General features: G+C 42.6%; 123 protein-coding genes, 2 tRNA genes and 2 pseudogenes (2 of these 127 only partly in view). 86 read left to right on the top strand and 41 right to left on the bottom strand.

All coding sequences use genetic code 11. From position 1 onward, the window contains the following. The 4 genes from FDF36_RS06620 to FDF36_RS06605 all read right to left on the bottom strand — a co-directional run. Positions 1-61 carry the 5' end (the start) of a TolC family protein gene (locus tag FDF36_RS06620; RefSeq protein ID WP_220390788.1) on the bottom strand. The gene continues 1,214 nt to the left of window position 1, outside the view, so the window shows 61 of its 1,275 coding nt (coding positions 1-61); its start codon is at positions 59-61; its stop codon lies beyond the left edge, outside the window. A 26-nt stretch (positions 62-87) separates the two neighbouring features. Then, positions 88-3,123 carry an efflux RND transporter permease subunit gene (locus FDF36_RS06615; RefSeq protein ID WP_220390787.1) on the bottom strand — a complete coding sequence of 1,012 codons (3,036 nt, stop codon included), beginning with the start codon at positions 3,121-3,123 and terminating at the stop codon, positions 88-90. Between the two features lie 141 nt (positions 3,124-3,264). Next, entirely contained in the window at positions 3,265-4,317 is a 1,053-nt protein-coding gene (locus tag FDF36_RS06610; RefSeq protein ID WP_220390786.1) for an efflux RND transporter periplasmic adaptor subunit, read from the bottom strand. Between the two features lie 312 nt (positions 4,318-4,629). Next, positions 4,630-6,945, bottom strand: a complete 2,316-nt coding sequence (locus FDF36_RS06605) for a family 65 glycosyl hydrolase domain-containing protein (protein ID WP_220390891.1) — start codon at positions 6,943-6,945, stop codon at positions 4,630-4,632. 230 nt (positions 6,946-7,175) lie between these two features. Here FDF36_RS06605 and FDF36_RS06600 point away from each other — a divergent pair, with 230 nt between their 5' ends. Beyond that, complete coding sequence (locus FDF36_RS06600) at positions 7,176-9,044, top strand: GLUG motif-containing protein (RefSeq protein WP_259281383.1); 1,869 nt, start codon at positions 7,176-7,178, stop codon at positions 9,042-9,044. A 167-nt stretch (positions 9,045-9,211) separates the two neighbouring features. Here FDF36_RS06600 and FDF36_RS06595 read toward each other — a convergent pair whose 3' ends face one another. Both FDF36_RS06595 and FDF36_RS06590 read right to left on the bottom strand, forming a co-directional pair. After that, the gene (locus FDF36_RS06595) at positions 9,212-10,528 is read right to left on the bottom strand and encodes an SLC45 family MFS transporter (RefSeq protein WP_220390785.1); all 1,317 of its coding nucleotides are present in this window, start codon (positions 10,526-10,528) and stop codon (positions 9,212-9,214) included. A 142-nt stretch (positions 10,529-10,670) separates the two neighbouring features. Then, complete coding sequence (locus FDF36_RS06590) at positions 10,671-11,681, bottom strand: LacI family DNA-binding transcriptional regulator (RefSeq protein WP_220390784.1); 1,011 nt, start codon at positions 11,679-11,681, stop codon at positions 10,671-10,673. 490 nt (positions 11,682-12,171) lie between these two features. Between FDF36_RS06590 and FDF36_RS06585 the strand changes: the two genes are divergently transcribed. From FDF36_RS06585 to FDF36_RS06570, 4 genes are all read left to right on the top strand, one after another. Then, positions 12,172-15,180, top strand: coding sequence for a SusC/RagA family TonB-linked outer membrane protein (locus tag FDF36_RS06585; protein WP_220390783.1), 3,009 nt, complete (start codon positions 12,172-12,174; stop codon positions 15,178-15,180). An 11-nt stretch (positions 15,181-15,191) separates the two neighbouring features. Then, the gene (locus tag FDF36_RS06580) at positions 15,192-16,811 is read left to right on the top strand and encodes a RagB/SusD family nutrient uptake outer membrane protein (protein ID WP_220390782.1); all 1,620 of its coding nucleotides are present in this window, start codon (positions 15,192-15,194) and stop codon (positions 16,809-16,811) included. Between the two features lie 34 nt (positions 16,812-16,845). Further along, a complete protein-coding gene (locus FDF36_RS06575) occupies positions 16,846-18,444 on the top strand; it encodes a SusE domain-containing protein (RefSeq protein ID WP_220390781.1) in 1,599 nt (532 codons plus the stop codon). A 174-nt stretch (positions 18,445-18,618) separates the two neighbouring features. Next, positions 18,619-21,477 carry an alpha-amylase family glycosyl hydrolase gene (locus FDF36_RS06570; protein WP_220390780.1) on the top strand — a complete coding sequence of 953 codons (2,859 nt, stop codon included), beginning with the start codon at positions 18,619-18,621 and terminating at the stop codon, positions 21,475-21,477. A gap of 109 nt (positions 21,478-21,586) precedes the next feature. On the opposite strand, the gene FDF36_RS06565 is transcribed toward FDF36_RS06570, so the two are convergent. Together FDF36_RS06565 and FDF36_RS06560 are read right to left on the bottom strand one after the other, a co-directional pair. Then, on the bottom strand, positions 21,587-23,113 hold the full coding sequence (locus FDF36_RS06565) for a M48 family metallopeptidase (RefSeq protein WP_193683429.1): 1,527 nt from the start codon (positions 23,111-23,113) through the stop codon (positions 21,587-21,589). Between the two features lie 396 nt (positions 23,114-23,509). Next, entirely contained in the window at positions 23,510-23,761 is a 252-nt protein-coding gene (locus FDF36_RS06560) for a type B 50S ribosomal protein L31 (protein WP_005789565.1), read from the bottom strand. A gap of 336 nt (positions 23,762-24,097) precedes the next feature. On the opposite strand from FDF36_RS06560, the gene FDF36_RS06555 reads away from it, so the two are divergent. After that, on the top strand, positions 24,098-25,117 hold the full coding sequence (locus tag FDF36_RS06555) for an endonuclease/exonuclease/phosphatase family protein (RefSeq protein ID WP_220390779.1): 1,020 nt from the start codon (positions 24,098-24,100) through the stop codon (positions 25,115-25,117). A gap of 180 nt (positions 25,118-25,297) precedes the next feature. Further along, positions 25,298-26,302 carry a class II fructose-bisphosphate aldolase gene (locus FDF36_RS06550; RefSeq protein WP_005798895.1) on the top strand — a complete coding sequence of 335 codons (1,005 nt, stop codon included), beginning with the start codon at positions 25,298-25,300 and terminating at the stop codon, positions 26,300-26,302. A 94-nt stretch (positions 26,303-26,396) separates the two neighbouring features. Here FDF36_RS06550 and FDF36_RS06545 read toward each other — a convergent pair whose 3' ends face one another. The 12 genes from FDF36_RS06545 to FDF36_RS06490 all read right to left on the bottom strand — a co-directional run bounded on the left by FDF36_RS06545 (position 26,397) and on the right by FDF36_RS06490 (position 40,414). Next, entirely contained in the window at positions 26,397-27,992 is a 1,596-nt protein-coding gene (locus tag FDF36_RS06545; protein ID WP_220390778.1) for an MFS transporter, read from the bottom strand. A gap of 4 nt (positions 27,993-27,996) precedes the next feature. Continuing rightward, positions 27,997-29,064, bottom strand: a complete 1,068-nt coding sequence (locus FDF36_RS06540; RefSeq protein ID WP_220390777.1) for an HlyD family secretion protein — start codon at positions 29,062-29,064, stop codon at positions 27,997-27,999. 14 nt (positions 29,065-29,078) lie between these two features. After that, positions 29,079-29,519 (bottom strand): MarR family winged helix-turn-helix transcriptional regulator, encoded by a 441-nt coding sequence (locus FDF36_RS06535; protein WP_005780636.1) that lies wholly within the window; start codon positions 29,517-29,519, stop codon positions 29,079-29,081. A 220-nt stretch (positions 29,520-29,739) separates the two neighbouring features. Continuing rightward, the gene (locus tag FDF36_RS06530) at positions 29,740-31,590 is read right to left on the bottom strand and encodes a glycoside hydrolase family 13 protein (RefSeq protein ID WP_220390776.1); all 1,851 of its coding nucleotides are present in this window, start codon (positions 31,588-31,590) and stop codon (positions 29,740-29,742) included. A gap of 166 nt (positions 31,591-31,756) precedes the next feature. After that, positions 31,757-33,055 carry a tetratricopeptide repeat protein gene (locus tag FDF36_RS06525; RefSeq protein WP_220390775.1) on the bottom strand — a complete coding sequence of 433 codons (1,299 nt, stop codon included), beginning with the start codon at positions 33,053-33,055 and terminating at the stop codon, positions 31,757-31,759. 17 nt (positions 33,056-33,072) lie between these two features. Beyond that, complete coding sequence (locus FDF36_RS06520) at positions 33,073-34,407, bottom strand: tetratricopeptide repeat protein (protein WP_220390774.1); 1,335 nt, start codon at positions 34,405-34,407, stop codon at positions 33,073-33,075. A gap of 152 nt (positions 34,408-34,559) precedes the next feature. Then, a complete protein-coding gene (locus tag FDF36_RS06515; protein WP_005780630.1) occupies positions 34,560-35,720 on the bottom strand; it encodes a sodium ion-translocating decarboxylase subunit beta in 1,161 nt (386 codons plus the stop codon). A gap of 2 nt (positions 35,721-35,722) precedes the next feature. Further along, positions 35,723-36,154: a biotin/lipoyl-containing protein gene (locus FDF36_RS06510; RefSeq protein WP_220390773.1), complete on the bottom strand. Its 432-nt coding sequence runs from the start codon at positions 36,152-36,154 to the stop codon at positions 35,723-35,725. A gap of 25 nt (positions 36,155-36,179) precedes the next feature. After that, entirely contained in the window at positions 36,180-37,094 is a 915-nt protein-coding gene (locus FDF36_RS06505; RefSeq protein WP_220390772.1) for an OadG family transporter subunit, read from the bottom strand. A 19-nt stretch (positions 37,095-37,113) separates the two neighbouring features. After that, positions 37,114-38,667, bottom strand: coding sequence for an acyl-CoA carboxylase subunit beta (locus tag FDF36_RS06500; RefSeq protein WP_005821186.1), 1,554 nt, complete (start codon positions 38,665-38,667; stop codon positions 37,114-37,116). Positions 38,668-38,792: 125 nt separating this feature from the next. Continuing rightward, positions 38,793-39,197 (bottom strand): methylmalonyl-CoA epimerase, encoded by a 405-nt coding sequence (gene mce / locus FDF36_RS06495; protein WP_005789532.1) that lies wholly within the window; start codon positions 39,195-39,197, stop codon positions 38,793-38,795. Positions 39,198-39,430: 233 nt separating this feature from the next. Further along, positions 39,431-40,414, bottom strand: coding sequence for a GNAT family N-acetyltransferase (locus tag FDF36_RS06490; protein WP_220390771.1), 984 nt, complete (start codon positions 40,412-40,414; stop codon positions 39,431-39,433). Between the two features lie 117 nt (positions 40,415-40,531). Between FDF36_RS06490 and FDF36_RS06485 the strand changes: the two genes are divergently transcribed. The 7 genes from FDF36_RS06485 (at position 40,532) to FDF36_RS06455 (ending at position 45,465) form a co-directional block, all read left to right on the top strand. After that, entirely contained in the window at positions 40,532-41,074 is a 543-nt protein-coding gene (locus FDF36_RS06485; protein WP_220390770.1) for a beta-class carbonic anhydrase, read from the top strand. Between the two features lie 165 nt (positions 41,075-41,239). After that, on the top strand, positions 41,240-41,776 hold the full coding sequence (locus FDF36_RS06480; protein ID WP_220390769.1) for a nitroreductase family protein: 537 nt from the start codon (positions 41,240-41,242) through the stop codon (positions 41,774-41,776). 2 nt (positions 41,777-41,778) lie between these two features. Beyond that, positions 41,779-42,111, top strand: a complete 333-nt coding sequence (locus FDF36_RS06475) for a hypothetical protein (RefSeq protein WP_005814948.1) — start codon at positions 41,779-41,781, stop codon at positions 42,109-42,111. Then, complete coding sequence (locus tag FDF36_RS06470) at positions 42,108-42,899, top strand: Rossmann-like and DUF2520 domain-containing protein (RefSeq protein ID WP_220390768.1); 792 nt, start codon at positions 42,108-42,110, stop codon at positions 42,897-42,899. The genes FDF36_RS06475 and FDF36_RS06470 overlap by 4 nt, the downstream gene beginning before the upstream one ends. A 20-nt stretch (positions 42,900-42,919) precedes the next feature. Next, on the top strand, positions 42,920-43,441 hold the full coding sequence (locus FDF36_RS06465; protein ID WP_220390767.1) for a KdsC family phosphatase: 522 nt from the start codon (positions 42,920-42,922) through the stop codon (positions 43,439-43,441). Positions 43,442-43,473: 32 nt separating this feature from the next. Further along, on the top strand, positions 43,474-44,055 hold the full coding sequence (locus FDF36_RS06460) for a Maf-like protein (RefSeq protein ID WP_220390766.1): 582 nt from the start codon (positions 43,474-43,476) through the stop codon (positions 44,053-44,055). A gap of 135 nt (positions 44,056-44,190) precedes the next feature. Then, a complete protein-coding gene (locus FDF36_RS06455; protein WP_220390765.1) occupies positions 44,191-45,465 on the top strand; it encodes a tyrosine-type recombinase/integrase in 1,275 nt (424 codons plus the stop codon). 13 nt (positions 45,466-45,478) lie between these two features. Here FDF36_RS06455 and FDF36_RS06450 read toward each other — a convergent pair whose 3' ends face one another. From FDF36_RS06450 to FDF36_RS06425, 6 genes are all read right to left on the bottom strand, one after another. Then, entirely contained in the window at positions 45,479-45,817 is a 339-nt protein-coding gene (locus FDF36_RS06450) for a hypothetical protein (protein ID WP_032533676.1), read from the bottom strand. Positions 45,818-45,924: 107 nt separating this feature from the next. Continuing rightward, positions 45,925-46,284, bottom strand: a complete 360-nt coding sequence (locus tag FDF36_RS06445) for a hypothetical protein (protein WP_005789507.1) — start codon at positions 46,282-46,284, stop codon at positions 45,925-45,927. A gap of 20 nt (positions 46,285-46,304) precedes the next feature. After that, positions 46,305-46,766, bottom strand: a complete 462-nt coding sequence (locus FDF36_RS06440; RefSeq protein WP_220390764.1) for a DUF3761 domain-containing protein — start codon at positions 46,764-46,766, stop codon at positions 46,305-46,307. A gap of 360 nt (positions 46,767-47,126) precedes the next feature. Further along, positions 47,127-48,182, bottom strand: coding sequence for a serine/threonine-protein kinase (locus tag FDF36_RS06435; protein ID WP_220390763.1), 1,056 nt, complete (start codon positions 48,180-48,182; stop codon positions 47,127-47,129). A gap of 4 nt (positions 48,183-48,186) precedes the next feature. Then, positions 48,187-48,660, bottom strand: a complete 474-nt coding sequence (locus tag FDF36_RS06430) for a hypothetical protein (RefSeq protein WP_220390762.1) — start codon at positions 48,658-48,660, stop codon at positions 48,187-48,189. 84 nt (positions 48,661-48,744) lie between these two features. Beyond that, positions 48,745-49,422 (bottom strand): LexA family transcriptional regulator, encoded by a 678-nt coding sequence (locus tag FDF36_RS06425; RefSeq protein WP_259281382.1) that lies wholly within the window; start codon positions 49,420-49,422, stop codon positions 48,745-48,747. A 182-nt stretch (positions 49,423-49,604) separates the two neighbouring features. Between FDF36_RS06425 and FDF36_RS06420 the strand changes: the two genes are divergently transcribed. The 26 genes from FDF36_RS06420 to FDF36_RS06295 all read left to right on the top strand — a co-directional run bounded on the left by FDF36_RS06420 (position 49,605) and on the right by FDF36_RS06295 (position 64,477). Beyond that, complete coding sequence (locus tag FDF36_RS06420) at positions 49,605-49,931, top strand: SH3 beta-barrel fold-containing protein (RefSeq protein WP_005789499.1); 327 nt, start codon at positions 49,605-49,607, stop codon at positions 49,929-49,931. Between the two features lie 11 nt (positions 49,932-49,942). After that, the gene (locus FDF36_RS06415; RefSeq protein ID WP_005789497.1) at positions 49,943-50,188 is read left to right on the top strand and encodes a hypothetical protein; all 246 of its coding nucleotides are present in this window, start codon (positions 49,943-49,945) and stop codon (positions 50,186-50,188) included. 726 nt (positions 50,189-50,914) lie between these two features. Beyond that, a tRNA-OTHER gene (locus FDF36_RS06410) sits at positions 50,915-50,996 on the top strand. A gap of 27 nt (positions 50,997-51,023) precedes the next feature. After that, positions 51,024-51,245 carry a hypothetical protein gene (locus FDF36_RS06405; protein WP_005789492.1) on the top strand — a complete coding sequence of 74 codons (222 nt, stop codon included), beginning with the start codon at positions 51,024-51,026 and terminating at the stop codon, positions 51,243-51,245. Between the two features lie 19 nt (positions 51,246-51,264). Next, on the top strand, positions 51,265-51,657 hold the full coding sequence (locus FDF36_RS06400; protein WP_009292918.1) for a helix-turn-helix domain-containing protein: 393 nt from the start codon (positions 51,265-51,267) through the stop codon (positions 51,655-51,657). Next, positions 51,623-51,943 (top strand): hypothetical protein, encoded by a 321-nt coding sequence (locus FDF36_RS06395; protein WP_005789488.1) that lies wholly within the window; start codon positions 51,623-51,625, stop codon positions 51,941-51,943. The genes FDF36_RS06400 and FDF36_RS06395 overlap by 35 nt, the downstream gene beginning before the upstream one ends. Positions 51,944-51,962: 19 nt before the next feature. Further along, positions 51,963-52,895: an ATP-binding protein gene (locus FDF36_RS06390; protein WP_044301047.1), complete on the top strand. Its 933-nt coding sequence runs from the start codon at positions 51,963-51,965 to the stop codon at positions 52,893-52,895. Beyond that, positions 52,885-53,640: an HNH endonuclease gene (locus FDF36_RS06385; RefSeq protein ID WP_220390761.1), complete on the top strand. Its 756-nt coding sequence runs from the start codon at positions 52,885-52,887 to the stop codon at positions 53,638-53,640. Before FDF36_RS06390 ends, FDF36_RS06385 begins: the two co-directional genes overlap by 11 nt. Next, positions 53,633-54,163 (top strand): NUMOD4 domain-containing protein, encoded by a 531-nt coding sequence (locus FDF36_RS06380; RefSeq protein ID WP_220390760.1) that lies wholly within the window; start codon positions 53,633-53,635, stop codon positions 54,161-54,163. Before FDF36_RS06385 ends, FDF36_RS06380 begins: the two co-directional genes overlap by 8 nt. Before the next feature lie 29 nt (positions 54,164-54,192). Further along, positions 54,193-54,645, top strand: coding sequence for a DUF3127 domain-containing protein (locus tag FDF36_RS06375; RefSeq protein ID WP_220390759.1), 453 nt, complete (start codon positions 54,193-54,195; stop codon positions 54,643-54,645). Positions 54,646-54,648: 3 nt separating this feature from the next. Beyond that, on the top strand, positions 54,649-55,086 hold the full coding sequence (locus tag FDF36_RS06370) for a hypothetical protein (RefSeq protein ID WP_220390758.1): 438 nt from the start codon (positions 54,649-54,651) through the stop codon (positions 55,084-55,086). Between the two features lie 2 nt (positions 55,087-55,088). Next, the gene (locus tag FDF36_RS06365) at positions 55,089-55,949 is read left to right on the top strand and encodes an RNA polymerase subunit sigma (RefSeq protein WP_220390757.1); all 861 of its coding nucleotides are present in this window, start codon (positions 55,089-55,091) and stop codon (positions 55,947-55,949) included. Between the two features lie 48 nt (positions 55,950-55,997). Then, positions 55,998-56,128: transfer RNA gene (locus FDF36_RS06360), tRNA-OTHER, on the top strand. Between the two features lie 26 nt (positions 56,129-56,154). Next, positions 56,155-56,787, top strand: coding sequence for a hypothetical protein (locus FDF36_RS06355; protein WP_220390756.1), 633 nt, complete (start codon positions 56,155-56,157; stop codon positions 56,785-56,787). Between the two features lie 264 nt (positions 56,788-57,051). Beyond that, positions 57,052-57,471, top strand: coding sequence for a zinc-finger-containing protein (locus tag FDF36_RS06350; RefSeq protein ID WP_220390755.1), 420 nt, complete (start codon positions 57,052-57,054; stop codon positions 57,469-57,471). Then, positions 57,456-57,935 carry a recombination protein NinG gene (locus tag FDF36_RS06345; RefSeq protein WP_220390754.1) on the top strand — a complete coding sequence of 160 codons (480 nt, stop codon included), beginning with the start codon at positions 57,456-57,458 and terminating at the stop codon, positions 57,933-57,935. Before FDF36_RS06350 ends, FDF36_RS06345 begins: the two co-directional genes overlap by 16 nt. After that, positions 57,932-59,104 (top strand): DEAD/DEAH box helicase, encoded by a 1,173-nt coding sequence (locus FDF36_RS06340; protein ID WP_220390753.1) that lies wholly within the window; start codon positions 57,932-57,934, stop codon positions 59,102-59,104. The genes FDF36_RS06345 and FDF36_RS06340 overlap by 4 nt, the downstream gene beginning before the upstream one ends. Positions 59,105-59,130: 26 nt before the next feature. Next, positions 59,131-60,000 (top strand): DUF4373 domain-containing protein, encoded by an 870-nt coding sequence (locus tag FDF36_RS21175; RefSeq protein WP_259281381.1) that lies wholly within the window; start codon positions 59,131-59,133, stop codon positions 59,998-60,000. Between the two features lie 19 nt (positions 60,001-60,019). After that, the gene (locus FDF36_RS06330) at positions 60,020-60,496 is read left to right on the top strand and encodes a DUF6633 family protein (protein WP_259281380.1); all 477 of its coding nucleotides are present in this window, start codon (positions 60,020-60,022) and stop codon (positions 60,494-60,496) included. Then, a complete protein-coding gene (locus tag FDF36_RS06325; protein ID WP_220390751.1) occupies positions 60,493-60,678 on the top strand; it encodes a hypothetical protein in 186 nt (61 codons plus the stop codon). Before FDF36_RS06330 ends, FDF36_RS06325 begins: the two co-directional genes overlap by 4 nt. Before the next feature lie 3 nt (positions 60,679-60,681). Further along, positions 60,682-61,074 (top strand): hypothetical protein, encoded by a 393-nt coding sequence (locus FDF36_RS06320; protein WP_220390750.1) that lies wholly within the window; start codon positions 60,682-60,684, stop codon positions 61,072-61,074. A gap of 19 nt (positions 61,075-61,093) precedes the next feature. Continuing rightward, entirely contained in the window at positions 61,094-61,834 is a 741-nt protein-coding gene (locus FDF36_RS06315) for a DNA cytosine methyltransferase (RefSeq protein ID WP_220390749.1), read from the top strand. A gap of 12 nt (positions 61,835-61,846) precedes the next feature. Next, complete coding sequence (locus FDF36_RS06310; protein WP_005811065.1) at positions 61,847-62,023, top strand: hypothetical protein; 177 nt, start codon at positions 61,847-61,849, stop codon at positions 62,021-62,023. A gap of 204 nt (positions 62,024-62,227) precedes the next feature. Beyond that, a complete protein-coding gene (locus tag FDF36_RS06305; RefSeq protein WP_220390748.1) occupies positions 62,228-62,494 on the top strand; it encodes a hypothetical protein in 267 nt (88 codons plus the stop codon). A gap of 296 nt (positions 62,495-62,790) precedes the next feature. Next, positions 62,791-63,750 carry a phage integrase SAM-like domain-containing protein gene (locus tag FDF36_RS06300; RefSeq protein ID WP_220390747.1) on the top strand — a complete coding sequence of 320 codons (960 nt, stop codon included), beginning with the start codon at positions 62,791-62,793 and terminating at the stop codon, positions 63,748-63,750. Positions 63,751-64,039: 289 nt separating this feature from the next. Then, positions 64,040-64,477, top strand: a complete 438-nt coding sequence (locus FDF36_RS06295; protein WP_220390746.1) for a hypothetical protein — start codon at positions 64,040-64,042, stop codon at positions 64,475-64,477. 31 nt (positions 64,478-64,508) lie between these two features. Here FDF36_RS06295 and FDF36_RS06290 read toward each other — a convergent pair whose 3' ends face one another. Together FDF36_RS06290 and FDF36_RS06285 are read right to left on the bottom strand one after the other, a co-directional pair. Then, positions 64,509-65,255, bottom strand: coding sequence for an abortive infection system antitoxin AbiGi family protein (locus tag FDF36_RS06290; protein ID WP_220390745.1), 747 nt, complete (start codon positions 65,253-65,255; stop codon positions 64,509-64,511). A 3-nt stretch (positions 65,256-65,258) separates the two neighbouring features. Further along, positions 65,259-65,498, bottom strand: coding sequence for a hypothetical protein (locus tag FDF36_RS06285; protein WP_220390744.1), 240 nt, complete (start codon positions 65,496-65,498; stop codon positions 65,259-65,261). 147 nt (positions 65,499-65,645) lie between these two features. Here FDF36_RS06285 and FDF36_RS06280 point away from each other — a divergent pair, with 147 nt between their 5' ends. From FDF36_RS06280 to FDF36_RS06225, 12 genes and pseudogenes are all read left to right on the top strand, one after another. Next, the gene (locus FDF36_RS06280; protein ID WP_009292892.1) at positions 65,646-65,807 is read left to right on the top strand and encodes a hypothetical protein; all 162 of its coding nucleotides are present in this window, start codon (positions 65,646-65,648) and stop codon (positions 65,805-65,807) included. A gap of 30 nt (positions 65,808-65,837) precedes the next feature. After that, a complete protein-coding gene (locus tag FDF36_RS06275) occupies positions 65,838-66,020 on the top strand; it encodes a hypothetical protein (protein ID WP_009292891.1) in 183 nt (60 codons plus the stop codon). Between the two features lie 12 nt (positions 66,021-66,032). Beyond that, positions 66,033-66,221, top strand: coding sequence for a hypothetical protein (locus FDF36_RS06270; RefSeq protein WP_220390897.1), 189 nt, complete (start codon positions 66,033-66,035; stop codon positions 66,219-66,221). 42 nt (positions 66,222-66,263) lie between these two features. Beyond that, complete coding sequence (locus tag FDF36_RS06265; RefSeq protein WP_192972875.1) at positions 66,264-66,476, top strand: hypothetical protein; 213 nt, start codon at positions 66,264-66,266, stop codon at positions 66,474-66,476. A gap of 234 nt (positions 66,477-66,710) precedes the next feature. Next, on the top strand, positions 66,711-67,052 hold the full coding sequence (locus FDF36_RS06260; RefSeq protein ID WP_220390743.1) for a DUF551 domain-containing protein: 342 nt from the start codon (positions 66,711-66,713) through the stop codon (positions 67,050-67,052). Positions 67,053-67,061: 9 nt separating this feature from the next. Next, positions 67,062-67,269: pseudogene (locus FDF36_RS06255) on the top strand (DUF3873 family protein). Between the two features lie 112 nt (positions 67,270-67,381). Continuing rightward, positions 67,382-67,834 (top strand): hypothetical protein, encoded by a 453-nt coding sequence (locus FDF36_RS06250; protein WP_005789430.1) that lies wholly within the window; start codon positions 67,382-67,384, stop codon positions 67,832-67,834. Between the two features lie 205 nt (positions 67,835-68,039). Then, positions 68,040-68,729, top strand: coding sequence for a phosphoadenosine phosphosulfate reductase domain-containing protein (locus FDF36_RS06245; protein ID WP_146352800.1), 690 nt, complete (start codon positions 68,040-68,042; stop codon positions 68,727-68,729). Next, entirely contained in the window at positions 68,707-69,423 is a 717-nt protein-coding gene (locus FDF36_RS06240; RefSeq protein ID WP_146352798.1) for a ParB N-terminal domain-containing protein, read from the top strand. The genes FDF36_RS06245 and FDF36_RS06240 overlap by 23 nt, the downstream gene beginning before the upstream one ends. Positions 69,424-69,465: 42 nt before the next feature. Continuing rightward, positions 69,466-69,867, top strand: a complete 402-nt coding sequence (locus FDF36_RS06235) for a hypothetical protein (protein ID WP_220390741.1) — start codon at positions 69,466-69,468, stop codon at positions 69,865-69,867. After that, entirely contained in the window at positions 69,864-71,132 is a 1,269-nt protein-coding gene (locus FDF36_RS06230) for a PBSX family phage terminase large subunit (protein ID WP_220390740.1), read from the top strand. Before FDF36_RS06235 ends, FDF36_RS06230 begins: the two co-directional genes overlap by 4 nt. 11 nt (positions 71,133-71,143) lie before the next feature. Next, positions 71,144-72,643, top strand: a complete 1,500-nt coding sequence (locus FDF36_RS06225; protein ID WP_220390739.1) for a phage portal protein — start codon at positions 71,144-71,146, stop codon at positions 72,641-72,643. A gap of 2 nt (positions 72,644-72,645) precedes the next feature. Here FDF36_RS06225 and FDF36_RS06220 read toward each other — a convergent pair whose 3' ends face one another. The 3 genes from FDF36_RS06220 to FDF36_RS06210 form a co-directional block, all read right to left on the bottom strand. Next, positions 72,646-73,218, bottom strand: a complete 573-nt coding sequence (locus FDF36_RS06220) for an NUMOD4 domain-containing protein (RefSeq protein WP_259281379.1) — start codon at positions 73,216-73,218, stop codon at positions 72,646-72,648. 79 nt (positions 73,219-73,297) lie between these two features. Then, the gene (locus tag FDF36_RS06215) at positions 73,298-73,486 is read right to left on the bottom strand and encodes a hypothetical protein (RefSeq protein WP_220390738.1); all 189 of its coding nucleotides are present in this window, start codon (positions 73,484-73,486) and stop codon (positions 73,298-73,300) included. A 2-nt stretch (positions 73,487-73,488) separates the two neighbouring features. After that, the gene (locus FDF36_RS06210) at positions 73,489-73,818 is read right to left on the bottom strand and encodes an SH3 beta-barrel fold-containing protein (RefSeq protein WP_220390737.1); all 330 of its coding nucleotides are present in this window, start codon (positions 73,816-73,818) and stop codon (positions 73,489-73,491) included. Positions 73,819-74,011: 193 nt separating this feature from the next. Between FDF36_RS06210 and FDF36_RS06205 the strand changes: the two genes are divergently transcribed. The 18 genes and pseudogenes from FDF36_RS06205 to FDF36_RS06125 all read left to right on the top strand — a co-directional run bounded on the left by FDF36_RS06205 (position 74,012) and on the right by FDF36_RS06125 (position 82,431). Next, positions 74,012-74,299 (top strand): helix-turn-helix domain-containing protein, encoded by a 288-nt coding sequence (locus tag FDF36_RS06205; RefSeq protein ID WP_220390736.1) that lies wholly within the window; start codon positions 74,012-74,014, stop codon positions 74,297-74,299. 1 nt (position 74,300) lies between these two features. After that, positions 74,301-74,675 carry a DUF6864 domain-containing function gene (locus FDF36_RS06200; protein WP_130080477.1) on the top strand — a complete coding sequence of 125 codons (375 nt, stop codon included), beginning with the start codon at positions 74,301-74,303 and terminating at the stop codon, positions 74,673-74,675. Further along, positions 74,665-75,033: a hypothetical protein gene (locus FDF36_RS21515; protein ID WP_130080476.1), complete on the top strand. Its 369-nt coding sequence runs from the start codon at positions 74,665-74,667 to the stop codon at positions 75,031-75,033. Before FDF36_RS06200 ends, FDF36_RS21515 begins: the two co-directional genes overlap by 11 nt. Beyond that, positions 75,026-75,217: pseudogene (locus FDF36_RS06195) on the top strand (phage portal protein); the annotation flags it as partial. The gene FDF36_RS21515 and the pseudogene FDF36_RS06195, both read left to right, overlap by 8 nt. A 166-nt stretch (positions 75,218-75,383) precedes the next feature. Then, positions 75,384-75,677: a type II toxin-antitoxin system HigB family toxin gene (locus FDF36_RS06190; RefSeq protein ID WP_220390735.1), complete on the top strand. Its 294-nt coding sequence runs from the start codon at positions 75,384-75,386 to the stop codon at positions 75,675-75,677. A gap of 4 nt (positions 75,678-75,681) precedes the next feature. Then, entirely contained in the window at positions 75,682-76,047 is a 366-nt protein-coding gene (locus tag FDF36_RS06185) for a helix-turn-helix domain-containing protein (RefSeq protein ID WP_220390734.1), read from the top strand. Then, on the top strand, positions 76,044-76,406 hold the full coding sequence (locus FDF36_RS06180; protein ID WP_220390733.1) for a hypothetical protein: 363 nt from the start codon (positions 76,044-76,046) through the stop codon (positions 76,404-76,406). The genes FDF36_RS06185 and FDF36_RS06180 overlap by 4 nt, the downstream gene beginning before the upstream one ends. Positions 76,407-76,408: 2 nt before the next feature. Then, entirely contained in the window at positions 76,409-77,104 is a 696-nt protein-coding gene (locus FDF36_RS06175; RefSeq protein ID WP_220390732.1) for a hypothetical protein, read from the top strand. Positions 77,105-77,368: 264 nt separating this feature from the next. Then, positions 77,369-78,019, top strand: coding sequence for a hypothetical protein (locus FDF36_RS06170; RefSeq protein WP_220390731.1), 651 nt, complete (start codon positions 77,369-77,371; stop codon positions 78,017-78,019). A 5-nt stretch (positions 78,020-78,024) separates the two neighbouring features. Then, positions 78,025-78,624, top strand: a complete 600-nt coding sequence (locus FDF36_RS06165) for a head fiber protein (protein ID WP_220390730.1) — start codon at positions 78,025-78,027, stop codon at positions 78,622-78,624. Positions 78,625-78,641: 17 nt separating this feature from the next. Then, entirely contained in the window at positions 78,642-79,721 is a 1,080-nt protein-coding gene (locus tag FDF36_RS06160; RefSeq protein ID WP_220390729.1) for a hypothetical protein, read from the top strand. Positions 79,722-79,780: 59 nt separating this feature from the next. Then, complete coding sequence (locus FDF36_RS06155; RefSeq protein WP_220390728.1) at positions 79,781-80,116, top strand: hypothetical protein; 336 nt, start codon at positions 79,781-79,783, stop codon at positions 80,114-80,116. Position 80,117: 1 nt separating this feature from the next. Beyond that, a complete protein-coding gene (locus tag FDF36_RS06150) occupies positions 80,118-80,432 on the top strand; it encodes a DUF6706 family protein (protein ID WP_220390727.1) in 315 nt (104 codons plus the stop codon). Beyond that, positions 80,429-80,752, top strand: a complete 324-nt coding sequence (locus FDF36_RS06145) for a hypothetical protein (RefSeq protein ID WP_220390726.1) — start codon at positions 80,429-80,431, stop codon at positions 80,750-80,752. Before FDF36_RS06150 ends, FDF36_RS06145 begins: the two co-directional genes overlap by 4 nt. After that, complete coding sequence (locus tag FDF36_RS06140) at positions 80,743-81,039, top strand: hypothetical protein (RefSeq protein ID WP_220390725.1); 297 nt, start codon at positions 80,743-80,745, stop codon at positions 81,037-81,039. The genes FDF36_RS06145 and FDF36_RS06140 overlap by 10 nt, the downstream gene beginning before the upstream one ends. Further along, positions 81,036-81,428 carry a hypothetical protein gene (locus tag FDF36_RS06135; RefSeq protein ID WP_065849999.1) on the top strand — a complete coding sequence of 131 codons (393 nt, stop codon included), beginning with the start codon at positions 81,036-81,038 and terminating at the stop codon, positions 81,426-81,428. Before FDF36_RS06140 ends, FDF36_RS06135 begins: the two co-directional genes overlap by 4 nt. A 2-nt stretch (positions 81,429-81,430) precedes the next feature. Continuing rightward, positions 81,431-81,973 (top strand): hypothetical protein, encoded by a 543-nt coding sequence (locus FDF36_RS06130; RefSeq protein ID WP_065849998.1) that lies wholly within the window; start codon positions 81,431-81,433, stop codon positions 81,971-81,973. Between the two features lie 71 nt (positions 81,974-82,044). After that, a complete protein-coding gene (locus FDF36_RS06125) occupies positions 82,045-82,431 on the top strand; it encodes a hypothetical protein (protein WP_220390724.1) in 387 nt (128 codons plus the stop codon). A gap of 635 nt (positions 82,432-83,066) precedes the next feature. On the opposite strand, the gene FDF36_RS06120 is transcribed toward FDF36_RS06125, so the two are convergent. Continuing rightward, positions 83,067-83,753 carry a DUF4468 domain-containing protein gene (locus FDF36_RS06120; protein WP_032585082.1) on the bottom strand — a complete coding sequence of 229 codons (687 nt, stop codon included), beginning with the start codon at positions 83,751-83,753 and terminating at the stop codon, positions 83,067-83,069. A gap of 191 nt (positions 83,754-83,944) precedes the next feature. Then, positions 83,945-84,229 carry a helix-turn-helix domain-containing protein gene (locus tag FDF36_RS06115; RefSeq protein ID WP_069108622.1) on the bottom strand — a complete coding sequence of 95 codons (285 nt, stop codon included), beginning with the start codon at positions 84,227-84,229 and terminating at the stop codon, positions 83,945-83,947. A 205-nt stretch (positions 84,230-84,434) separates the two neighbouring features. Here FDF36_RS06115 and FDF36_RS06110 point away from each other — a divergent pair, with 205 nt between their 5' ends. Both FDF36_RS06110 and FDF36_RS06105 read left to right on the top strand, forming a co-directional pair. After that, entirely contained in the window at positions 84,435-84,683 is a 249-nt protein-coding gene (locus FDF36_RS06110; RefSeq protein WP_220390723.1) for a hypothetical protein, read from the top strand. A gap of 560 nt (positions 84,684-85,243) precedes the next feature. Beyond that, positions 85,244-86,017: a phage antirepressor KilAC domain-containing protein gene (locus FDF36_RS06105; RefSeq protein ID WP_220390722.1), complete on the top strand. Its 774-nt coding sequence runs from the start codon at positions 85,244-85,246 to the stop codon at positions 86,015-86,017. A gap of 205 nt (positions 86,018-86,222) precedes the next feature. On the opposite strand, the gene FDF36_RS06100 is transcribed toward FDF36_RS06105, so the two are convergent. Continuing rightward, a complete protein-coding gene (locus FDF36_RS06100; RefSeq protein WP_220390721.1) occupies positions 86,223-86,633 on the bottom strand; it encodes a hypothetical protein in 411 nt (136 codons plus the stop codon). A gap of 341 nt (positions 86,634-86,974) precedes the next feature. Here FDF36_RS06100 and FDF36_RS21170 point away from each other — a divergent pair, with 341 nt between their 5' ends. From FDF36_RS21170 to FDF36_RS21160, 12 genes are all read left to right on the top strand, one after another. Beyond that, positions 86,975-91,453, top strand: coding sequence for a coiled-coil domain-containing protein (locus tag FDF36_RS21170; protein ID WP_259281378.1), 4,479 nt, complete (start codon positions 86,975-86,977; stop codon positions 91,451-91,453). Positions 91,454-91,736: 283 nt separating this feature from the next. Continuing rightward, complete coding sequence (locus FDF36_RS06090; RefSeq protein WP_044300066.1) at positions 91,737-92,153, top strand: hypothetical protein; 417 nt, start codon at positions 91,737-91,739, stop codon at positions 92,151-92,153. Positions 92,154-92,235: 82 nt separating this feature from the next. After that, complete coding sequence (locus tag FDF36_RS21165) at positions 92,236-96,444, top strand: autotransporter outer membrane beta-barrel domain-containing protein (protein ID WP_259281377.1); 4,209 nt, start codon at positions 92,236-92,238, stop codon at positions 96,442-96,444. Positions 96,445-96,464: 20 nt separating this feature from the next. Continuing rightward, on the top strand, positions 96,465-96,749 hold the full coding sequence (locus FDF36_RS06080) for a hypothetical protein (RefSeq protein WP_220390720.1): 285 nt from the start codon (positions 96,465-96,467) through the stop codon (positions 96,747-96,749). Between the two features lie 2 nt (positions 96,750-96,751). Next, on the top strand, positions 96,752-97,006 hold the full coding sequence (locus FDF36_RS06075; RefSeq protein ID WP_220390719.1) for a hypothetical protein: 255 nt from the start codon (positions 96,752-96,754) through the stop codon (positions 97,004-97,006). Between the two features lie 4 nt (positions 97,007-97,010). After that, on the top strand, positions 97,011-97,229 hold the full coding sequence (locus tag FDF36_RS06070) for a hypothetical protein (RefSeq protein ID WP_032544098.1): 219 nt from the start codon (positions 97,011-97,013) through the stop codon (positions 97,227-97,229). Positions 97,230-97,232: 3 nt separating this feature from the next. After that, positions 97,233-102,830, top strand: coding sequence for a leucine-rich repeat protein (locus tag FDF36_RS06065; protein ID WP_220390718.1), 5,598 nt, complete (start codon positions 97,233-97,235; stop codon positions 102,828-102,830). Positions 102,831-102,858: 28 nt separating this feature from the next. Further along, the gene (locus tag FDF36_RS06060) at positions 102,859-103,311 is read left to right on the top strand and encodes a phage holin family protein (RefSeq protein ID WP_022012070.1); all 453 of its coding nucleotides are present in this window, start codon (positions 102,859-102,861) and stop codon (positions 103,309-103,311) included. Then, a complete protein-coding gene (locus FDF36_RS06055) occupies positions 103,308-103,802 on the top strand; it encodes an N-acetylmuramoyl-L-alanine amidase (protein ID WP_220390717.1) in 495 nt (164 codons plus the stop codon). Before FDF36_RS06060 ends, FDF36_RS06055 begins: the two co-directional genes overlap by 4 nt. Beyond that, entirely contained in the window at positions 103,799-104,266 is a 468-nt protein-coding gene (locus FDF36_RS06050; RefSeq protein WP_220390716.1) for a DUF6808 domain-containing protein, read from the top strand. Before FDF36_RS06055 ends, FDF36_RS06050 begins: the two co-directional genes overlap by 4 nt. 143 nt (positions 104,267-104,409) lie before the next feature. Further along, entirely contained in the window at positions 104,410-104,703 is a 294-nt protein-coding gene (locus tag FDF36_RS06045) for a hypothetical protein (protein WP_220390715.1), read from the top strand. A gap of 185 nt (positions 104,704-104,888) precedes the next feature. Beyond that, positions 104,889-106,685, top strand: a complete 1,797-nt coding sequence (locus FDF36_RS21160) for an eCIS core domain-containing protein (RefSeq protein ID WP_259281376.1) — start codon at positions 104,889-104,891, stop codon at positions 106,683-106,685. Between the two features lie 741 nt (positions 106,686-107,426). On the opposite strand, the gene FDF36_RS06035 is transcribed toward FDF36_RS21160, so the two are convergent. From FDF36_RS06035 to FDF36_RS06015, 5 genes are read right to left on the bottom strand one after another with little or no spacing between them, the layout of a single operon-like run. Further along, positions 107,427-107,819, bottom strand: a complete 393-nt coding sequence (locus FDF36_RS06035) for a hypothetical protein (protein ID WP_220390714.1) — start codon at positions 107,817-107,819, stop codon at positions 107,427-107,429. Between the two features lie 43 nt (positions 107,820-107,862). Beyond that, a complete protein-coding gene (locus tag FDF36_RS06030; RefSeq protein ID WP_220390713.1) occupies positions 107,863-108,954 on the bottom strand; it encodes a hypothetical protein in 1,092 nt (363 codons plus the stop codon). An 18-nt stretch (positions 108,955-108,972) separates the two neighbouring features. Then, entirely contained in the window at positions 108,973-110,355 is a 1,383-nt protein-coding gene (locus tag FDF36_RS06025; RefSeq protein WP_220390712.1) for an MBOAT family O-acyltransferase, read from the bottom strand. 3 nt (positions 110,356-110,358) lie between these two features. Next, a complete protein-coding gene (locus tag FDF36_RS06020; protein WP_005807656.1) occupies positions 110,359-110,601 on the bottom strand; it encodes an acyl carrier protein in 243 nt (80 codons plus the stop codon). 13 nt (positions 110,602-110,614) lie between these two features. Further along, the gene (locus FDF36_RS06015) at positions 110,615-112,138 is read right to left on the bottom strand and encodes an amino acid adenylation domain-containing protein (RefSeq protein WP_220390711.1); all 1,524 of its coding nucleotides are present in this window, start codon (positions 112,136-112,138) and stop codon (positions 110,615-110,617) included. A 216-nt stretch (positions 112,139-112,354) separates the two neighbouring features. Between FDF36_RS06015 and FDF36_RS06010 the strand changes: the two genes are divergently transcribed. Then, positions 112,355-113,272: a hypothetical protein gene (locus tag FDF36_RS06010; RefSeq protein WP_220390710.1), complete on the top strand. Its 918-nt coding sequence runs from the start codon at positions 112,355-112,357 to the stop codon at positions 113,270-113,272. A gap of 165 nt (positions 113,273-113,437) precedes the next feature. Next, positions 113,438-114,274, top strand: a complete 837-nt coding sequence (locus FDF36_RS06005) for a glycoside hydrolase family 16 protein (protein ID WP_005780598.1) — start codon at positions 113,438-113,440, stop codon at positions 114,272-114,274. 334 nt (positions 114,275-114,608) lie between these two features. Here the strand turns inward: FDF36_RS06005 and FDF36_RS06000 are convergent, their stop codons facing one another. Together FDF36_RS06000 and FDF36_RS05995 are read right to left on the bottom strand one after the other, a co-directional pair. Continuing rightward, complete coding sequence (locus FDF36_RS06000; protein ID WP_220390709.1) at positions 114,609-115,118, bottom strand: DUF3836 domain-containing protein; 510 nt, start codon at positions 115,116-115,118, stop codon at positions 114,609-114,611. 217 nt (positions 115,119-115,335) lie between these two features. After that, positions 115,336-115,343 carry the final stretch of a tetratricopeptide repeat protein gene (locus tag FDF36_RS05995; RefSeq protein WP_220390708.1) on the bottom strand. 2,191 nt of this gene lie beyond the right edge of the window, so the window shows 8 of its 2,199 coding nt (coding positions 2,192-2,199); its start codon lies off the right edge, out of view; the stop codon is at positions 115,336-115,338.

Here is a 115,343-nt window from a genome sequence, read left to right as displayed (position 1 = left end):
GAGCCTGCACTTGTGTGCAGAGTCCCAATGCAAACAGAAGTATAAGTTTATTCTTCATCATATACTTTTAAATTTTAGTTCATTTCTTTATCCCTTAATCCTGTGGATGGCGCAATAAGCTACCGGAAGCACAAACAGTGTCAGTGCCGAAGCCACAAGCAGTCCGCCCATGATGGTAGCCGCCATTCCGCCAAACATGGCATCGAACAGCAACGGGAGCATACCTAAGATTGTCGTACCCGAAGCCATGGCTACCGGTACGATACGGCTTATCGTTGCTTTGATCACAGCTTTACGCGGATCGAGTCCCGATTGATTTTCGATATCGATCTGATCCACCAGCACAATCGCGTTTTTGATATTCATACCGATCAGTCCCAATAAACCGAGAATAGCGAAGAAGTCGAATGACTTGCCCAGCAGTAACAATCCCAATACGATACCGATGAATATCAGCGGCAGCATCAGCAAGATTACTGTCGGCTTGCGATAGGTCTTGAATAACAACAACAAGGTGGTAAACATCAGGAAGAAGGTTAGTGGCAGATTTTTTGCCAAAGCTTCGTTCGATTCCACTTGACTCTCCTGTTCACCAAAATATTTCAAAGTATAGCCTTCCGGAATCTTGATATCCTTCTGTACCTGAGACCATATCTGGTTGAAAGCCGCAATGGCGTTCACTCCCCGTCGCGGGTCACATTGCGCCATCATCACCAACTGCCGGTTATAGTCTTTCACGTTTGAGAAGCGATATCGGAAATCGAATTCCGACACTACCTGTTCCAAGCTGGTGGTTTCGGGGCCATTACCGAATACAGGTAACGTACGCAGGTCGTTAATGCGGAAGGAGTCTGCTACGCTATTGCCTTTCAGCAAAATAGGCAGTACCTGGTCTCCTTCGCGGAACTCGCCCAATGTCATACCGTTCGTCCCGATTTGGATGCTTTGTGCCATGCCTTGACGGGATACTCCCAGTGGCTGTGCCCGTTCCGGACTGTATATTGGTTTCCAGATAGGAATTTTATTTCCCCAAGAGTTGCGTATATTAATAAGGTCAGGATTGCAGTGCATGATTTCCAATGCTTGGTTGGTCAGTGCCACCAGTGTATCCACATTGGGACCGATGAAGCCGATCTCGATGGCTGCATCCACAGCCGGCGACAACTTGAATAGGCTGGTACGGGTGATGGCATTCGGAAAGTTGGCTTTCATGTAACCGTCGAACTGTTCTTCATACTCTTTGGTATACTTGCTGTCGTTCAGCTCTACCAGCACGTTGGCGAAATTCGGTTTCGGACCGACTGAGGTCGATGCCAGATAGTAACGCAGCGGAGTGCTTCCGAAAGTGATTGATACTTTCTTTACTTCCGGCAGTTTCAGCAAGTGAGCTTCTACTTTTTTCATTTCCCGGGCCACATCGTTTACTCCATATCCATCCGGATAGAACACGTCGGCACGGAAGTAAGGCTTGTCCAGTGATGGGAAGAAGTTTTGCGGCATCATTCCCATTACTACCAAAGAGATGATAAAGAGTACGATCATCGATCCCAGTGTCACGATTTTCCGCCGGATCAGGACACTCAGTATCTTTTCGAATTTGTGATAGAACGGTTTGTCGTATGGATCTTTGCCTGCATTTTTGGCTTTGGCCTTGAGGATAAAGTTTCCGAATACGGTGGTTTGTGTCAGCGCCAGTACCCAACTTAACCCCAGTGAAATGGCCAGTACGACAAAGAGCGGCTTCACGATTTCGGCTACGGACGAAGGTGCCAGATATAGTGGCAGGAACGAACAGATGGCAATAAATGTGGCACCCAGCAGTCCCCATTGCGGGCCGGTGGCTCCGTCAATCAATGCTTTCCGACGGTCCACACCGCGAGCAATGGCTATTTGGGCGTTGTCCGTCACCACGATGGCATTGTCTACCAGCATACCCATGGCAATGATAAATCCCGCAAGTGACGTTCGGTTGAGTCCTACCCCCATGAATGACATGATAAGTAGTGTACCTCCGATGGAAAAAACCAGCGAAGTGCCGATCAATACTCCGGCGCGCATTCCCATCACCAGCATGATGATGACAATAACGATCAGTATAGATTCTATTAGGTTGATTATAAACCCATTATTGGCCTCTTTGGCTATGACGTTTTCGAGATAAAGACTCTCCAGATTCAGTCCCACGGGCATCAGGGGGAGGAGTTCGGCCAGTTTCTTGTCTACCATTTCTCCCGTCAGCACCACGTCCCGTTGCGGGTCGGTCGATACACCGATACCGATGGCGCGTTTGCCATTGACACGCATGATGGTGCCCGGCGGGTCCATGTATCCTTTCTCTATCACAGCGATGTCTCCCAGTTTTACCTGTCCGGCCCGGGTAGTGATGATCTGGTTCCGGATGTCGTCCACTGTGGTATACATGCCGTTGGCCACCACGCGCAGCTGTTGTTCGCCGGCTGTAATCTCTCCGGTGTTAATAATCTGGTTTTGCGATTGCAACAGGCCGGCCAGTTGTTTGGGATCGATGCCCATACCCGCCAGCTTGTTCACGGAGATAAAGATGTTTACCACTTCGGTCTGTGTGCCGAAGAGTGCGACTTTCATTACTCCGTCGGCAGTGACTACCTGTGTTTTGATACGTTCGGCCCAGTCTCTCATCTCTTCATAGCTGAATCCGTCATCAGCCGTCAGGCCATAATAGATTCCGAACACATCGCCGAAGTCGTCCGATACTGTCGGTACCGAAGAGCCGTTGGGCAACTGTGGCTGTATGTTGAGAACTTTGCGCCGCAGTTCGTCCCATTTCTGAGGAATGGAAGATGCGGGTAGTGACGGGAGCAGTTCGAACGTGATTTTGGAAATGCCGTACATGGATTCGGACTTGATTTTGTATACTCCGCTCATGCTTTGTATTTCGCGGGAGATGGGTTCGGTGATCAGCCGTTCCACTTCGGCAGGCTCGGCACCCGGATAGCGCGTCATGATGACGGCCGATTTGATGACAAAAGGAGCATCCTCTTTCTTTCCCAGACTGCTGAAGGAGAAGACTCCTCCGATTAGCAATACGGCTAGAAAGAAGTAGATTACTTTGGTATTGTCTAATGAATATTTGGCTAAATTCATGATTGTATATGGTTTTGAGTTTGATTCACCACGGAGGACACAGAGTTTTAATCTCTTGTTTATAGGATTATTTTAAGAGAAAATCTTCTCTGTGTCCTCCGTGGTGAATCGTATTCATTTCTATTGAGTGAAGGGGTACTTTTATTTCAGTTCCTTTACCGTTTCACCTTCTACCAGTTGTGTTACGCCGGCTATTATTACCGTTTCCCCTGCTTTCAATCCTTTTGAGATGAAAGCCTGTGCATCTCCCATAGGAGAGTAAACGGTCACCTCACGACGGTTCACTTGATTTCCGTTCAATACCCAAACATAGGTTTTATTACCTTCGCTTTCACCGAATACAGCACTCAGAGGCACTACCGTCATGGTCTCTTCCAGAAACGGACCTACATCGGCCGAGAAGCGGATGCTGCACGTAAAGCCCGGTTTAACTTCGTACAGAGCATGGTCGAAAGCCGGATCATCAATCGTGATGGTCACCGGGATACCGGTACCATCTGTCGATATGTCGAGATACTCCTCCAGTTTGGCGTTGAAGATGTGTCCGCGGTAGGTGTCGAATTCTACACGGAAACGCTGGTCTTTGGAGCGGAGCAGGTAAAGGTAAGCGTCAGGGATAGTGAATTTGATACGTAGTTTTTTGGTGTTCACCAGCTGTACAATACCTTCTCCCGAGTTCACGCGTTGATAGTTCTCTACCAACCGCTTCTCGATCGAACCATCGAAGGGAGCTGTCAACTTGGTATCTCGCATATTATTGCTCGAAAGTTCGTAGGCCGATTTCTTCTGTTGAAAAGTCGATACACTGATTTCATATTCCTGTACTGAGATAGCTTGCCGTGCCAATAATCGTTTGTTACGTTCCACTTGGGCAGCAGCAGTTTCGTAAGCCGATTTGTCTGCTACATACTGCAAGGCAAGGTCGCGCGGATCGATAGCCGCAATCAGTTGTCCTTTTTTGACCCGTTGTCCTTCTACTACCGGGAGATTAATGATCTGTCCGCTCACGCGAAAAGCCAGTTTCACATAATCTACAGCTTCTACAATGCCCGAGAAGTCTTTTCTGATTTCCGACCGGGACTCTACCCTGGCTGTCTTTACGGGGCGTACTGTTGTCACACTGTCTTCTTTCTTTTGTCCACAAGCCGTCAGTAGAATGAGGGCTGCAAGGATACATCCATAGTTTTTTCTCATATTTCCCATTGATTAAGAGTCTGTTTAGTCTCATTTTGAGGGGGCAAAGATATGAAACTGAAAAACTATAAACAGTTTTCCGGTTTGATAATTTAATATTATTAACAACCTGAGGCGGGTGTGGCGAGACTTGGTAACGATGAACGGAAACTTACCACAGAGGACACAGAGTAACACAGAGCAGAAATTAAGTTGATTAATAATCTGTACTTAACAGACCTGTGTAATCTGTGGTGAAAGAGATTAAAAACTCTGTGAGACTCTGTGTCCTCTGTGGTGAGCCCTCGTTCATCGTTGAAAACCGTTGATCGTTTATTTCTGCCTCGGTACAGTCAAATCTTTACCCTTTTTCAGGTTATAAACAACTTCGGAGATACGGATGTTCAACTCATATCCTTCTAAAAGAGAGATTTTTATCACCTGTTTTTCTACTTTCATCTGCAGGGTGCATCCACGGAAATTTACTTTGAATGTATAGCTGTCCCATGCTTGGGGGATGATGGGGGTGAAGTCGAGCTGTCCGTCCAGTATTTTCATTCCTGCAAATCCGCGTACAATAACCTGCCAACTTCCCGCCATGCTTGTGATGTGTAGCCCTTGGTGTACTTCATTATTATAGTCGTCCAGATCCAAGCGTGTAGCATGCAGGAAGAGGCGGTAAGCTTCCTCCGTGTCTCCTATCCAGGCGGCCAGAATGGCGTGAACAAAAGGTGACAGGGACGATTCGTGTACAGTACGAGGTTCGTAGAATCGGAAGTTGCGGAGAATTGTTTCACGGTCAAAGTTTTCGTAATATAGGAATAGTCCTAACAGCACGTCGCTCTGCTTGATGTAGCACGAGCGCAGGATACGGTCCCATGACCACCATTGGTTGATTGGTCGTTCGTTTGCCGGGATGTCGTCCACCGTGGTCAGTTCTTTGTCCGGATAGCCGTCATCCTGTACAAAGATCCCCCGTTGTTCATCCCAGGAGAGATACATTTCATCAATGATTTTCTGCCAGCGCGAAGTCTCTTCGGCATAATTGAAATTGGTGACACGGCGCACCCGTGCATACTCATCCGGAAATTCGTGAGCCACCATCTCAATACTGTCTATGGTGCTTTGCAGGCATTGCACGCAGGAGAAGTTAGTGTACCAGTTGTTATTGACGTTGTTTTCGTATTCATTAGGTCCTGTCACTCCCAGCAGGACATATTTCTGCCGTGCCTGCGAGTAGGACACTCGCTGACTCCAAAACCGGCAGATGGCAATCATCACTTCCAGTCCGTAGCGGGCAATATACTCTTTGTTGCCTGTCACCTTGGCATACTGCATGATGGCATATACTATGATGTTGTTGCGGTGTATCTCTTCGAAAGTGATTTCCCATTCATTGTGACATTCTTCACCGTGGATGGTTACCATCGGATAGAGTGCCGCTCCGTTGGTAAATCCCAGTTTACGTGCGTTTTCGATGGCTTTGGGTAACTGGTTGTAGCGGTAAAGCAATAGCTTGCGGCACACTTCTCTCGGGGTGGACAATAAGAAGTAGGGTACACAGCACAATTCTGTGTTCCATTGCGTGTTGCCGCCGTATTTTTCTCCTGTGAATCCTTTCGGACCGATATTCAGCCGCACATCATCCCCCTGATAACTTTGGTTTAGTTGGAAGATATTGAACCGTATGCCCTGTTGTGCTTCCGGATCTCCTTTGATCTCTACATCCGTCTCTTCCCAGATTTTTGCCCACCGTTCCTTGTGGGCTACCGTCAGTGATTCCCAGCCGTGCTCCTTGGCTGCTTTGGCTTCGTTCACTGCACGCTCTACCAACTCCTGTCGGTCACATTGCAGTGACGACACGATGGCGGTATACTTGATAAGAGTCACCTTCTCGCCGGGCTTCACGTCTGCTCCGGCACTGAATCCAGTCAGTTTTTCTTTTTCTATCTTGATGGGGCTGACGCTTATTTGTTTGCTGTTCCTGAAAAACTGATACGTCAGTGCGCAGCAGATTTGTGAATCTTCCCGCCGGGTCTGTGTCCAAAGGTAAGCGTATTCGTTGGTAGTTTCGGCGCGTAGGATGTTCCACATCTTTTCATCAAAATTGGCGCTTTCGTGCTTCACGTCACCGTTTAGATAAGGTACCAGCGAGATCTTGCCTTCATAATTCACAGATGTCACACTGTACTTTATCAGACACAGGTTTTGGTTGTCTATGCTGTTGATGTGCTCTACGTGGACTTCCAATGTACTGCCTTTGGGTGATGTCACTCGGAAGTCACGGTATGAGATTCCCGCCTTCATGTCCAGTCTGCGTTCATAGCTTTCCACATCCCAATGTGCCAAATCCAGCTCCTCGTCGATCAGTCGCACATAAATGCCACTCCAGTCCGGAGTGTTTGGTATGCGTGAAAAGAATCTCGGGTAACCGTTTTTCCACCATCCCACACGGGTGCGGTCCAGAAAAGTGATTCCTGCCACGTAAGACCCCTTCAGGGAGTCGCTGCTGTAGGATTCTTCAAAATTGCCCCGCTGTCCGAAACGTCCATTACCGAGACTGAATATACTTTCCGAAGCGCGAAGGTTGTCAGCGTGGAAACCTTCTTCTATGATGTTCCATTCGTCTACCTTGAGGAATTTTTTCATGGTCATTGAGATTGTGTTTTTTAGATCGGCACCCAAGATACAAAAAAAACTTTGATGTACAATCATTGTGTGTCAAAAGTCTTTTTTTATCGTGGAAGACACAGAGTATTTATGTCGATTATCAATGACTTGAAATGCGTTTTGTGTTACTTTGTGATAAATTCTGACACTTTTTAAGGATTCATTGCGTTGATTCTCAATGTTCCGAGTATGGCAGTAGTCACGCCTGGATGACGGATGCCAATGGAGACAAGATACGTACCACCGGTGATGAAGGTGATAAGGCAATTTCCCCGACTTTGAAAACCGGGTCGGAATTGGGGGACGGGTACAAGGCGGACGCTGTGTATCTTTCGGTAGATGGCGGCGGGACATGGACGAAAGTATCCGGCGATAACGGAACTAATGGAACTGACGGGGTTGACGGAACCAACGGAACCGATGGAAAAGACGCTGTTTTTGCGGGCATGGACAATTCGGACCCGGACTACGTCGTGTTCATTCTGTCTGATAACACTCCGGACGATCTGACGGACAACCCCACTTTGCGCATCCCTAAGTATATCGCGCTGGGACTGGATTTCTTTTCGGGGACCACTCCCATAAACCTGAGCCGGGCCATCGCCATGGACGAGATGGACGGAATCACCTATCAAATAAAGGGAGATGCCGGTAAAGTGCGTGTATCGCTGTTCAGGCAAACCAATGACGGATGGCTTGTGACTGTTGACGAGACAAACAGGAAGATCGACGCCACCGCCATCACCGGAAAGAATGACGTGACGCTGATGGCTACGGACAATGCGGGACACAACACCTTCTATGTACTGAGCCTGACGAAGAACGCCGAAAATGACGGTACGGCAGCCAAACCCTACCGGATCAGGAACAAAGCGGACCTGATGGGGCTGGCCTACAGTGTGAACCGGGGCGATGCGTACAGCGGCAGGCATTTCAGGCTTGAAGCGGACATCGACCTGAACGGGACCCGCTGGACGCCTGTCGGAGGGGAAGACGGTTCGGCCGGCTTCAGCGGTGTGCTGGACGGACAGGATCATACGGTGTCGAACCTGAAAATAGAAAAAGCGGATGTCTTTGGTTACTATGGTTTAGTGGGCTATGCTGTGTCGGCGGAGATAAAGAATATCCGGATTGAATCTCCGAAATTCGAGGTGCTTCAAAGGGGGTATATAGGCGGACTGATCGGAGCAGCCCGGAGCAGTACGGTTACCGGTTGTCAGGTGACGGATATAGAAGTGAATGGTGAGAACTGTTGGAAGATCGGCGGCCTGATAGGAGTGACGGAAAACAGTGACATAGAATCTTGCACGGTGCTTGGCGGAGAAATTATCGGACAGAATGATGTAGGCGGACTGATAGGCGAAGTCAATGCAGGCACCGTTCTTCATAGCAAGGCTGCCTGCGCTGTGACTGCCGAAGATGCTGTGGGCGGATTGATAGGTATGGCCCAGCAAGTCGGTACCATTACGGACTGTTCTGCCACGGGCAATGTAATTCTGACCGGTGTGCGAGGATCCTATGCCGGTGGGTTGATAGGGGGGAACTCCGGTAATTTTAGCGCGCAGACGATTATGGCCTGTTATGCTACCGGAACGGTTACTTCCGATGGAAACGGCAGAGTTAACCTGGGAGGGTTGATAGGGCTCAATGGCATGAATGGCGCTATACAAAGCATTGTGCTGTGTTACGCCACGGGGGACGTGTCGTCCGCTACCAATAATCGGGAGAATTGTTTGGGCGGACTTATCGGCGCTTCACAGCAGCAATCTACGCAATCTATACAGGCTTGTTACGCTACGGGAACCGTCGGCACGACCGGCAGCTATGGTGATAATGTAGGCGGACTGTTCGGGCGATATGACCTCTACGATGGAGCAGCCCGAATGACCGGGTGCTATACCACTTGCAATAAAGGAACTTATGGATTTGGGACCGGGTCTGATGAAACCGATTTGACGCTGACCGATGTGGAAATTATCGCGGGTCCTGTTACCGATAAGGTCAGTGATATGAACCGGGCGGCAGAGAGGTATCCTTATCAGTATGACGCGAACGGTAAGATCATCTTTATGGAGTGACAGGCGAGGTTGAGTGACCGGAAGAGGGGATGTGTCAGAACCCTTTTCACCACGGAGTAACACAGAGTATCACAGAGTCTTTTTATTAATAATCAACAACTTTAAATCGCCTCTGTGTTACTCTGTGTCCTCTGTGGTGGATTTCGACACACACTCCTCTCTCCGGCTTACTTTTCGTGATGCACCACCGTCTCTTTGATGAAATAGACGCAAACGGCTCCCACGATCAGCAGTACGCCCGCCAATACCAGCATGTTCACCTGATGTCCGCCGACAAGGTGGAGGATGCCTCCGCCGACGAGTGCCGCTACAATTTGCGGAACGCAGATTGTCCCGTTGAACAATCCCAGGTAAGCACCCATGTTCTTGCCCGAAACAGAATTGGTCAGGATGGTGAACGGCAGGGCGAGCATGGCTGCCCAGGCGCATCCGATCAGCAGGTAGGAGGCAAACAGCAGGTATTCGTTGTGGAAGAAGAGGGTGGATATAAATCCGGCGCCACCCAGCACGAGGCTCAGTGCATAGGCCTGCTTGCGTGCCTTGAACAGGGGGAGCACCACTGCCCAGATGACCGAGCCGATGGCCTGTACGGCAAACAGGACACCTACCCAGTTGCCCGCTTCCTGATAGCCTGCGCTCTGCACGTCGGTGGTGTCCCATACGGTGGCTGCGATGGCACCGTTGGTATACGTCCACATGTACATGAAGGCCGCCCAGCAGAAGAACTGTACCAGGCCTACCGTCCAGAATACTTTCGGGGCATGCTTCAGCAGAGAGATGAAGTCGGTTTTCTCTTTCTTTTCGTCGGCTGTGATACCGTGGAATTCTTCAAACTCTTTCGGGGGCATCTCTTTCACTTTTACCGTGGTGTAGATGACGCACAGGATCAGGATGGCGGCACCGATGTAGAACGAGTAAATCACCGAATCGGGTACCGTCCCCTTGCCCGCCGTATTGCTGATGCCGATAAACGTGAAGATGAACGGGAACAGATAACCTACCAGGCTGCCGGCATTGCATAGGAAGCTCTGGATGGAGTAGGCCAGTCCCTTCTGTTTCTCGTTTACCATGTCGCCCACCAGCATTTTGAAAGGCTGCATGGCCATGTTGATCGAAGTATCGAGGAACATCAGCGACACCAGTCCGAAGGTCATCGCCGTGCCCACTGCCATGCCGAAACTGCCTGCATTGGGCAGCAGGCACATCACGAGCACCGCGATCAGCGAACCTACAAAAAGGTAAGGGATGCGCCGCCCGAAGCGTGTCCAGGTTTTGTCGCTTGCCGAACCGATGATGGGCTGTACGATGATTCCCGCTAACGGAGGGAGTATCCAGAAATAGCTCAGACTGTGCGGATCGGCGCCTAATGTAGCAAATATGCGGCTGATGTTGGCGCTTTGCAGTGCGTATGCAATCTGTACGCCGAAAAAACCAAAGCTGATGTTCCACAGCTTCCAAAAACTTAAGTCAGGTTTTACTTTCATGATATTTATGATAAATGATTTCGTTAGAAATGGATTCACCACGGAGGACACAGAGGGCACAGAGAAGATTTTCTCTTAAAATAATCCGACAAACAAGAGATTAAAACTCTGTGTCCTCCGTGTCCTCTGTGGTGAACCCGGTTTATTTCGTTGTTCCTCGTACCACCAGGTTGGTCCGCACGATTTTGTTGCTGCTTTTTCCTTCATCGTTTCCCTCCAGTTTTTCTATCAGCAGCCTGATGGCACTTTTGCCTACCTCCTCGCCGTGCTGCTCTACCGTGGTCAGTTTCGGGTCTGTGCTTTGGGCAATGGCTCCGTCTGTGAACCCGCAGATGGACACTTCGTCCGGCACTTTCCGTCCCACCAGTTTGCAGGAATAGAGGATGCCCGATGCCGTTTCGTCGTTGATGGCAAAGAAACCGTCCGGACGGTCGGGGCCTTCCAGCAGGGCGGGAGTAATGGCAATTGCTTTTTCGCGGGTATCACACAGCTTGATCATACTCTGGTCTACCGGAATCCGGTACTTCTTCATGGCATCCAGATAACCGTTCCGCCGGTTCTTGGAGATTTCGAGGTGAGGGGCGGCGCTGTAAAAAAAGATGCGTTTGCATCCGGTCTGTATCATATACTCCACCGCCGCAAACGAGCCCGCGTAATCGTCCACCACCACCCGTTCGGTATTGATTCCGGTACAGATACGGTCGTAAAACACGATGGGGATATTATTGTCCAGCAACTCCTGGTAATGGTCGTATCGAGAGGTGTCTTTGGCCAGGGAAGTGATGACCCCGCAAACCCGTGCCGCGAGAAAAGAGTGGACGATTTTCACTTCCCGTTCATACTCTTCGTTGCTCTGTGCCACCAGGATGTTGTATCCGGCTTTTGCCGCCGTCTCCTCGATGCCGCTCAGCACACACGAAAAAAAGTGGTGCACGAGTTGTGGAATGATGACCCCGATGGTGTTGGAACGGCTCGTTCGCAGGTTCAGTGCCAATACATTAGGCTTATAATTATGTTCGCGCGCGTACTTATGTATAGCGTCCCTTGTTTCCTGGCTGATGTCGGGATTGTCCTTCAAGGCCCTCGATACGGTGGAGGGGGAGACTCCCAGTTCGCGGGCGATGTCTTTGATTGTGATTTGCGGTTTATTCATGGTTGATTGGTTTTGAAATTCACCACAGAGGACACAGAGGGCACAGAGTTTTTTTTTAGACATAAGAACCAAAGGACATACTATCCTTTATTTGTTTATCTGTTCTTTTGTCTGAAAACAAATAGAGCGCAGCTGATTAACCTCTGTGAAACTCTGTGTCCCTCTGTGGTGAACTCGATTCGTTTTTCACCCAAAGGTAAATGATTTTATATAAAAACAAAACCAATGTATTTACGGATTTGTTTAATATGATACAAAAATAGTGTAAAGGAGGCTAAAAAGTTCGGTGACAATGTGCTATAACCCCGCTTTTACGGTGCAATCGTTTGCGTAGTTGCGGGAGCGGATTTGTCGGACATTAAATAAGTGGCTGTCGCTTAATATACTATTTTTGCTACGTAATCAAGAACAGGAATGGAGTCGTTCATTCTCTATGTAAAGTTTAGAAATCATATTAATATTTATATTGTTAACTTTAATTTTTAAATGCATGAAGCAAGTTAATCTTAGAATCTGTCGTATGATTCTGCCCCTGTTGTTTGGGCTATTCTTGTCATTGAGCGCTTATGCACAGCAAGTCTCTGTCAAGGGACATGTGAAAGATTCAACGGGTGAACCCGTAATCGGCGCAAATGTGGTTGTGAAGGATAATTCTTCTATCGGTACGATTACCGATCTGAACGGAAACTTTGTTCTGAGTGTTCCTCAACATTCTACCCTTGTGATTTCTTTCATCGGTTACAAGCCGGTTGAAGTGAAAGCTGCTCCCAGTGTGGCGGTGACCCTCCAAGATGATGCGGTGATGCTTCAGGAAGCGGTGGTGATCGGTTATGGTACCGTGAAGAAGAATGACGTGACCGGTTCGGTGATGGCAATCGATGCGGACAAGATGGTAAAAGGTATGGCTACTTCGGCTTCCGACCTGTTGGTGGGTAAGGCCGCAGGTGTCAGCGTGATTACCGACGGCGGCGCTCCGGGAGCCGGGGCTACGATCCGTGTGCGCGGAGGTTCGTCCATGTCGGCCAGCAACGATCCGCTGATCGTTATTGACGGAGTGCCTGTCGATAATACCGAAATCAAAGGTATGGGCAATCCGCTCTCTACCGTCCACCCCAATGACATCGAGACGTTTACGATTCTGAAAGATGCCTCTGCTACTGCTATTTACGGTTCGCGTGCCTCCAATGGTGTTATCATCATTACCACCAAGAAGGGACAGTCGGGACGCGTGAAGGTGGACTACAGCGGCACGTTCTCTATCAGTACGAAGTCGAATACGGTCGATGTGATGAAGGCAGACGATTTCCGTAATTTCGTGATCGAGAAGTTTGGCGAGAATAGTCTTCAGGCCAATGCTTTGGGCAAAACTTCTACCGATTGGCAAGACGAAATATTCCGTACGGCTTTCAGCACCGACCATAATGTAAGTGTGTCCGGAGCCGTTCCGCATATGCCTTATCGTGTGTCTGTGGCGTATACAAACGAAAACGGTATCCTGAAGACTTCGAACATGCAACGTCTGACAGGTGCCATTAACCTGAACCCCAACTTCTTCGACAAGAAGCTCAACATCCAGCTGAATGTGAAGGGAGTGTACAACAAGAACCGTTTTGCCGACCGTGCAGCTATCGGTCTGGCTACCCAGTATGACCCCACACAGCCTGTCTATATGGAAGGCAACCCTTACGGAAACGGATACTTTATGTATATGAAGCAGGAGGGAGACAAGATTTCTCCGATTGATATCGGTCTGGCCAACCCTGTTGCCATGCTTGAAGAGAAAGATGATAAATCGACCGTTTACCGCAGTATCGGCAACGCGCAGATCGATTATAAATTCCACTTCTTGCCCGAACTGCGCGCTAACCTGAATTTAGGTTATGACGTATCGAAGAGTAAGGGTGACGTGATTATCGCCGACAATTCACCGTTGAGTTACTGTACAGGTAACTTCAAAAGCGGTTTTGGTGAAAACAGTCATTATACACAGTTGAAACGCAATACTTTACTTGATTTCTACCTGAACTATGCCAATACGTTCGGAGTTAATTACATCGATGTCATGGCAGGTTACTCCTGGCAACATTTCTATAATTCGACTACCAACTCTTATCCTTATTCGGCTGCTTATGCAGAGAAGACTGGGGAAGAATTTTATAAGAGAGGAGATGATTATGCGAGCGAAAGCTATCTGGTTTCTTTCTTCGGGCGTCTCAACTATACATTGTTGAACCGTTATCTGGTGACATTTACCCTGCGTAATGATGGTTCTTCACGTTTCAGCCCGGACAACCGCTGGGGATTGTTCCCGTCCGTAGCACTGGCGTGGAAACTGAACGAGGAGTCATTCCTGAAGAATGTGAACGCTATCTCGGACCTGAAGCTGCGTTTGGGCTATGGTGTGACCGGACAGCAGAACCTGGGTAACGGAGACTATCCGTATATGGCCCGCTATATGTACTCCAAGGCAGGTGCCAACTATTATTTCGGTGACACCGAATACTCTCTGATTGCTCCGCAACCTTACGATCAGAACCTGAAGTGGGAAGAAACCACTACCTGGAACGTAGGTATCGATTATGGTTTCCTGAATGGACGCATCACGGGTACAATCGACTATTACTTCCGTAAAACGAAGGACTTGCTGAACACCGTTACGGCTCCTGCCGGAACCAACTTCAGCAATCAACTGCTGACCAATGTAGGTACATTGGAGAACAAGGGTTTTGAATTCAGCATCAATGCCCATGCCGTTTCAACCAAAGACTGGAACTGGAACATCGGCTACAACATCTCTTACAATAAGAACAAGATCACCAAGATGACCTTCAACGACGACCCCAACTATGCCGGTGTCATCCATGGCGGTATCGACGGTGGTACAGGATACAACGCCCTGATCCACCGGGTAGGCGAGGCATTCAACTCCTTCTACGTGTTCGAGCAGATTTACGGTCCCGACGGTAAACCTATCGAAGGTGCTTATGTAGACCAGAATGGCGATAACCAGATTAACGACGCCGACCTGATCTGCTTCAAGAAAGCTGCTCCCGACGTGTTCATGGGGCTGACCTCACAACTTTCTTATAAAAACTGGGACTTTTCATTTGCTTTGCGCGGCAGCTTTGGTAACTATGTTTACAACAACGTACAGTCCAACCGTGAAGCATACGAAGGTGCCAATATGTATGACCAGACCGGATTCCTGAAGAACCGTCTGACCTCTGCCCGCAGCACCGACTTCAAGAACGCTCAATACCGTTCGAGCTATTACGTTCAGAATGCTTCGTTCGTGCGTATGGACAACATCTCTTTAGGATATACGTTCAACAAGCTCTTCAATGATAAACAGAGTGCACGCGTATATGCTACGGTACAGAATCCGTTTGTCATCACTAAGTACAAGGGACTGGATCCGGAAATCAGTGGTGAAGGAATCGATAACAACATCTATCCTCGCCCCCGTGTATTCATGATTGGCCTTAATCTCAATTTTTAAATCTGTAAAACATGAAAACAATAAAATTTAAATATCTTCTTCCCTGTGCATTGCTGGGAATGATGTTAGGAGTAGCGTCTTGTGTGAACGACCTCGATACGGTTCCACTGGACAAAGACGAATTGGTTTCCGACGTTGTTTTCGGGAACGAGCCTTTAGCCTATGAACAGAGCCTTGCTAAGATTTATGCGGGTATGGCCATCGGTGGTAACAGCGGAGGTGACTCCGATCAGGATGTGGTAGGTATCGACGGCGGTAGCCAGGCTTCCTTCCTCCGTGTATTGTGGAATATGCAGGATCTGCCTTCGGACATCGCACACTGTGCATGGAACGACCCCGGTATCCCTGAATTCAACCACATCTCCTGGGGTGCATCCAGTCCGTGGATCAAGGGTTCATATTACCGCCTGTTCTATCAGATCAACGTAGCCAACGCCTATCTGCGCGAAACGACCGAAGATAAACTGGATGCCCGCGGTTGCGACGCTTCACTGAAAGCCTCGATCAAGACATGGCGTGCCGAAGCCCGTTTCCTGCGTGCATTGAGCTATGAGTATGCGCTCGATTTGTATCGCAATGTACCGTTTGTAGACGAAAACAGCCCGATCGGAAGCATTCCGCCGAAGCAGATCATGGCTGCCGACCTGTTCAACTGGATCGAGAAAGAACTGACTGAGTGTGTGGAAGATATGTCGGAACCGACAGTGGGATACAGCCAGGACTACGGACATGCCAACAAGGCTGCCGCATGGGCACTCTTGTCACGCTTGTACCTCAATGCGGAGACTTACGTCGGCCTGAACAAATACACCGAATGTATCACGTATGCAAAGAAAGTGATCGAAACGGGCTATCAGTTGGAACCTGTTTATGTGGATATGTTCAAGGCAGACAATCACTTGTCTAACGAAATGATCTTCCCTGTACGCTATGAAGGCGACCAGACGATGACCTGGGGTGGTATGACCGCCTTCTTATGTTGGGGGGCTACGGCAACTCAGGATGAAGTCAACGCCAAAGGAGCATGGCAGGGTGTGAGGGCAAAATCTTCACTCTACAACCTGTTCCTTAAAGAGAGCAGCAGCGATGCGGATACCCGTAAGGCAATGCTTCGTACCGATCTGACGACCAGTATTGAAATTATTGACGAAAATACATTCCAGAATAATGGTATTCCTGTTACCAAATATTTCAACGTGAATAAGGATGGAACGCTGCCTCCTTCTAAGGAAGCTTACGTTGACTTCCCGCTCTTCCGTCTGGGTGAGATCTACCTGACGTATGCGGAAGCTGTGCTCAGAGGCGGTCAGGGTGGCGACAGAGCTACTGCTCTCCGTTATGTGAACGATCTGCGTAAAAGAGCTTACAGTGATAAAACGCTGGCTCCTATCTCCGATTCCGATTTGACATTGAACTTCATCATTGACGAGCGGGGACGTGAATTCTTTTTCGAAGGACAACGCCGTACAGACCTGGTACGTTTCGGACTGTTTACTACTGCCGGTTATGTATGGCCCTGGAAGGGCGGTGCAGCCAAAGGTAAGGCTGTAGAGAGCTTCTACAACGTGTTCCCGATTCCGTCAGACGATATCGGTTCTAACACGAATCTCAAGCAGAATGAAGGATACTAAAATCGAATGACCATTAAAAACAACGAATAAGATTATGAAAAAAATATATTTCTATACACTGTTGTTAGGGCTCCTGGCTTTTACGGCTTGCGAAGACGAGAAGTCGCCCGTCATGGAGTTGCAGAAAGCCTCTGCTTTTGAGCCTTTCTCTCAAAGCGACTTTACTTTCAACGATGAAAATGCTGCGGCGGAGTTCCCCGAGATTAAGTGGACGCCGGCGGACTATGGAGTGAAGGCAGTGGTGAACTATGACGTTACGCTGACGAATGACGCGAATGCGAAAACCGTTTTATTAGGTGAAACCGGGGCTACCGTCCTGAAGTTTACCAATGCGCAGATGAACGCTATGATGGCCAAAGTGGGCGCTTATCCGGGACAGACTTATAACTTTACGATTACGCTGACTTCTAAGGCGTATGACTTGACAGCTGATCCGGCTTCGAACTCGATTACTTTCAAGGCTACTCCTTTTGATCCGAATGCGGTTGACTGGAAATTTGCTTATGTGGCCGTGGGTTATCCCGACTGGGACTATATGAATGCTTGCCTCCTGGGCGACCCGGATGGCGACGGGGTGTATCAGGGATATGCCAACTTTGACGCGGACGGCGCTTCGTATGCCATTGTGGACGGAAGTGATCTTACCAAGGTTCTGGCAAAGGACCTGACGGTTGCGAAAAAAGGATTTTACGGAATCAAGGTAGATGCCGGAGGTAAGGTAGAACAGAGCGGGCCCCTTGTATGGGGAGTGGTGGGAGACGCTACTTCCGGTGGTTGGGATAAAGATACGCAAATGGACTATGACGCCACCACCCGCTTATGGACGGTGACTACTTCGTTGCTTGACAAAGAGTTTAAATTCAGGTCGAACAATAGCTGGGATTCCGATAACTACGGAGCGGTATCCGGTAAGGAGTCCGAACTTGAAGGCGAACTGGTGGCAGGACCTAATAATTTTAAGGTGTTGAAAGCCAGTCCATATGTGATCACTATGAATCTGACAAATGCCGGTAAATATTCTTATAGTATGGTAGAAACTACCATTGAATTGTCGAGTGCGGAAATGGCATTGCCGGGAAGCTATCAGGGATGGGACGCTACTAAAGATGATTGTTACAAAGTGCAATCTGCTGCCCGCGACTTTATCTATACCGGAACGCATTATTTTGATGCCAATACCGAATTTAAATTCTGGGATGCTGGTACAGAGATAGGTCTGGAAGGTTCTATCAATTGGGATGGAGATAAGAATGTAGGGACATTTACCCTGAAACCTGAAGGTGGGGATAACATCAAGATTGAAACAGCCGGTTACTATCGGGTAGGTGCCGATATGAAGAAGCTGACAGCCTCGTTGACTAAGACCGGATGGGAAGTGATCGGTGATGCCACGCCCGGCGGATGGGATAAAGGAACCTTGATGAACTATGATCCGGCAACCAAACTCTGGTCGGTGGACGTTGTTCTGGTGGCCGGTGAGATGAAGTTCAGATGGGATGGGGCATGGACTGTCAATCTGGGCGGCACTCTGGGAGCACTGACTCAGGATGGTGACAATATGAAGGTGACAGCCGGAACTTATACCATTGTACTGAATCCGGATGCCAAAACGGCTACCATGACTAAGAAATAATCCTGTATTTTTTACCACAGGTAATTTTCTCACCACAGAGAACACAGGGTAACACAGAGTATTCATGTCGATAATCAGTGACATAAAAATCGACTCTGTGTTACGCTGTACCCTCTGTGGTGAATTTTTATATACCCCTCTCTTCTTTTTATATACAATAATACCTTTTAATCTATGAAATATTTATCTTTTTCGTTTCTGCTCCTCCTGCTTCCGCTGATTGGTTTCGGTTGTTCGTCGGATGAAGAAGAAACCGATTCTCTGATCCTTTCGTCTGATAGTGAAACTTATTTTGAGCAAGGCATTGACTTTCCCGCTACTTCTGGAACACGGACTTTGTCGTTCTCGGCAGGGCGTCCGTGGCGGATCTCGCTGACCGGTGCGGATACACGTACGGCGGCAGACTGGTGTACGGTGACCCCGTCTTCGGGTGGGGCGGGCGACGCTTCCGTCACTGTCAGTACACAGGAAAACACCGGTTATGACAGCCGGAGCGTGAAACTGACCTTGGTGACAGGAGGAATTGAAAAGAGCTTTACCGTTTCACAAAAGCAGAAAGATGCGCTGACACTGACGGCCTCCCACTTCGAAATAGGCAAAGAAGGAGGAAATGTGCAGGTGGAAGTAAAAGCCAATATCGCATTTGAGGTCGAAATCCCGGAAGCGGACCGTAGTTGGATTTCTCTGGTCAATACCCGCGGGTTGGTGTCTGCTAACCTGACTTTTGCGGTGGCTCCCAATCAGGAGCCGGCCGGGCGTGAAGGAGAGATTGTGATCAGGAGCGGCAGCCTTTCGGAAAAGCTCCGGATCACACAGGAGGGGAGCTGTGACGACGGGCTGAGTTTCCGGCCCGGGGCTCCGGATGCCGATCTCTCACTCACCCTGTACTTTAAAGCAACGAAGGATTCTCCGCTTTATGACTATACGGGTGATGTTTATGTACATGCGGGAGTGGTGTCGGAAGGGAGCTGGATGCATGTGCCTGCGGACTGGAATACCAATGTGGACAAGTGCAAAATGAACCGGGTGGCAGATAATATCTGGAGCATTACGCTGGAGCCTTCGATACGCCAATGGTTCGGTTCGGGCGAGACTCCGGTCCGGCAGCTGGGCATCGTCATCCGCAGTGCCGACGGCAGCAAAAAGGGACTGGACGGGGACTCGTTTGTCACTGTTACCGATCGTTTGTACAAACCTTTTGAGCCGGCGGCTGTCAAATATGCCTCCATGCCCGGCGGTTTGCAGGAAGGCATCAATCCGGTGGACCCGTCGACTGTCACACTGGTGCTGTATGATAAAGACAAAAAGGGAGGACATAAGGACTTTGCACATGTCGTGGGCGACTTTAATGACTGGAAACTGAGTAATGAAAGCAACAGCCAGATGAACCGGGATGACGCTGCGGGGTGCTGGTGGATTACGCTGACCGGACTTCAGCCCGCCCGTGAATATGCTTTTCAGTATTATGTAGGTACGAGGGAAGGGGAGACCCTTCGTCTGGCCGATGCTTACAGCCGTAAGATACTCGATCCGGATAATGATAAATACATTTCCTCTTCTACCTATCCCGATGCGAAAGAGTATCCTTCGGGGGCTGTCGGCATTGCTTCTGTGTTCAAGATACGGGAGGATGCTTATGACTGGAAGGTCAAAAACTTCCGGATACCCGATAAAGAGAACCTGATGATCTACGAACTGTTGTTGCGCGACTTCACTGCTACAGGAGACCTGAACGGGGCGATGGAGAAGATAGGGTATCTGAAAAGTCTGGGCTTCAATGCCGTCGAGCTGATGCCAGTGCAGGAGTTCGACGGAAACGACAGTTGGGGATACAATCCTTGTTTCTATTTCGCTCTGGACAAGGCTTACGGTACGGACCGCATGTATAAGGCTTTCATCGATAAATGCCACGAAGCGGGTATGGCTGTCCTTTTTGATGTGGTCTACAACCATGCCAGTGGTTCGCATCCTTTTGCCCGTTTGTATTGGGATACCAAAAACAACCGTACGGCAGCCGATAACCCCTGGTTTAATGTGAAAGAGCCCCATCCTTACGGTGTCTTCCACGATTTCAACCATGAATCGCCCTTGGTGCGTGCATTTGTAAAACGGAATCTGAAGTTCCTGCTGGAAGAGTATCACATCGATGGTTTCCGTTTCGACATGACGAAGGGATTCACGCAGAACAGCAGTACGGAGGCCACCGCCGGAAAATATGATGCTTCGCGTATTGCCATCCTGAAAGATTATAACGGGGCAATTCGTGAAGTGAATCCGCAGGCTGTCGTCATCCTTGAGCATTTCTGTGACGAAAAAGAGGAGAGCGAGTTGGCGGAAGAGGGCATGCAGCTTTGGCGCAACCTGAACAATGCTTATTGCCAGTCGGCAATGGGCTATCAGTCGGACAGTGATTTTACTCCGTTGGTCACTTTCGGAACTACCATGCCCTACGGAGGATGGGTTGGTTTTATGGAAAGCCATGACGAAGAACGGACAGCCTTCAAGCAGATTGCTTACAGCGGGGAGCCTTTAAAATCGGATCTGAATGCCCGTATGAAACAGCTTGCCACGAATGCTTCATTCTTTTTCACGGCACCCGGGCCTAAGATGGTCTGGCAGTTTGGTGAAATGGGATATGATGTATCGATTGAAGAGGGAGGGCGGACCGGTAAGAAACCCCTGCATTGGGAATATCTGGATAATGGAGCCCGGAAAGAATTGTGTGATACGTACGCAAAGCTGTTGAAACTGCGGAGGGAACATACTGAACTCTTTGATCCCGGAGCCACGTTTTCCTGGCTGGTGAAGACGGCCAACTGGACCGGAGGACGTTTTCTCACCCTCGAGGCAGCCAACGGCAAGAAGTTGGTGGTGGTGGGCAATTTCACGGCTAAGCCGATAGAGGCAATCACTACCTTCCCGGCAACGGGAGTCTGGACGGAATATCTGAATGGTACGAAACTCCATGTGACCTCGATGCAGACCGGCCTGACGATACCTGCCCATGGATGTCGCATCTATACTAACTTCTGATTATAAAAAGGGCTACACCCTCTGTTCCGGAAGGTGTAGCCATACACAACAAAGGGTGTAGCCATCCGACCGCTGTGGCTACACCCTTTGAAATATTGGTGACTGGGTTTTACAGCAGGCTGATCTTCGACAGCATCTTCTCTGTCCAGTTCATCTCTTCACCGATCCATCCGGATTCTTCTGATCCGAGCGCGTTCTGCTGTTGGTATTGCATCAGTAGATCCCTGTATTCCTTCAGCTTATCGGCAGCCTTTACCTGTTTGTTCATGCGCATCAGCAGCAGGATCTCCTGTTTGTTGATGTCCAGGTTGCGGGCGGTAGCGAGCTCTTTGGCTTTCTCCAGCAGTTTCAGGCAAGATTCATTGCTTTCGGGAGTGTTTTCCTGTGCCATGCGTGCTTTCACCAGAATTACGTAATCGTGGTCCGAAGCCACCTTGTTGTCTATGTTCTTGCATACAAGCTGTTCGGCCATTTTGTAGCGTTTGTCTCCCTGGTACATGGCTGCGTTGAACGTTACGATATCCGATGTCGCTTTCTGATAAGCATGGCTGTGGATGCTTTCTTTTTCTCCCAGTTTGGCAAGTCGTTCTTTCAGTCGTGCATAGCTGTCATATCGTGTCAGGTTGTTGTAACGGTGCGTTGAACCATAGAAATCTTTTATTTTTGCGATAGCCGAAGATAATGCATCGGGGTTCAATCCTTTGAACGCCAGATAGTCTCTTGCAATCCGGTCGGCCTGTATCTCTTGCTTGCTGTTGTAATCCATTCCCAGGCGGTTTACTGTCCGTACGTTGACCAATGCCGCAATGGTTCCGATGCTGGCGGCCAGTTCAATGGCGCCCACCCGTTCGTCGTATCCGTACATCCAGTTGGTGTCATCGGCTGCCATGGCTACCGTACCGAGCACGTCTGCCCAGAAAGCGGCACGTTTGGCACGGGTTTCGGCACGTGACACGTTGTTCACCTGATGATCGAGGATGAAGTGAACCATTTCGTTGGCAATGACGGCTTCCAGTTCCTCTTCGGAGTCGAGTGTGCACAGTAAACCGGTACTTACCAGCATAGCACCGTTGGGCAACATATAAGCATCCGGTTCGGGCGACTGGATGATGCGTACATTCAGGCGTTCCGGACGTTTGGAATCCACCTCTCCCGGATTGACTTTGGCAAAAATGGCTTGTACGTAATCCTCGATGTAAGCGTCTTTATAACTGATTTCATTTAATTTGTCCAGATAGTCCAGGCACTCCTCGTCCAGCTCTTGCCGCATGTCATAGCGGTATCCTTTCCGGTCGTAGTAATCGTACATGCCTTGGGACAGGTAAATCCCCTGCCAGTACTCAAGAACCGTTTCCGGTTTCAACCGGATGATTTTGTTGGCTTCTTCCTCTCCGATAGGATATTGCAGTCCGTCGATTTCCACTCCGTAAGTGATGCCCACCGCATCGTTGGGCGAAATTCTCATCTTTCGCACTCCGCGTATGACGACCGGAGTCCCTTTTGAGTAGTTTTGATATTTCTCCGTCAATTCGCCTTTCAGCGCGATAGGACCGCTGAGATTATCCCCTTTTCCACTTCTGGCATACAGGATGCACGATGTCAGAACAAGCACAAACAGAATAGCAAGTCGTTTCATAGTCGTATCTTTTTTAGTAAATTTATTATTTAGATGTTACGAAGATACAAAAGAAGTTTCCTCCGGCATAGATTTTTCTCCTATTGTGCCATAGGGTTTTCCCTATAAAAGCATATACTGCTTCTGGAAAGCTGTTTTTACTTTGATACTTCTGTAGGTGAGGGATTTGGGAGAATAATTTCCATGATCTCTTTCTCCATGCCGGAGTGGCGTATGGCAGATCCTTTCCGGTATTTTTCTATTCGCCCATTGGCTACTGTCAAGATAAAACAGGGGATGGATTTTATTCCGTATGTTTTGGGGAGCAGTTTCTTTTGCAGAGTGGCTTTAGGGCAAAAAATAAGCTGCCTCAATATTGGGGCAGCTTATTTTTTATCAATCGGATGATCCGACCTATTATTTCTTACGGTTACCGTAACGGCTCATGAACTTGTCAACACGTCCGGCTGTATCTACCAATGTAGATTTACCTGTATAGAACGGGTGAGAAGTGTTAGAGATTTCGATTTTCAGTAACGGATAAGTTTCACCTTCGAATTCGATGGTCTCTTTTGTAGCTACAGTTGATTTAGACAAAAACATATCACCGTTTGACATATCTTTGAATACTACCGGACGGTATGATTCAGGATGAAGACCTTTTTTCATTTTAATATTCGTTTTTTAAATTATTATATCGTTTTACTATTTGGTAAGAATAGTGTAATGGTCATTTTTCAGGTCGCAAAGATAATGCTTTTTTGTTTCTTAGGAAAAAAGTTTTGGAAAAAAAGTCGTATTCTCGCTTTTTTTTAAGACTTTTGCAGGGGTGATGGGTTAAGTTTTGTTGGTTTTAAACCTAAAAAAGGACTTTAAACAGGCAAGAAATGAATCACATTCACCACAGAGATTACACGGATTAGCACAAATTCTTCAATTTTCAATGAAATAGATCTTTAATCTGTGCTAATCCGTGTAATCTGTGGTGAACTCAAAAATAAATATATGAAGAAACTAATTATTGTATTCAACTTTTTATTGTTGCTGGCGGTCGGTGGCCGGGCACAGGATCATGCGGACGGACTGTACAGCGTAGCTTTTTACAATCTTGAGAATCTGTTTGATACCATTCATGATACGGGAAAAAACGATTATGAATATCTTCCGGATGCGGCAAAGGGGTGGAACTCGGAGAAATATCGTTCGAAACTGAAAAATCTGTCCAAGGTGCTGGGCGAACTTTCGCGTGATAAAGTACCGGCAGGACCTGCTGCAATCGGTGTGGCGGAGGTAGAGAACCGACGTGTTCTCGAAGATCTGATTCGTCAACCCGAACTGGCTGCCGGAGGTTATCGTTACATACACTATGAAGGACCTGATAAACGGGGCATCGACTGCGCTTTGCTGTATGATCCCAAACAATTCACTCCCCATGCGACGGCATTGGTGCTTTCCACTCCTTTCGAGGGAGATACCATCCACAAAACCCGTGGATTCCTGATTGTAGGTGGTGAGCTGGCGGGTGATAAAGTCTGCCTGATAGTCAACCACTGGCCCTCTCGGGGAGCGGCGGAACCGGTACGCATGCACGCCGCTATGCAGGTGAAGGCGTTGAAGGACTCGCTGATGCATTCGGATCCGGACTTGAAATTGATCATCATGGGCGACCTCAACGATGATCCGATGGATTTGAGCCTTGCCGTGCTGGGGGCAAAGAAACACATCGAGGATATGACTGAAGATGACCTTTATAATCCTTGGTGGGTGACGCTGGAAGATAAGGGAGTAGGCACTTTGCTCTATCGCGGCAAATGGAACCTGTTCGATCAGATTATTCTTTCACCCAGTTTGCTTCAAGCGACAAAAGGATTGAAATATGATCACAATGAAGTTTTCATGCGCGAATATCTGTTTCAGCAGGATGGCAAATATAAAGGTTCACCCTTGCGTACGTATGGCGGTAAAGTGTGGTTGGATGGTTACAGCGATCATTTACCCACCATTATATATATGAAGAAACAATAACAAACCTTTATTTGCTACGTAGACATTACAAACAGCTCTTAAAGGATGGGAAATTATTTGAAATAGAATTGAATTGCGCTCCTCAAACGGATATTTCCGCCTGAGGGCTTCTCTATTCAAAGGATTATTCTTACTTTTGCATAGAATTTTTAATTCACTAACAATAAACTTTTAAACAAAATGGTTAATTACAAAGATTTAGGTCTGGTAAACACTAGAGATATGTTTGCTAAGGCTATCAAGGGTGGATATGCAATCCCTGCATTCAACTTCAACAATATGGAACAGATGCAGGCTATCATCAAGGCTGCTGTAGAAACTAAGTCTCCGGTTATTTTGCAGGTATCAAAAGGTGCTCGTCAGTATGCTAACGCTACATTGTTGCGTTACATGGCTCAGGGTGCTGTAGAATATGCAAAAGAACTCGGCTGCAAAAATCCTGAAATCGTTTTGCACCTCGACCACGGAGATACTTTCGAAACTTGTAAAAGCTGTATCGACTCAGGCTTCTCTTCTGTAATGATCGACGGTTCTCACCTTCCTTACGACGAAAACGTTGCCCTGACTAAGAAAGTTGTTGAATACGCTCACCAGTTCGATGTAACCGTAGAAGGTGAACTTGGCGTATTGGCAGGTGTAGAAGACGAAGTTTCTTCTGACCACCACACATATACTGAACCGGATGAAGTAGTCGATTTCGTTACTAAAACAGGTTGCGATTCATTGGCTATCTCTATCGGTACTTCTCACGGTGCTTACAAATTTACTCCGGAACAGTGCCACATTGATCCGAAGACCGGCCGTATGGTTCCTCCTCCGTTGGCATTCGACGTATTGGACGGTGTAATGAAAGAACTTCCGGGATTCCCTATCGTTCTTCATGGATCATCTTCAGTTCCTGAAGAAGAAGTTGCAACTATCAACCAATTTGGTGGTGCGCTGAAAGCTGCTATCGGTATTCCTGAAGAAGAACTGCGTAAAGCCGCTAAGTCTGCTGTTTGCAAAATCAATATTGACTCAGACTCTCGTTTGGCTATGACTGCTGCTATCCGTAAGGTATTCGCAGAAAAGCCGGCAGAGTTTGACCCGCGTAAATATCTGGGACCGGCTCGCGACAATATGGAAAAACTCTACAAGCACAAAATTATCAATGTGCTGGGTTCTGACAACAAGTTGGCTGAATAAATTCCAAATCTGGTATTTAAAAGTTTTACTTGATTTAATTTATATTTTAAGAAGCCACTCAAGCAATTGGGTGGCTTTTTTGTATCCCTTCTCATTATACCATATCATCACCCGTCTTCACTACAGCTACCTTCAGCGTTTTATGGAAAGGAATGAACGCTGCGATGATAGCAATCGCCAGTGCCAGTATCAGTACATAGCCGATCAATGTTTTCAGGGCAAGCAACAGGGATTGTTGCTGTAAAGTGGAATAGAGGCTGTTGGCTGCCAATTGCGCGGCTTCTCCGAATTCATGTCCTTGTGTCAGGGCATTGCTTAATGCCTGATTGTATTTCTGCTCGGCCAGCGGATTGGTCAGCGTCATGTTTTCCGAAAGAATGTTCATTCCTTTCGCCTGCAGATAGTAGAGCATGTTGTTAAAGAACGAAGCGGACAGAACCGGGGCCAATACCGAACGGAATGAAATCAGAAAGAAGGCATTAGACAACGTTAGGCGTGGGTCTAAATCCTCGACAACAAACACACCGAACGCAATGAATATGACCATCATCCCTACTCCCCGGAACAGGATGGGGAGATAGAGCATTTCGTAAGTCCCGTAAGGGGTGATACCAAAGTAGAGGATAGCCAGATAGATGACGTAACAAAACATACCTCCTGAGATGAGGAAGCGAAACCGCCATCGTTGCCATCGAAACCACCAGAAACAAATAATCGCTCCCAGAACATAACCGGGCAACAACCATAGACTGAGCGAATTAGCATGAATGCTGTCTACTCGGATAATGCTGTTCATGTAGTTGGTTACCAGTGAACTGGTGGATGTCAGAAACATGGCGAGCACCATGAAGCCGTATCCGATAATGGATTTATGCAGGGAGAGTGGTTTCAGACTGACGAAAGGCTTCGGCTGTGTCCGTTGCCGGTAGATGAAAAGAGCTATCAGGAGAGGGATGATCAATGCGTATACTCTTATTTTAGGGGATGCGAACCAGTCGAGTGTTTTGCCATAAGTGAAGGTATAGAGTGTCAGCAGATAGGCAGAGGCAATGATAAACATGCTCTTTCCGTCTATCTCCTTGAACGGGATGTAAACAGGACGTTGTGCGTAACGGAAAAAACAGATTACAAACAGAATGGCGATCAGCAGGAGGATGGTGACGAAATAGTACATGTGCTGCCATTGATAATGATAGGCCAATTGTGCCGTGATAGCCATTGACAACTGTCCTCCGGAGAAGACAATGGGATAGAAGTAGGCGTAAAATTCACTTCGTATGTTTTTGGGACTGAAGAGCGGGCGGATCAGGATGATGAACTCCAACATGACAAAAGCTTTAAGAAAGCCCATGCAGAAACTACATACCATGATGACATCCATACTACCTGTTTTGGCACATATCAGGCTGAAGAATATCTGTAGCAACAGATCGGTAAGCAGTAAGGTTTTCGGAGTGGCTATAGCACGTATTTTGGGTACAATAGGATAGGCCACAGCCATCCCTACAGAAGCTGAATAGTAAGCCATCGTAATATCTTCGCTCAGTATACCCAACGTATTTGATACTTCGACCATACTGCCTGTATAGGCACCGTTGAGGAGGGTAATGGGAAAAATGGCAATAAACATGGTTATGATGCCCAACCATTGAGGCACCCAGGGGCGGGTAGGCAGATTGAGCTTCACCATAAGCCTACGGGCGGACCGCCTCTGTTTCTACCATCATCCCGGCACGGAGGCATTCCATTTCTTCGGCTGAAGCATCATCAAGGTCGATGCGAACCGGAATGCGTTGCTGCACTTTGACGAAGTTCCCGGCCGAATTGTCAGTCGGTACCAAAGAGTACTTCGATCCGGTGGCTTCGGAGATGGCCGTGACGGTTCCATGAAAAGTCCGGCCGCTGAAAGCATCTACTTTAATGCGAACCTTTTGTCCGATGTAGATGTGGGCTATCTGAGTCTCTTTATAGTTGGCAGTTACCCATTTATCATTGCTTCGTACCAGATACGAGAGAGTCTGTCCCCCTTGTACAAACTGTCCCGGTTCAAGGGTGCGCCGTCCCATGTATCCGTCATAAGGTGCGGTGACGACGGTATATGACAGGTTCAGTTTAGCCATATCCACTTCGGCCTCTTTACGGAGGATATTGGCTTCGGCACTGGTACTGCGTTTACTGGTTTCAGAGTACTGCGATTGGGCGGCTTCTTTCTGGCGCAGGAGGGCATTGTAACGTGCCCGGGTCGCTTCAAAATTTGCTTTTGCCAGTTCGTAGTCCTGTTGGCTGATGGCCTGTTTTTTCAGGAGCCGGGTGTATCGGTTCAGTTCGGCTTCCTGCTGTGAAAGCCGTGCTTGGGTTTCGGCTATGTTGGCGTCCTGTACGGCAATGTTCACCCCTGAGGTCCGGATGCCGGAGTTCAAAACCTCTCTAGAGCCTAAGGCATCCATCAAAGCGGCTTCCGCATCTTTGAGTCGGATCCGGTATTCACGGTCATCCAGAATCAGGAGCGTGTCGCCGGCATGTACATACTGGTGCTCGGTGAAACGTACTTCTTTGATATATCCCGGTATCCGGATGTTGAGCGGAGCGATGTATTGGTCCACTACGGCATCATTGGTTATTTCGTAGCGGGCATATTTCCAGAAATAGTTTACTGTCCACGAGATACCTGCCAGTGCTAATAATATGCATACCGTGTTGAGAAAGATGTTTCTGTGCTTCAGCTTTCTTAATTCTTTTTGTTTCGCTTGATGGGTGGACATGGCCTGAGTTGATTTTAGATTTCGTTGAGAACTTCGTACAGTCTTTTTAAATCTTCGGTACATTCGTTTATCCGGCTGACCTCCATCTCTATTCCCGTTTGGGTATAGATATCGTTGATCAGCGGTTTCACTGTAAGGGCAAGTTCCTCGCCCTGTGCTGTAAGAAAAATCAGCCGGTTTCTCCGGTCGGATGAATCTTCTTTCCGTATCACCCAATTCTTTTTCTCCAGGTTATTGATCAGGTTAGTCAGGCAAGCTTTGTCTTTTGCCGTTTTCTCTGCCAGAGACTGCTGGCTGATGCCTTGTTCGTTCCACAGGCAATTCATTACTTGCAGCATTTCGAAGGTCATATCTACGTTGTGCCGTTTGAGCACCCGTTGAAGGGTTTGACGGAAAGCCATCCGGGTTCGCAGGATTTGTAGAATAAGCTCGCGTGCCGATTCGTTGTTTGTCATCGTTGTATTCTTTTAGTCGGTGCAAAGGTAGCGATATTCTTCGATAATAGTCAAATGTTTGACTATTATTATTCGTGACAAAATTCACCACGGAGTAACACGGAGTAATACAGAGGTGATTTAAGTTGTTGATTATTAGTGTAAATACTCTGTGCTACTCTGTGTTACTCCGTGGTAAAAAGACTTTTGACACCCCGAGCCTGCTTTGGGGTGAACGGGGCTAAAGCTCTATTACCATTGACTGGCGTGGAGCCATTGTCAGTTCCTCGTTCAGCATTATCATTTTTCCGCTAATGACGTCTTTGCCTTGAGTTTTATCTTTCAGTACTTCAGCGTAATATTTCAGAGGGAGTTTCACCTCCTTATCCGTACCGTTCAACAGGACAAATACTGTTTTTCCGTTATATTCGCGTGCATAGGCATATACACCGTGCTGAACCATGAACTGTTTCATGCTGCCTTTGGCAATCACATCGTTGCCTTTGCGCCAGTTCAGCAGATTGCGGTAGAAGTTATAGCTTTCGTTCTGTAGTTTGGTACGTCCCTCCGGAGTAAGAGCGTTTTCTTTATCATTGGCCCATCCGCCGGGGAAATCTTTTCTGACATAACCGTCGCTTTTGCTCTTTACTCCGTTCATCATGACTTCGGTTCCGTAATAGAGCTGCGGAATGCGCCGGGTGGTCAGCAAAAGGGTAGAGGCCTGTTTCAGCATGTCGAGATTTTCACCTTCACCCAGAAAGCGGTCGGTATCGTGATTCTCTATGAAAGCCAGCACGGATGCGGGATCGGGATACAGATAATCGTATACAAAGTTGTTGTATACCCGATCCAGACCTTTGAACCAGGTGTCGGTCTCTTCATTCTTGGCTGTGTTGATTTTGTCGAAGAAACTGAAGTCCATCACAGTTTTCAGGTTACTGTTGCGTGGGGCGGAGAGTTTGGAATCTTTTTGCCACCAGGCTGTGTAGGCAGGTTCGGTTACCCAGGTTTCACCTACCGTGTTATAGTTGGGATATTCTTCATTCACTTCCTTCATCCAGTTGCTCATGGCATCGTAGTCGGCATACGGGTAAGTATCCATCCGGATGCCGTCGATATCGGCATATTCAATCCACCACAAACTGTTTTGCAGGAGATATTTGTATACGTGAGGGTTCTTCTGGTTCAAGTCGGGCATGGCTTCCACAAACCAACCGTCATTCATCTGGTCGAAGTCATACTGTGAGGCGTACGGATCTACGTGAGGAGTCAGTTTGTAAGATGTCTGTACGAAGTTGTCTTTAAAATCGGAGTGGTTGAACCAGTCCTTCGAAGGCATATCCTTGATCCAGGGGTGTTCTACTCCGCAATGGTTGAAGATCATATCCATTACGACTTTAATGCCCCGGTTGTGAGCTTTGTCTATCAGCGAGCGATATTCTTCGTTGGTACCGAAACGTGGGTCTACCTTGTAATAATCGGTCGTGGCATAGCCGTGGTACGAACCGCCTTTCATATTATTCTCAAGTACCGGGGTGAACCAGAGTGCGGTCACTCCCAGGTCGGTAAAGTAGTCCAGGTTTTGTTCAATACCGGCGAGGTCACCGCCGTGGCGGGCGTTCGGGTCATTGCGGTCTACTTTATATTCTGCCATGCCTTCTATCTGGTCGTTGTCCGGGTTTCCATTGGCAAAGCGATCCGGCATTAACAGATATAGGGCATCCGATGCGTCAAAGCCTTTGTGGTCGGCTCCTGCTTTGCTACGTGCTCTCAATTCGTAATCCTTAACCAGCTTTTTCTTTCCGAGAGTGAATGTAATAGGCATTTTCCCCGGTTTAACATCTTTATCGAGATGAAGATAGACAAGCAGATAATTGTTGCTTTCCAGCTTCACGACGCTGCTGAGTGATACTCCGGGATAGTTTACTGATACGGATGCCTGGCCGATGCCTTCGCCGTATACCATTAACTGGAGTTCCGGATTGTTCATGCCGGTGAACCAGAAGGGCGGATCGATTTTTGATACATTCATGGCTGCATAAGTACTTAATGAAAGTAAGAGAGAACCTAAGAAGAACAATAATTTTTTCATGATATTAGCTCGTTATTATTTAGATGCTGCTAATATAGGATAAATCATCGGATTGATTCCTGTTTTCTTCCTTACTGTCCGCCATCTATTTATGCAAACGTTTTCATAGGAGATGCTTAAGCCTGAATCGGGCATTTGTAATGTGCACAAAAGCCACTTTGGATAGCTACTTTTCTCCTTTGAAGAATTTTTCCTTTCGGATACTTTCCAGTTTATTGGCGGCACTTTTATAATAGTCTATGCGAGGTGCGGGCTCCTCTTCTTCGACATCGCTATCTTGTTGCAGCTCTATTGCCTTCTGTTGGGACTTTGTTCGTAAAAAAGCTTGCAAGTAGCGCTCTGTGGCTTTTGTATCTTTGAGTTTATCGGATAGAAAGGCCATGTTATAAAGCAATATATGCCTGTCGGGGGCATACTTATATTGTTCTTTGATTGCTTTTATCTGCTCGCGGGTCTGTTTGGCCTCTTTATAACAATCCGCAAGTCCGAAATAGAGACGTTCCATTATACTGTCGGTGGGGATAGTCTGGTCGATGGCCTGATTCAGATACTCAATCCCATCTTGTTTCCACAAAGTCTTGGAGCAGGAGCGTCCCAAGTAGTAGAGCAGGTTGGCGCTGGGGGACTGGCGGGATTTTGCTTTAAGCAGCCAATCGCGTGCTTTAAAGTATTCTTTCGTGGCATAATAGCTGACCCCCAGATAATAACATGTCAGCAGGGTACTGTCTCCCTGGCTTGTCAGATCTTGATAACGTTTGATTGCCATGGGGTAGTCTTTGTGCAGACAATAAGCCAGGGCGTTCTGTCGGTTTACCTCTACATTGGTACTATCCATTTGACGATATCCTTCTGTCAGGGCGATTGCCCCTTCATAATCCTGCATTGTATTGAGTATGCTGCCCAATCTGGCAACAGACAGATAGTCGGAAGGATATTTTCTGATGATGGAAACGTAACATAACATGCTTTCTATCGGCATGTTAAGTCCTTCCATACTTTCTGCCATTAATCGTAATACGGTAGCGGAACTGTCTTTCTTGGCCAATGTGACGCTTTCATGCAGTGCATCTCCATATCGCTGCTGGTTGTATAGTAGACGGGTGTATTGCAGGTGCGCGTAAGTATGTTCCGGATTTAACTTCAAAACTTTCCGATAGTATTCCAAGGCCTCGTTGTACTTGCTCAGTTGCCTGCAACATTCAGCGGCTTCTATCAATGCCTGCTGATTTTCGGGTAATTCGGAAATGATATGTTGTAAAGTGGACAAGGCTTCGGCAGTGTGTCCCAATCCCTTTAAAGCCTTGGCTTTTTGTAATAATAATTGCGATGAAGCAGTTTCTCCATCGATCAGTCTGATGGCCGTTTTGTAGTCATAGTTTGCCATTGCTTCCTGGATAGAAGTTACGTTCTGAGCGGACAATGCTGCATTGAAGCCCAGACAGAGGAGGATCAGGAGGTATTTCATATTAAATATAGGTTTTGTTATTTCGGGCTTTGTTCCGGTATTCCCTCGTTGAAGAATTTTTCTTTCTGTAAGTCCTTCAGCCACTTATCGGCAGCGTTGTAGTAGTTTTCAAGTCCCAGAACGAGTTCTCCTTTTTCGGCGGTGGCTTCCTCCTTTTTGGCATCTTTGTTCCGGGTCTTTAAGAAGGCCTGCAAATAACGTTCGGTTGATTTGTGGTCTTTTAGCTGATATGAATAATTCCAGGCGATGTCATAAAGTAGTTTATGGTTCGTCTTATCATATTTATACAGCTCTTTGAGGGCCTGAATTTGTTTGGGTGTGTCTCTTGCCAGTTTACAGCAATCGACCAAGCCTCTGTAAAGACGGATCATGGTACTGTCTTTGGGGATGGTAAGTTCGATGGCTTTCTCCAGATGTTCTATGCCTTCCTTTTTCCAGGAAGTCTTGGCGCAACATCGTCCCAGATAATAGAGCAAGTTCGGATCTTCTTCCATATCTTTGTACAGTTTGCTGAAGCATGCGTGTGCTTCATAATAATATTCATCTGCGTAATAGCTGATTCCCAGATAGTATAAAGTTTGTGTACTGCTGTCTCCCTGCTGGCATAGATTTTCGTAACGCTTGATGGCCATCGGGTATTGTTGGGCACGACAATAGGCAAGTGCGTTTTGCTGGTTTACGATCAGGTTGGTTGAATCCCGTTCTCTGTAGCGTTCGGTCGCTTTGATCGCGTATTCGGGATATCCTGCCGCTATGTTCAGATTTCCCAGTTTGGCCGCTGCTAAATAGTCGTCCGGGTATTTGTCCTGAATGATTTCATAACAGCCGATGGCAGGCAGTATTTGTTGCATTCCTTCAAGGCTCTGTGCCTGTAGGTGGAGTACCACGGCCGAACTGTCCGTTTCGGACATCATTGAGCTCTCTCCAAAAGCTTCGGCATAATTTTTCGTATTGCAAAGCAAGTTGATAAATTGCAAGCGGGCATACTTGTTCTTGGGATTCAAGGTGATGGTTTTCCGGTAATAGTCCAATGCATCGTTATATTTAGCCATTGCTTTGCAACATTCCGCGGCTTCGATGTGTGCCTGTTGGTTGGTAGAATCTGCCGTAATTACTTGGCGGATGACACGGAGAGCCTCGGCGTTGTTGCCGATTCCTTTCAGGGCTTTGGCTTGCTGCATCAATAGCGGGATGGTAGGCTTCTCTTTGTTGATCAGTTCAATGGCAGTCTCGTAATCATAGTTTGCCATTGCTTCCTGAATTTTGTTTTGATTCGTGTTCTGTGCCGTTAGTATGGAGCTAAGACACAAGCAAAAAATAAAGATGAGTGGTTTCATAGCTTTTGTTTTCATAGGGCGTATGTTTTATTGCCTGCAAGTTAGTAAAAATATTGTTTCTACGAAGGATTCGTAATCTCTTTTAGATAGATTAACGTAAAATGCAAGGCGCCTCTCTTTTTGCAAAGAGAGACGCCCCGATTCTATTTTATGAAAAAGCTTTTAAACTACATAAGGAATCCGAGCAGGATACCGGCAGCTACGGCTGAACCGATTACTCCCGCCACGTTCGGACCCATAGCGTGCATCAGCAGATAGTTAGTCGGATCGTATTCCAAACCGACCACTTGTGAGATGCGCGCCGAGTCGGGTACGGCAGATACACCTGCATTACCGATCAGCGGATTGATCTTATTGCCTTTCTTCAGGAAGAGATTGAAGAACTTCACAAACAAGACACCCGAGGTAGTGGCAATGATGAAAGAGAATGCACCGAGGATGAAGATCAGGATAGAATCCCAGGTGAGGAATTGTGAGGCTTGGGTAGAAGCTCCCACAGTCAGTCCCAACAGGATAGTGATGACATCGATCAACGGACCGCTGGCAGTATTTGCCAAGCGACGGGTTACACCGCTTTCTTTCAATAAATTACCAAAGAATAGCATACCCAGCAAAGGCAGACCCGACGGAACCAGGAAGCAAGTGAGCAACAGACCCACGATGGGGAAAATCACTTTTTCGGTATGCGATACGATTCTTGGTGGTTTCATGCGGATCAGGCGTTCGTGTTTAGTGGTCAGCGCACGCATGATGGGCGGTTGTATCACCGGTACCAGTGCCATGTAAGAATAGGCTGATACGGCGATGGCACCCATCAGGTTCGGAGCCAGTTTGGACGAAAGGAAGATCGCCGTCGGTCCGTCAGCACCACCGATGATACCGATGGCACCGGCTTGGTTAGGCTCAAATCCGATGAGGAGGGCAATGATGTAAGCGCCGAAGATACCGAACTGTGCGGCAGCTCCGATCAGCATCAGTTTGGGGTTGGAGATCAGTGCCGAGAAGTCCGTCATGGCCCCGATGCCTAAGAAAATAAGCGGCGGATACCAACCGGAGGTTACACCTTGATAAAGGATGTTCAGTACCGAACCTTCTTCGTAAATACCCACTTTTAATCCGGCTTCCATATTGAATGGAATATTACCGATCAGAATACCGAAGCCAATGGGGATCAGCAGCATCGGTTCAAATTCTTTGGCTACGGCAAGGTAGATAAAGAAAAGACCGATTAGCAACATGAAAAGATGTCCGGGTGTCGCGTTTGCGAAACCGGTGTATCCCCAGAAGTCAACAAGGTTATTCCCTAAGAATGATACGAAATCTCCCATAATTATTCAATGATTACGAGGTCTGTACCTTCAAGTACAGAATCTCCTTTATTAACTTTAATTTCTGCTACTTTTCCATCTTTATTGGCATTGATGTTATTTTCCATCTTCATAGCCTCAAGGATGATGATAGTCTGGCCTTTCTTGACAGTGTCTCCTGCTTTCACCTTAATGTCGAGGATGACACCCGGCAGCGGAGATTTCACGCCGTCTCTCTTGGAAGTTGTCGGCTGTTTGGTCACTACCGGAGCTCCCGATTCGGTTTTCGGAGCGGCTGCCGGACGGGTAACCGGTTTCGGAGCAGCTTTGACGGGAGTATCCAACTCTACTTTGTAAGAGGTTCCGTTTACTTCAACATTGGCTATGTTATCTTCTACATCGTTCACTGTAACGTTGTAAAGGTTGCCGTTGATTTTATATTTATATTGTTTCATTGCTTCATTTTATTAGGGTTAGTAATTATCTTCTCGGAGTCTGACGCAGTGTGTAGATCTTCGAACTCCACGGTGAGTAGGTGCGTTTCACTTTGTTGATAGTCAGAATCATGTCTTCAACGTCGTGAGCGTCATTCAGGTATTCGTGTAAAGCCATGGCGATAGCGGCAGTCTCTTCACCTGTGTGGCTACCCAGGTTCTTCTCCTTCGCTTCCGTCTTGTCGGTGATACCGGTGGCTTTCATTGCGTTTTTCTTACCCAGTCTGACAGCGATATTACCTACCGCCTTGAATGAAAGATACAAAAGTACCAAACCAATGAATACGACTGACATGGCAATGATGGCCATACCAATACCGATAGAGTCGTGTTTTTTGAAGTTCTCGATCTTCGGGTTTTTGTCGATAGTCATATTGTTGGTGCTTGGAGTGACATAGCTATGTTCTCCACCACCTTTTACTACCCAGTTAGCACTTCCGTCTTTTTCACGGGCGTATGAACGGTCGGCAAGCTGACCGGCAGGGATGGTTACCTCGTCAATCAAAGTTTTACCGTTGGAATCATACAGAGCAATGTAGTTCTCTTTGTCCGGATCGAGCGTAAAGTTTACATGAAACGTACCCCGGTTAGGCATCCCGTCTGCCCAGAACAAAGCATGTTGGCGTGGCTTGATTAAAGTCAGCACGTCGCCTTTGGGAATAGGATATTTGGTCGGATTGTTTTTATCGTTCGTCAGAAAGCAACCTTCCAGATTTACCGAAGCGAAAGAGGTATTGAATATCTCTATCCACGCATTGTGCAGTCCGTAATCATCTTGATAGTTCTGGTCATTGATGACCAAAACTTCATTGATTCTCAGACTGGTGGCACTTTGCGCCCTGAGCCCCATGCAAACCATTGCCAGCAGAGCGATAAATATCCCGATTCTTTTTTTATTCATAACAATCGATTTTTATTTGTTACAATGGAATATTACCGTGCTTTTTAGCAGGGTTGGTTAATTTCTTAGTTTGCAGCTGTTGCAAAGCGCGGATCACGCGGAAACGAGTGTTTCTCGGTTCGATAACGTCGTCGATGTAACCGTATTTGGCCGCATTGTACGGGTTGGCGAAGAGTTTGGTATACTCGGCTTCCTTGTCTGCCAGGAATTGAGCAGGGTTTTCCTGATCTTTGGCTTCCTTGGCATACAATACCGCTACTGCACCGGCACCACCCATTACGGCGATTTCGGCTGTCGGCCATGCATAGTTCATGTCACCGCGGAGTTGCTTGCAACTCATTACGATGTGTGAACCGCCGTAAGACTTACGCAGGGTTACGGTCACTTTAGGTACAGTGGCTTCGCCGTAAGCATACAGCAATTTGGCTCCGTGCAGGATCACACCATTGTACTCCTGACCTGTGCCCGGAAGGAATCCCGGAACGTCTACCAATGTTACCAGCGGGATGTTGAATGCGTCGCAGAAACGAACGAAACGGGCACCTTTGCGTGATGCATTGCTGTCGAGCACGCCTGCCAGATATTTAGGTTGGTTGGCAACCACACCTACCGACTGTCCGTTCATGCGGGCAAAACCGATAATAAGATTTTTCGCGTAGTCTTTCTGTACTTCCAGGAATTCACCGTTGTCGATGATGGCACCGATCACTTCGTACATATCGTACGGTTTGTTCGGGCTGTCGGGGATGATTTCGTTCAGCAGGTCATCCATACGGTCGATCGGGTCGGTACAGTTCACCAATGGGGCTTCTTCCAGATTGTTTTGCGGGATAAAACTGAGAAGTTTGCGAATGATCGCCAGACCTTCTTCTCCGGTTTCGGCTGTGAAGTGGGTTACACCTGACTTGCTGGCATGTACACTTGCACCTCCCAGGTCTTCCTGAGATACGTCTTCGCCTGTAACCGTTTTTACTACAGCAGGTCCGGTGAGGAACATATAAGATGTCCCTTCGGTCATTAACGTAAAGTCTGTTAAGGCAGGAGAGTAAACTGCGCCACCGGCGCACGGACCGAAAATACCCGAAATCTGTGGAATAACACCCGATGCCATGATATTACGCTGGAAAATTTCAGCATAACCGGACAGAGCGTTGATACCTTCCTGAATACGTGCACCACCCGAGTCGTTGATACCGATGACAGGAGCCCCCATTTTCATGGCCATATCCATTACTTTACAGATCTTCTGTGCCATGGTTTCCGATAGTGAACCACCGAACACGGTGAAATCTTGTGCGAAAACATATACTAATCTACCTTCTATTGTTCCATAACCGGTTACTACACCGTCGCCGAGGAAATGTTTCTTGTCTTGTCCGAAGTTGGTACATCTGTGTTGAACAAACATATCCAGTTCTTCGAAACTGCCTTCGTCAAGCAACTGTGCAATACGCTCGCGGGCGGTATATTTGCCTTTGGCGTGTTGTTTTTCAATAGCCTTTTCGCCACCACCTAAACGAGCTTGAGCACGAAGTTCAATAAGCTCTTTTACTTTTTCAAGCTGGTTACTCATGAGTTTTTCTTAATTTAAAGGGTTATAATATTTACAATCGGACGATTGACGACTCGAATTGGGAATTTGATACGAGAAAAAATTCCGGTTGTTCGTGGCGCAGATCGTCCGAATCGTACGTTTTTTTAGTGTTCGCAGAGTTCTGTCAATACGCCCAGAGTTGATTTCGGGTGAAGGAAAGCAATGTTCAAACCTTCGGCACCTTTGCGCGGAGCTTTGTCAATCAGGCGGATCTCTTTGCTTTCGGCTTCGGCCAGAGCATTGGCTACACCGTCTTCAATGGCGAATGCTACGTGATGCACACCTGCACCCTTGTTTTCGATGAATTTTGCGATGGTGCTTTCCGGACATGTTGGTTCCAGTAATTCGATTTTGGTATCACCTACTTTCAGGAAGGCTGTTCGTACTTTTTGATCTTCTACGGTTTCGATGTTGTAGCATTTCAAACCTAAAACGTTTTCATAATACGGAAGGGCTTCTTCGATACTTTTTACGGCGATGCCCAAATGTTCAATGTGTGAAATCTTCATAACTATATTTTTAAATTTTGGTATTAATCGTTTTTTGGGAGTGGTATAAAACAGCACAAAGAAAATCAATTCTTGTTTAATAAAGAAATTTTTCTGCAATTAATTATGGTGAAAATAGGTTTAAAACCTAAGGTGCATTGGTTTAAAAGGTGGCATCGTTAGTTTAAAAATAAAAAGGTGTTGGTTTAAAAGGTAGAAATCATTGGTACCAGCCCTCGGAGACGGGCGGATGCTCACACGTATATTTTGATCAGTAGGTTGTTCAGCCATTGCCAGCGGAAGCGGAACCATCGTCTTGTACTGCTTTGTTTGCCGCCGAAGCGGAGTACGAAGTCACGATATCCGTGCTTTTTGAATGGGAGTCCGGCATCCATAAATTCCATGTGGCAGAACCCGTTTTGATGGGCATCTTGGAGGGCTTTCCATACGGCCAGTATACCAGGGTATTGCAGGGCATAGGTTTTCCGCATACCTCCCGAAAACCAGAGGTAGGCATCGTTCCCCGAATATATACAGGCAGATCCTCCGATAATCTTGTCTTTGTAGCGAACTATGAATATCTTTGCTTGCCGGCTGTGAATCAGTCTGGTATCCATATGCTGGAAAAAGACGATGTTGGGAAAGTGTTTACGGATACGCGACGAATAGAGATGTCTCAGCATATTCGAAAACTCACGTATCTCTTCTACTGTGTGTGCCTCGTCTACTTTTGCTCCGTTTTTCAAGCCTTTTTTGATCTGACGAATACGGGAGGGACTGAAACGCTGTTCGGCATTTTTGATGCCATGAAGCGAATTGCGCACCCGCAGCCAGTTGACAGGGAAGTATCTGTTGGACCGGAAATACTTGTAGCCGAACATGGCATTCTCTAAGTTGCGGAATTCTATCAGAAACGAGTTTCGCAAAGCTTCTGTGGTGAGGTGTTCCAGCATTTCGCCGAATATTCTTTCCTTATCGGCTTCTGCCGTCAGATATTCGCCTGTACCATAGATTTCACAACGTTTGATGAAAGCGGGAGGAAACATGCGGATACTTTTGCGGACGGCGGCAAGCAGTCGCGCAACGGGTTTTCCGTCTTCCGAAGCCATAATCAGGAGTGGGGTGTAGCCCGGCGTTTCTTCGTAGATCTGAAATAACTCCTTCGAATGAAACGTATTGGTTCCGGGAAAATCCGGAATCTCACTCCCTTGATAATATGTAGTCAGTTTTAATGGCATATCGGTACAAATTTACATTTTTTATTTCTCTTTACAACATTTGCAAGGTTTATTTTGTTGAGCTATCGTTTTGTGACTATCTTTGTAGATATACTACAATAAAATCCGTTTTTGATTATGTTAGAAGAAATTCTTGAATTCAACAAAAAGTTCGTTGAGAACAAGGGATACGAAAAGTATATTACTAACAAGTATCCTGATAAGAAAATAGCCATCCTTTCATGTATGGATACCCGTCTGACAGAACTGTTGCCCGTCGCTTTGGGAATTCACAACGGAGACGTAAAGATTATAAAAAATGCCGGTGCCGTCATTTCGCATCCTTTCGGCAGTGTTATCCGTAGTTTACTGGTGGCCATCATTGAGCTGGGAGTAGAAGAAGTGATGGTTATTGCCCATTCTGATTGCGGTGCTTGCCATATGAACAGCGATGAAATGATAGCTCACATGAAAGAGCGGGGGATCAAGTCCGAGACAATCGACATGATACGCTATTGTGGGGTCGATTTTAATTCTTGGCTGGGTGGATTCGATGATCCGGTGGAGTCCGTTAGGGGAACAGTTCGTTCCATAGAGGAGCATCCGCTTATTCCGAAAGATGTCCGGGTGCATGGTTTTATCATCGATTCACTGACTGGTGAGTTAACGAGAGTGGAATAAATTGCCTATCTTTGCGCGCGAATCGCCACAGGCTGTATCGGTTTATGCGAAAACCGGCAAGGAATGTCATAATATAAATAGGCATATCGGTTTGTATATCGCCCTGCATGGGTCTGTGCATTCTATAGTGAAGGTAGTACATTAAAATAATGTAAGTATAGATACATGGAAAATTTCAGTGAACTAATAAAGAATCGCCGCAGCATGCGGAAATTTACCCGGGAAGAACTTTCTCAGGAAGACGTAGTCGCTTTGCTGAAAGCGGCCCTGATGGCTCCTACTTCAAAGCGCAGTAACAGTTGGCAGTTCATCGCGGTCGATGATAAAAAGTTGCTCGGCGAGCTTTCGCATTGCAAAGAGCAGGCTTCGGCCTTTATAGCCGATGCCGCATTGGCCATTGTCGTCACCGCTGATCCCCTGGTGAGCGATGTATGGATTGAGGACGCATCCATTGCTTCCATCATGATTCAACTCCAGGCCGAAGACTTGGGACTTGGAAGTTGCTGGGTGCAGGTGCGTGAGCGCTATACTGCTACCGGGATGCCTTCCGATGAATTTGTGCGTGGTGTGCTCGACATTCCTTTGCAGTTGCAGGTGTTGTCCGTCATAGCGATCGGGCATAAAGGAATGGAACGCAAACCCTTCGATGAAGACCATTTGCAATGGGAAAAAATCCATATCAATAAGTTCGGAGGCAAGTAGCGGTGAGTGCGGTAAAAGCTAATAATAAAGATACCTACAAAGCCACGGCAGTTACCCTTATTGTGATAGGGGTGCTCTATCTGATCGACAAACTGATACACTTTTCCACTTTGGGAATACCTTGGGTAATGAATAAGGATAATCTTTTGCTTTACACTGCGGTGATTTTCCTATTTATCAAACGGGATAAATCCGTCGGCTTGGTATTGCTCGGATTGTGGCTGGTGCTCAACATCGGCCTGATTGTATCGTTGCTTGGTTCGATGTCCGGTTATCTGCTGCCTTTGGCTTTATTGATAATCGGAGGTATATTGTATTTGATTTCAACACGATGAAAAGAAGTATAGAAGATACGCCGATTATATTTATCGGTGCCGGAAATCTTGCCACTAATCTGGCAAAAGCCCTATATCGTAAGGGATTCCGTATTGTACAGGTGTATAGCCGTACGGAAGAGTCGGCTCGTGAGTTGGCGCAGAAAGTGGAAGCTGAATATACGATAGACCTCGCAACGGTGAGTCCGTATGCGAAACTATATATTATTTCACTGAAAGATTCCGCTTTAGCCGAGCTCCTTCCAGGCATTGTCGCAGGCAAGCGGGAGGAGGCATTGATGGTGCATACGGCGGGTAGCATCCCGATGAATGTTTGGGAAGGACGTGTCCCGCATTACGGTGTGTTCTATCCCATGCAGACCTTCAGCAAACAGCGGGAAGTGGATTTTAAGGAGATTCCTTTCTTTATTGAGGCTTCTTCGGCAGAAGATGCCGCATTTCTGAAAGCCATCGCCTCTACACTTTCCAACCGTGTGTACGATGCCGATTCGGAGCAGCGTAAAAGTCTCCACCTGGCTGCCGTGTTCACATGTAACTTTACCAATCACATGTATGCCCTTGCTGCCGAGTTGCTTAGGAAATACAATCTGCCGTTCGACGTGATGTTGCCGTTGATTGATGAAACCGCCCGTAAGGTGCACGAGCTGGAACCTAAGACGGCCCAGACCGGACCCGCCATCCGTTATGATGAGAATGTGATCGGCAATCACTTGCGGATGCTTGCCGATGATCCCGCCATGCAGCGGTTATACGAGTTGCTTAGCCGAAGCATTCACGAAAGACAATAACCCAGAAATATAAAACAGAAATGAGCACAATCAATTACGACCTTACCCGGATAAAGGCGCTTGCTTTCGATGTAGACGGAGTGTTGAGCGCCAATGTCATCCCTCTGCATCCGTCCGGTGAACCAATGCGTACGGTGAATGTAAAAGACGGTTATGCCATCCAGTTGGCCGTAAAAAAAGGGCTTCGCATCGCCATTATTACAGGCGGGCGGAGCGAGGTCGTGCAGAAACGGTTTATCGGGCTGGGGCTGACCGATCTGTATTTCGGTTCTGCGGTGAAGATACACGATTATCGCGGCTTCCGTGATAAACACGGACTTATGGACGAAGAGATACTTTATATGGGCGATGATGTCCCCGATATGGAAGTGATGCGTGAATGTGGATTGCCTTGCTGTCCCAAAGACGCAGTTCCCGAGGTGAAAGCGATTGCTCGTTACATCTCGTATGCCGATGGGGGATACGGCTGCGGACGTGATGTTGTAGAACAGGTGCTTAAAGCGCAAGGTCAATGGTTGTCCGATGATGCTTTCGGATGGTGATTTCCAGTATATACCTTATTAAATTTATCAGTATGTTTGCTAATTTAGATCGTTATAAAATCGTATTGGCTTCTAATTCTCCGCGTCGGAAAGAACTGATGACGGGCTTGGGTGTCGATTATGTAGTAAAAACTTTGCCGGATGTGGATGAATCTTATCCCGATACGTTACAAGGTGAAGAAATTCCTCTTTTTATAGCCCGTGAGAAGGCAGCCGCCTATCAGTCGATGATTGGACCGGAAGAACTTTTGATCACAGCCGATACCATTGTCTGGCATGAAGGCAAAGCGCTCGGCAAACCTGTCGGAAGACAAGATGCCATAGAGATGTTGCGAAGCCTCTCCGGTAAATCGCACCAAGTGATTACCGGTGTGTGTCTCACTACCTCCGAATGGCAAAAATGTTTCGCTGCCGTGACGGATGTCCGTTTCGCTACTCTCGATGAAGATGAAATCGCTTATTATGTCGATCGCTATCAGCCTATGGACAAAGCCGGTTCGTATGGAGTGCAGGAGTGGATCGGTTTTGTCGGAGTAGAATCCATATCCGGCAGTTACTTCAATGTAATGGGGCTTCCGGTGCAAAAACTGTATAGAGAACTACTTAAGATATAGCTTGTTAGTTGTAATTGACTGTTTCTCTTTGTATTGCGTAAAGATAGCATATCTAAATTAATTTGCTATCTTTGCGCAATTGTTTTACGAACGTTTTACGAAAAACAGGAATGCACGATTAAATGTTTTACAACGATGGCTACAGTTAAAATAATCATCCTCAAGCATCAAAGGCGAGAGGATAATACCTGGAATGTGAAGATACGGATTACGCACGAACGTCAATCTTCATATATTGCGACCACTCACTATGTGGGAAGTGAGTTGATAAACAAGAAGACTTTTGAGCTAAAAGAAAGGAATAATCCGATTTATGACCAAGTAATGCTCGATGTTCTTAAAATTAGAGCCGAACTTTCAAAATTGGGTCACTCTATTGATTTGTATTCTGCTAAAGGATTATGTGAACTGATGAAAGATAAACTTTCTAATAAGCCTGAAGGAATTAACTTCTTCGACTTTGGTTATGCTTATGCGGATAAGGTTTTGAAAGAAGGTAGGCGGATAGGGGAAAATTATCGAATTGCTATTAGCAAGTTTGAGGCATTCGTGGGAAATCGAAATTTATGTTTCTCGGATATCACATCTTCTCTCTTAATTAAATTCGAAGAAGATTTAAAGAGTCAACGGTCAAAATGTGGTATTGGAAATATTTCTGATTCTGGGGTTCGGCTTTATATGTCGAAGATACAAGCGTTATTTAATCGGGCAAAGCTTGAATATAACGATGAAGATGTCGGAATAATCCGCATTTCCAATAATCCCTTTGCTAAATACAAAATTCCAAAGCAACCGATTACAAGAAAGCGTTCTTTAACGGATGAACAGATAAGAGCTATAAAAGAGTATCGAATACCGGAAAATATGTTGGGTGTCATTATTGCCAGAGATGTGTTTCTGATGTCGTTCTTTATGGTTGGAATGAATACCGTTGATATGTTTTATTTGAATCCTCCTGTTGATGATAGATTTGAGTACGAGCGGAGGAAGACAAGAACCAGGCGGGATGATAGGGCTTTTATTTCCATTAAAGTAGAACCGGAACTTGAGCCTTATTTGGAAAGATATAAGGATTCAGTAGGGGATAGAGCGTTTAATTTCTTTATAAGATATGCGAGCCATAAGCAATTTGTGCATAAGGTGAATCTTAATCTGAAAAAGATAGGGATTGCTTTAGGTATTCCCGATTTAACTCTTTATGCTGCGCGCCACTCTTGGGCTACAATAGCAAGGAACGACTGCGGTATTTCGATGGATGATGTAGCAATGTCATTGAATCATAAGTCTGGGTATAATGTCACAGATACTTATGTTAAAAAGGACTGGAGCAGGATTGATAAGGCAAATCGGAAGGTAATTGATTTTGTGTTCCATCCAAAAAAGAAGGACGAAGAAAAAGCCGGGGAGTGATCCCCGGCTGGCTTTACTTCCTGGTATATATCACATCTCCTAAATAGAGGCGGTTTCCTTCTATTCTATACTGTTTTGTTTCAGAATTGCCGTTTTCATATTTGACATGGTAAGTGGTTTCGGTTGCACTCCAAGTGAGCCTTAGTACATTTTCCACTTCTCCGGCGTAGGTTCCGGTCCATTTCCCTGTCCCGTCTTTTTTGAGGTCAAGATAGAAAATCTCGACATCATCATCTATGGATATCCAAGATCCGATTAACGGAGAGTTGTTGTCATCTGATTGATCGTCACTGGAACACCCACCAAGGAGGAGGGGCAGTAATAATGTTAATGCGAATAAATACTTTTTCATTGTATATTAAAAGTTTAGATTGTTTTTATCGGTTGAATATAATAGGGCTTTCAAATAAAGTCTAGGATTCTCATATGTTGGGGGTTAAGTAACGCCAATCCAATTTATTAAAGCAAATATATTTTAGGATTACTATATTTTTTAAAGTCAGGTGTAGGCTTATTTATTTTCTTGAATACTTTAGTATATTTTTCTTCCAATTCGCGAAAAGCTTTTTCCCAACTTACATAGTCCTCTGAAGATTTTGAGAGTAAGGCTACTTCTTGCAAAAAGGCTTCATTTACTAGTTTTTCAGTCTCTTCCATATTTCCTTTTATATAGGCAATACAGGCATCTGAAAGAAAATCCTTATTATCTATCTTTTTCCAGATACGTTTAATATTGTTCGTCATTCCCCACACTTTAAAAAAGAGGATAATTTGTAGTACTCCGAATATAAGAAGTACGATAGTTAAAAAGTCAATCATGATTTTAGTTATTTAATTTGTTATTTTAGCCATTTTGCAACTCCACCATGATGTGAGCATGTGCCCCTACGGCTTTTGCTAAAGCTATATGTTCCGTCTCTACATAAGGCCGTTGCCCCTGGAGGTGCAGAATTATAATAGGTCGGGGATTGCACTCTTTCTCCATTTGAATTTGTATAATATTTAATGGAGCTATTACGTATAGGAGTATGGTCAATTTTATTCTTTGAAAGATATTTTGTAGAAACATATCCTATATGGCCATTATAATTTACTGGAATCCATTTGCATTCACAATCTTCATCTATGGCAACTCGGGTGCCTTTAGGTATTTGAGTGATGATAGCGGAGGTCGTATTGGGGGCCTCTCTTAAATTTAGATTTGCCATAACATATCTTATGGTATCTTGCTGAATGGAAAGTTGGGCATTTAACAGGCAAGAAAATAAGAAAGAAAAAAATAGTATTATTCCTCTTTTCATAATCTTAGGTGTTTAGTTTGTTCTTTAATTCGTTGAATATATCTGGATTTTCAAATTCTATCCAATGATATTTCTTATATATATATCGGTCAAATCTCTATCCTTTCTCGTAAATGATTAGGCACTGTTTGTCGCAGAGAACAATCACCAAGGATTCAAGTGTATTAGTATAAGAACGGGCTTGTTTGAGCGCTCTTTTTGATTATTTTTTTAGAGTAGTATATCCATGACAATTTAGCTGAATATCTATTACTTTGGCATCCTCTTTGATGTTTTGAGTATAATATTCAGCTATTCTACTTTTGTCTCTTTGATAGAGCTTTTGTTCTCTAGTAGTTGCTTTATTTATGACCTTTTTGCTCATAACGTTGCAAATATAGCTTCTAATTTTGAAATTACTTGCGTATTATCTATATTATTAGAACATTGGCTCGCGCAATTAGTTGTCTTACCCTCTTTGGTTTTGCAAACTTTAATATCAAACTTGTCTGCTTTAGGAATCAAACTTACTTTGTATACATATCCATTTTTTTGAGTTTCCCATGATTCGCCACTTAGGTCTCTTATATATCTTATATCTAGGTTTTCATTTATAGATGCTAAATCATTTATTATTTGAAGCGTATTATCATATCTATCATTGGGATTGGGTTCAATACACTTTTTGATTATCTTCTTTATTTTTTTGGGTACATGAGGGAGATATAATTTTCTATCTGGAAATTTCCCTTTGATTATATTTTCTTTGAATGTATTATTGTCAAGTACTGGGGGAGTGCCTATTGTAGGAATCTGCCTATAGAGGAAATCATTTCCATTAAGCATTCTGTATATTGTTAATCCAGCTTGGTATATATCATTTTTGATCGTTTGTTGCAAACCAAGTAACTGTTCTGGTGTTACATGTGGAGTGTAAAAAGCCTGCGCTTTGCAAAATCCGTAGGTGTCAGTATAAAGTGCTAATCCAAAATCAGATAACATGGCTTCGTTAGAATCTGATATAAGAACGTTGTCAGGTTTTATGTCAAAATGTATTAATCCTTTAGAGTGTATATGGTTTAGTCCAGATAGGAATTGTATTGAATATCTGATAACTTCTCTAACTGTTAGGTAATTACTGTCTGATATTCTTTTCTTTAGTGAACCGTTTTTGTAGAATGGCATAGCAACGTATATATTGTCATCATCTTCACATGCATAGTTTACTTTCACTATGTTATTATGATTGTGAGCGTACAATAAACGTGCTTCCTTGAAATACTCATCAGGAGTAGTAGAAGGATTTTTTTTTATTTCTTTGATTACAATTTCTCCATCTAATTGATTATCGTGAGCAAGAAAGACCTTTGAGTTTCGCCCCTCTTGTCCTATTTCTTTGATTTCATCGAAATCTAATCTTACTTTGCAATTCTTCATGTTCTTAGATATTAAATGCACTTAACGCTGCTAATAAGGATTCTTTTTCTTCTTTGTTGTATTCGTTCCAGTCATTGAAAAATTCACAGTCTTTTGCCTTACTATCAATTAATGGCTTAAAGTTTTCACGTGCTATCCCTAGTTTGGCAGATATAGTAGAAATTTGTCCTATATAATATTTCTCAATGCTTGAGCTTGCAATCAGTTCTTGTATAATAGCTTCTATATTGATTCGTTCGATGGAAATCTTCTGTGCAGTTGATTCCGTTACTCTTATACAGGCTAAATTAACCTGATTCTCAAATATTATATCTAAAAATGTACTTCTGATAAATTTAAGTTGTTCTGGTACTTGGAGAGCGATAGGAACATTAACCTTGTCTATTAGGATAATTTCTCGCTCCTCGCCTTCTTCTTTTATTATGGAGTAAATAATGCAATCAGGCTTTACTCTTATTCCAATTGATGTATTATTCATTATATTCTATTATTTATAAGTCCCATGTATATGGATTGAATTTCATAGTGTCAGTTTTAATAGTTTGTATATTAAGCTTTTAAACTACCTTCTTCTTGGTCTTTGCAATTCTATCACATTGAAGATTTGTTTAACTTCTGCCAAATCAATAACTCTGTCAGGATACATATCATTCAAAGAGTGTATTGTGATAGTATGATTTTCTACATCATGATCTATTATTCGTTTTACCAAAATTCCGCCTTCATGTACAATAACGAAATCCCATTTCCGGATATGCAATTTAGACTCTGCCCATAGATAGGGAGCTATTTCTCTACAAAGAAGCCTATCTCCTTCAAGATAGCTTTCTTCTGTTCCATCATTCATACTGTCTCCTCTGACCTCAAATGCGACATAGTTTCCTTTTGCTTCATGGTCAATAATGAATGGTATAGTAGGTAGTGTAGCTATGTATGCAGCATCTTGGAAGCCGCATATATATCCGGCTTGTGCGTATTGGTTCACGAGAGGTACGTTTATTATATAATTTTGGTTTAATGGTATCGCTTCATTCTCAATTGCTAATGCATTCTCACTACTGAAAAATTGCAGTAGTATTTCAGTATTTGCAGGTGTTGGTTTGGTTTTCCCATTTTTGTAATTACCCAATGTACTTTGTGATATATGGGTCTGCTTTGATATCACATAGTTGGATAACTTGCTTTCTCTAAGTAACTTAATAACTTCTTCTGCTTTGCTGAATAACTCTTCTGTAGTCATGTACTGCAATATTAAAGTATTAATAAAAATTAAAAACATGCAATATTGCATTGTATTTATTGTAATACTGCAATATTGTAGTATATTTGCATCATCAAACAGTGATAACCTAATCACTTTTGCAAAGAAACGAATTTTGCTTCTTATAAGCAATAGTATAAACATATTAAAAACGCACGATTATGAAAACAAGAGAATTTTTACACGAAGTAATGTCATTGGCTTGGCAGTTCGTAAGAAAGAATGGCTTTTCAATGTCTGAAGCTCTAAAGTCTGCTTGGGTAAACATGAAATTGAAAGCTGAGATGAAAAAGAAGATCGTCAAGTTTTATTTCAAAAAAGTAGACGGTTCTGTAAGAGAGGCGTATGGTACACTCAATGAAAAGTTGATGCCCGCCATAACAGGCAATGACAAGAGAGCGAAGAATGATACCGTCCAGACTTACTATGATACAGAGCGTGGCGAGTTCAGGTGCTATAAAAAAGCTAATTTATTATCAATTGCTTAATACTTAAAATTATGACTACTTATGAATTAGAACAAGGTTTAAATGCTCTTCGCAGGGACTTGGTAGCAGTTGAGGGCATGGACGAAGAAACTGCTTGTAGAGTTTACAACGTAGATTGTAAGGCTGATATTATCGAGGTGATAAAAGAAGAGATTGAGACTTATGAAACTATTCTTTTAGGTTCTGACTCAGGTGAAGATAGCGGTATGGATTACGATGCTCTTTGTGAGGTTCAAGGTTTGAGCCGATACGCATAATACACGGTTATGCAACGCACGACAGCCCTACTGACGGATTGAACGGCAACCGATAGCGAGAATCGGGTAGGGCGCTATTGATTAAGCTCTTTGACAAGATTGTGAAAACCTTTACGGTGTAATACTATAAGCTGTACAAGGTTGACCAAAGATAACGAACGTACATAAGCAAGTTGGAGCTTGCGAGCTGTACAATGTATAACAATTAATAGAAAACACCGCAAAGAATCGTCCCAGAGCAGTAAGAAAACGGGTTGGGCGTCCGTACTGTTTTCGAACATATAGCCTGTACTGAACTTGAAATATGAGTTCTACCAAGCATAACAGCTTTTCTTCAATGGGGGTACAGGCACTAACTAATATACATAATTATGAAACTAATTCAATTTATCTTAGCTATACTGGTGACAATATGTGCTATTGGTATGCTATATGGGGCTATTACTACTTACAGTCCTATGAAAACATTCTCTATTACAATAATGAGTATCATTTTTATTGGATGCGTTTCGTTTGTGATACTTGCATTCAGGGAATTAAGAACAAATTAAACGTCTGAGGGCTGGTAGTCTTTGAGCTTGAACTCTGTATGCTTAGCGACCTACTATCCGGCCGATAGCAAGGAAATACCGTACAGGCAGACGTTTAGATGTTTTGTTTGTCGTGTTTTATTTTGTGTTTGTACTGGGTGTGCCGTTCGTGAGAATAGTACACCTTTCTTATTCCGGATGGTTAGCTTATCGGTTAGAGCTTCGTGTTGCGCAACCAATTGGCATGATTGAGAGAGGTTCGACTCCTCTACCATCCACAAATCATTAATTAAACAATAAGTTTTATGGCAACAATCAGAGAAACGATTTTAAAAGTAAAGCCGGGAAAACAGAAGATTATCCCGCTATCAGAAGTTGAGGTAACTGGCTACAGGCAAGAGGCCCATGAGATAAACAAGGAATTGAGAGAAAAAGGTGTTGTAGCTCCGGGTGGTAAGAATGTATATACCATTTCGAAGAATAAGTACACCAATTCTATGTATATCGTCAATAACATGACTAAGTAGTGGTCTAATTTACACGATTATGGAAAGAGTATTAACTGAACTAACACCCGAATGCGAGATTACAGCACGGATGTATGCACAAGGGTATGAAAAGAAAGAAATTGCTGATCTCAAATGCCGGGCGGTTAGCACGATAAACAACCAACTACAAAAAGCATTTGAGGTTCTTCAATTAAGGAACGGGAGAGAGCTTGCAACGCTTGTGTTTGAGAGAATATCGGGTATAAGTTTAACGATGAACTTTTCACCCATTAGCCGTACGGTGGTTGCCTGCTGTCTATTATGTGTGTTTTCTTTTTCGCTTTATCACGAACAAGGCGATATGAGAAAAGGAAGAAGAACGAGAGTGGAACGAACAGAAAGAATAAGGAGGTCTTATGATAATACAGATGCCGGAGGAAGTTTTATTTAAACTGGTGGACTACGCTAAGGGATTAGGTAGAAAGGAAGAACGCATTGATTCGTTCAAAGAGCCCAAATTTATAACCCAAAATCAAGCTCACATTTCTTATGGAAAGGGGAATGTTGCAAAATGGGTCAAAGAAGGCATTGTAAAGAGGTACAAGGATGCCGATGGAAAGGTTCGCTCAGGTGTTCGATACAATGTAGTTGAACTGGATGCGGCAGCTTTCAAGTGTAATTATATGAAAACGTTGTCTCCACTGGCGAAAGCTGAAATGAAAGAAATTAGTAAATAACCCTTTAAATTTTATGATTATGTCCTTAATTAAGAAATCGAATGAATTAGTAATCCCCACCACCGTAAAGATGATGATTTACGGTCAAGCAGGTATGGGAAAGAGTACAGTAGCATTGAGTGCTCCGAAGCCTTTGTTATTAGACTTTGATAATGGTGTTAAACGCATGAATATGGCGCATCTGGAAAACATAGATACCGTACAGGTCACTTCATGGAATGATGTTCAACAGGTTTTGCAAGAAGATTTATCGGATTATCAGACAATGGTAGTAGATACCATTGGGAAGATGATGGATTTCATTATTACTTATAAATGTGGCAGCCGGCAACCGTCTATCAGGGATTGGAGTGGTATTAATGCTGAGTTTTCATGGATGGCAAGAACACTCTCAAGTCTGAATAAGCATATTATTTTTGTCGCCCACCGTGACACGAGAAAAGAGGGTGACGACACTGTGTTTATCCCTGCTTTGCGTGAGAAGTCCTACAACTCCATCGTTACTGAACTGGATTTGCTCGGTTATCTCGAAATGAAGAGCGAGAGAGGCATACAGAGACGCACTATAACTTTTGATCCTACTTCAAGAAATGACGGTAAGAACACTTGCAATCTTCCTTCAGTGATGGAGGTTCCTACCATCCTTGACAAGAATGGCAATCCGACTGCCAAAAACGACTTTATCACTACCAGAATAATCAATTCGTATTTGGGTATGCTTGCCGCCAAGAAAGAAGCACAAGAGAAATACGATAAGGTGATAGAAGAAATCAAAGAGAGTATTGAATTTATCACTGATGCCAATTCTGCTAATGAATTTGCTTCTCACATTAATGAATTTGAACACGTTGGTAGTTCTTTGATGAAAGCGAGAAGTTTGTTTGCCGCCAAAGTGAACTCTTTGGGGTTAGTATTTGATAAAGAAACAAAAACTTATTCAGATGCAGCCTAAATATCGTTTTTACGCCACGATTCTTGATGCCTTTTGGGGATATCTGAATAGTGATGTGATTTGGGATAAGTATTGGGGGTGGTCAGAAAATCCACCCCACACTCCCGAAGAATTTCACGAACAACAGTTTCACGAACTAATAGACCGTATCAATCGCAAGCCTTTTGATAGTGAAGCTGCTGATAAGGGCACAGCCTTTAATGAATTGGTAGATGCTCTAATCGAAAATCGCAAGCCAAACGAGATGTATGTAGAAAGGAATACAGAAAATACTTGTTATACAGTTGTTTATAACAACCGTACATTTGTTTTCCCTATTTCTCTTTGCCGTGAGTTTGCCGATTACTTTAAAGGCGCATTGACCCAACAGAGGGTAGAAGCAATCCTGCATACTGCTTTCGGTGACGTATTGGTATACGGTCTGATAGACGAATTGATGCCGACCAGTGTTCATGACATCAAGACAACTGGCAGTTATACTGTAGGAAAGTTCAAAGACCATCACCAACATCTGGTTTATCCATACGCTCTTATGCAGAACGGTTCGGATGTGCGGACGTTTGAATACAATATCGTAGAGTTCAACAAAGGCGGTTATATGGTGGACACCTATACTGAGACATACGTTTTCAACCCGGAACGTGATATACCTATTCTCACTAATCATTGTGAGGAATTTATCCGGTTCTTGGAAGAAAACAGAGAATTAATCACCGATACCAAAATTATATCAAATAATGAGTAGTGAAATTTGGAAGCCTATTAAAGATTATGAAGGTCTTTATGAGGTATCATCTTTAGGCAGAATAAAATCTATGCCTAAAGAATTTATAAGAAACGGAGCTGTAACACATTTTGAAGAAAAGATATTAACGCCTTCTGATAGTCATGGGTATCGTTCTGTTGTTCTAACAAAGAATGGCATTCATAAAACGCATAGCGTTCACAGATTGGTGGCTTTAGCTTTCATTCAAAATCCAAATAACTATACTCAAATAAATCATAAAGACGAAAATAAATCCAATAACAGAGTTGAAAATCTTGAATGGTGTACACATTCATACAATATGAATTATGGAACGCTCCAAGAGCGTAAGGGGAAAGCTAATGGTGTGCCAGTCTATCAATATACCAAATCTGGTCACTTCGTTAAGAAATATCCTTCGTTGAAATCAGCAGCAGTAAGTAACGGATTCCAAAGTTCACCTATTCAAAATTGTTGCTGTGGAAGAAGTAAGACTTCGTATGGATTTATATGGAAATATTAATTAAAAAAGATATTTGGAGGAGAAAACTAATGGCAAATCATATAACCGGACGGATAATCGAAATCGGTCAGACCGTCCAAATACCATCAAAAAGCGGAGGAAATTCATTCACTAAGCGAGAATTTATTTTGGATGCAACTACTTACGACCCTTATACGGGCGAGCGTAATGAATACGAAAATATTCTTCCGTTGGAGTTCTCCGGTGACAAATGTGCAGAACTGGACCGCTTTAATCAGGGCGATGTGGTAACCATATCATTTGTATTGCAGGGGCGCTCTTGGACGAATCAGGACGGGGAACTTAAGCGCATGGCATCTATTCGGTGCTATAAAATAGAAGGGCGTGGCGGTGCATCGCAATCCTTACAGACTGCACCGGTTCAGCAGCCAGCACTGCAGCCGACCTATCAGCAACCATCGCAGAATTTCCCGCCTACGGTTGATGCGAATGGAAATGCAAAAGACGATTTGCCTTTTTAGCGTATGCTGTTCGACTTGAAGAATGAATACCAAATACCCAAGTTTAAAGAGTATGTAAACAAGCTGTTCAAAGAACGTGCGGTTGTGGAAGTAAAGAAGAAGCTCCCCAACCGCACACTCGCACAAAACAGCTATTTACATCTTCTTTTAGGGTATTTCGGTAGTGAATACGGTTGCAGCCTCGATGAAGCAAAAATTGACTTCTATAAGAGGACTTGCAACCGTGATTTGTTTGAGAGAAAGACGGTCAACAAGAAAGGCAAAGAAGTAACCTACTTGCGCAGTTCTGCCGAACTGACAACGGGTGAAATGACTTTGAGTATTGATCGCTTCCGTAATTGGAGCGCATCAGTGGCAGGTATCTATCTGCCTGCCGCCAATGAACATCAAATGCTGGTATATGCCCAGCAGGAAATACAAAGAAATCAAGAATTTATTTAGTTATGATAGAAACAAGAAAAACAGAAATCAGGTATGTGACATCTGACCCGAAAAAGATGCTCAACATGTACCTTGCAAAACGTGTCCTCAAAACATGGGAGGAATCTTTCATTGATGAAGATACAGGTGAAACAGTAACCATCGAACGGAATGAAATTCTTTTTGACCGTGGCACGCTGATAGACCAAGACACTTTGGCGAAAATTCGTTTCAGTATGGAAGCTGACGGCATCAAGGAAGTGGAAGTCAGCAACCAGAACCGCTTGGCATTCGAGAACGAGAACAAATTCTTATATCCCTATCTTGCACAGGCACAAATAGGGGACAAGAAACATAAGTTCCTGCTGTATGCCACTGGATTGGAGAATTCTTGTAGTATCTTGAAAGATTACATCGAACTAAACTATATGTTCGGATTCACCTTGACAATGCTCAAGGAGTTCGATTCTTGCGTGATTCTTACTGACAATTTGAAAGAACGCAAGGTAGATGATGCCACCCTCAAAGAATTAAAAGATACATTCCTTTTAAACGATTCTGTAACGGAAGAAGATGAAGAAGAGGGAGATTCCAAGCCCAATGAAAAGAAATTCTATCAGATTGAGACGAAAATCACATTCACGGATGGGGAGAATGAAGACGAAAGGGTTCAGACTTTTGTTGTAAATACCTTCAACGTTGACCGAGCGATGATGCTTATTACCCATTGGCTCAAAAACAAAGAGGAAGAATGTGAGAAACAAGCCAAAGAAAAGGGACATGAGTTCAAAAAGAGAGAAATTCATACGGCTATTGAATCTGCCAAACCTATCCCGGTTGGGCGGTTTATTCCGAAAGAGTTCTCAATGGCTTATATGGAATAACTTTGTTAACCTGCCTGCTCGGTCTGTGAAGATATGGCAGGCAAACATGGATAAGTGACAGAATGGTATTGTAAAGAGATATGCTACACCTCGGAAAATAAATGTAGTGCTGCCCGTAAATCAGGGGTCTGCTCAGTAAATAATACTGATTGGTGGTTCGAGTCCACCCTTATCCTCCAATTTTACTAATTAACATGAATATACAATGAAAGCATTCGAAGAACTGAAAGAAGACCTGTTAACCCGCGCTAAAAATGCAGGAGCGTGTCAAAGAGGTTATGCAATGGGATTAAGAAGCGAAACTAAAGCTGACTTACTGATAGCTATTACCGAAAATTGGTTTTGGGTATTTAGGGAAGAAAAAATAGTTGATGCTGAATACTTGGAAGATAACTTTACCGAAGAAGAATTATTGCAAGCTGGTATTTACATCCGAGGCATACATAAGGTTAAAACTTATTCATTTGCCTTAGGCAGCGCAACGGTGGAAGCCTACGACAGCGCAACGGTGGAAGCCTACGACAGCGCAACGGTGGAAGCCTACGGCAGCGCAACGGTGGAAGCCTACGACAGCGCAACGGTGGAAGCCTACGACAGCGCAACGGTGGAAGCCTACGACAGCGCAACGGTGGAAGCCTACGACAGCGCAACGGTGGAAGCCTACGGCAGCGCAACGGTGGAAGCCTACGACAGCGCAACGGTGAAAGCCTACGAAAATTCTTATGTAGAGGATTGTATAGGGAATATACGTCCCCAGTCAGATTATGCCATAGTCAAGGACTATTATAACCACAAGATATATATCAAAAAAGGGAAATTTGAAATCATCGAAGTATAAGATAGTGGTGGTATGGCGGAATTGGCAGACGCTAATCAAGATGTGAGGTGAAAAATTCCATGATAACAGTTAATACCCAAGCCTGCAACATGCGAGACATCTTAGGGGAAACTGGCTTAAAACCAGAGAACCGCAAAAACACCACTCATGCAGGTTCGAATCCTGCTGCCACCACATAAATGTGAGCCACACATAAATGGCAAGGGTTAGTGAATAACGGTTGTGCCCCGGAGAATACGCTTCGGGGCTTTTAATTAAAAAATTATGGATGAAATATTAACTGGCAAGATTTGCCCTTATTGCGGTAAGCCTACTGAATACGTGGATAGTTCCATAATCTACGGACGTTCCTACGGTATGATTTATCTGTGTCATGATTGCAGGGCTTATGTAGGTGTGCATAAAGGTACAGACCAAGCATTAGGACGTTTGGCAAATGCAGAACTGAGGGAAGCCAAGAAGGAAGCCCACTTCTACTTTGACCAAATAGCTAAGACCAATCTTATCAATAAAATTTGGAAGAAACATATCCCCAACACTTCAAATAGAAATAAAGCTTATTTGTGGTTATCCATTCAATTAGGAATACCACATGAAGTTTGCCACATAGGAATGTTTGATGTGGAGGATTGCAAACGAGTTGTTGAATTGTGTAAACCAATAGTAGAATGCCATACTACATAAAACGAACCAAGGCTAAGAAGAAAGACAAGCCTTTACCTCTGTTTGATAAAGCAGGGGTAACAGTAAAGAAGAAGCCGGATTTGAAAGCTAAGCTCGACAAGGAGTTTTCCCTTTTCATCCGGCTTCGTGACTGTATGCCAAACGGTTATTTCAAATGTATCTCATGCGAACAGATAAAACCGTTTGCTCAAGCCGACTGTGGTCACTATTTCAGCCGCACGCATCTGGCTACCCGATTTGATGAGAACAATTGCCATGCCGAATGCCGTGCGTGCAACCGTTTCCGTGCCGACCACCTTGAAGGCTATCGGGTGAATCTGATAGCCAAAATCGGGCAACAAAAATTTGACTTGCTGAAAGTAAAAGCTGCTGGTACTTCTAAGATGTCAGATTTTGAGTACGAGCAACTAATTAAGTATTACAAAGCACTCAATAAGAAGTTACGAAAGGAGAAAGGTTTATGAGTTATGTATTGCGAGATTACCAACAGAAAGCCTCTGATGCAGCCGTTTCTTTCTTCAACAACAAAGCGAAGAAAACAAATGCCATCATGGTTTTGCCTACGGGAAGTGGCAAATCGCTTATCATAGCGGATATAGCCGTAAGGCTTGAGGGGCACACTTTGGTGTTTCAGCCGAGTAAGGAAATACTCGAACAGAACTTTAAGAAACTCTGTTCATACGGAATACTTGACTGTAGCATTTATTCGGCTTCTTTCAACTCAAAGGAGATAAGCCGGATAACATTCGCAACAATCGGCAGTGTGAAGAATCATCCCGAACTGTTCACCCACTTCAAGAACATCATCGTGGACGAATGCCACCTTGTAAACCCCAAAGAGGGTATGTATAAGGATTTCTTTGAAGCCGTTAATTGTAAGGTTCTTGGCTTGACTGCAACTCCATACCGCCTTTCTTCAAGCCAAGATTTCGGCTCAATGCTGAAATTCATTACCCGTACCCGCCCGGCAATTTTTAAAGAGGTTATATACCATGTACAAGTGTCAACCTTGCTTGATATGGGTTACTTGGCGAAACTCAACTACTATCCTATGAATCCATCCGGATGGGATGAACTCAATTTGAAAGTGAATACTACCGGTTCCGACTACACGGACAAGTCAGTCCAAAAGGAATACGAGCGAATAGACTTCTACGGTTATCTCGTCCATATCGTTCAAAGGCTAATGAACCCCAAATCAGGAGGTAAACGGAAAGGAATATTAGTCTTTACCCGCTTCTTGAAAGAAGCCGAACGGCTAACATGGTCTATTCCTGGCTGTGTCATTGTTTCCGGTGATACTCCAAAAGGCGAGCGTGAAAGAATACTCGAAGCGTTCAAGGCTGGCGAAATACCAGTAGTGGCGAATGTAGGTGTACTTACCACCGGTTTTGATTATCCTGAGCTTGATACGGTTGTTATGGCCCGTCCTACGATGTCACTTGCTATGTGGTATCAGATAGCTGGTCGGGCTATTCGTCCACATCCTCAGAAAGAGTGTGGGTGGATCGTTGATTTATGTGGTAACATTAAACGTTTCGGAGAGGTGTCGGATTTGCGGTTATTTGATAGCGGCAATGGGAAATGGGCGGTATTTTCTAATGGTAGACAATTAACTAACGTGAGATTTTAGAAATATGAGTTTTAAACCTAAGTAACATGGCTGGCAGACCTACAAAACAAGGGATAGACTATTTCCCTATGGATGTCGGTTTCTTTTCGGACGTTAAGATAAGGAAGATTTCGCGAGCATGTGGTTCTCAATCCACTTCTATACTTATTTGCCTGCTATGTAATATCTACAAAGATGAGGGGTATTACATATTGTGGGATGAAGATTTGCCTTTTGTTATTGCTGACACAGTTGGGGTTTCCGAGGGCGCAGTAAAGGAAGTGTTGATAAAAGCATTGCAGGTCGGTTTTTTCGACAATACGCTTTACGAAAAATACAAGATACTCACATCTTCCGGCATTCAAAAGAGATTTCTTCTTGCTACTTATCAACGAAAAGAAACTACTATAATTCCAGAATATTTAATTGATTGCACAAATAATTCAATTAATCATGCAAATAATTCAATTAATAACAGTGATAATGAACAAAGTAAAGTAAAGGTAAAGAGAAATAAAAAAGAAAGTAAAGAAACCTCTACTAACGTAGAGGCAAAGAAAGCCGAACAAGCTAAGAAACTTGCCGCAGCTAAAGCTGCTACACTCAAACGAAGAGATGTTTTCTATCAGTCTTTAATTCCGTATGTAGAAAGATACGGAAAGGAGATGATACGTGCTTTCTTCGACTACTGGTCTGAACTTAACAAGTCAGAAACCAAAATGAAATTTGAAACTAATCAAACGTGGGAAGTAGCGAAAAGACTTGCTACGTGGGCTAATAGAGAAAAATTTAATGGAAAATCAAGTAATTCAATATCAATCACAGGAACTTATACCGGTGGGAGAGTTGCCCAAGACAAAGCATCAAGCCGTCAGTCTCTTGAAGACCTCGCCGATGCTATATTGGGACAGCATTAGGCCCAAGAATGTCCTTGATGTGTTTCAGGCTCAGGATAGCGTCTGTTTGTCTATTTCGACTATAGAAAAAGAGTTTGGTGGAGAATATCTACGGGCTTTAATGGTCAAATGGTTGAACAGATTTCTTCATTTTTACTCTGTCAATGGATCAATGGATGCATTACAGGTGGGAGATACCATAAATTTGATAATAGAATCATATCCCCATTATATCCAGGAAGACTTTAAGTTGTTTTTCAATATGGCTAAGAAAGGCGTATTTGGACAGATATTTGGTCGTATGGATGGGGAAGTTATTATGAATTGGCTTATCAAATACGATATTCATCGTGATACGATTGCACAAGAGGAAAGCATTAAAGAGAAGGATAAATTTAAGCCTTTATATCCTCCAGAGAGTGGAAATGGAATCACGTATGGTGAATATAAGGCTCTGAAACGTCGTGCAGAATCCGGGGATACTGAAGCTCTTGAACTGTTAAAGCAGCCACCATGAAGGTAACTATCTACTGGGAGAACAAGTCTACTCCTGTTATCCGTAAGAGAATCCGTGATCGATTTGGCATTCCTCACTATATGTCTGTCAATGGTGAAACTCAGGCAGAAATAAGCGAAGAGGATATGTCGGATCTGATGGAGTTGGTTAAACGAGGCTTTATAAGCTTAAGAAATAAATAAAACATGTTAGTAGGAACAACAAATCTTAATACGACGCTCAACCTAACCTACGTGTTGACTGACGTCGTGGAAACGCTTCTCTACGATTTGAGAAGTGAAATGGGAAAACAAGGCTATGAATTGCGTCATGATGCAAAACGCAACTTCAACACTGCGATTTCCGCCATCCGAAGGCTAAAACAGGATGTTGACAAAACGCAATTATCCACACAGGAAAACTTTGGAAATGACTCGGATTGTCTCCTTGCCTTCATCAGGTTATTGATTGACCGTTGCGGTGACGATGACAAGAAGATGTTTGAATTTTATAATTATATCAAACGGTACCCGTCGCAACTTGGTTTAGAACTGTCTGATGAAAAGTGTGTGTTTGCGCATGTTTTTGAGAATAAATAACCATCATAACAGTATAGAAATGAAGCAAAGTGAACTAACGCACGGTTCTCTATTTAGTGGGATCGGTGGCTTTGAATTAGGTGCTGAGATGGCCGGAATTGATACTTTGTGGAATTGTGAGATAGAAAAATTTCAAGGTGAAATATTAAAAACCAAATTTCCTTATGCAGAAAGATTCACTGATATTACAAAAACAACCGGTCTCCGATATGTGGACATCATTAGTGGAGGATTTCCGTGTCAAGACATCAGCGTTGCCGGAAAGCGTGAAGGTATTAAAGGGAAGCGTTCCGGGTTATGGAGCGAAATGTATCGAATTGTACGGGAAGTTAGACCTAAATACGTCATCATTGAAAATTCGCCAGCTCTCACTATTTCCGGTCTTGAGCAAGTCTTATGCGATCTTTCCAAAATCGGGTTTAATGCGGAATGGCAATGTATATCAAACTACGCTTTTGGATACCCGCACAAAAGGGAAAGACTTTACCTTATTGCCTACTCCGACAAAATCGGATTACAAGGCGACATTTGCAACGATGGACGCTTTAACTCGATATTTAAAGAGTGGACATCAGATACGAGTATCGGATATACTTGCGCAAAAAGGATTCTTGAAATCCCAGCGCATAGCATTGTTAGAAATGATGATGGGTTTCCCAATTGGACACACAGAGTCGGCTCGATAGGAAATGCTGTTAATCCTTGCGTTGCAAAATACCTATTTGAATGTATTAAAGGATTTGATAAACAATTAGCGTAAAACAAATCAGAAATGAATAAATACACTATAAGATATTATTACGGTTCATACTCCGGAATACGGGAAGTATATGCCGATGATGAGGAAACCGCTATTACCTATATGTGGCGGATGTTACGGAAAGATATGACATTGCCAGTGGCTTATCAGTCCGAAGAAATAATTGATGTAGAATATGATGCAGATTGATTAATAACAATTAAGATATGAATATAAATACAAAGTTTAATGTAGGTGATAAAGTAAAGTTCTTCAAAGAGGATGTAGGCTATTATCATGGAAGTATTAAGAGTTTTCAAATTTGGGGCAATAATAATGAAACTGTTATTACGTATATTATTGAAACGGGTGATAAATCTATAAGGGCGTACGAGGATTGTATAAGAAACGACAATGAATAAAAGGAAAGAACTACTAATAGAAGCTTTGGATAAGGACAAAAAATCTTATCTATCAGGAGAACTTCGTCCTATACTTAGATATAGAAGAAGCAATTATGATAGCGTAAAGGGGTATTCATGGATTGATTTTTATTTGAATGATTCCCCGGTTCCACTGTTTTGTACTAAAACTTATAAAGAAGATTGGCACGCATTTTCAGAAGGGATACTTGATGAAATGCAGAAAGTGGCAATGAAATGGAAAACAATGAATAGCTAATAACAAGTACAGACATGAAGGAGTCATATACAGGCATTGGGATATGTCATTGTTACCAATGTCGAATGGATAAGAAGCATTGCAGTTCCAGCAGAAGACAATCAAATAAACGAGCAATAAATAAGTTCCGTAGGAAACAGTTGAAATTAGATGAAATGATTAAATGCAATCGTTTCGGAAAATATTGGGCTTGATTTTAATTAAAAAATAGCCCCATAAGGAAGTAATTAGTTAATAACCTTTTAAATGATACGATCAAAGCATTACAATTATCACAACCGGTCCAGCCCCGCCAAGTGAGGAAGGACTATATAAATCACTTCCGGCAGGAGAGACCACTTGAAGGAATCTTCTTCGTTGATTTCATCCGGGAAGTTCTTGAAAAGAGAAGCAGACGAAAGTCTGAACACTATGCAGCCGTTTATGATGCGATTATAAAGCACATAGAATCTTTCTCTGAAGAGTTTGACTGTGACATATTTACCAATTCGGTTACATCTGAGTTTCTTGATGATTTCATTATCTATTTAGAGGACCAAGGTCTCCGTCATAATACTATAGTAGGATATATTCAGAAAATACAATCTCTCGTTCGCCGGGCATCGCAGTATAACTATGCAGTAGATGTTACTTACGACGAGATTAATCTAAGAGAGGAGCCAACAAATGCCGTGTTCCTTTCAATGAATGAGATAACGAGGATATACTACTACAAGTTCGTCAAACAGGATAGAAGAAAGGCTAAAGAGCGAATTAGGGATCTGTTTGTTATAGGTTGCCTGACCGCTCTGAGGTATTCGGATTACTCTACTTTGACAGAAAGCAATCTACAAAAAGGCTTCATAGTCAAGCGTACAAAGAAGACTAATGTAGATGTCAAGGTGCCGGCGCATGACTATGTTAAGGAGATATTCGCTAAGTATAATGGAGTTGTCCCTAGGGGATTGTGTATTCAGTATTTTAATAAGTATTTGAAAATCATAATGAAAGAAGTCGGTCTAACAGATGAAGTTACCTATTCTTATACCCAGGGTGGTAGACTTGTAACCGTCACACGGGAGAAATGGGAGTTAATTAGTAGTCACACCGCCAGAAGATCGGCCGCCACTAACATGTATCTCACTGGCCGGATGAAAACACTGGAGATTATGAAACTCACCGGACACCGGTCAGAGCAAAACTTTTTCCGGTATATACGATTGACGAGTGATGATACCGCACGAGCGATCAGTGGAGATATGTTTTTCAGAAAATAAAAATTTATTCAATAATTATGATAGACAATGATTTATTGACAGACTCAATAAAGTCTGCTTTGAAAGTTGAGTTCCTTTCGTCAAGTAAGGAACTCTTTTTGTATTCTAGAGCACTTTACTCAGCTGCAATCTGGGGGAGGAATATTGATGAAAGAAACAGGATTATTCAGGAAAGAGATAAGTCTTTAAAATAGAAGAGGAAGAATCAGACCGCACGACCAATCAAGATTCTTCCTCTCTTACACGATTATGATGCAAATATACTATTTACTTTTAAAATAATCGTGTTATGGTGAGAGAATTTTCAGCAATATCGGAGCTTAAATCTATCAGAGAGCAGAAATCAAGACTCTCGGAGAGAGAGCAAGAACTGATCAAACCTATTTTATCGGATCTTAATATTATTCCTGTAATATACAAATGGTACTGTGAGGTTGTGGGGAATTGCGGATTACCCGAAAGAAGGGCCGGTGCCAGCTTCCGCCAGAAATTCATTTTCATTATTCTGTTTCTTTATTCCCCCAGTACATTGGCTGGTGGTAAGATTGCAAAGGGGATTCGTGATATACTTGCCGGTATATTGGGCTTTAAAGCTCCGACAGGAATTTCTAACCTTTGCGTTGATGTCATGTTTTACTATAACAATTATAAGGATTATCGTGTAGATATAGACTATCTTTATACCGAGATTATTAATCGGTTAAGATTCAAAGGGCTAATCAATTGAAAGCCGGAGTTTAGTGCTCCGGCTTTTTTATTTAAAAGTCTTCTCTAATACGTTCCATTGAAATGATACGAGTTGTTAGTAATTCGACATCATCTCGAGAAAAATTACCTTTTATGTCTTCTACTTTTCTTTTTATTTCTAATATTTCATATTCTTTGGATACGATTATGTAATTAATATCTTTAGGTTCAAAATTTAATCCATACTCTTTTATAGAATCATTTAATGCTTCACGTTGTCCAGAGAAAAAAGCTGTTGCAAATTCAAATAATGATTTATCCTTATTTATTGCAACGTATCTCCATTCTCTTTCATCATAATATCGTTTGTTAATGTTTGCCTCTTGTTTCTTATCGAACTGCATACCTTGATATGGTTTGATATAAGCGTGTTGATATAGCATCTTGTTGATAATTGATTGTATATCATTATTGGCTGTTGTATTGCAGCTTTTCTGTTCGATTAAAAAGTCAAAATTGCTTTTTATCGTATTAATCAATTTTACTTTTTCATTAATGTACATCACAGGGTTTACATTGTTTTTGATGGCCCATTCTTTAGTCATTCCAATAGCATACTCTCCATACCATGAGGTATGTTCTTCCACTTGAGATAATGGTATGTCACAAAAACATACTATTGGGACTTTCCACGTTCTTCTCACAAGATAGTTCTTTTCTGAACAATAACATGGGCGAAAATTACTTTTTAAAATACTGATGAGATTTTCTTTGTTTCTTGTAAAATGGAACAAAGTATTAGCACTAAGTGTACTCATATTCTATTCTTTTTCAATTAGTATTTTCTTTTTTCGTTCCAACTCTCCCTTTCTGATTATACAAAAAGTATTTTCGTAAGGCTCTTCCGTCTTTTGCCAGTAATTTAGAAGTGACTGCCGGGCTATTCCGAGTTCTTGGCTTGAGAATACATCATATATGGCAGCAGGTGAAGCAAAGTATCTATGCTTACCGGTTGCTTTCATTTCTACGTGTATAACTCTTCTTTTATCTCCCTTTTCCATAATGCAAATATACTTATATAATTAGTATATGTTACGTAAAATAATATATTTATAATTTGTTAACCATGCAAATGGTATTATTTGTTACGTATTGTACTATATTTGCGTCGTCAAACAAGAAATAATAACAATTAGATAATAGAAGATATGAATATCATTAGTTATAAAAAAGGTGAGAATGAAGGTGCATTGTTCATTCATGACGAGAAGAATTATTCAGCCTGTACGGCAGTAGAAAGTAGCAAAAGATTCAAAACTCTCAAAGGTGCAATAGCTTGGTTGAATGCAAGGGGGTATAGAGAAGCATAAGTTTGAATAACAATTAAAAAATATACGATTATGGCAGCATCAGTGATTAAGCAAAGAACAATAGAAAAGTTCATCATGTCAGAGTTTGTACAAGGTAACTTAGATACAGAAGAACAAGTAAGCTGTATGCTTATCCTGATTCGAAAGAAGCTGAATATGTCAGTAGAGCAAGCAAGCGACTTTATGAGAAAAGCAATTGGTATTAATGCTTAAATACATACGATTATGAAAGTAACGAGTTATATGAAAAAGCATAAATCAAATGAGTTCTATGTAAAGAAGTTAAGAGGCTATTATCTGGTAATAGATGGATATGATAATAGCATGGCATCTTTAGAAGTGACAGAAGCAGCAGCAAATAAAATGGCAGCAGAACTGAATGCAATGAGAGGAAAGAGATTAAATATAGCATAAGTTTAATCGGCAGGGTGAAAGCCCTGCATAACACACACTACGATGAATGAAAAATATAAAGAAGTAGTTTTACCCGGTCGCATCGAGATTGTATATACAATATTAAGGACGTATGAAAGATATGACGGTGAAATTGTAGCAGAATACAGAATGGTAGCCAACAATATTGCAATTAGTGGTTTCGTTGAAAATGATTGCGGTATATATGATGGCAGACCTTTGAGTTTTTTTAAAAGATTAGAAAGAATTAATTAAGGTTTAACCGGGTAGCCTTCGGGCTACCGCAATATAAATGATTATGAGTAAGGTATATAGAGTTGTAAGATACTTCGATGGTTATCCCGAATACACCATGTGTAAATGTGATACAATCGAAGAAGCAAGAATCAAATGCAAAGAGCATAATGATAATGAGAACAAGCCATATATCAGTTATCACATACTGGTAGACGGTGATGAGAAATTTGGTGGTAAAACTTATAGAACTGAATGATTATGAATAGAGGGCAAGAAATAGAACTTGCAGCCAATGCTGCAATAGACGGTTTATCTGGTTTAGAAGGCTTTGATGAAACCGATATGTATAACATGTTTGCTTCTGGTGTTACATGGGCAGACGCTCACCCTAAGAATCCGTGGATAAGCGTTAAAGATAGATTGCCAGAACCAGAACAAGAAGTGCTTCTTTATGATGTTGATTCTGTTAAACACTATGCTATCGGTTGGCTTCGCAAGAAAAAAGGATATTGCAAAAGTAAATGGTTTGTAATAAACGGATATGTTACTGATGACAGTATTACCCACTGGATGTCGATTGTAGAACCTAAGTAATTAATGACCATGAACTCAATAAACAAAAATGGTTGCAGCGTATGCGCTGCCGGTAGTGAGAACTATTGTACCTACACTACTAAGTTGAGAGGTAAGAGAGTTAAAATGTATCAGTATGACTACCGTGCTGAAAGTGGTGAATTGTTTTCTTGTTGTGCATCAACTTTAAGAGGTGTGCAGAGAGAAAAGAGATATCTGGTTGAAAAAGATTCTGTGACTTAAAACCGATTGTCACAGATAGAATTTGAAGATATTTCGTTATCTTTGGTTGTGGTAGTATCTTTGAGGTACTATCTTTTATAGTATAAATTTTATAACGATATAGTGATATGAAGATTAATTATAATGGTCAAGAGATAGAAGCGTATTCGCTCATAATGACAAAAGAAAACGCTTTAGATATTTTAAATGGCAAAAAGAGCATAGAAACACGTATGCTTAGTGCCAAATATGAGAAGATGTTCACGGACTTTGCGCAAGTTGACGAAAATGAGGAATTGAGAAAAGCTGGACGCGAGCAAGAATGTCAACCTATTTTGAGGACTGATATAGAAGCTATTCATTTTTATAGTACTGGTGCACCATGGATACTTGATGTCGCCATTGATGAAATTGGTATAGGCGAAATAACAGAAGAAGGCATAAAATTCATGCACGACGAATTTGATTTTCACGATTTCGACAAACAATTAGAAGCGTTTAAAAAGAACCCGCCTAAAGAGTTGCCATTATTCTATTATTTGCATATTTGTGAAATTATCAGCCATTCGGGATTGAAATAATACGAGCCGCTTAGGTGGCTCCATTTGTAGGTAAAAAGATTGTTTAACTAAAAAAAGGGATTATGCCAGAAGTTTATGCTACTGATGCGAGTGGTAGAAAATACCGAAGTCGAAAAGATTATGAAGCAGGTCGTTTTCAATCTACCGGTAGAAATGCCGCTCAAAGAGCGAGAATTAACCGCCGTATAGGAGGTAGAGTTGTCTAATGAAGAAAGCGATAGATATAATTAAAGCTGTCGCAAAAAAGACTGACAGGGTTATATTGTTTCACTCGGCATCGGGTAAGGACAGTATAGCCCTTTTAGACCTTATATCACCCTATTTCAAAGAAATTGTATGTGTTTATATGTATGTTGTCAAAGACTTATCTCACATTAATCGATATATCAACTATACCTGCAACAAATACCTGAATGTGAAATACATTCAGATACCACATTTTTCTGTTTATTCATTTAGGCGTATTGGTTACTTAGGCTGTGTTAAGAACGAGAAGCAGAAACTGTACAATATGGCTCAACTTACCGATATAGTACGGGAGAAATATAATATTGAATGGGCTTTCTTCGGGTTCAAGCAGTCTGATTCAATGAATAGGCGTTTGATGCTACGTACATACGACATGAATGGAATTAATGAGGAGCAAAAGAAGTGTTATCCATTATCCGAGTACAAGAATAAGGATGTATTAGAATATATCAGCCGGAAAAATTTAATAAAGCCGGAGTCGTACGATTTAAAACATCAATCATCCGGAACAGATATTACCGATATTAATTACTTGTTATTCCTTCGTAACAATTTCCCAAAAGATTTAGGAAGAGTTATAAACGAATATCCGTTGGTAGAACGAAAACTATTTGAATACGATTATGAAAGAGCTAAAGCAAAGTGAGACAAGGGTCATAAAACGCTCCCAAATAAACCTTAATCCGATTAATCCTAAAAGACATTCGGATGAAAAGGTGAAGCTGCAAAAGAAAAATTTGCAGAAAATTGGTTTTCTCGGTGGTATTGTATGGAATGAAAAATCAGGAAATCTAATAGACGGTCATCGTAGAATAAAGGCAATGGATTTGCATTACAAGTATAATGGTACTCCAGGCACTGATTATGACGTAAAGGTTGAAGTCGTGAATTTAGACGATAAAGCAGAAAAGGAACAGCTTACATACATGGCGGTAGGAAACACGAAGCCGGATATAGACCTTATAGCTGGCTATATCTCTGATATAGATTATACGGATGTTGGATTGGATATTGGGGAGCTCAACGATATCCTTTCTATAAATACAGCTATTCCTTCTTTCTCAGATTCTTTGGATGATTTATTATCTCCTGTATCATCGTTCGATGAAATAGAAACTCCTGTAATGGATGAAAAGACATACGAAGCTAAAAAAGAACACATGAAATTCATCAAACAGCAGGTAAAAGAATCCGCAATAGAAAGGCAACAGAACGAAGAAGCCTTTATAACATTATCTTTTTCTTCCCATGAAGCTAAAGATGACTTTTGCGACTTACTTGGCATTAGTACAGATGATAAGTTTGTCAAAGGGGAAGATGTTTTGAGATTGATTAAGTAACGAAAGTAACAAGTACACGCGCACGCGCCCGTGCGCAAGGATATGGCAAAGAAACCCGATATAGAAGAGTTTAGGAAGATAGTTCGTAAATCTGGAGGAAATCTGACTAAAGTAGCCGCTACATTTAAGGTGGCTCGGAAAACCATATACCAGTGGGCAAAGGAAGATACAGGGTTTAAAGATGCAATATCTGATGAACGTGGTTCTTTGGTTGATGAATGTTTAGTTTCCGCTCGTATACTTGCTTTAGGTATTCCTGAAAAAGATGAAAATGGGAATTTCGTAGGTTGGCGTGAACGTCCAGACGGGAATATGATTCGTTATATCCTTTCTACATTAGGAAGAAACGAAGGCTTTGGAGAAGAATCTGAAGATGCCGACATTCCAACCGACATAGACCACGGTATCAGTATTGATTCATGGATTAAAGACAAGTTGAAATGATAGTACCCCAAGAAATATATCATCCGTTATACACAGATACGGAGAAATTCATCATCCTTATCACCGGTGGACGTGGTAGCGGAAAATCTTTCAATGCTTCCACCTTCATAGAACGGCTGACCTTTGAAATGACCCCGGTAGAGAAGATTGTACATCAGATTCTCTACACCCGCTACACGATGGTTTCTGCCGGTATGTCTATCATTCCGGAAATGATGGAAAAGATAGACCTTGACGGAACGACCAAGTATTTCAAGACCACCAAGACAGATATAGTCAACAAAATGACTAAGAGCCGTATCATGTTTCGGGGTATCAAGACTTCTTCAGGGAATCAGACGGCAAAGCTGAAATCCATTCAGGGTATTACTACCTTTGTTTGTGATGAAGCGGAGGAATGGACAAATGAAGAAGAGTTCGATAAAATAATGCTCTCCATCCGTAAGAAAGGGATTCAGAACCGGATTATCATCATAATGAATCCTTGTGATTCCAATCACTTCATTTACAAAAAGTACATCGAGAATACCCACAAGCAGGTAGAGATTGACGGTGTACAGGTTCAGATTTCCACGCATCCGAATGTACTTCACATTCATACTACCTATCTGGATAACTTGGAGAATCTTTCCCCGGAGTTCCTGAAAGAAGTGGAGGATATGAAGATAAATAACCCCGAAAAGTATGCTCATGTAGTTATTGGCCGGTGGGCTGACGTTGCGGAAGGTGCTGTATTCAAGAAGTGGGGAATTGTTGATGAATTCCCGGCTTGGGCTAAGAAGGTGGCTATCGGGCAAGATTTTGGCTACACACACGACCCGTCCGCTTCTATTCGGTGCGGTATTGTAGGTAACGCTCTGTATTTGGACGAAGTAGATTACCGGACCGGACTTCTTTCTTCTGACATTATCAAAACGCTTCGACCGTGGGGATTGAAGGTTATTGCCGATAGCGCAGACCCTCGTTTGATTCAAGAAATACATAACGGAGGTATTAAGATATATGCGGTGGAAAAAGGAGCAGGCTCTATCAATGCCGGCATCGATAAGATGCAGGACATGGAGATATACATAACCAAGCATTCGTATAACTTGCAAAGCGAGTTCCGAAAGTATGTGTGGGCGAAGGACAAGGATGGAAAGTATATCAATGAATCCGAAGACCATGATAACCACGGGATAGATGCTGCCCGTTATTATGTTTTGGGTGAGCTTCTGGGAAAGATTCAGAAGCCGAAAGATTTAACTGGAATATTCACACACTAAAAATATAAGCTATGCCATTGAGTTTAGAAGAAATATTAGTATTGCCCGATATTGGGCAGAAGATAAGCTACCTGAAGAAAGGTAGGAAAACTGAGCTTCCCGACCGCTGCAAGTTGTGGGATGATTGGAATCCGGAACGCCATGAAATCATGGTGGATAAAGAGAAGTACCCGGACAGGAAGGTTCTTGAAAAGGAAGCGGAGAAAGTTTTCGATGAGAAGACAGGTAATGCCTATGAAACCGAAGCACAGTACAGAACCGAACCGGTAAACCGTATCTCTATTCCCTTGGAGCAGGACATCGTAAACATTCAAACGGCTTTTACAGTAGGCACTGAGCCGTCTATAGACTGTACTCCTGCGGATGATGACGAAAAGAGACTCTTGGATGCGGTCAAAGCTGTATTTAAGTCCAACAAAATCAAGTATCAGAACAAGAAGATTGTTCGTTCCTGGTTATCCGAACAGGAAGTTGCCGAGTATTGGTATGCGACCGATGATGATTCGTTTTGGGCTAAGTTTTGGAAGAAAGTTAAGACTACCTTCGGAGGAAAAGTAAAACCCACCAAGAAACTGAAAAGTGTGTTGTGGTCGCCATTCAGAGGTGATAAGCTCTTTCCGTTCTTCAACGATGAAGGTAAGATGATTGCTTTCTCCCGTGAGTATAAGAAAAAGCTCATGGACGATTCGGAAATTACCTGCTTTATGACTATTACAGACAAGATGGTTTATCAGTGGGATTTATCTAAAGGGTACGAGGAAAGGACCGTTTTCGCTCATGGATTCCCCAAACTACCGGTTATCTATGCTTATCGTCCTGAACAGTATTGTAAGAAGATAAAGACTTTCCGTGTTCGACTGGAGAAGCTGCTTTCTAATTATGCAGATTGCATCGACTACCATTTCTTCCCCATTTTGGAATTGATTGGCGAGGTAATCGGATTCACTGGCAAAACAAAAGATAGAACGGTAAAATTGGAAGGAGAAGGTGCCGGTGCGCGGTATCTGACTTGGGACCAGGCTAATGATACGGTTAAATTTGAGGTAGAAACCCTCTTTGAGAAAGCGTATTCTATGACCAACACGCCACAAATCAGCTTTGAAAAATTAAGTGGTTCGGGAAATGCTTTGTCAGGAGTAGCTTTTGATTATGCTTTTCTTTCCACTCATTTGCAAGTTCAAAATCATGCAGAGGTTATTGGTGAGTTTTTGCAGAGAAGAATCAATTTTCTTGTTTCTGCTTTAGGTGCCATAAATCCATCCGAATTTAACAAAGCATCTGAAACTATTGATATAGATACCGATATAGTGCCTTACACTCTAAACAATATTGATGATAAAGTTAGCGTTGCGGTGAAAGCTGTATCGGGTGGTGTGTGGTCGCAACGACATGGTGTGATGTTCGCTGGCAATCAAGACCGCATCGAAGAGGAACTCGCTGAGATAAAAGAGGAGCAAGAAGAAAAGAGAAAAGCTGAAATGCAGAAACAAGCTATAAAGAAAGGGGAGTGAAATCACTCCTCTTTGAATTTCCATTGATAACCACCTGCTTCGCTCTGTATGCCCCTACAACATCTACCAATTCTTGAACTGCTTATATTAGTTACCCTCGTTGCTTCTCTTATACTGCCAAATTCAGCTATTACCTCACCGTTTATAATTTGCCATACAGCCTTAGAACGGTTATGGTACTTACCGAATTTGCCAAGATGTGCCATGCTCTTTTTTCTGTGCAACACTTTATAACTATGTACTATCTGTTCGTGGAATGTAGCCCACTCTAAATTAGTAATAAGATTATTGTTGCGAATACCGTCTTTATGATTTATGGTAGGTTTGTTTTCCGGGTTTGGGATGAACGCATCGGCAACAAGTCTATGAACGAAGAAAAAGCGTTTACTACCATCTTTACACAGTCTGATACGATGATACCCACGTTTAAGTCTTGGAGTTACAAAGTGTTCCCTAATAACTCTAAACGCACCATATCCACTGGCAACCTTTCTCTCTAAAAATTTTACCCTACCTAAATTTGACACTTGGTATAAACCTTCATACCCTTCAATGTCTTTCCAAATTTCGTCCATAATTATTTCTTTTTAAAGTTAATAAATTAAAGGCAGCCCCTAAAGTCGTGCGAAGACTGCCTTTTGATAATCGTGTAGATTAATTGTTGTAGGTAAGCACCTTGCAAATTCTCTTATAGACTTGAGTTCTCTCAAATCTATTCAGAACCGATACCTTTTCAGCACCGAAAGTCAATTCGCCATTTCTGAACTGATATACGTTAATCTGACCACCTACCGTATTATGCTGGTAGACTTTTACCTCTTGATTTTCAGCTATTAGTGTCATAGTCATGCGATTTTGATAAGGTTACACTTCTTAAAGCATCTATACTCTTCTTTTTCAGTGTCCCAGTACACTTGCAGATTGTCATTAGGCTTTCTGCCAGTACCCTTTATCTCACCGATTAGATTCTCTTTGAGAGTGCCAAAGGCTTGACGTAACGTGCCATCAGTCTTTTTGAAATAGAACTCTACTACCTTTACTTTCAAGGCTGCTTTCAGCTTCAAATTAACCCATGCGCATTTTAATGCTTCACTCATGTTGTAACCGTTCTTACGAACAAAAGACCACGCCATTTGCATAACCTCTTTCATCTGACTTCTAAATTTTGTGCTCATACTACTTATATGTTTTAATTATACTTTTAGTTATCATTTTGATGTTGCAAAGTAAACTATAAGTATTCAGTTAACAAAATGAATATGGTTAATAAATGGTAAAAAGAATAGTTTTAGTTGTCTTATTTGGCTAATATGAAAACTTTGAGTAACTTTGCCATAAATAATGGAAGTAAACTAAATATATACATATATGAGATTTAGAATTTTAGAACTATGTAAAGAGGCAGGAATCAACCAAACAGAACTGGCTGATAAAATAGGCTTATCACGTGTTGGTCTATCAAAAGCCATTAATGGAAACCCCACTATTAGCACATTGGAGAAGATAGCTGATGCCTTAGGAGTTTCAGTTATTGAACTCTTCGAGAAGTCAAACACCGGAGATATTGTCGGCTTTGTTAAAGTAGGTGATACTGTGCATGAGGTGAAGTCTGTGGAGGATGTGAAGAATTTAGCAAGTAATTTAAAAGTGCAATAATATGAAAGTACAATGTGGAAAATATGAATTATTAGATTCTATTTTTGTTACGCAAGTTGAAGGAAAACCTATAGATATCACTTTAGAAGATCCAAGTGATAAGGATTTATATATTTCCTTTGCTTTTGAAACCAATAAAGATGAAAAGGAGGGCTTGTTGAAATTTAATATTGAATCTGGCGTAAAGCTACAAATTAAGTTGATAAATTTTATAGGTTCTTTTGGTGGAGGAAATAGCGAAGCTATATTTATTGGTAACTTTAGAAAAAAACAATTATTTTTGAATTATAGAGTTTTTGATTTGTTGGGCTGTGAAAACAAAAGTTTATTAATTAATTTCTATTTGTTAGAAATGGAGGAACAAAATGGAAAATAAGTTTTTACCCCAAGAAAATGGATTTATTTCTAATGTCTGTTCTAATACAAAATCAGATGTAATAATTATCACCGAAGATAAATTAAGGTTGATATTTGGCAAGTTTGTAAATAGAATAAAGAAAACTAGAGATTGGATTAGCTATGCAGGTATATCTGTAACAATTTTATTAAGTCTATTAACTTGCAATTTTGATAAAGACTTTTTAGGGGTATCACATGATATTTGGTATGCTGTTTTTGTATTTGGTTTTATTTCGTCTGCCATAATGCTAATTGTTTCAGTGATAAATTGTTTGCGATCACGTAACTTAACAGATAAAATGATAATTGAAATCAAAAACGAAAAGGCTGATTGATGATTTGAATGACAAGGTTACTACCGCCGTCTCCGCTGTCAGTGGTGGTATCTGGTCTACTCGTGAAGGTATTATGTTTGCCGGGAATGCTGATAGACTGGATGAAGAGCTAAAAGAGATACAGGAAGAACAGGCTGCAAAGAATGCTCAAATCGGAAATAAAGAACAAAAAACAGAGAATTAGTCAGAAAAATTGCGGGAGTTATAATTTTGATGGATGAAAAATAGAACATTTAGCGGTGATTCTTCGGAGTTACCGCTATTTTTTCGTATCGGTTATAAATATTGGAATTAAATTTTGAAAAATAGAATCTTATTCTTATCTTTGTCACATGATAATTGAGTAACCAATGAGAATATTTACCGAACAAGCATTAAAAGAATATGCAGAGAGCCATCCCGATTCAAAAGTGGCTTTACAAGAATGGGCTACTATCGCTAAAAGAAGCGAGTGGACTTGTTTTGCTGATGTCAAAAAAACATTTAATAGTGTAGATAATGTGGGTAACCAGCACTATGTGTTCAATATTAAAGGCAATAACTATCGTTTAGTAGTAGTCATTAAGTTTACCATTAAGTTTGTGTATGTTCGCTTTATTGGTACTCATAAAGAATATGATAAAATAGATTGTTCTAATATTTAGGATTATGACAAAAATAGAAAATCAACCCCAATATGAATGGGCAGTAAAGAGAGTAGAGGAGCTTCTTCCATTAGTGAAAGACGATACTCCTTTGGACGATCCGAATACTATAGAATTGGAGCTTCTTTCTAATTTAGTTGCTGATTATTCAGAAGAACATTTCGCCTTGGGAGAGCCAACGCTTGTAGATGTCCTTAAACTTCGTATGTACGAAATGGGACTGAATCAGAAATCACTTGCAAAATTAGTAGGTGTCAGCCCATCGCGTCTTAGTGATTATATTTCTGGTAAGTGTGAGCCGACTTTGAAAGTTGCTCGTGAGATAAGCCGGAAGCTGAATATTGATGCTAATATTGTGTTAGGAGTATGATAGACGTTAAAGAATTAAGAATAGGGAATTATGTCTTTCCTAAAAATTCCAGTGGAGCAAAATCTGTAGAAGGTAAAATATTCGCTATTGATGATTATTTAGTAAGTGTGAAAGGTAATCATAACCAATATGATTACCATCTTCTTGAACCTATACCTCTCACAGAGGAATTGCTTTTGAAGTGTGGTTTTGAAAAAAAGCAATTTGGTAATGCTACGGTCTATTATCATTCATTGATTGAACTTGATGCACATTTTTGTTTGAAAGGAGTTGATTACAATATACCAGTTAGATCACTTCATCAACTTCAGAATTTATACTTTGACTTAATAGGCAAAGAACTTGAAGTAAATATTTAAACATGGAAGAATTGATAAGGAAGTTTATTGGCTTTTTCGAAAGCGATAGAATTTCTGTGTCTCGAAAAATTGCCATTCCACTATTGATGGTGTTAGTAGTTCTTGCATTAGACAATATCTTGGGAATTTCATATTATTGGATAAATAAAATAGAAATTGATTATATAGTAAAAGTTGAAGAAGCAAAAGCTGTATGTAAATCAGACTCTATTATTTTGTCTCATCTTGATGATAAAATAGAGAAGGCAATCAATAGAAAAAATGTATTTCAGTGGTTTGCTTCGTTATTTGAAAATGCAAATATAGAAAAGAACGCAAAAGCAAATATTACAAATTCAGATGATAATATATTGTCTGTAATAGGAAAATGGTTTCCAGAAGTTAATAGAAATCAAATGTGGCACACTGTAACGTCATCTCTTCTATGGGTTATTTTATTTGCAATATTATTGTTATTCTTAATATTTGCTCCTTTTGTTGTTGAAAAAGATAAGGTAGCTACTATTATTGGGGTTATATTGGGACTTGGGATTCTGGCTTTTTTAATTTGGATAACTCAATGGATTTTTGGTTTAATTCCAGTTATATTAAATAGAGCGTATATAAATTATGCTCTACAATTAGGATTAAATTTGGTTCCAATAGTAGCTTTAACTATTGGGTCTATTAAGGAAGCAAAGAAGAAAAAGTTATCATAGTACATTAAGGCTTTTAGATTCAAAAGAAAGGTGTGATTCCATTCGGTTTCACGCCTTTTTTATTCTTTTACGACAATCGTTCCATTGTCGTGTATCACCTATCTAATTATTTCCCCCTCCACCTATTTACTTTCTACTTTTATACCGTATTTGTGACAATCGCTTTGAGGTCACGAATGGAAAGCTTAAATATTCACTAATCATCTGTATTGATTGTATTTTTACTTCCGCAATTTGAAATTCCAATTTAACAATTCATACGGTATGACAATCTTAGAACAAATTTTGGCAGGACTACAACAGAAATTCACTGGGGTGGACACTGCTATCTTAACCCGAATAGCCGCTAAAAAGGCAGAGGGTGTAACGGACGATACAAAGGTAAACTCAATCGTTGAGGGTATCAGCTTTTCGGACGTGTTAAATTCCTATGGTGATTTCCGTGCCGGGGATGCTACCCGTACTTCTGTATTGAACTACGAGAAAAGGCATAACCTTAAAGACGGTAAGCCAATCGAGAATCCTAATCCCAATCCTAACTCAAATCCAAAGCCGGAAGATAAGAAAGATGACATGGCGACCATCATTGCAAATGCGGTGAGTGCTGCTGTTAAACCTCTTTCCGATGAACTCGCTCAGTTTAAGGCTGAGAAGTCACAGGCTACCCGGCAGGAGCAGATTATGGCAAAGGCAAAGGAGTATGGTATTCCCGAAACATTTGCAAAGCGTTATGCGATTCCTGATGACGCGGACTTAGACACCTACTTCAAGGACGCAAAACAAGAATTGGCAAATGTCGGATTTCAAGGAGTAACCCCTCCTGAATCAGCGGAGACGAAGATTGAGAAAGAATCTGAATCTATCGCCAACATGATTTCAGAGGGAACAAAAACTATTGTTGAATCTAAAAAGTAAATTAAATGGCAGCAGGTACACATTATGACTTGAAACCGGATTACAAGCCGGAAGAGTTTTACCGCGTTGAAACTGGGGTACGAAAGAGTGGACCGTGGAAGTTGGATATTACCAACCTCGTGGTAGGCTCTTATTTGCCCGTGTTTACTCCGGTACAAGCGGATTTGGTAAAGCGCACGCTCGTTCCGGTACGCAACGTGAAAGTGGTAGAAGCCTACACAACTGGAGAAGCTAATCTATCCATCAAGGTGGCAAAAGATTCTCTGGCATATCAGGGTATGTTCATCGGAAGTGGGAAGAAAGGTGCGGAAGTGGCATCTATCGACAAGTCCAATAAAGCCTATGATGTATTAACCATCAAAGCGGCTTTCGGAGAAAACATCGCTAAGGATGCAGTTCTCTTTGAAGCTACTGCAGTAGGCGGTACGGTGAAGAAGAATACAGCGAACTTCGTTCTCTACGATGCGAAGAAAGTTGAAAGTGACGGAGCAGTTCTTTGTACTCTTCTGATGCAGGCGTATGAGGTAAAGGAAAGCAAGCTGGTTCTTCCGATTCATGAACTGGACAAGGTAGGATTGACCAGTCGTTTCCAGTTTGAGTATTAATCATTAAAAGTTTAGATATGAATTTGACCATACAAACTTTATTTACAGACCCCGCAATCGTTAAGGCGATTATCGACCGTGTACTTCAAATGAGATTGGACACAATCTACTGGAAGCAATACGGGGACTTCTTGGAAACCAAAACCCGTGTTTTCAAGACTTATCTTGGGACAGTAACGGGTGTTGTTGCCGGTTCTATCATTGGCAAGAATGACCAGAAGCCTATCCGTGAAAGACGTAGCCTCGGAAGCGGTTACACCGAAATCGCTTACCTGGGTGACCGTTATCAGATGGATATTGAACGCCTGTCTCAGTTGCAAGACATCATTGATAAATTCAATGCTGCCAACACTGCTGACCAACGTACAATCTTGCAGGAAATCATTGATTTTATTGTTGATGATTACCGTCAGATTTTGCTTGCTCCACACAAGCGTATGGACATCGTTGTTCCGGAGTTGCTGATGACCGGCAAGGCGCAGGTTCACTTGGCGGACAACAAGGAGAACATCGAATTGCTTGACATCGACTTGCCGTTCCATTTCCTTACTCCTGACGCCGCAGTAAAAGATAAGTTCATCTCTTACTTGCAGCAGGAGATTCAGAAGTTGAAAGCTAAATACGGTGTTTTCTCCAAGATGATTATGTCTCGTGGCACATTTATGAAGAACATTGTAGGTGCTTCTGAGTTCGGGGACAAGTTCAAGATGATTCTTGGCGAACGTGAGTTCATGGTTAACGCAGGGTTGGTAACTGACCAGATGGCATCCAGCGTATTTACGGGAATTGGTCTTCCGGCAATCGAAATCAAGGAAGATTATGTAGAGAACCAGAACGGTGAGAACGTGCAGATTTACGTAGATGACCGCATCACCTTGTTGCAAACCGATAAGGTGATGAAGATGCGCCATCATAAACCGTATGTAATGACCGACCCCGTTCCGGGACGCTCTTACAATTCTTCCGAAGGCCAGATGTCCGTATGTAACTATCGTGACGAAGAGGGTAGATACATGGAGTACACTGCTGAGTGGATTCCTGAGTTTATTGCTCCCAATAAGATTGTGAACATCGACCTTTCTACGATGAACGCATGAAAAGGATAGGGTAGGTAATGCTACCCTTCCATTGTCTAATTCTATAAATCAGTAAAGAAATGAAGAATTTTATTTTTGCCATGTGTGGCTTTTTGATGATGGCCTTTGTGTCATTGAGTGTGCAAGCTTCTGTGAGTGAATCTACTCCACCAAAATCGGATGTTTCGATGATTGATGTCGGCATGCCGGTCATTCAGGATGATGTCGTTAAAACCGTCCCTATGGATTTCTTGGTAGTGGCAGCCCCGCAAACTGTATTTGTCGTTACCGAAAGTCCGGCCATGCAAAGCAAATCAGTCGATATTCCTAAGTGTCCGTTCCGGTACGTCTATAGATCGAAATATTGTACCCATTATAGTTACACTGCATACAGTAAATTGATTACGCCATACTAATATGACGGTAAACGACTACATACAACAGAAGTTTCAGACCTTCGGCATTCAGTTGTCGGAGTCTGACCTTTTGGATATGTGTCTTAACTCGAAGATAAGCGGAGAGGATGAGATAACCCCCGATAACCATACTCGTGTACACGTATCTATCGTTCGGTTTATCCCCTCTCTATTGCTTCGTGCTACATCAATCAGTGAAAGCGGCTTCTCCATGTCTTGGAACATTGAAGGCATCAAGGATTACTATTCGTTGCTGTGCAAGCAGTACGGATTGAAAGATGAATTGAGCAATAAACCTAAATGCACTTTTTTATGATATTCGCTCCACACATATTGCAGGTGAAAGTCATCAAGCCGATGGAAACCGATGAATTTGGGCGACCGATTCCCGGTACCGGTGGTGAAGATTGGCAGGATGTATGCAAGTGCCGTTGTGATGACAACACCACAAAAGAGTTTACGTCCGACAATGGTACAGTTTACCATCCGGCTTTTCATGTCGTATGTGAGAAGCGAATCACCGTCAAGGCAGGGGATGAAGTCCGTTGCATGGATGGTGAAAGTGTAAGGGGGCAAGGCGAGGTTTACACGGCTAAGAATACGAACTACTTCAATAACTCGGAGCTATGGATGTAGATTTCGATTTTTCGGATGTTGACCAGTTCCTCAAAGACGGAAAATGGGAAGTGCAGAAGAAGATGATTGATGTGGGTGATGAAGCCGTGAAGTACGCGGAGGAACATGGCGATTATCAAGACCACACGCTCACTTTGAGAACATCTAATAATTACGATGTCGATAAAGACGGTTTAACTCTGAAAAACGAAGCGGAATATGCTTCATTCGTGGAATCTAAAGGGTTTGATGTTTTAAGTGGTGCCGCTTTGTATGCGGAGAAACGATTAAAAGAAGAATTTGAATGATAGTAACCACTGACATAGGAAACATTATCTATCGGGATTGCAAGGCTTTCGGAATAGACATAGTACCCTCTGGTGAAAAACTGGTCGGTGAATTGACTTCCGAAAGAATTGTCATCCACGCAAAGAAGCAACAGCCAGGCACCTATTGGAAGAAGTCTTTTGCTGAAGTGAATCTTTGCGTGCCCGATTTAAGCGAGAATGAAGCGAACACCATCCGTCTGAATGAGCTTGAAAGAGAAGCAAACAAACGATTTGATGATGTGGTAAGCACCTATGACGGCACAACCTATCGTTACTCGATTGATTCGATCGGCACGGAAGCGGATGCAGCTTTGAAGTGTCATTATGTGAATGTGAGAATTTTGTTTAATGTGTTAAATATAAAATAGTTATGATTACAGCAGTAGAAATAGATGAACTGTATTATGCAGAACCAATAGCATCGGTTACCAATAAAGCAACAGGTTTGTCAGGTGCGGAAGTTGCTGCTATCCTGAAAAATGCGGCTACAAAGCAAGTGAAAAATGTGCATGGTGATACATTCCAATACGAGGAGTCAGAGGCGAGTACTACCCGGTATAAGAATGCCTTGACTGGTGAGTATTATAGAGAGACATCAGAACCGGGAGAAGTGAAACTTAACTTCACTATCGGCGAGTATGATTACGCTACTAAAGCTGATTTGCAAGGTGGTAAATCTACTGATAAATCTTGGGAAAGAGGTAAATACAAACCTATCCATAAATGTGTAATTGGTAAAACTAAGGACGGTGTATATGTTGTATTTCCGAAGGCGGCTATAAATGGACGTGGTGCCAATACGGATAAGGCTATTGGTTTGGCCGTATCTGCATCTCCGCTGACTACAGGTGTGGATGGTTTGGCTTCCGAGAAATGGTTCGATGAATCTGAAGTTGTGGTTTCGGCGGGATAAGGTAAAAAGATTGTGTAATTGAAAGGGAGGAGGTGGTATTTGTCACCTTCTCCTTTTTTTAATTTAATCGAATGAATCAAGCAGCAAAAATAGTATCTGATTCCCTGTTAGGATTAGATTTCAAGAATGTGGTAATCGGCGATGTGGTCTACACTATCAAGCCGCCAACGATTAAAATTATCTGCCGGGCCATACGTCACTTCTCTACTGTCGATATGAAGGGAGAGAATATAGTAGAAGCCATGAAAGAGATACCGGAACTAACTGAAGGTCTATTGAATGGGTTATCGTGTTTCATCTGTGGTAACGAGAAGCTGGCTAAGGCCTTGGAAAATGGAACTTTTGAAGAAGTAAAGGACGCTTTGGAGGTGTGTTTCTCTATGATGGATATTTCGGCTTTTCAGTGTGTCAGCTCGATGAGGAACGTGTCGATGCTGGCTGCAAGACCGAAACAGTAGGAAACACAACGTTCTTCGGGCAGATAGCCCATTTGGTTGATACGCTTCATCTGAGTTATACAGAAGTGTTTGAGGTTATCCCTTATAGAAATCTGTTGATGATGCAACGAGATAAGTTACACGCAGTATATAGTGGTCAAAAGGTAAGGAAAATCAGTGGTAAGGAATTGGCAAATCGTAGAAAAAAGAGATAGGTAAAGAAAAAGCCGGAGAAATCCGGCTTTTATTATGTTAGCTTTAGTAATTGTAGTACAAAAACAAATGTGACTATCAATGTCGAAATAATGGTAAACAAAGATTGCAATGTCGTTTTACTAATCCTTTTTCCATACTTTTGTATCTCTTCCGGTGGCTTACTCATGATAGCACTTTCAAAACGAGCTTTTTAACCAATATCAACATGACTATCAGCTAAATCACATCTATTATCATATAAAACAGAACTAATAAGAGGAAGGTTCACACAAGAAGTACCGGCGCGTTTCTTATGTGAACCGGCTATAAAATCATGTGAAGGGACATATCCTATTTATACGCTTTCTGAGAGTTGAGATTGGACCGGCACTTAGTTATGTGAACAATAAAAAAGCCCCGAATCAGAAGGAACGGGGCGAAACCTTATATGTTATTGCAAATTACCAATTATCGTTTTCATTTCCGACAATTCCATTTTTTACAGCTTCTTCAATTTTGTCCATTATGACATTAGAGTAAGCATGTGTCATAACAAGTGCTTTTGATGATGTTTTCTTAGCTTTATGCTGATCCTTTTCAACAAAAGGATAGCAACTCTCAAGGGCCCATTTCTCATTTCCATTTACAGGTATGGTTCCTCCTATTGCTCCCATAATACCACCACCTGAAGACTTTATTACATCATAATATTGTACTGTGTAAGTAATGCGTATTTTTTTATCTTTTATATCCACTTTTATAATTGGACGAATACTAATATTATAAGCGTTCATTCCCCCTACATGACCGGCAATATCCGATACGTATCCTTCGGCTATTATAACTCCTGTGTCCTTATCATTTAATTTTATAACGGAATTTGCGTCATTGAATGTAGCAGTAAACCAATAGTTCAATGTTACATATAACTGCTCTTTATTCGATTCTCCGCATTCTATTATTTGGGTATAAGTCAGAGAATTGTTCTTGTCAAGAGCAAGTTGAGAACCTAACGTTGCTGCTGCTTCAGTCCACTTATCTCCATATCTCTCTTTGGCATATTCTTCTAACTCTTCTGCCCTCATTACTTGAGCATTAATAGAAGTATAACAACATAAGGCAATCACTAAGAATAAAATTTTCTTCATAATCGTGTATTTTTAATATTAAACAAATTGCAAAAGTATATACTATTTTTAACTAACCAACTATTTTTAGTAAATTTTCCAAGTCAGAACGTGATTTTATCGTGTAAACTACTCCTTTGTACTCAAATTCATCCGCTTTTAGTCCTCTTTTTACTTTAGTTTGAATTTAGTACCGAAAATGGGGCAAACAGTTACAATAGTTTTATTGTCTCTAATGTAGTTTCAATATCCGATATTGAATTTATTTCAAATAATTGTCCTTTAGCTTTAATAAATCCCATCACACCGTCATTGACGAATAATTCAGGTACTTCAACATTGAGAAATTTAGCTATTCTTTCTAAACTGTCCATTGTAGGATTTCCATTACCCGTAATGATTCGGCTAATACTTGCTTGAGATGTTCCAATTCCTAAGGCTAAAGACTCCAATGTAATGCCTTTTTCCTTGCAAAGCTCCTTAATTCTATATTTCATATATGATATATTAATTATGATGATGCAAATATACATATAAAATCCAATAATTGCTATATATGATATGATTAATTGTTAAAAATATCATTTGGGATAAAAATAACTATTCTTTTATTTGGTTTATATTTGCTTTATGTGATATATTTGCATTGTAAAATTATCACATAAGATAAAATAGAATACTAACACATAAAATATAACGATTATGATACCAGAAATAAACATTGAAGAGATAAAGAACAAAGCTGTTCACTCTGAATTACTGAAAGCGATGTGTCTTATCAATCAAGCTCGTAATATCGTACAATCGGCAATGGATGAAAAAGAACTGAGGGATGCCGGGCAATGGGACTGTATGGATGAAACGGTAGGCAGATTGAATAACTGTGCCAATGATGTGGCGTATATTATCGGCACAACAATGAGTGGCAGGGTTGAAACTTTAACGAAATGATTATGAACCTTAATATCAGACCACCACCAAACCGAGTTACCAAATCAGAGATTGGGAACATAGTAATAAACTTAAAAGTAACAAGAAATGAGTAAACGATTTAGTATCGGTATCATACCAATATAAAAGCAATAGGGGGGGTAAAATACGCTCTTAAAATAGAGAAACCTTCTGCATTGGGTAATGTGTACGGCTTGACCGAGGAAGAGTTGAAAGAACTTCGTAATATGATTGATGAAGTATTAAAGAAATGAGTATGAAACAGCATAGAATTAGAGAACCGCCAATTATTTTGTGACAATAGCTCTGATGTCACAAGCCAAGTGGATGAAAATTCTTCTCTTACACGATTATAAGATAAGTTTGCAATGAATTTACGACAATGGATTGGTTGTCGTGACTATGCACGACACTTTTTAGGTCACGCAATCGGTTAGTGGTAAATTCGCAAACAGAAATAACGCAGCTATCCTCACGGCTGAAAAGTATAAACCCCGCCATTGGTAAGAAGTGAGGAGCTTGCCTTTGGTGGGGTCTAATTTTTTAAACTGTGTAAAAGTATGAATAATATTCAGATTTTCCAAAATGAGCAGTTCGGAAAAGTGAGAATTGCGATGAATGAGAGTGATGAACCTTTGTTTTGCGCAAAGGATGTAGCTAATGCACTTGGATATATAGATACAGCAGATGCCATTCAAAGGCATTGTAAATCAGGCAAAAAGGTATATCACCCACACGAAAATAGTGCTGGAGGTATTAATATGGTATATATTCCAGAAAAAGATGTATATCGTTTGATAATGAGAAGTAATTTGCCTGATGCTGAAAAATTTCAAGATTGGGTATGCGATGAAGTACTGCCATCCATTCGTAAGCATGGTGCATACATGACGAACGAAACGCTTGAAAAGGCTCTCACCTCACCGGATTTTCTCATTCAACTTGCGACCAATCTGAAAGAAGAAAAGCAAAAACGTATCGAAGCAGAACAGAAGATTCAGAAAGATGCGCCCAAAGTTCTTTTTGCTGACGCTGTTTCAACTTCTCAACGCTCATGTTTGGTTGCCGAACTGGCGAAGATATTGCAGCAAAATGGGGTTAATATCGGTCAGAACCGCTTGTTTACTTGGATGCGTGAAAACGGCTATCTCTGTCAGAAAGGTAATTACTATAACCAGCCCACGCAGAAATCAATGGAATTGGGGCTTTTTGAGTTGAAACAGACCTCAATCACCAAGCCGGACGGTTCTGTATTGGTAACTACCACTACCAAAGTGACAGGTAAAGGGCAGATTTACTTTGTGGAAAAGTTCTTGGGTAAAGATGCGGCTTAAAATAAATGCGCACGTCATTAAGTTGGCGTGCGCTATTATATAGTTGGGTTGGAATTTGTACCTTTATGTTGGTATTATGACTTGCTTTTAAATTAGTATCAGAAACAGCGGAAAAACAATCACGCAAATCACAACCGGGCACGGTGCCCGATTTTGAAACAGATGTTGTTGAGTGAATAAAGGGTGAAAAATCACCCTTTATTTGTTATGACATAATTTTATCTATTTTGTCAAAATTATCAAAGCGCGTAAAATCAATAAAATAGCTGTTTCCCAATTTAGATAGTTCATTTTTATATAATTGGCATTTTTCCTGATATTTTGCTTCATAGGCATCTTTTGCAGGTTCTGAATTCATACCAGCAGTTCGAGTTTCTTTATGCAATGTTACAATATCATTTATAAAACATTTATTATAAATTTCAAACGCTTTATCGGGATGCCCTAACATGATTTCCTTTTTAGCTGTTTCAAGAGAAGCGTCTGTACCATCAATTAAGTTCTTTTTTATCCTACTAACGTCATCTGTCATAATCCATACCTTGAAGAAAAGAACGATTTGTAGAATACCAAAGATGATAACTATCCATCCTGTAAAAGTGAGCATATCTTCCATAATTGTAGTTTTTAGTTAGACAATACGCAAAACTACCAAGAAATCTAATCACACCCTATTATTTCACGACAATTCTACCAATGTCGTGCATCTGCCATCTTAGAAATAGCAAAATAGGTTATCAATATCTACTTTCACAATTATTTTAGCACAATCGGCTAATTGTGTGTTTTTCGTTGATAAAAAACATCTATGAAAGCTTGTAACTGTGGTAAATTTATCAAGTAAAATAAGAAATATCAAACCTTTCGTCTATTGTCACGAATTTAATGAAAGAAAATTCTAATAAGGTTTGGATATACTGTAAATTTGAGTAGTAAATAATTAAAAATTAGAATAAAATGGGAAAGCTCGTATTTCGTGTGGCTTCGGATTGGCAAGAGGTCGTAAGATTAAGAACAGAGATAGAAAAGTTGAAACAAACGCTCCTTTCTATGGATTCAACTCAATCCCCTGATACATTTAAAAAGTTAAATGTTCAATTAGGGGAAAGTACTAAGAAAATGAATATCCTTATTTCTGATGCAGCCAAAGCTGGTGCAACTATGGAAAATGATTTCAAAAAAGGTATTTATGACGGTGAAAAAGCAGTTAATTCCCTATCCGAAGAAATCATCAAACAAAAAAACATCATACGTGAGACACAGAATGATGTTTCAATGCTTACTGAGAAATATAAGAAATTAGGAAAGTATGACCCTAAAAGACAATCTTTATCGGATGAATTAAACCGTGCAAAAGCAGCATTAGGAGAACAAAAATATGCTCTCGGTGAATTACAATCACAACAGGCTCTTGCGAGATTATCTACCAAAGCTCTAAAGGATGAATACGCTTTGTTCAAGGATGAAAGTAAGGCTGTTATTACTGTTAACGAAGGTGTAGGAGTTTCATTTAAGAAGATGCTTGCTACTATTGGCGGAATTGCTATGTTGAAACAAGTTGCTTCAAATGTTGTTTCAACTGCTGGAATGTTTCAGAAGTATGAATCTGTGCTAACCAATGCTTTAAATGGTAGTTCTGAAAAAGCGAAATCGTATCTGTCTGACATAAATAGCTTTGCTGCAAAGACAAATTTTCAACTAAATGAGCTGACGGATGACTTTATAAAGTTTGTCAATCGTGGTGTAACTCCTTCGATGGATGCCATGAAAAGAATGGGAGATTTCACAAATACCGTAGCTAAACCATTCGACCAGCTGACAGAAGCGATACTCGACATAAATAATCCTGAACGCTGGAAAGAATTTGGTGTTCGGGTTCAAACAGAAGGGAATAAGGTTAAACTCTCGTTCCGTGATATGACAGTTGAATGTGACCGAACGGTTGAATCTGTAATGAAAGCTGTTGAACAATTTGGCTCAATGAAAGGCGTTGAAGGCTCTACGGAAGCTATTGCAAAGACTATTGAGGGACAAATGTCTAATTTGGAAGATACGATAACAACGGCTTTGGCTGAAATAGGACTTGCTAATCAAGGTTTGATTTCAGGAAGTATATCTGCTGTCGATACTATCGTTAAGAATTACGACATTATAGGTAAGAGTGTATTGGCTCTTATCGAAATTTACGGTGTTTATCGAGCCGGGCTACTGATAAATACTATTGTTGAACAAGGTTCTGTAAAGTCTATATGGGCGAAGATTACAGCAACTAAATCTGCTACTGTTGCTCAAGCTGCATATAACAAGGTTCTCGCAATGAATCCCTATGTAGCAGTTGGCATGGCTGTTGTTTCACTCGGTGTTGCTGTATATACATTGGCAGAGCATACAACTTATGCTGAAAAGACGGCTCGTTCTGCTGCTGAGTCAATGGAGAAAATGAAAAATGCTTCTGAAAATCTAAAAAATAAGATAAATGAATTACTTAGTGTAATCAGAGACGAAACTTCTACTCAATACAAAAAGGCAGATGCTTATTTGAATCTTCAAAATATACTACCGGAAGTCTTCAAAAACATGGATATTGAGAAGATAAAACTAATGGATAAGCTTTCTTTATTGGAGAAAATAAACAAAGCATCCGATATGAGAGAAATGGTTGGGGCTAAAACAAATGTTGTCTTAGCTCAAAAAGAGGTTGATAAAATAAATGCTTTAATAGCCGCAGACTCTCAAAGAGGTACATACTCAGGACAATATGAAATTCAATTATCAGATGCAAAATCTAAACTTGAAGCAGCTAAAAAGGTGGTCGCTGATATTGAAAAGATACAGATAGAGGCTAACAAGCAAAAAGAAAAAGATGATAAGAAAAGTGTTGTTAAGAATAAGGAACATTGGACTAATCAGAAGAAAGAAGCTGAAGCCGCTTTAAACTCCATTGCATCCTCTCAAAAGAAATTAATGGATGCTGGTAACTTCAAAGGTATAGATGCTGCTGTTGTAAAGAGTTACAAGGATAATGTCAAGAAGCTGAAAGAAGCCGAAAAAGAATTAAAGGTTTATGACACTTCTTCCAGGCAAGAATCTGCTGCTGAAAAACTTCGCAAACAGCAAGAAGGCATTCGTTCCCAGAATGATAAAATCTCTGAAATAGAACGCAAACAGGCAATCCAGCGTAAAAGGCGGGCTGAAGATATGGAAATGGAAATCTCACAGTCTGAGATCGATGCCATGACTGAAGGAGCTGAGAAGAAGCGTATGCAGAGGGAATTGGATAACCGGAAAGAGATCCAATCACTGGAAAGACAAAAAGAAGATATGATCCAGGCTGTAATTCAAGCTGAGAAAGAGATTTTTGATGCTCAGGAAGAGTTGAAGGCTAAAGAAAATAATAATTACCAGAAAAAAACTTTTGATTCTTCTAAGGTGGATACAGGGAAGATTAGCTCTATCTGGGATACCATTATAGAAAATACGTCCAAAAAGCAACTTGATGATAAGATACGCGATCAAGAGGCGTCTTGGAACGAATATCTTATCAAGTTTGGCAACTATCAACAGAAAAGGCTGGCCATTATTGAGAAATATGATAAGGCCATAAAGGAGGCCGAAACGGCGGGTGATGCAGCTATCTTGATGAAAGAGAAAGCTAATGCACTTGATGATTTTGACAACTCCGTAAAGAATAGTACGACTTTAATGGGACAGCTTTTTGTTGACGCTTCCCAAAAGAGTGTGAACGAGATTCAGTCCATTATTGAAAAAGCCGAATTATTGATGCAATACCTCGCTGCCATTAAGGATGAACAGGGAAATGCTCAAATCGGTGGAAAGACAGTTTCAAAGAAGGATATTTTAGGTCTTGGGATAAGTGACAATACCCTTCAAAATTTAGAACTTTCAACCGAGCAAACAGAGGCACTAAGAAATGCTATTGGTCGTTTAAAAGAGGAATTGGGAGCAAAGAGTCCTTTTGCGCTTTTCAAAAAGCAAGTAAAAGAAGCGGCAGGTGAAATAGCGAAAGGAGGTCAGGAAAATATTGCTCGAGGGATTGCAGGGATCGGGAGTGCTGTTGTTCAATTTACTCCTGCTATATCTCAGTTTGGTCAGGATCTTGGTACAATATTTGGCAACGACGATCTTGGTAATAAAATAGCTGGTATTTCTGATGCGTTAGGTGGAGTTGGCCAAACAGCCATGGGAGTTGGCCAGATAATGTCTGGTGATATTGTAGGTGGTGCTATGAGTGCTGTTTCCGGTATTTCATCAGTTGTAAAGGCCTTGGATGGTTTGTTTGGCGCTGATTATTCCCGATACAATGAGATGAAGTCTCAATATGAAGCACTCAATTCCGTGTGGGACACTTTAATAGACAAGAAGAAAGAGTATATTAAAATATCCTATGGGGATGAAGCCTATAAAGTAGGGAAAGAGGCCGAAAGCCTGATAAAGCAACAAACCCAAAGATATTATGAACTTCTGAATGAATTAAGGCAAAGCGGCTCAAGTATTGGATCAAGTTCTTTAGGCAAACGAATAGAAAAAAGACTTAGTAAAAAGGATTGGGATAGGATATCCGGTGCTGTCGGTGAATCTGTCACGAATGCAGAGTCATTGCTTAATCTTTCTGCAGAACAACTAAAAGAAGTGCTTGCCGATCCTAAACTGGTATCTGTCCTTAATACTGTAAACGGTGACTTTGTAAAATACATACAGGATATTGTCAATGGCTCTGAGAAATTAGAGGATATACAGAACCAAGTAAAAGAACAGCTTACCCAAGTTTCATTTGATAGCGTATTTGACAACTTTGTCGATACCTTGATGGATATGGATAGTTCGGCAAAAGACTTTGCTAATAATTTTGAGAGGTATATGCAGAAGGCTATGCTTACTACTATGCTTGGTAATAAGTATAAAGCCGAACTACAAAAATGGTATGATGCTTTTGCTGCTGCTAACGATAATAAAACAGGTATTTCTGAGGAAAATTATAAAAAGTTGCAGGAGCAATGGAACGACATTGTTACCGACGCGGTTAAAGAGCGGGATAAATTGAAAGAGTTGCTTGGCTGGACATCCGAATCTTCCTCTCAGGATTCTACAAAAAGAGGATTTGAGGCCATGTCTCAAGATACTGGAGAAGAACTAAACGGACGTTTCACGGCTTTGCAGGCATCCAATGAGGAAATTAAGAATCAGAGCGTAGTCCAATCCCAAGCGCTCAATCTGCTGACGGCAAAGGCTGATACAATTCTTTCTGTGAATACAGAGGTAAGGAATATTGCGGATGACACGAGGAATTTAATTGCTAATTCTTATCTTGAACTGATGCAAATTTCGGAGAATACTGGAGCTATAGTGAAGCCTATTCAACAAATGCAGAAAGATATAGCAGAAGTTAAAAAGAATACCATAGGCTTAGCTCCCTAAAAGAAGAAGGCAGGAATTTTCCTGCCTTGCTTAGATTTCTTTGAAGGAAAGTTTTGTTATGATTGTTGTATCATTATCCTCGAAAAATATTTCTGTTTTATCCAATGAATACGACTTATTATTCCTATGGAACACAACATTGGGTTTAGTAAATTCGAGAATCTTCATATAACTGAAATCATGTTCAATTACTTCTCCTCCAAAATTAAGTTTTAAGATATGCTTTTCCTCCATATTATATAAATTTGAATTATGTGCAAATATAACAATAAAAATACAGTTTATGCCAGATTTACTTATAAACAATAAAGACGCATACGCCACATGGGGTGTGAGAATGGGAGAAAGTTTTCTTGATGTAATCGGAACGCCTGCTCCTATGAAAGAGTTCATCGAGAATAAATCCCGTTTGGAACATGGGAAGCGAGTGATAATAAATAACCCCAAAGTGGATGAACGGGAAATAACGCTTTCATTTACTATTGAGGGCAGTTCCCAATCTGATTATCAATCAAAGAAAAAAGCTTTCTTCGAGGAATTGTACAGAAGTGTAATTGATATTAAGATTCCAGCTAATAGTAACGAGGTCTACCATCTAATCTATCTTGGTAAAAGTGTTTCCTATGCGCAAAGTATAGACCGGACATTTGGTAAGATTTCAAGTAAATTTTCGGAGCCTAATCCAGCAAATAGAACTTAATTTGTGACCTTATTTCTGATGTCACAACAGTAAGCCCGAATTTTTAGGGCTTCTTTTTTTTATCTCCGACCTTTGATGTGTTATGGAACGATTAGACATCAAAGACATATCCGGCAACACCCTTATTGCAACCCTTCCCGATGAAGGTTGCAAGCGGAAGTTTATGTTTATGAAGGAAGACTACATCACGTTGAAGTTTTCCTTGGAGAATCCCATATACTTCAAACTTGGTTCATACGTTGAATGTGACTTCGGACTGTTTGAAGTGTGCGACATTCAAAGCTCCACATTCAACACCAATACCGCAGGTTATGACTATGAGTTGCGGTTGGACGCTTATTACTGGAAATGGAAAAACAAAATTTTCAAATACACCCCAGAGACAGCCGGACAGGAAGCGTCCTGGAACCTGACCGCTCCACTGGATGTTCAAGTTGGTATAGTCCTGAGAAATTTAAAAGCTCTTGGCTACACATACAAAGGACAGGATTTTGTTTTTTCCATTGACAGCACGGTTGAAAATAAAGCTCAGTTGATGTCTTACGACAACATCAACATTCTTGACGCTTGCTTTGAAATGGCGAAGAAATGGGATTGTGAGTGTTGGGTGACAGAGAATATCATTCACTTCGGGCGTTGTGAGTTCGGTGATCCTGTTAATTGGGAGATCGGTGTAAATGTAGAGGAAATGTCCCGTTCGGATTCACAATCGACTTACGCAACGAGAATCTATGCTTTCGGTTCTACAAGGAACATTCCTTCAAATTACCGCCCCGTTGATGAAACGGTGGTGGTGAATGGTGTGGTTCAGAAAAGATTAATGCTGCCCGAGGGTATTCCCTACATTGACGCATACCATAATATGACTACCGAGGAAGCCATCGAACAGATTGTTATCTTCGATGAGGTCTATCCACGGAGAGTTGGAACGATGTCGGACATTACCACTAAAGAGTACACCGAAACCATCGAGAATGCTGATGGAACGACTACCGAAAAGAAATGGAACGCCTACCGTTTCAAGGACACAGGTATCACTTTCTCAAAGGATTATGTTCTTCCTGGTGAGGAACTGAAAATTACCTTCCAATCGGGAAAATTAAACGGTATGATGTTCGCTGTCACCTTTGACCCCGATGGCAAGGATGAACAGCTTTGGGAGATTGTACGTAACGAGGACTACGGTAGACCCTTGCCCGATGGAGTACTCGCCCCTGTCAACGGGGATAAGTATGTATTATCGGGATGGGACAGCACAAAGATAACAGAGCTTGGATTAGTGTCTGTCGCAGAGCAGGAATTGAAGACCAAGGCCGAGAAGTGCGTTACCAAGTCCAAGATAGACCCGAATACCTACAACTGCAAGATGATGTCCGATGACGCATATCGTGAAGATGGTATTCATAACCTTTACGGCATGGGACAGAAGGTGAACCTTATCAACAAGGCCTACTTTGAGAACGGAAGACAATCACGTATCATAGGTTTCGAGTTCAACCTTGACTATCCTTTTGATTCACCTGAATATATCGTAGGTGAGACAGCCGCTTATTCCCGCATCGGAGAACTGGAAGAAAAGATAGACAGCGTAACGCTTGCTGGGCAGACTTATACCGGTGGGGTTGGCAACGGTGTGTATCTTATCAGAAGGAATGATTCTACACCCGCAACGGATAGTAATACATTCTCTGCCTTGCGGTTACTGGCCATGTTTCTTCGCAAGGATCAGGTCGACACTGCGAAAGAAATAATCACCTTCCTCAAAGGTCTCCTTATCGGCAAAAAAGGTCATGGCATCAGTGTCAGTGACAGTGGTGCGGTAACGGCCGTCTTTGACGAACTGAAGAATGTCTTCAGTATCGTGTCTCCCGATTTCGTGAGTGGAGATCTGGGTAACGGATACGTATTGAAATATGATCAGAAGACTGGACGGAGTTACCTTGAAGTGGATGATTTACTTGTTCGAAAAGTGGCTTATTTCATAGAACTTATCATCAAACAGCTTCGTCATGTAGGCGGTGAAATTATTCTTACCCCGGCAAGCATGGAATGTACGAAAGTAGAGGAACTTGCTGACGTGTACCGCTGTTACTTTAAGCAAAATGACGGGGAAAAGTCCATCCGGCAAGAGTTTGTGGCAGGCGATCAGGCATGTCGCAGAACATTCAATGTTCAGGAAGGTACGTCACATAATGTTTCCAATATCTATTACTGGAGACTGGTAACGGCTGTCGGTGATGATTACATAGACTTGAGTAAAGCGGACTGTGACATCGGCAGCATGGAACCGTCTGCCGGTGACGAAATCGTGCAGATCGGTAATCGAACCGACACGACACGTCAGAACGCGATCATCCTCTCCACTGTGGGCGATGATGCGCCTTCGATCAAGCAGTACAAGGGTATCAACGGGTACACGCTACGTAATAAAGAGGTAACCATCCTGTCGCCAACCCTTAACAAGTTTCTCGGTCAGTTTATCTCTGAGGTTACCGGCAAGAGCTATGATGATATGTTTTCCGACCTTAAGGCTGACTTTGACATCGTTAAGGATCAAGTGGACAGAGAGTTTACAATCTGGTTCTTTGAGTACGCACCGACTTTGAGCAACATCCCGGCGGTAGAATGGACCACAGACGCTTTAAAGGCTCTACACGAGCAGGATATATTTTACAACCGGGCTTCCGGACTGGCCTACCGTTTCGAAAAGAATGCGAACGGGGCGTATAGCTGGAACAGTATAACGGACCAGCAGACCGTCAAGGCGTTGGAAGATGCCGCCAAAGCCCAGGACACCGCAGACGGAAAACGTAGGGTATTCGTATCCCAACCGACGAACGAGAAAGCTTATGACATTGGCGATTTATGGGTGAACGCCACCTACTCGGGTAGCGGTGTAAACTATTCAAATGATACCTTGAGGTGCGTGACCGCCAAGGCAGTCGGAGCAGCGTTTTCAATTTCTCACTGGACCCCTGCCAGCAATGCTACAACCGCTTACATAAAAAACCTTGGCGACAGTATCCTGCTGACGGTCGGAGCGAACGATACGGAAGCAAAGCGTTTGATAAGTGTCGCCCAGAAAGCCGCTGACGCTGCCGGTGTTACCGCGAGTGCCGCAAAGGCAACCGGTGAGACAAATGCTACGGCTATCAAGCAAAACAGGGACAGCATCTCTGTGGTGGCAGGAAGGTTCAACTCTGACGGCACGTTGAAGAACACGTCCGGTCTGGTAACGGGGAACGGAACATTTGCCACGCTGTTCGCCAATGCGGTCGTTGACGGAAAGATAGTCAAGCAGGCTGACATCAGTACTTTCATCACGGCCGATCAGGCCGGTAATCTGATTTCCAACGCCTCAATCAGAGCCGATAAGGTGGTGTTTGAAGGAACTTCTGTAAAGATAGCGTCCAAATACCTGGATATAACCGGGGCTGTCACCTTCAACTCCTTCAACGCTGACCTGCAAGGTACCATCAACGGAAAAGCAACGACAGGCTATGTTGACACGGCAAAGACCGACGCGATAAACAGTGCCGCTTCCACAGCGCAATCAAAGGTGGATGCCCTGTCAAATACATTAGGAAGTTTGGCGTATAAGAGTGCGGTTGAGAAGGCCATGCTGGGCACTACGATCATCAATGGCGGGTATATACAGGCCTCCCTGATTAACTCTGACTGGATTACGGCAAAGCATTTGGCAGCCGTGGACGGTACCGTTGGCGGATTGAAAATACAAGGTAACGGATTAACCAATGAGGGCTTTAATAACGATGCTTATATTGTTTTCCGTAATGATATCAATAAGACATTCTCCGGTATAGGAGGCAATCTCCTGCCGGCTACACTTGGAGGAATTAGCGCTGTTGCAAGGTTTACAAATGATCGGGTTATAAATGATAACAGTACTACTAATATTGGGCTTTATGTGGGTGCGTCCGGTAGTAATTATGACAATATAGCGTTGACTGTTGTCAGTGGGCGCGTCGATATACCCGGTGTTTTAAAAGGTATGTGCTTTACTACTGTGAATAACGCATATTCGATTGTTTACAAATACGGGTATTGGGGTAAATGGAATATTTCTTATTCAAACAACAGTATTTTAATTACTCATAATCTGGGTCATACGAGGTATTATGTCGTTGGAAATGTGTATGGAGATAATGCCAGGTTGGTTAGCTTTCATAGTTTTACGGCTAACAGTTTTCGCGCGTCCATATTTGATACAGGAGGTAACAGAGAATCCGGCCCCGGTTTGGTTTTTGCGATCATAGGAGATAATAGATAATTAAACATAGGAGAAATATTATGAAAGTGAATTTTAATGTTCCCTTTAAAAATTACAAGGGTCAGGAGACAAAGGAAATCATTGCTGACAAGGTGTCCGAAGCGTTGTATGTGCTGGGCTCGGAATCGAAAGTCGGAAATGACAGGAAGTACAGTGCCTATAAGGTATGCAAGAGAATTAGCGAAAGCCCGTCCGAAGTGGAAATCTCCACCGAAGAGGCAACATTGGTAAAGGACGTATGCGCCGAATTTTTAGTAGCCGGCGGATATGGCCAGGTATGTGACTTAATTGAAGGAAAGGAATAATTATGGAAGTGAAGAATGTAAGTACATCCGCCACCAGCAAGGTGGGCGATGTAACAATCAAGTACACCATTACGGAAAAGAATGGTAAAAAGGAAGTGTCCGGCATGTGTGTGCGTGACGAAGAGACGGTCTGCTATATGAACTGGAAGAAAGACGGTGAGATGGGTATCTCTTTCAACAGTGACGCACTGACTTGGAAGGAGCAGAAGGCAGTAACTGAACAGATCTTGGCGGACATCGAACAATTAAACGCATAGGGTAATGGGTTATATCAAGTTTGTGCTCAGGCGTACCACGGATGATCATGGTAACACTACCAACGCCCGTATCTGCCGCATCGAAAGCGACTTACCGGGCACTGGTACGCTTGAAACGAACCTGATCATGCACGCACTCTCGGCCAAGGGCGGAAAGGTAGAAACAATCACGGTATTCACGTTGGATTACAGCGCACTGGACAGCGCTAATTATTTAGGGTAGATTATGGCAGTAAGCGAATTAAGAAAGACGTTCACGGCCGGCGACTCGTTGAAGGCGGCGGAACTGAACCAGATGGTCAGCAAGATCAACGAACTGGTGGACGGGGTGAACGACACCTCCGGGGAGGAGGACTTGCAGGAGAAGATCACGAAGATCAACCAGTCCATCACCGCATTCAAGCGTTCCTTGAGTCTGCTGGAAGATGAAATGGCGCGGAAGATCGACAATATCTTCATCGAGGGCACTGACCTGTATGCGGAAGCGAACGGTGAGATAGTCAGCGGTCCGCTTAACACGACCGGCGGTCAGGCTGTGGTACAGCGGTATGTGCGTGTGGTCAATGAAATGGACGGGAAGACACTTTCGGCCAGCAAGGACGAACCTTGTATCATCAAGTTTAAGTTCATCTCGCAGGAACGTTACTCGGCACTGGACCCTTACGAAAACACCAACGAGCGTGGCTTATGTGAGGTCTCGGTAAAGAACGGTGATGGGGACTATGTTGTTCAGAAGCAAATGTATATCAACTCCACCGGTGTTACTTCCGTTGACGTGACCGAGTTTCTCACATCGGGTGCTAATAACGTCATGGTAAAAGTGACCGGGGAAGTGACCGAAGTCACCACCCCCGCGTTCGTATGGACCGTGACCCTGACCTCGTTGACTATCAACGCGAGCAACTTCCGGTGGTGGACCGCCTATACCGGGGCAATCACCTTGCCGCTATATATAGGGGGCAATGTGAACAAAGTATTGCACGTGACGGTAGTTGGCAGCGGGTACAATCGTGAGTATGACGAGAATATCGGTACCCAAATCTATACCGAAACCGCTTATAACTATTCCATCCCCCATCCGGGAAAGACGGGTGTTTTCAAGGTTACCGCATACGTCAGCACCGTCGATGGTAGCGTGGCTACCAAAGTCGTATCCTTTAATGTGATGTGTGCCGTTACCGGTGAAGCGGTCAAGATGATTGCCATCAACAACGTTACGTCCAAGGCGATAAACTGGACTGAGAATGCCCTGTTTGATTACTCGATCTACAACGGTGACGAAGTTAATACCTCCGCCGAATTTATCGTGAACAAGGACGGTAAACAGGTGTACTCCTCCGATGAAGACAATATCACCACGCAAGCCAAACATACTTTTTCCATTCCGATGGAAATCGACACTTTGGACAATTCGGAGTTTAACATCGAGGTGTCCGTGATGGACGGTTACAGCCAACTGGGCAGTACGGTAGTCATTCCGGTGGACAACTCGTTGGGTTATTCCGCCGTTGCCGGCGCGGTTTTCTATATGAATCCGAAGACCCGAAGCAACGGGCAGTCCAACCGGCAGTCTGTCATCAACGAGATAACCGGTACGGCTATCCCCTGTACATGGGAAGGCATGAACTGGGGCAATGATGCCTGGACAGCGGACAGCGCCGGCAACAAGGTTCTTCGTATCATGGCGGGCGGTTTGCTGACGGTGGATTACAAACCATTTGAAAAGGAAGCGGCCCGTAAAGGCAAGACAATAGAGGTGGACTATCTGATTTCAAATGTCACTGATTACACGGAGCCGCTTATCACCATGTCCGTTCCGAACGGTGACAACTTTATCGGTTTGAACGTCTATGCGGACGAAATCATCATGCACTCTCAAGTGCATCGCAATGATGAAGTACAGAGTTTGCATACCTTTGAGGAGAAGCGTACCAAGCTCACATTGACAATCATTCCGGACGCTTACGGGAATCAGGATTTCAACTTGTGCGTCCTGTATATCAATGGCGTTAAGAACCGGGAGTTCACGTATGAGAACAACGATTACTTCGCGCAGGACGGGAAGATAACCATCGGCTCGGACTATGCCGATGTGGACGTGTACGGTATCCGCATCTATGACAGCGGTCTGACCTCTGCCGGTGTACTTACAAACTACATCAACTGGCTGGTGGAGCGTGCCGACAAGGCGATCGCCAAAGCCTACAATGACATCCTTGACTCCAACGGTTCGGAAATCGACTTTGCCAACACCGTAGACCAGATGAATGTGATGGTGTATGACAACACCATCCCGTCCATGTCCGACCAGACTCAGCGGTTAGGCACGCTGGAAGTACTCTGGTACGAGCACCCTGAATGGAACGTATCTATCGATAACGTTACGGCCAAGGGGCAAGGTACTTCATCGATGAAGTATTGGATATGGAACACCCGTTACCAGCTCGACAAGAAGCTGTCTGTCATCACTTATGCGGACGGTACAACTTCCGCTGCCGGGGCGAAGTGGGCGATGACACCCCATCTTCCTGCCGGGCGAAAATTTACAGCTAAGAAAAACTTCGCGTCCAGCATGCAGTCTCACAAGATCGGTGCGGTCAATTCCTATACCGACCTTATCCGTGAGGTTGGCATCCTGAACGAAGCCATGCAAGCCGACGGGAAAGTGCGTGTCTCAGTTTGGGAAGCTCCTTTTGTATGTTTTGAAAAACAGATCAACGAGGAAGGTGAAACGCTATACGTTTTCCGCGGACTGTACACATTCGGTCCTGATAAGGGGGATGCCGATACGTTCGGGTATGATACGGATACTTATCCTGACCTGTTGAGCATTGAAGGTTCTGACAACTCACCGCTGCTCACCCTGTTCCGTGTCCCCTGGAATCCGGCACGGGGATTGATAGCCTACAATGAAGACGAAGAGGCGTATCAGTACAACGGGCAGAACTGTTTCGATTTGGGTGAAGGCGATGTGGAGAATATATCCAAGTTCATCCCGGCATACAATTGCGTCTACCAGTGCTCTCCACGGTTGAAGCCGTTCATCGGTACGTTGACCGAACTGAACGGACAGGTCTCCGCCTACAAGAACGAACCCTACGAGTTCTGGATAGCGAAAGCCGGGGATGTGAACCAATATAATGTTTACTATTACGAGTCTTCCGTCGGTCAGTTCATAGCTTCCGATATCGGGAACGGTACCATAAACTTGAAAACGCAACTGTCCGGTTACATGGATACCGGAAACCTGTCCGCATTTACGGCAGACCAGTTGAATGAACTGTTTATCAATTCCCGTATAGCGAAGTTCAGAAATGACGCTCCGCAATACTGGGAAATCAATGATTGTCTGTTCTTCATGAACAACGTCGAGTTCAATGCCGGTACCGATGAACGTGCCAAAAATACCTATCCCTACAGCTTCGGAACGGATACCAGCCGATGGCGTTGGCGTGTGGATGATGCCGACACCCGTTTCGACACCACCAACCGCGGATTGCCTGATAAGTCATACAGCGTCGAGGTACATGACAAGGACGAAACAGGGGCGGCTATCTGGAACGGTGAGACAAATAACTTCTTTAACCTGATGGAACTGGCTTTCCCGGACGAGAAAATTGCTTCTATGCGAAGTTCCATGACAGCCATGCAGACGTTGGGAGGGTTGAAGTCCGGTAACGACTTACAGAAACTGTACGCTTTCTACCAGAAGTATTACTTTGATGTAGCGCAGGAATACTTCCCTCAGAACGCCTATAACGCAGATGCGAAGTATTGCTACGAAAACGGTAAGATAGCTTACAATGACGGGCGGTACACGAACGATACCGATCCTATCACGCAATCACTGGGAGATCACTATCTTGCCGAACAGCGGTGGATAACAAAGAGGATACTGTACATGATGTCGAAGTATAGTTTCGGCCTGTTCAGTGCCAATGGAACGGATACCATCGTAGTACGTGCAGCCGGGAACTCGATCGGTTATGACATCACTCCGGCCATGGATATGTACCCTGCCATTGCCAACGGTACGAGCATCATCCGTGGGACACGGACGAAAGCCGGTGAGGTCTGCCACATGGAAATCGAATTGGGAGGTACGGGTGACCAGCAGAACGCCATTCAGGCGGCAAGCTACCTGCAGGATATCGGGGACTGGCACGACAAGAACGTCACCGGTTCCATGATCGTACAGGGTAAGATGCTACGCGAGATCCGGCTTGGGCATAAGACTGCCGGCATTGTGATTTCCATTTCGTCGCTTACGCTTTCCAACTGTGTCAGCTTGCAGAAGCTTGTGCTCTCACGCATATCCACATTGGCGGGTACGCTGAATCTTACCGCCTGCAGCCACCTGAAGGAGGTGTACATCGACGGGACTTCCATCACCCAGCTTCGTCTTCCGACAGGCGGCGGATTGGAGCTGGTGGAATTTAACGCCTTGTCCCGTTACCTCGTGTTGAAGAACTACCCGCTTATGAAGAACAGTGGTGTCTTGATAGATGAATGCGCAGCCGTAATCACTGACTTTTTCATTTCAGACTGCCCGCTTATGCAGCCTATCAAGCTCCTGACACAGATCATGGACGCACAGCAGGAACAAGGCGCCGGACATTCGTTGAAGCGTGTCCGTGCCGTCGGTTTTGATGAAACGTATAACACTTCCGACATGCTGGATAAGCTGGCCGCTTTGGCGGATGGCTCGTATGTAGGTCTTGACAGCGAAGGTGTGGCCGGTGAGGATGAATACCCGGTGCTGGACGGTACTCTGAATGTGTATGCGAATGCGTACGAGGATTCGATTCAGGCCCTGAGGGGGACTTTTAAAAGGTTGGAGTTGAATGTGATCGGTAAGTATTTTATCCGTTTTACCGATAAGATAGTTGCTCAAAGAGTCTTTGAGCTATGGGATGCCAACGGTGACGGTGGAATAACCCGGGATGAAGCCGACTTGATTACATCGATACCAAGATACTTTTTGTCAGGTGATAAAAATGAAAATTATAAGAATATCACTTCCTTGGTCGGGTTTGAGAGTCTGAGTAATTGTACGGAGATCGGATATGGGGCTTTTGAGAATACTAATTTGGAAACAGCTGTCTTTCCCCCTAATCTTAAACAGATCCACCAACGTGCATTTACGGGAACTAAGATCAGGAAAGCGAATCTTCCGGATTCCTGTACATTCTTATCTTCCGGAGGAGGGAGTGATTATATGCCTTTTTATAATTGTTCCGAGCTTGAGGAGTTTACGATGAAAGACTTTATCATACCTCCCAAAAGGCACTATAACGTTAATAAAGGGTTTTCCGATTGTCCGAAACTGAAAAGATTCAGATGCAACTCTTTTGAATATGGGAATGATTCGATTGCGACATCCTTTATCTTACCCCCTTTCTCAAACTGCGTGTCGTTGGAAGAGTGTGATTTCGGTGAGCTGAAAGGTTATGTTGACTCCATGTCGTATGGAATGTTTGAGAATACCCCGATAGCGGCTTCATGTGTTCCCGTAAATATAATAAAGACCTCCTCTGAGTCTTACGCCTACTGTACAAAATTAAGAGTCGTTGTGTTTGAGGGGAATCTTGATGTTTTAGGGCTGCGTATGTTTAACGGATGCAATTCCGTGACGGTCATTTTTAAATCCATGACTCCACCGACTACCCTGGAGTATGGAGGGCTATCTAATGTAGTCGCAATATATGTTCCCGATACAGCTGTGAGCGCATATAAATCCAGTGTAATATCTGGCTATGCTTCTATTATTTTCCCGTTATCCGAATATAACGGATACATGCCTACCAAACTGTATGAAATATGAAATAACAATATTATAAATAAATGGATAGATGAATGAAATTTTGAATTTTGTGTCTGCGTTAGACTTTTCAAATCTTTACCGGCATGCTTGTGTGACTCTTCTATGCTGGTTACTTATGTTTTTGTCCACGCTTATAGACATGTGGGATGGTATTCAGACTGCAAAGGCGCTGAAAGAGCCTATACAGAGCAAGGGGCTTAGAAAGACTGTGGCCAAGGCCGGTGACTACTGGCGCTTGATGCTGTTTGGATTGATGTTTGATACACTGGGATTGATGTTTGCATGGTATGTTTTGCCATACATTACTTTGCTGATCACTGCCGGTGTGCTCTATATCGAGTTCCGCAGTTTGATAGAACATAACAGACGGAAACGCAGTCATGCTGCGGAGCTTCCCAGTGTAATAGCTAATATCATCAAATGTGCATCGGAGAAAGATGCGTTGGAGTTAATCAATAAAATAAAGGAGGTACAGAAATGAAAACAATTGATTCAATCATTATTCACTGTTCGGCCACACGTGCCGGACAGGATCTGCGTGCAAAAGACATTGACCGGATACATAAACAGAGAGGTTTTAACCAGATCGGGTACAATTTTGTAATAGACCTTGACGGGACTGTCGAGAATGGACGACCGCTTTCCATTGACGGAGCACATTGTAACATGAAAGGATTCTCAGATTTTTCGTATAACAAACACAGCATTGGTATTTGTTATATTGGTGGTCTGGATGCCAACGGGAAACCAGCTGATACCCGGACTGACTGGCAGAAAGTATCACTTCGTAACCTGGTTGCAAAGCTTTGTAAAGAGTATCCTATCATCGAAGTGCTCGGACACCGGGATACATCGCCTGACCTGAATGATGACGGTGAGGTAGAACCGTTTGAGTATATCAAGGTTTGCCCATGCTTTGATGTGCGGAAGGAGTTCTCTAATTTTATGAAACCTGTAATCATACGTCCATGAAATATTTGCCTTACATTATCATAATTGTTCTTATCCTGTTTATCGTGTTCCGTCCGGCAAGGGTGGAACATGTATCGGGTGAAGTAGTCAGAGATACGGTGACCGTGATTGATACGGTTCGTGATACAGTTCCAAAACCGTATCGGGTTGAGGTTGTGCGAATGGATACTTTCTATTTACCTATTTTTGTAGGTGATTCGTTGGAAGTAGATTCTGTTCCTGTTGTACTTCCCATCGAGAAGAAGGAATACAAAACAAATGAATACCGGGCTGTAATTAGTGGTTTCCATCCTAATCTTGATTTCATTGAGACGTATATTAAATCTCAGATCGTAACGGTTACTTCGATTAACAGGAGACGCAAGCGGTTCGGGCTGGGTGTGCAGGCAGGATACGGTTTTTCTGGGAATAAGGCAAGTCCCTATATCGGAGTTGGGGTGAGTTGTAATTTGTGGGAGTGGTAAATGATATTTTCTTTTCATTTGCAGTTTTTTTATTGAGTAGTTGATTTCTTCTTACAATGATTATTAAATGAAAAGTTGGTTGATTCAAATTTGAATTATATATTTGCGCCGTTAAATAACTTAAAACATTTAATTGATATTTTATGAGAATAAAATCTAAAAAAGATATCTTAGTTGAACAAATTGAAGAAACTCTTTCAAAAATCGAGAGAAGAGGAATTCCTATAACTAAAACATACCAAGTAGAGATGAGAGGGCGTACTGAAACGGTTTATGTAAGGAGTAGGATACAGGAATTGTATGAACAAATAAAATCTTTAAATGACTCAGATAATATTTCTTTATTGTCTGAAGAGTTTTGTTGCATTTTAAGTGCTTTAGAGGGGATAGATTCTTTTAGGGAACTCGCTTGGAGAGTAAAAAATAATTTTAGATAGAGTCGGTTGAAAGCAAGTAGATGAGCACGTAGAAGCTAACATTGTTATTTAACAGAATGTGTAAGGCTCTGGATCGAAAGGTTCGGAGCCTTACACATTCAGGACATGTTCTGTAACATCCCTCTTTATAATATATCTTATTCATTATTTTCCTATCTTTATCCATCACTTTAAATCTATGGGGTATGGCAGAATATGGTAGAGAACAAAGGAATCAGTTGAGTAGGGCGATTACTAATAGTGAGGTAGGAAGTAGGCAGTTGAAAGGATTTGTGGATAATAGACCTCAAGCTGTTAATCAAACAAAACTTATTGATTCAATTCAAAAGAAGCCGAATAATACTGGCCTCCCCGACAACTTAAAATTAGGCATTGAGAATCTATCTGGTTACAGTATGGATGATGTAAGGGTGCATTATAATTCTGATAAACCAGCACAGCTAAGTGCATTGGCTTATGCACAAGGGACGGATATTCATGTAGCGCCCGGACAAGAAAGCCATCTTCCTCATGAGGCTTGGCATGTGGTGCAGCAAAAACAGGGACGTGTACAGCCTACTGTACAATTGCAAGGAATAAATGTGAATGACAATGAAGGGTTGGAGAGAGAGGCAGATGTAATGGGGAATATTTTGTATTCTAATCATCAGATGATCAAGTCAAGATATTCGAACGAAAAAGAAAATGGTGGTGTTAGCCAAAGATGTATACAAAAAAAGGATAATTATCATTCTGAGGAAAATACTCCTAAGGAGTCTACAAAGTTAGAAGTAATATTGCTAATGATAAAAGATATTGCCAATAAAGGATTGAAAGCGGGAGTCCCGGAAGCCCCAACTATTTTATCATTTATTGCTGATTTTGAAAACATATTGAATTCAAGAGATGCGAGTACAGAAGTCTATATAGAAAAAATATTAATAGATGAGTTGGAAAAAAATGAAGTGGATATTTCTAATTTATCTAATTTGGAAATTAATGAGAATGATACAGACGAAGAACCAATTCAAGGATTTTGGCTTGAAACTTTATGGTGCGTTATGGGTATACCATTGGCTTTTGTGGCAGCAGCGTTATCTTCGCCGTTACTTGCTATTTTATTAGCCTTGAAGCATTGCATAGGATATAAATTGCAGAATCTTCCGAATCCTCCAGTAGGAATAAATCAACCTCTTACAGTTCCTCTTATTCATAAAGCTGGATTTACTCTGATTTTGCAAGGTATGCCTTTCGTACAAGATCTTTATAATGGAAATATACAAAATAATATGAATCAGAATCCTCCTGTAGCTCCCATTCCTGCAGGTCAGTGGCACAACGGCGGGAATCTTCAAAATACTATAATACAGATTGATGACGGTAATATTGCTACAAGAGATCGATCTGAGATAATAAACAACAGATTTAACATGAAAGTAGCAAAAGCAGATAGCTTCATAAAACAAGCAGTGCATATAATGTTGTTAAGTAATATCAATAGACCTGCAATTAATGTACATTTACGGAATAAGCAGACTGCATATAGACCTTGGGGATTTAGGGCAGAATATAATAATACTGGTGTTCATGTGGCACAGGATACAGACACAGAAACAATTGTTCATGAGGTAGGACACCATATAGAAAATTCAGATAGAGCATTAGGACCGGGAAGCCCAATGTTAGATATGGATGCATTATTGCACTTAAGAAATAATGGGAATGGAATTGCAAAATATATTTATCCTCAATCTTTTGAAGAACAGCGTTACTCTGGTGATTATCCAGCTACCGGTAAATATACTTCCAAATATTATCTGGGTGGATCTACAGAAGTTATGTCTATGAGCTTGGAATATCTTTCACATCCTCAGAAATTCAGAGTGTTAATAGAACAGGATCCACAACAAGCCGCTATAATTTTGAGAATAATTCAACCTATACAGTTTAACGCACTAAATCTAAATCCAGCAGGTATTGACTATGGACAATATTTACCATAATCCCCTTTGTTGATATGGTTGTATCTGTTCACATCTATTTTTTACTTGAGGGGACTTCCGAATTTGTATGTTGATATAGACATTATTTTAAACTGATGAGAATGTAAACTTCTAACCAAGAGGTATTTGGCTATAACCGTACTCACTTGGTGGGAAATTAGCCATCAAGAAAGTAGGCTGGTTGATATATCAATCTTATATAATACGATCTTTTTCATGGTCTGTTTTGTTAGTGGGGTGGGATAACAATCAAGTCTAAGATTTGATTAACCAGATTAGAAACTTTATCTTTGTTCCAAACTAAAAGCATGGAAGATTATAAGTTTGCTTTAAAATAGTTATTTGTTTTACAAATGTTTTATTGAATATTGTTTTGTGATGTTAATTACTTGATAATTAAATAGGTATATTGTATGATTAGTTACTTCAATGTAATGGGGCTTCCCATTCAGAAGTTATACCGGGAATTGAAACGACTATAGAGAGGGTGAGATTCGTATTCACGACAGAGTTGCATTAGTCTCAAAGAGAAGATTTATTCTCTTAAGAGTTTAAAACAAAAAGATCAAAGATTCTGTGGGATTTAGTGTAGCTCTGTCATGAATTATGCCTCCCATGCAGGTCGTGTTTCGTATTGTGGCTTCCTCCGTGAAAGGAGAAGAGTGCCATACGAAATTATTGCTTTGAGAGGGAGTCAGGATGCTAACCTGAGTTATATCATATCACTGTCGTGAGAGTGGCTTATTTGTTTTCTGTATTCTCTTTCTCCATTTCGATGTTGATAATCGTGTTGTCCCATTTGTTCATCTTTTGTGTGCCCAGGTCGACTAAGAAGCCGGGCCAGAATAAAATATTCCATAGGCAGGCATTGTTGAAAGTAGATTCCAGGACAAAGGGAGTGGTTTGGTAGCCTTCCTTTTTGGCCAATAGCTGTTTGTCTTCTCTTTTCTTTTTGATCTGTACGGTGACACTGTTGTCTTCTTTGATTTCCGCTATTTTCTGTTTGCTCGATGCCTCGTAGATTTTAGTTCCATTCATTCCCGTAAAGGTGATGTCTTGTTTGGAACTGCTGAATAGTGTACAGCAAGATGAACATGAAATGCAGATGGATACTAATAATAAAATCTTTTTCATAAATTAAGTTTTTGATGTTATATAATTATTTTCTCTGATATATTTATCTGTTTTGTGTAAAAGACGTTTTGGGGGTGTTTGATGTTGCTATGGGGTTGTCTTCATTGCCGGCAGGTGTCGAATCTTGGTAAATAACTTTCAGCAGGCGTGCCCCCAGCAGAGGACGATAATGACCGGGATCATAGTAATGATGTATATCGGCTGTATATTCATTAGTTCCCGTGAAATCCCATACGGCAGAAGCACCCAGTATCTCCTTCATTCTTTTGATGTCTTCCCGGTTCGTTTTTTTCTGAAAATAATCCGGGCCGATGATGAATTTCAGGTTTGTATGATGCTTATCACAAATTTTTTTAATGGCACGAAGTACTTGAATCTGGCTGACAGACACAGCCGGCAGTTCTTCTTTGCCTGCATCCGTTCGTTTTTTGAATTCTTTTTCATGATGGGTCCAGTACAATTCGCCATCCTGTCCGATCTCTTTTTCTCTGGGATTGATAAAGTTGTTCGTGTAAGGTTCCCGAATGGGATCTCCCGGATTTATGACCCCTTTCATATAAGGAGCATACTTATGTCCGATCAGGTAGCCTATGTAAGGAATCGTTTTGTCAGGATAGAGGAATTCCTGCAAGAATCTCAGATGGAATCCCAACTGGCTGATACCGGCTGCCTCAGCCAAAAACAGATGGTCGTTGCCCGACAGGGGCTTACTTCTGTCCAGTGCTTTTTTATCCAAAACGACTAATACATTTTTCAGAGGGGCACCTACGGAATCGAGTGCTTGAAGCTTCTGGCGCACACCGCCCAGGCTTTCCCAGTTGTCATAAAAGCGCACGGCATGATCGTCCTTATCCAAATACTTTTCCCATTCTCCTGTCAGGAATGCCATGGTACAGGAGTTGCCGAGTATAAACGAGTTATAGGCTATCGAATCACGATTCTGTAGATAATTCTGCCATCCCACATGCGCTTCGTTGAGCAGCACGGGAGAGTTATCGAATCGTTTGTAGGAGTGCAGCACCATATAAGGGTCGAAAATGAAATAGATGGCCACTATCGGGAAAAGCGGTAATGCCAATAACAGGAGTTTCAGGCAGAAACGTGTTTTGGGAGAGATTTTCGGTGAATGTAGCATAGGTGTAATTGGTTTCGGTTAAAATTGTAAATAGATAAAAGTTTCCGTATCGAACTTACCTAACATCAGCAGGGCGAATACCAGCAGATAGTAAACACTCCACCGTAGCCATGCGGGCTGGCGTTCGAGTGTTTCCATCAGGTTATATTTAGATGCATAATATTCATAGATCAATACCAGTAACAGGGCCGAACCTGCTACAATGCAATTGTGGTCGCGTATGCCGATGTTCATTTCCTTCCAGGAAGAATGTACTTCGAACGAGATGTTCCGTAAAAAATACCAGGCATCGCTCAATGATTGTACACGGAAGAAAATAAGTGAGAGCGCAAACAACAGATAGGTACGGATTATCAACAGGCTGTCGGATGCATATTTTCCGATATATTGGGGCAACTTATTGCGAAAAGCAGAGGTTTTCATTTCCCAGCAGATCAATATGCCCTGAATCAGTCCGTATATGGCGAAGGTTAATCCGGAGCCATGCCATAATCCCAATGCCAGAAAGGTGATGATAAGGCTGAAGTAGACTCCCCACTGTCCCCAGTTACGGGTACCGGCGGTTAACGGCACATAGAGATAATCGCGTACCCAAAAAGAGAGTGACATGTGCCAACGGCGCCAGAAATCGGCGGTGGAACGTGCGGCAAACGGACGGTTGAAGTTTGGCGATAGCTTGATGCCGAACAGGTAGGCTCCTCCGATGGCGATGTCCGTATAGCCGGAGAAATCGGCATATAGTTCGATAGGATAGAGCAGGCAGGTCATCAGTAGTTGGACACCCGAAAGGTCATGGATCGAATGAAACATGATATCCGTCTGCGGGGCTATCTGATTGGCTATAAGCAGTTTCTTTATCAGTCCCAGCAAAATATATTTCAGTCCGGTCACTGCGTTCGAGTAGATGAACGGGCGAGGATCTTTCAGTTGTGGCAACAAGTCTCCACCCCGTTCGATGGGGCCGGAGAGGAATTTCATGAAGAAAAGCATATAGATCAGGAAATCTACCCAGTTTTTTTCGGCACGTTGCTCCTGCCAGTACACATCTGTCAGATAACCGATGGCCTGGAATGTGTAGAATGACATTCCAAGTGGAAAGATGATGTTATCTATCACTGTGCCATGGAGTAGGAGCCATCCGCCTATCAGACCGATGATTCCTGCGATATAGATTACTTTGGTCTTTTTCCCGGATTTCGCCCTGTTTTCCATCCATTGTGCCCAGAAGAAGGTGAACAGTGCCACCACTACTGCCGTCAACAGGAATGGCAGATAATACCATCCGATGAAGATGCAACTGGCTGCCAGTATTATGAAGTTGCGGGCACGTCCTTTGACTGCATAGTAGAGAAAGAAACAGAGAGTAATCAGAGCCAGGAAACTAAAGGAGAGAAACTGCATGATTTATTCCATTTTGGTTAATAAGGCACTGCATAGGTCACCGACATTCTTGAATTTAATTACTTCCCGAAAGTTGAAACGTACTCCGAAACGTTTCTCGATTTGGGCTATAATTTGCATATGGGTCAGTGAGTCCCAGCCATCTACGTCTTGAGAGGTGGATGATTCGCTGATACAGACGTTGTCCTTCTTTAAAATATCACGGAAAATGCTTTGTAGTTGTTTTAATACTTCTTCTCGGTTCATATTTATATTGTTTTTAGAGTTCCTTCTCTCTTATCAGTTCAACAATTTTTTTTCGATCTGTTTTATTGCTATTGGTTACCGGAAACTGAGGAATACAATGAATTTGTTTCGGTAACATGTATTGTGGCAGCTTTTCTTTCAGATATTCTATCAATTTGTTTTGGTCACATTCGGTCGATTCGACTGCCAGATGCAGTTCGTTGCACATTCCGTCACAGATTAACGGAAGGGCAGCCACGTTGCAAGGAGTCTTGAAAAACGACTGAGCAGTGTATTCTATTTCGCTTAGTTCTATTCTGAAGCCCTGTATTTTCACTTGATAGTCCTTACGGCCGCAATAAATGATATCCCCATCGTTGTCTAAAATACACAGGTCTCCGGTCCGGTAATAAATTTGTCCGTCAGGACGGTGTATTAGAGCCGATGCCGATTTTTCCGGATCATCCAGATAGCCTTTCATTACTTGCCGACCGGATACCCAAAGTTCTCCCGTCTCTCCCTGAGGCAGATCATTTCCTTCTTCGTCAACAATGATGACGCGGATACCGGGAAATGGTTTTCCGATAGCCACCATTCCGTTGTAATGCTTGTATGTGCCGGAAGCCGGAATACGGTAACAGGTACAGTAAATCGTAGCCTCTGTCGGGCCGTACAGGTTGACGAACTCTGCGTTGGGTGCTGATTTTCTGAATCGTTCCAACAGTTCGGTTTGCGATGCCTCTGCCGATACTCCCAGATATTTCAGAGCAGGCAGGCTGATTTCATCGAAATAGGGTGAAAGAAGTTGTAATAGAGAGGGGGTGACCGTGGCGAAGGTCAGTTCGTACTTCTCCAGAAGTTCGAACACCTTGAAATGCTTTACATCCTGATGGGCCACTGTATAAACGGAAGCTCCTAAAGTCAGGGGATAAAGTAACGATACGACGGATACGTCAAATGTCAGCTCAAACATTTGTAACATGCGGTCGTGTTCATCCAGGTTCCAGTTAAGGGAATCGTATGCCTGATAAAAAGTGTTCAGATTGGCACGTGTGATGGGGACTCCTTTGGGTTCGCCTGTACTTCCCGATGTAAAAATGATATAAGCGTTTCTTTCTTCTTCCGGCGGGTAGAATTGCAGCCTTGACAATTCCGACGGTGCTTTTCCCGACAGCTTGTCTGTGTTGATTACTCTGAAGAGGTCGGTTCCGAATGCCGGGCGTTCGACATGGCTTGTGCAGAGCAAAGTATGCAATCCGGCCAGTCCGGCTATTTTGAGATTACGTTCTTCCGGGTAAGCAGGATGCAGAATGACATATGTTTTTCCACTGGCCAGTACCGCCAGAATGGCTGCGTAGGTTTCAATTCGGTTTTCCGCAATGATCCCGATTCTTTCATCTTCTATTTCTGATAGCGAATGGGCGACGGAGGCTGTTATTTTGCCAAGTTGGGCATAAGTATAATGTTTATCGTCAATGATAAATGCTTCGTTTTCGGGATAACGTTGCATGGCGGAAAGAATATCATTGGTAATATCCTTCCGGGGAGATGTTGTCATATCCATTAGTTTTTATTCATGTTTTGGGTTTAGGAATTCCTTCTATCTTCTTGAGATCATTTATTAAAAAGACAGAGAAATGAACTAATCTCCCTACGGGCAATGAATTAAAGAACGTTAATTGTGTGATAACGCATTCTTAACCTTGCTTTCCTTCTTTAATTCGTTATATTTGCATTTTATCCGAATAGGGATTTTACTAAAACTGAAAATAATATGAAACCTGTAACCTTACCCTTACTTAAAAGTCTGTACTATGTTCTCTTTGCTACGGTAATTGTGATAGTGCTTGGCGGTTGTGAGAAAGATGATGAAAATGAAATTCGTTTTTATACCGGTAATGGCTCTGAAGAGCGTCTCCTGGGAGAAGAGGGGCTCTTGATGGATGTTTTGCAAACACCGGCTATGATTTTTCTGAAAGCTGCATCCGGAGATCAGATAAAAGTCCGTTCGGAAGATACTGCGGTGGTCGGCGCTACGTATAATCCGGATTACTTAGGAAAAAGATGCATTGAAGTTCGTGTGGCTGGGGTTGGAAAAACTCATATCTGTGTATCTTATCGGGGAGAAGAGCATATTATTCCGGTGGCTGTTGCGTCCCGGTCTGTGGCTTATAGCGGACAATACCGCCTTGAAGGTTTCAGATGCTATCAAGGCAGTAGTAAAGGAGGTGTAGAAATCTTTCCGGAGATGGACAGTTATTGGGAAAGCCGTTTCAATAGTTCGGATGGATTTATTAAGGGTTTTCCAAATGATAAGATTGAGTTTATATCTGTTGATAAGTTGAGATTCTCTTCCGACTTTGAAGATGGTACTTCACTTTCATACGAAAAGAATTTTCAGATGCGGAATGATTCTCTTTTCATGCGTTCCCATGCCGAAAATCGTTGGGAATTTTATGGTAAGGTAAATCATAATGTCAATAGTGATCAATTACAGCTGACCTACTCAATTCATTTCTGGACTTACAGTTCGACCGGGCATTTCACTTCTTTTGGGAGGGGACATGATGGCGGCTTTATAGCCAACTATTCTGATTTTTTTTATTATTATCCTGTATTTGAAGATCTTAATCAGATGACATCTGAGAATGATGAAATAGCTTGGTGTAATATTTCTTATAGTTTTGAATGACATAAACGACGCTCTCTTTATTGATACTTTTTATAGATTCTGGTAAGTCAGATTAGATTGTCTCTATTGAATCGTATAAAAAATCACAGAAAGTTGATGAACTAAATAAATATACAGTTTGTTATTTATCAGTAATTTTATGTTTAACTCTAAAACCTTAGTATTATGAAAAGATCTCTTGTCTTATCATGCGGTGCTGTCATGTCGGTACTTTCTTTCTATGCTTGTTCGTCTTCTGATGATTCGATGGTTACACCTCTGACAAGGTCAGATGCTGTTTCGGAGAAGATAGTTTTTCAAGATGACTTCAACCAGACAGATAGTATTCCCGACAAAACAAAATGGGGCTTGTGCAAAAAAGGCAGTCCTGCCTGGAGCAAATATTTATCCGAAAGTTATGATCAGGCTTATGTACACGATGGGAAGTTAGTACTGATTGCCGAGAAAGTGAATGGAGTATATAAGACGGGAGGGGTGCAGTCATTAGGTAAAGCAGAATTTCAATATGGTAAAATAGAGATATGTGCCCGTTTCACCAAGACGGCAAAGGGTGGATGGCCTGCCATCTGGATGATGCCTGCCAAACCCGTTTACAGTGGATGGCCTGCTTGCGGTGAAATAGATATTATGGAGCAGTTGAATCATGACGGCATTGTATATCAAACAATTCACAGCCACTACAAAAATGACTTGGGATTCACTAAGCCTGTTCCAACAAAAACAGTTCCTTACAATAAAGGGCAATTCAATGTATTTGGTATCGAGTGGACTCCCGAGTCTCTTACTTTTAAAGTGAATGGAGCTACCACTTTAGTCTATCCTAACTTGCATTTGGCCGATGAGAGCGTCAAAAAGCAATGGCCGTTTGATACTTCTTTTTATTTGATTTTAAATTATGCTTTGGGCGGTGCAGGTACTTGGCCTGGTACCATAACGGATAGTGAACTGCCTGCGAAGATGGAGATAGACTGGGTAAAAGTAAGTCAACCTGTGGATCGTTAACATTGTTAATGCATAATTTCCGTTTTTACTTTCCCGAATATAAACAACAAGTCTTTTGCATGCAAAAGACTTGTTGTTTGCGTTTGAAGAACCAACTTTAATACAGTGTTAAAACTAACTTTCTATACTCAGATACCAAGTGTATTTATCTGTTTGGTTATAAATGCTTTGTCTTGATTCGATGTTTTGAACTCCCAAGAAAGTCTTGGCAAAGAGGAGATGGGGATAACTACTTTTTTATCAACTTCCGGATTTAAATTCTTTCTCTTTGATGTTCTGGTTTCTTTGATTATGTTACCTGATTTTTCCGTATCTGTGAAATCCGGAATCTCCATTAACGGGTTGTTGCATAAATGTTCTCGTAAATGGGTACTAAGGCGTCTTTCTCCAATATCCATTGGTTGGTGCGGGAGTTCATTTTGTATGCGTATTGGGCTATCAGTTGGTTATCACTGTTGGTGATGTATATATATTTTTCTGATGGACTAAATGATTCTTTTTCTTTATTCCATACAGAATACTCTACCGAAGTTTCTGTTTCATACCGGGAGACAACCGTCAAAGATTCTTTTTCCCATGCGTTTTTAAATACATTCCATGTATAGGTGGATTTCACCGTTCTCTGATGGTCGGTATCGTAGCTGTATTTATGCATTTTTACTGGACTGAGTATGCCTGAAACAGGATTGTCCATAGAATATATTTCACGGCAGACGAGTCTTCCCTTCTCCATCGTATCGTTATGGACAAACTGTTTACCGTTGTTTGTTGCACAAGCAAATCCACATACCGAAACTAATGCTGCAGAGGCTAATACTCTTTTGAAAAATGTAATTGTTTTCATATCCTTTATTATTTAATTAGTTTATATCTTTCTTTGTTTATTAGACGTTGCTACTTGAATTTAAGTTGCACGGGTATACAATCTTTTTTCAGATTATTTTCTGTAGAGTAAGAATCAATAGGTATGCCATAATTTAGAAGCTTCATTATTAATAGGTTATAAAAAAACAGGGTGTCCGATTGCGGACACCCTGTTCGTTTTTTCTTTCTTGTTTGTTTTAAATCA

The sequence above is a fragment of the Bacteroides fragilis genome, from assembly GCF_019583405.1.
GTDB classification, from domain to species: domain Bacteria; phylum Bacteroidota; class Bacteroidia; order Bacteroidales; family Bacteroidaceae; genus Bacteroides; species Bacteroides fragilis_B.
This window is presented reverse-complemented; position numbering and strand designations above follow the sequence as displayed.

Bases quoted from the DNA above. Each gene is read 5' to 3' on its own strand.
- FDF36_RS06615 (WP_220390787.1), bottom strand. From the start codon at position 3,123: ATGAATTTAGCCAAATATTCATTAGACAATACCAAAGTAATCTACTTC.
- FDF36_RS06610 (WP_220390786.1), bottom strand. From the start codon at position 4,317: ATGAGAAAAAACTATGGATGTATCCTTGCAGCCCTCATTCTACTGACG.
- FDF36_RS06605 (WP_220390891.1), bottom strand. From the start codon at position 6,945: ATGAAAAAATTCCTCAAGGTAGACGAATGGAACATCATAGAAGAAGGT.
- FDF36_RS06600 (WP_259281383.1), top strand. From the start codon at position 7,176: ATGACGGATGCCAATGGAGACAAGATACGTACCACCGGTGATGAAGGT.
- FDF36_RS06595 (WP_220390785.1), bottom strand. From the start codon at position 10,528: ATGAAAGTAAAACCTGACTTAAGTTTTTGGAAGCTGTGGAACATCAGC.
- FDF36_RS06590 (WP_220390784.1), bottom strand. From the start codon at position 11,681: ATGAATAAACCGCAAATCACAATCAAAGACATCGCCCGCGAACTGGGA.
- FDF36_RS06585 (WP_220390783.1), top strand. From the start codon at position 12,172: ATGAAGCAAGTTAATCTTAGAATCTGTCGTATGATTCTGCCCCTGTTG.
- FDF36_RS06580 (WP_220390782.1), top strand. From the start codon at position 15,192: ATGAAAACAATAAAATTTAAATATCTTCTTCCCTGTGCATTGCTGGGA.
- FDF36_RS06575 (WP_220390781.1), top strand. From the start codon at position 16,846: ATGAAAAAAATATATTTCTATACACTGTTGTTAGGGCTCCTGGCTTTT.
- FDF36_RS06570 (WP_220390780.1), top strand. From the start codon at position 18,619: ATGAAATATTTATCTTTTTCGTTTCTGCTCCTCCTGCTTCCGCTGATT.
- FDF36_RS06565 (WP_193683429.1), bottom strand. From the start codon at position 23,113: ATGAAACGACTTGCTATTCTGTTTGTGCTTGTTCTGACATCGTGCATC.
- FDF36_RS06560 (WP_005789565.1), bottom strand. From the start codon at position 23,761: ATGAAAAAAGGTCTTCATCCTGAATCATACCGTCCGGTAGTATTCAAA.
- FDF36_RS06555 (WP_220390779.1), top strand. From the start codon at position 24,098: ATGAAGAAACTAATTATTGTATTCAACTTTTTATTGTTGCTGGCGGTC.
- FDF36_RS06550 (WP_005798895.1), top strand. From the start codon at position 25,298: ATGGTTAATTACAAAGATTTAGGTCTGGTAAACACTAGAGATATGTTT.
- FDF36_RS06545 (WP_220390778.1), bottom strand. From the start codon at position 27,992: ATGGTGAAGCTCAATCTGCCTACCCGCCCCTGGGTGCCTCAATGGTTG.
- FDF36_RS06540 (WP_220390777.1), bottom strand. From the start codon at position 29,064: ATGTCCACCCATCAAGCGAAACAAAAAGAATTAAGAAAGCTGAAGCAC.
- FDF36_RS06535 (WP_005780636.1), bottom strand. From the start codon at position 29,519: ATGACAAACAACGAATCGGCACGCGAGCTTATTCTACAAATCCTGCGA.
- FDF36_RS06530 (WP_220390776.1), bottom strand. From the start codon at position 31,590: ATGAAAAAATTATTGTTCTTCTTAGGTTCTCTCTTACTTTCATTAAGT.
- FDF36_RS06525 (WP_220390775.1), bottom strand. From the start codon at position 33,055: ATGAAATACCTCCTGATCCTCCTCTGTCTGGGCTTCAATGCAGCATTG.
- FDF36_RS06520 (WP_220390774.1), bottom strand. From the start codon at position 34,407: ATGAAAACAAAAGCTATGAAACCACTCATCTTTATTTTTTGCTTGTGT.
- FDF36_RS06515 (WP_005780630.1), bottom strand. From the start codon at position 35,720: ATGGGAGATTTCGTATCATTCTTAGGGAATAACCTTGTTGACTTCTGG.
- FDF36_RS06510 (WP_220390773.1), bottom strand. From the start codon at position 36,154: ATGAAACAATATAAATATAAAATCAACGGCAACCTTTACAACGTTACA.
- FDF36_RS06505 (WP_220390772.1), bottom strand. From the start codon at position 37,094: ATGAATAAAAAAAGAATCGGGATATTTATCGCTCTGCTGGCAATGGTT.
- FDF36_RS06500 (WP_005821186.1), bottom strand. From the start codon at position 38,667: ATGAGTAACCAGCTTGAAAAAGTAAAAGAGCTTATTGAACTTCGTGCT.
- mce (WP_005789532.1), bottom strand. From the start codon at position 39,197: ATGAAGATTTCACACATTGAACATTTGGGCATCGCCGTAAAAAGTATC.
- FDF36_RS06490 (WP_220390771.1), bottom strand. From the start codon at position 40,414: ATGCCATTAAAACTGACTACATATTATCAAGGGAGTGAGATTCCGGAT.
- FDF36_RS06485 (WP_220390770.1), top strand. From the start codon at position 40,532: ATGTTAGAAGAAATTCTTGAATTCAACAAAAAGTTCGTTGAGAACAAG.
- FDF36_RS06480 (WP_220390769.1), top strand. From the start codon at position 41,240: ATGGAAAATTTCAGTGAACTAATAAAGAATCGCCGCAGCATGCGGAAA.
- FDF36_RS06470 (WP_220390768.1), top strand. From the start codon at position 42,108: ATGAAAAGAAGTATAGAAGATACGCCGATTATATTTATCGGTGCCGGA.
- FDF36_RS06465 (WP_220390767.1), top strand. From the start codon at position 42,920: ATGAGCACAATCAATTACGACCTTACCCGGATAAAGGCGCTTGCTTTC.
- FDF36_RS06460 (WP_220390766.1), top strand. From the start codon at position 43,474: ATGTTTGCTAATTTAGATCGTTATAAAATCGTATTGGCTTCTAATTCT.
- FDF36_RS06455 (WP_220390765.1), top strand. From the start codon at position 44,191: ATGGCTACAGTTAAAATAATCATCCTCAAGCATCAAAGGCGAGAGGAT.
- FDF36_RS06450 (WP_032533676.1), bottom strand. From the start codon at position 45,817: ATGAAAAAGTATTTATTCGCATTAACATTATTACTGCCCCTCCTCCTT.
- FDF36_RS06445 (WP_005789507.1), bottom strand. From the start codon at position 46,284: ATGATTGACTTTTTAACTATCGTACTTCTTATATTCGGAGTACTACAA.
- FDF36_RS06440 (WP_220390764.1), bottom strand. From the start codon at position 46,766: ATGAAAAGAGGAATAATACTATTTTTTTCTTTCTTATTTTCTTGCCTG.
- FDF36_RS06435 (WP_220390763.1), bottom strand. From the start codon at position 48,182: ATGAAGAATTGCAAAGTAAGATTAGATTTCGATGAAATCAAAGAAATA.
- FDF36_RS06430 (WP_220390762.1), bottom strand. From the start codon at position 48,660: ATGAATAATACATCAATTGGAATAAGAGTAAAGCCTGATTGCATTATT.
- FDF36_RS06425 (WP_259281382.1), bottom strand. From the start codon at position 49,422: ATGACTACAGAAGAGTTATTCAGCAAAGCAGAAGAAGTTATTAAGTTA.
- FDF36_RS06420 (WP_005789499.1), top strand. From the start codon at position 49,605: ATGAAAACAAGAGAATTTTTACACGAAGTAATGTCATTGGCTTGGCAG.
- FDF36_RS06415 (WP_005789497.1), top strand. From the start codon at position 49,943: ATGACTACTTATGAATTAGAACAAGGTTTAAATGCTCTTCGCAGGGAC.
- FDF36_RS06405 (WP_005789492.1), top strand. From the start codon at position 51,024: ATGGCAACAATCAGAGAAACGATTTTAAAAGTAAAGCCGGGAAAACAG.
- FDF36_RS06400 (WP_009292918.1), top strand. From the start codon at position 51,265: ATGGAAAGAGTATTAACTGAACTAACACCCGAATGCGAGATTACAGCA.
- FDF36_RS06395 (WP_005789488.1), top strand. From the start codon at position 51,623: ATGATAATACAGATGCCGGAGGAAGTTTTATTTAAACTGGTGGACTAC.
- FDF36_RS06390 (WP_044301047.1), top strand. From the start codon at position 51,963: ATGTCCTTAATTAAGAAATCGAATGAATTAGTAATCCCCACCACCGTA.
- FDF36_RS06385 (WP_220390761.1), top strand. From the start codon at position 52,885: ATGCAGCCTAAATATCGTTTTTACGCCACGATTCTTGATGCCTTTTGG.
- FDF36_RS06380 (WP_220390760.1), top strand. From the start codon at position 53,633: ATGAGTAGTGAAATTTGGAAGCCTATTAAAGATTATGAAGGTCTTTAT.
- FDF36_RS06375 (WP_220390759.1), top strand. From the start codon at position 54,193: ATGGCAAATCATATAACCGGACGGATAATCGAAATCGGTCAGACCGTC.
- FDF36_RS06370 (WP_220390758.1), top strand. From the start codon at position 54,649: ATGCTGTTCGACTTGAAGAATGAATACCAAATACCCAAGTTTAAAGAG.
- FDF36_RS06365 (WP_220390757.1), top strand. From the start codon at position 55,089: ATGATAGAAACAAGAAAAACAGAAATCAGGTATGTGACATCTGACCCG.
- FDF36_RS06355 (WP_220390756.1), top strand. From the start codon at position 56,155: ATGAAAGCATTCGAAGAACTGAAAGAAGACCTGTTAACCCGCGCTAAA.
- FDF36_RS06350 (WP_220390755.1), top strand. From the start codon at position 57,052: ATGGATGAAATATTAACTGGCAAGATTTGCCCTTATTGCGGTAAGCCT.
- FDF36_RS06345 (WP_220390754.1), top strand. From the start codon at position 57,456: ATGCCATACTACATAAAACGAACCAAGGCTAAGAAGAAAGACAAGCCT.
- FDF36_RS06340 (WP_220390753.1), top strand. From the start codon at position 57,932: ATGAGTTATGTATTGCGAGATTACCAACAGAAAGCCTCTGATGCAGCC.
- FDF36_RS21175 (WP_259281381.1), top strand. From the start codon at position 59,131: ATGGCTGGCAGACCTACAAAACAAGGGATAGACTATTTCCCTATGGAT.
- FDF36_RS06325 (WP_220390751.1), top strand. From the start codon at position 60,493: ATGAAGGTAACTATCTACTGGGAGAACAAGTCTACTCCTGTTATCCGT.
- FDF36_RS06320 (WP_220390750.1), top strand. From the start codon at position 60,682: ATGTTAGTAGGAACAACAAATCTTAATACGACGCTCAACCTAACCTAC.
- FDF36_RS06315 (WP_220390749.1), top strand. From the start codon at position 61,094: ATGAAGCAAAGTGAACTAACGCACGGTTCTCTATTTAGTGGGATCGGT.
- FDF36_RS06310 (WP_005811065.1), top strand. From the start codon at position 61,847: ATGAATAAATACACTATAAGATATTATTACGGTTCATACTCCGGAATA.
- FDF36_RS06305 (WP_220390748.1), top strand. From the start codon at position 62,228: ATGAATAAAAGGAAAGAACTACTAATAGAAGCTTTGGATAAGGACAAA.
- FDF36_RS06295 (WP_220390746.1), top strand. From the start codon at position 64,040: ATGGTGAGAGAATTTTCAGCAATATCGGAGCTTAAATCTATCAGAGAG.
- FDF36_RS06290 (WP_220390745.1), bottom strand. From the start codon at position 65,255: ATGAGTACACTTAGTGCTAATACTTTGTTCCATTTTACAAGAAACAAA.
- FDF36_RS06285 (WP_220390744.1), bottom strand. From the start codon at position 65,498: ATGGAAAAGGGAGATAAAAGAAGAGTTATACACGTAGAAATGAAAGCA.
- FDF36_RS06280 (WP_009292892.1), top strand. From the start codon at position 65,646: ATGAATATCATTAGTTATAAAAAAGGTGAGAATGAAGGTGCATTGTTC.
- FDF36_RS06275 (WP_009292891.1), top strand. From the start codon at position 65,838: ATGGCAGCATCAGTGATTAAGCAAAGAACAATAGAAAAGTTCATCATG.
- FDF36_RS06270 (WP_220390897.1), top strand. From the start codon at position 66,033: ATGAAAGTAACGAGTTATATGAAAAAGCATAAATCAAATGAGTTCTAT.
- FDF36_RS06265 (WP_192972875.1), top strand. From the start codon at position 66,264: ATGAATGAAAAATATAAAGAAGTAGTTTTACCCGGTCGCATCGAGATT.
- FDF36_RS06260 (WP_220390743.1), top strand. From the start codon at position 66,711: ATGATTATGAATAGAGGGCAAGAAATAGAACTTGCAGCCAATGCTGCA.
- FDF36_RS06250 (WP_005789430.1), top strand. From the start codon at position 67,382: ATGAAGATTAATTATAATGGTCAAGAGATAGAAGCGTATTCGCTCATA.
- FDF36_RS06245 (WP_146352800.1), top strand. From the start codon at position 68,040: ATGAAGAAAGCGATAGATATAATTAAAGCTGTCGCAAAAAAGACTGAC.
- FDF36_RS06240 (WP_146352798.1), top strand. From the start codon at position 68,707: ATGAAAGAGCTAAAGCAAAGTGAGACAAGGGTCATAAAACGCTCCCAA.
- FDF36_RS06235 (WP_220390741.1), top strand. From the start codon at position 69,466: ATGGCAAAGAAACCCGATATAGAAGAGTTTAGGAAGATAGTTCGTAAA.
- FDF36_RS06230 (WP_220390740.1), top strand. From the start codon at position 69,864: ATGATAGTACCCCAAGAAATATATCATCCGTTATACACAGATACGGAG.
- FDF36_RS06225 (WP_220390739.1), top strand. From the start codon at position 71,144: ATGCCATTGAGTTTAGAAGAAATATTAGTATTGCCCGATATTGGGCAG.
- FDF36_RS06220 (WP_259281379.1), bottom strand. From the start codon at position 73,218: ATGGACGAAATTTGGAAAGACATTGAAGGGTATGAAGGTTTATACCAA.
- FDF36_RS06215 (WP_220390738.1), bottom strand. From the start codon at position 73,486: ATGACACTAATAGCTGAAAATCAAGAGGTAAAAGTCTACCAGCATAAT.
- FDF36_RS06210 (WP_220390737.1), bottom strand. From the start codon at position 73,818: ATGAGCACAAAATTTAGAAGTCAGATGAAAGAGGTTATGCAAATGGCG.
- FDF36_RS06205 (WP_220390736.1), top strand. From the start codon at position 74,012: ATGAGATTTAGAATTTTAGAACTATGTAAAGAGGCAGGAATCAACCAA.
- FDF36_RS06200 (WP_130080477.1), top strand. From the start codon at position 74,301: ATGAAAGTACAATGTGGAAAATATGAATTATTAGATTCTATTTTTGTT.
- FDF36_RS21515 (WP_130080476.1), top strand. From the start codon at position 74,665: ATGGAAAATAAGTTTTTACCCCAAGAAAATGGATTTATTTCTAATGTC.
- FDF36_RS06190 (WP_220390735.1), top strand. From the start codon at position 75,384: ATGAGAATATTTACCGAACAAGCATTAAAAGAATATGCAGAGAGCCAT.
- FDF36_RS06185 (WP_220390734.1), top strand. From the start codon at position 75,682: ATGACAAAAATAGAAAATCAACCCCAATATGAATGGGCAGTAAAGAGA.
- FDF36_RS06180 (WP_220390733.1), top strand. From the start codon at position 76,044: ATGATAGACGTTAAAGAATTAAGAATAGGGAATTATGTCTTTCCTAAA.
- FDF36_RS06175 (WP_220390732.1), top strand. From the start codon at position 76,409: ATGGAAGAATTGATAAGGAAGTTTATTGGCTTTTTCGAAAGCGATAGA.
- FDF36_RS06170 (WP_220390731.1), top strand. From the start codon at position 77,369: ATGACAATCTTAGAACAAATTTTGGCAGGACTACAACAGAAATTCACT.
- FDF36_RS06165 (WP_220390730.1), top strand. From the start codon at position 78,025: ATGGCAGCAGGTACACATTATGACTTGAAACCGGATTACAAGCCGGAA.
- FDF36_RS06160 (WP_220390729.1), top strand. From the start codon at position 78,642: ATGAATTTGACCATACAAACTTTATTTACAGACCCCGCAATCGTTAAG.
- FDF36_RS06155 (WP_220390728.1), top strand. From the start codon at position 79,781: ATGAAGAATTTTATTTTTGCCATGTGTGGCTTTTTGATGATGGCCTTT.
- FDF36_RS06150 (WP_220390727.1), top strand. From the start codon at position 80,118: ATGACGGTAAACGACTACATACAACAGAAGTTTCAGACCTTCGGCATT.
- FDF36_RS06145 (WP_220390726.1), top strand. From the start codon at position 80,429: ATGATATTCGCTCCACACATATTGCAGGTGAAAGTCATCAAGCCGATG.
- FDF36_RS06140 (WP_220390725.1), top strand. From the start codon at position 80,743: ATGGATGTAGATTTCGATTTTTCGGATGTTGACCAGTTCCTCAAAGAC.
- FDF36_RS06135 (WP_065849999.1), top strand. From the start codon at position 81,036: ATGATAGTAACCACTGACATAGGAAACATTATCTATCGGGATTGCAAG.
- FDF36_RS06130 (WP_065849998.1), top strand. From the start codon at position 81,431: ATGATTACAGCAGTAGAAATAGATGAACTGTATTATGCAGAACCAATA.
- FDF36_RS06125 (WP_220390724.1), top strand. From the start codon at position 82,045: ATGAATCAAGCAGCAAAAATAGTATCTGATTCCCTGTTAGGATTAGAT.
- FDF36_RS06120 (WP_032585082.1), bottom strand. From the start codon at position 83,753: ATGAAGAAAATTTTATTCTTAGTGATTGCCTTATGTTGTTATACTTCT.
- FDF36_RS06115 (WP_069108622.1), bottom strand. From the start codon at position 84,229: ATGAAATATAGAATTAAGGAGCTTTGCAAGGAAAAAGGCATTACATTG.
- FDF36_RS06110 (WP_220390723.1), top strand. From the start codon at position 84,435: ATGATACCAGAAATAAACATTGAAGAGATAAAGAACAAAGCTGTTCAC.
- FDF36_RS06105 (WP_220390722.1), top strand. From the start codon at position 85,244: ATGAATAATATTCAGATTTTCCAAAATGAGCAGTTCGGAAAAGTGAGA.
- FDF36_RS06100 (WP_220390721.1), bottom strand. From the start codon at position 86,633: ATGGAAGATATGCTCACTTTTACAGGATGGATAGTTATCATCTTTGGT.
- FDF36_RS21170 (WP_259281378.1), top strand. From the start codon at position 86,975: ATGGGAAAGCTCGTATTTCGTGTGGCTTCGGATTGGCAAGAGGTCGTA.
- FDF36_RS06090 (WP_044300066.1), top strand. From the start codon at position 91,737: ATGCCAGATTTACTTATAAACAATAAAGACGCATACGCCACATGGGGT.
- FDF36_RS21165 (WP_259281377.1), top strand. From the start codon at position 92,236: ATGGAACGATTAGACATCAAAGACATATCCGGCAACACCCTTATTGCA.
- FDF36_RS06080 (WP_220390720.1), top strand. From the start codon at position 96,465: ATGAAAGTGAATTTTAATGTTCCCTTTAAAAATTACAAGGGTCAGGAG.
- FDF36_RS06075 (WP_220390719.1), top strand. From the start codon at position 96,752: ATGGAAGTGAAGAATGTAAGTACATCCGCCACCAGCAAGGTGGGCGAT.
- FDF36_RS06070 (WP_032544098.1), top strand. From the start codon at position 97,011: ATGGGTTATATCAAGTTTGTGCTCAGGCGTACCACGGATGATCATGGT.
- FDF36_RS06065 (WP_220390718.1), top strand. From the start codon at position 97,233: ATGGCAGTAAGCGAATTAAGAAAGACGTTCACGGCCGGCGACTCGTTG.
- FDF36_RS06060 (WP_022012070.1), top strand. From the start codon at position 102,859: ATGAATGAAATTTTGAATTTTGTGTCTGCGTTAGACTTTTCAAATCTT.
- FDF36_RS06055 (WP_220390717.1), top strand. From the start codon at position 103,308: ATGAAAACAATTGATTCAATCATTATTCACTGTTCGGCCACACGTGCC.
- FDF36_RS06050 (WP_220390716.1), top strand. From the start codon at position 103,799: ATGAAATATTTGCCTTACATTATCATAATTGTTCTTATCCTGTTTATC.
- FDF36_RS06045 (WP_220390715.1), top strand. From the start codon at position 104,410: ATGAGAATAAAATCTAAAAAAGATATCTTAGTTGAACAAATTGAAGAA.
- FDF36_RS21160 (WP_259281376.1), top strand. From the start codon at position 104,889: ATGGCAGAATATGGTAGAGAACAAAGGAATCAGTTGAGTAGGGCGATT.
- FDF36_RS06035 (WP_220390714.1), bottom strand. From the start codon at position 107,819: ATGAAAAAGATTTTATTATTAGTATCCATCTGCATTTCATGTTCATCT.
- FDF36_RS06030 (WP_220390713.1), bottom strand. From the start codon at position 108,954: ATGCTACATTCACCGAAAATCTCTCCCAAAACACGTTTCTGCCTGAAA.
- FDF36_RS06025 (WP_220390712.1), bottom strand. From the start codon at position 110,355: ATGCAGTTTCTCTCCTTTAGTTTCCTGGCTCTGATTACTCTCTGTTTC.
- FDF36_RS06020 (WP_005807656.1), bottom strand. From the start codon at position 110,601: ATGAACCGAGAAGAAGTATTAAAACAACTACAAAGCATTTTCCGTGAT.
- FDF36_RS06015 (WP_220390711.1), bottom strand. From the start codon at position 112,138: ATGACAACATCTCCCCGGAAGGATATTACCAATGATATTCTTTCCGCC.
- FDF36_RS06010 (WP_220390710.1), top strand. From the start codon at position 112,355: ATGAAACCTGTAACCTTACCCTTACTTAAAAGTCTGTACTATGTTCTC.
- FDF36_RS06005 (WP_005780598.1), top strand. From the start codon at position 113,438: ATGAAAAGATCTCTTGTCTTATCATGCGGTGCTGTCATGTCGGTACTT.
- FDF36_RS06000 (WP_220390709.1), bottom strand. From the start codon at position 115,118: ATGAAAACAATTACATTTTTCAAAAGAGTATTAGCCTCTGCAGCATTA.